The following is a 115,343-nucleotide window of genomic DNA, read 5'->3' on the forward strand; positions in this document are numbered from 1 at the left end:
GGCCTTCATGTCCCATGCACATTTTCCCCTGCCTCGGCCCATCTGGATGCTACCTCAGCGTGATCCATTGTTAGCCAGCACCTTCCGCCGCAGCAAGGGTCTCGCGGTCACCTTGGGCGAGGCTTTGCGAATTGCCCTGTAGGCTCGATCGCTACGTACACCCCCGCCGCGATATCAAGCGTTCGTCGATAACGAAGGTGGTGTATCTTAAGCCCCGGATTTTTCGATGCATTTGGCCGTATCCGCGCCATCTCGATGTTTTCCAAGGTAGTAAATCGTGGTTGGGCAATTAACAAATTGTAAACAGGTTATTTACAAGTTGCTAATTTCATAATTTACTAATGCCTTATGTATGGGAGGGTTTCCGTGGACCGGGCAGTAGGCCTGTCGGTTCGCGCTGTCTGCGAAGCCAGGAGAGTATCTGGAGCAAGTGCCACTTCGTGCGTGAGGGCGCAGAAAGTGTTTGGCGCAAGGAAGACGTCATCCAACGTTTTCCCAACCTGATGTTCCCTCGCAAGTAGTCGATTTCCCTCGCAAGTTGACACGCGTGTTGGGAGTTGGCTGTGGTCGGTGTGATACCAAGTGCGAAACGATGCGTCCGCAACGCAGGTTTCTGCTTCGATCAATCCCCCAATTATCTGCACCTGGCCGCCAGCAAAGATTGCATGGCGCTTGATGAGTATTGCTCGTCGCCCTGCACGGCGCCCGTTGGTGTGCGGAGCTGCTGGCTGCTCAATGCACGCGGCTCGAGCGCCCGTAGAAGCTGCGACAGGCCCCAGCTGGCGCGGGCGCTCGGCAGCGATAGAAACCTAGGCACGAAACAAGACAAACGGCGGCGCAGCCGCTGCCGACCGAGGAGGAAATCATGAGCTATATAACGGGGTTTGCGGTCATGGAAGTTGCCGTGAGAGGCGTCTTGCCCATCGGCGACACGACCGAAAATGTGCCATATTTTATCCTGGACACGGCCAAGAGCGCCGTCGTCGGTCAGGTCATTCTTCCCAAGGCCGTCAAGCGAAGCCTCGCCGTCGCTGTCACCGTCAAGGTTCCGGCCGCAGCCGGTTCATTGGCGATTGGCACGTTTGACGATGGCGGGAATTTCCAGGCCTGCAGCTTCCTCCGCGTAGAGAGCCCCGCTGTCGAACATCCCGACGGCGCCGTCGGACCGTCCGGAAGATGAGGCCTCTCAAGCCGCTGATCCCGAGCGCTCGCCAGCCAGGCCGGTGGGCGGTTTCCGCTTGAACTGAGTTCGAAGCCAACAGGAGCCAGTCATGGCCCGTGCCTCTGAAATTCTTTTTGTCGATCCTTCAGTCTCCGACCTGCAGACGGTTCTCGGCAACGTGCGCCCCGAGGTTCAAGCGATTGTGCTCGACGGCCGCTGGCCGGCGGCGCGGCAGATCGCTGCGGCGCTCGCAGGGCATGAAGGGCTCGACGCGATCCATATTATGGCGCATGGCGCGCCTGGCCGGGTTAGCTTCACAGCCGGAGAGTGGTCGGCCGCCACACTGAAGGAAGATGCTGAGGATCTTGCCGCAATCGGCAGGGCGCTTGCCGCGGACGGTGAACTGCGGCTGTGGAGCTGCGAGACGGCATCGGGGGTTGCGGGCGAGACCTTCGTAACGGCGCTGCAAGAAGCCATCGGCGCGGACGTTTGCGCATCCAGGTCGCTGGTTGGCGCAGCCAAGCTGGGCGGCTCATGGGAGATGCCCGAAAACTTGGCCGGCTCGCGCTTGCCGCCGATGACATCGGTTGGCGTGGCGGCCTACACTGGGGTCCTGGCAGGGGGCAATTTGACGCTCACTGGTACTGTCTCATCCGGAAGCAGTAAAAGCATCAATACATTTTACATTATCGATACAACAACCAACACCGTTGTCGGCAGCTTCGTTCTTCCATCCTCCGCTAATACTGTTGCCCCAAATTTTGCTATAACGATTTCGATCCCAGATACTTTGCATGACTATGCAATATATGACAGCGGCTTTAACATATATGGCACGCTTATACACAGCGCTGGCGGAACTGCGTTCGCGTTCAGCCCCGATTCTACCAACAACGGCAAAAACGGTGATACATTTGTTGGCGGCAACCTGGCTGTTACGAGCCAAGGCGCGACAGGCCCGGCAGGCCCCACCGGTCCGACCGGAGCCACAGGCGCGACCGGCGCGGGTGCAACGGGTGCGACCGGCGCGACGGGCGCCACAGGCGCGGGTGCGACTGGCGCGACAGGTGCCACGGGTGCTTCAGGCGGGACCGGTGCCACGGGTGCTTCAGGTGTGACCGGTGCGACGGGCGCGACAGGTGCTTCGGGTGGGACCGGTGCAACTGGCGCGACCGGCGCCACGGGCGCTTCTGGTGGGACTGGCGCGACGGGTGCTTCTGGTTCGACCGGCGCCACCGGCTCTACTGGTGCGACAGGCTCGACCGGGGCAACCGGTGATACCGGCGCGACCGGTGCAACGGGCTCGACTGGCTCGACTGGTGCTACCGGAGCCACAGGTGCGACAGGCTCGACCGGAGCAACCGGTGATACCGGCGCGACCGGTGCAACGGGCTCGACCGGCGCGACTGGTGCTACCGGCTCTACCGGAGCGACTGGCTCGACCGGAGCGACGGGCTCAACCGGAGCAACCGGTGATACTGGAGCGACGGGTGCCACCGGCGCGACTGGTTCAACTGGTGCAACCGGAACGACCGGAGCAACCGGAGCAACAGGTGATACCGGGGCGACTGGCTCCACCGGAGCAACCGGCTCTACTGGAGCGACTGGCTCTACTGGTGCGACAGGCTCGACCGGAGCAACAGGTGATACCGGGGCGACTGGCTCCACTGGAGCGACGGGCTCGACTGGAGCGACAGGCTCCACCGGAGCCACAGGGGCAACTGGCGACACGGGAGCGACAGGTTCGACTGGTGCAACCGGTTCCACCGGGGCGACTGGCTCGACCGGAGCAACCGGCTCTACTGGAGCGACTGGCTCGACCGGAGCGACTGGCTCGACCGGAGCAACCGGTGATACCGGCGCGACCGGTGCAACGGGCTCGACTGGCTCGACTGGTGCAACCGGAGCCACAGGTGCGACCGGCGATACGGGAGCGACAGGTTCGACCGGCGCCACCGGCTCTACTGGTGCGACAGGCTCGACCGGAGCAACCGGTGATACCGGCGCGACTGGCTCCACTGGAGCGACGGGCTCGACTGGAGCGACTGGCTCGACCGGAGCGACTGGCTCGACCGGAGCGACTGGCTCGACCGGAGCAACCGGTGATACCGGCGCGACCGGTGCAACGGGCTCGACTGGCTCGACTGGTGCTACCGGAGCCACAGGTGCGACCGGCAATACGGGAGCGACAGGTTCGACCGGCGCCACCGGCTCTACTGGTGCGACAGGCTCGACCGGAGCAACCGGTGCTACCGGCGCGACCGGTGCAACGGGCTCGACTGGCTCGACTGGTGGAACCGGAGCCACAGGTGCGACCGGCGATACGGGAGCGACAGGTTCGACTGGTGCCACCGGCTCTACTGGTGCGACAGGCTCGACCGGAGCAACCGGTGATACCGGCGCGACCGGTGCAACGGGCTCGACCGGCGCGACTGGTGGAACCGGAGCCACAGGTGCGACTGGCGATACGGGGGCGACTGGCTCGACCGGAGCAACCGGCTCTACTGGTGCGACAGGCTCGACCGGAGCAACCGGTGATACCGGCGCGACCGGTGCAACGGGCTCGACCGGCGCGACTGGTGCTACCGGTTCCACCGGGGCGACTGGCTCGACCGGAGCAACCGGCTCTACTGGAGCGACTGGCTCTACTGGTGCGACAGGCTCGACCGGAGCAACAGGTGATACCGGGGCGACTGGCTCCACTGGAGCGACGGGCTCGACTGGAGCAACAGGCTCCACCGGAGCCACAGGGGCAACTGGCGACACGGGAGCAACAGGCTCCACCGGAGCCACAGGGGCAACTGGCGACACGGGAGCGACAGGTTCGACTGGTGCAACCGGTTCCACCGGGGCGACTGGCTCGACCGGAGCAACCGGCTCTACTGGAGCGACTGGCTCGACCGGAGCGACTGGCTCGACCGGAGCAACCGGTGATACCGGCGCGACCGGTGCAACGGGCTCGACTGGCTCGACTGGTGCAACCGGAGCCACAGGTGCGACCGGCGATACGGGAGCGACAGGTTCGACCGGCGCCACCGGCTCTACTGGTGCGACAGGCTCGACCGGAGCAACCGGTGATACCGGCGCGACTGGCTCCACTGGAGCGACGGGCTCGACTGGAGCGACTGGCTCGACCGGAGCGACTGGCTCGACCGGAGCGACTGGCTCGACCGGAGCAACCGGTGATACCGGCGCGACCGGTGCAACGGGCTCGACTGGCTCGACTGGTGCTACCGGAGCCACAGGTGCGACCGGCAATACGGGAGCGACAGGTTCGACCGGCGCCACCGGCTCTACTGGTGCGACAGGCTCGACCGGAGCAACCGGTGCTACCGGCGCGACCGGTGCAACGGGCTCGACTGGTGCTACCGGAGCCACAGGTGCGACCGGCGATACGGGAGCGACAGGTTCGACCGGCGCCACCGGCTCGACCGGAGCAACCGGCTCTACTGGAGCGACTGGCTCGACCGGAGCGACTGGCTCGACTGGTGCAACAGGTGCGACCGGCGATACGGGGGCGACTGGCTCGACCGGAGCAACCGGCTCTACTGGTGCGACAGGCTCGACCGGAGCAACCGGTGATACCGGCGCGACCGGTGCAACGGGCTCGACCGGCGCGACTGGTGCTACCGGAGCCACGGGCTCGACCGGAGCAACCGGTGATACCGGTGATACCGGTGCAACGGGCTCGACCGGCGCGACTGGTGCAACCGGTTCCACCGGGGCGACTGGCTCGACCGGAGCAACCGGCTCTACTGGAGCGACTGGCTCGACCGGAGCGACTGGCTCGACCGGAGCAACCGGTGATACCGGCGCGACCGGTGCAACGGGCTCGACTGGCTCGACTGGTGCCACCGGAGCCACAGGTGCGACCGGCGATACGGGAGCGACAGGTTCGACCGGCGCCACCGGCTCTACTGGTGCGACAGGCTCGACCGGAGCAACCGGTGATACCGGCGCGACTGGTGCAACCGGCTCTACTGGAGCGACTGGCTCGACCGGAGCGACGGGCTCAACCGGACCAACCGGTGATACTGGAGCGACGGGTGCCACCGGCGCGACTGGTTCAACTGGTGCAACCGGAGCGACCGGAGCAACAGGTGATACCGGGGCGACTGGCTCGACCGGAGCAACCGGCTCTACTGGAGCGACTGGCTCGACTGGTGCTACCGGAGCCACAGGTGATACCGGGGCGACAGGCTCGACTGGTGCAACGGGCTCTACCGGAGCAACCGGTGATACCGGCGCGACCGGTGCAACGGGCTCGACTGGCTCGACTGGTGCTACCGGAGCCACAGGTAATACCGGGGCGACAGGCTCGACTGGTGCAACGGGCTCTACCGGATCTACTGGTGCGACCGGCGCCACAGGTGCAACTGGCGACACGGGAGCGACAGGTTCGACTGGTGCAACGGGCTCCACGGGAGCAACCGGTTCGACCGGAGCTACTGGCTCGACTGGTGCTACCGGAACTACAGGTGATACCGGGGCGACAGGCTCGACTGGTGCAACGGGCTCTACCGGCGCGACTGGTGCGACCGGCGCCACAGGTGCAACTGGCGACACGGGAGCCACAGGTTCGACTGGTGCAACGGGCTCCACGGGAGCAACCGGTTCGACCGGAGCTACTGGCTCGACTGGTGCAACAGGCTCTACTGGCTCGACCGGAGCGACTGGCTCAGCCGGATCGACGGGAGCGACCGGAGCGACCGGCCCGGGCGGTGACACAGGTGACCACCACCATGGCAATAACGGCTTTGGCAACGGAGATCAGGATGCACCTGGTAATTCCGGGAACCATAACAATGCCGAAAACGGTCCTGGTCACAAAGCCAACGTCACGACCAATACGCTGGGCCTAAAGGACTCGACGCAGTTCCTGCGATCCGGCTCGACCGACAGTGGTGCCGTCAGCCATGCGTCGTTCCGGCAGCTTGTTGGCCTGGCGGCCAGTTCGGTGACGACCGACCTCCTGAATGTCCTCAATACGATCAGTGGATTTGGTCAGAACCAGAACAAGCCGTTAGGTGCGAGCACCGACCTGATCTCGGACAAGACCAAGCAGGGCGCCGGCTACGCCAACACCGACGACACAGTGAAGAAGGCTCTGAAGGATATTCTGAAGCCGCATGAGTGAGCAGTGAGTGAACCTGGACAGGAAATGGTCCAGATTAAACCAGGCGCGCGGGCTTCGCTGGAAAGCGGACCCGCGCGCTGATCATTCCAGGTTATTAGGTTCCCGACCATGGTCAGCCACCATGACCACACAGGACGAAACGTACGCGCGGACTTCGCGGGAGAGCGGAATTCGCGCGTTCATCATTTCCAAACAGGGATTGGCATCAGAGTCGCGTGGCCGGTCGGTTCGAAGTATAATGCGGCGTTGCCGGAAACCTCGGCAAATACCTCGGCTTGGGCATTTTCGAACCCTCGCCCTGCGTACCGGATGAGAAGTCCATGGTAAACGTGCCCGTAAACGCCGAAAACCAGCCGGCCTCGATCCGTGCCGACGCCGAAGGCGACGTCGCAGCGCGCCAAGCGGGCGGCCACAACGCGGCGGCGCGGACCCCCGGCGGTCCCGCCGAGCGCGACCAGATCGGGCCGCGGCTCAAGGCGGTGCTGCAGGCCGCGCGTTATCATGGCGTCGAACTCGACCCCAACGAACTCGGGACAGCGAGCGCGGTTCCGACCGCTACCGATCTCTCCGAATGGGCGCAGACCGCCGGCATGTGGGCGCGTGCCCTGCGTATCCGCTGGTCACATCTTTTGCGCTTCCAGGATACCGGACCGGTCGTGCTGTTGTTCAGCGATGGCGGCGCGGCCCTCCTGACCGGAGCGAGTGCGGAGCGCAATGTCGTCTTCCTCAAAAGTGCCGACGCGCCGGACGACGGTGAGGCCACCCCGATCGACGAGCTTCGGCTGTCGCGGGTGTGGACGGGCGAGGCGGTGCTGCTGCGCGCGACACGGTCGCACGTGGCGGCGGATGCGCCTTTCACCCTTCACTGGCTCACCCAACTGGTGCGGCTAGAAAGCCAGCCCCTGCGCGACATAGCCATTGCCTCGTTCACGCTGAGCATTCTGACCATCCTGCCGCCACTCATCGTAATGACGCTGGTCAACAAGGTGCTGCAGTTCAACAGCATCTCGACGTTGCTGCTCTTGTCTGCGGTGATTGCCGTGGTCTTCGCCTATGAGACACTTCTTGGCCATGCGCGGCGACTGATCATCAACGTCGTCGGCGCCCGTCTGGACACCAAGCTGCAGTTGCACGTCTTTAGCCGGCTCTTGCGCCTGCCGCTCGACTATTTCGAGCGTCATCCGGCCGGCGAGACGATGTATCATCTGGCCCAAGTCTATCGTATTAGAGAGTTCCTGACCGGAAAACTTCTCAGCACGTTCCTGGATCTGATCACATTGTGCGTGCTGATACCGGTCATGTTCTACATCAACGCCACGCTCGCCTGGGTGGTAATGGCGTGCGCGGCCGTGATCATGCTGATCATCCTTGCCTTTCTCAGACCGCTGCGCCGCAGATACCAGCGAGTGGTCGAAGCCGAGACCTGGAAGTCGGCAGCGCTTGGCGAGACTGTCGTCGGCATCAAGACAGTGAAGGCGCTCGGCCTCGAGCCGCAGCGCAAGGCGCTCTGGGATGAGCGCGTAGCGGAAGCCGGAAAGGCTCGCCTCGCATTCGGGCAGCTTGCAAGCTGGCCGCAGACGCTGGTCACGCCGATCGAACGCGTCATGGTGCTCGGCACCATGCTGATCGGCGCCTATCTCGCATTGAACGACCGCTCGGGCTATATGGTTGGCAGCCTGTTTGCCTTCATGATGATCTCCCAGCGCGTAGCGCAGCCGCTGGTCGGCCTGGCCCGACTGGTTGAAGACTACGAGGAGGTCGGTGCAGCTATTGGCGAGGCGGCCTCGGTTCTCAACCGGCCGCTGGAGAGCAGTTCGAATTCCACCGGCCTGAGACCCAGGCTTGTGGGCGAGGTCACTTTCAGCGACCTGACATTCAGCTACATCGCTACAAAGACACCGGCGCTTGACCGGGTCAGCTTCCACATTCCCGCCGGCAGCATGTTTGGCATTGTTGGGCGTAGCGGTTCGGGAAAATCAACGATCGCGCGCCTCCTACAGGGAATCAACCGCGACTACAGTGGCTTCCTCAAACTTGATGGCGTCGACCTCAAGGAGATCAACCTACGCCATCTTCGCCAAGGGCTCGGCGTGGTCCTGCAGGACAATTTTCTCTTTCGCGGGTCGATCCGCGATAACATCATCGCCGGGCGTCCAGGCTTGACGCTTTCCGATGCCATGCGCGCCGCGCACCTCGCCGGCGCCCAGGAATTCATCGAGCGCATGCCCAATGGCTATGACACCTATATCGAGGAAGGTTCGCCCAATTTGTCAGGCGGTCAAAAGCAGCGGCTGGCGATCGCACGCGCCCTCATCCACGACCCGACCATTCTCATCCTCGACGAAGCGACCAGCGCGCTCGACCCGGAGAGCGAGGCAGTGGTAAGCGCCAATCTTATGCGCATCGCCAGCGGCCGCACGATGATCATCGTTTCGCACCGGCTGTCCTCGCTAACAGAATGCGACAACATCCTTGTTATGGATCAAGGTAAGGTCCTTGACGTCGCGCCGCACTCGACACTGCTCGAGCGCTGCGCGCTGTATCGCCAGCTGTGGTCGCAGCAAAACCGGCACCTCGACGGCCGTCATGGCCGCCCGGTCGCCATCCCACCGCGGTTGGTTTGACGATGCCACGACTCAGATGCGCTTCAGGTCCGGTAACCCATGAGTAGCACCTCTCTCATCACCCTCCCCTCTCGGCGACATCGGATGGAAACGAGGGATCTGACGACGCCAGCCATACTCGAATTCCAGTGGCCGTCGACGGCTGTCGCCAATGCTCCTATTCCGCAGGCGGCGCGGCGCATCGTCTGGATCATCGCGAGCTTGGTCATCGCGCTGATCGCCGTGGCCGGACTGATACCGGTCGATCAGGTTGTAACGGCCAGAGGACTCGTGGTGTCAAAATCGCCCAATATGGTCGTGCAGCCGCTGGAGACGGCGATCGTGCGCTCGATCGACGTTCGTGAGGGACAGCACGTGCAGGCCGGTCAAGTGCTTGCTCGCCTCGATGCGACTTTTGCTTCTGCCGATCTGGCGTCGCTCGGGATGCAGGTTTCGACACTTGAAGCTGAAGTCGCGCGGTTGAAAGCGGAAGCGGACGGCCAGACCTTCAACTATGACGGTCTCGACCCAAGCTGGACCTTGCAGGCATCGATTTTTGAGCGCCGCAAGGCGGTCTATGACGCCAAGGTCGAGAATTTCGACCGGCAGCGCGACGAACTCAGTTCCGTAATCTCGCGGTCGCTATCGGATGCAGATGGCTACCGCCAGCGGCTCGCGGTCGCGGGCTCGATCGAAGAGATGCGCAAGCAGCTCGAAGCAAGGCAGGTGGGCAGCCGCCTCAACACGCTGCTCGCCGAAGATAATCGCGCGGAAATGTCCCGGGCGCTCGGCAATGCCGAGCAGACCGCGCAAGCCGCAAAGCTCCAGCAGGCGGCGGTGGCCGCCGAGCGCGACGGCTATATTCAGGGCTGGCGAGCGGATGTTTCACAGAGCCTATCCGAAGCCAGTTCGCGCATGTCGGACGCCCGTGAACTTCACAACAAGGCAAAGCTGCGTAAGCAATTGGTCGAGCTGAAGAGCGAAGCAGACGCGATCGTTCAATCCGTGGCCAAGGTCTCGGTCGGTTCGGTCCTGCAGTCCGGCGAGCGCTTGATTACGCTGGTGCCGGCCAACGCGCAGCTTGAAATCGAGACAAACATCGTCGGCCGCAGCAGCGGCTTTGTGCATATCGGCGACCCGGTGGTCATCAAGTTCGATACCTTCCCCTATTCGCAATACGGCCTTGCTCATGGCACCGTGCGGACGCTCAGCCCTGATTCCTTCTCTGCGCAGGATCAGGCGCGCGATCCGAACAGCTCACTGGCCATGCTGCCTTCGGACGCCGAACCGTTCTATCGCACGCGGATTTCCATCGACCAAGTCGCCCTCCACGGCGTGCCTGCCGGTTTCACCGTGAGCCCTGGCATGCCGGTGACCGCCGATGTTAAGGTCGGCCGCCGCACAGTGCTCAAATATATTCTCGGTGTGATGCTCCCGATCGGCCAGGAAGCCATGCGGGAGCCATAGCGCAGGGTGTTTTCGGAGGCTCGGATCGATGACAATCCTGGATCGGCTGACTGTCTTGGCCTCCCCGCCGGCAGCGTTGCGCCGAGCGATCCAGCTCTCTGACAGCGGCAAGCCCGCAGAAGCCTTTCCGCTGATGGCGACCGCGGCGCGCGCGGGGATCGTCGAGGCCGAATACCGGGTCGCGCGTTGCTATCTCGAAGGCTCGGGTGTGCCGCCAAGCCGTATGGAAGGGGCGCGATGGCTGCTGCGGGCAGCCAACCACGGGAGCGCCGATGCGCAAGCGCTGCTCGCTGCTCTCTACCTGACCGGGCTGGTGGCTAAGGAAGGCGACGGCAAGGGCTCCGAATCCGACCAATTGTTCATGGCGGATTCCTCGGGCAAACCGGACTTCACAGCGGCGTTCGATTTTGCCACCAAGGCGGCTGAGGCGGGCTCGGCCACCGGACAGGCGATCCTCGGCTATATACTTACCAGCGGTCCCAAAGCAATGCGCAATGCAGATGCGGCGCACCGATGGTACGAGAAGTCGGCTTCTGCCGGCTGCGCCGAGGGGTGTCTCGGCTTTGCCCTGTCGCTCGCCCGTAGTGGCAAACGTGAAAACAGGGTCAGGATTGCAAACGAGGTAAGACGCGCCGCCGACGCCGGTCTGCCGACCGCAATCTACCTTCTCGCGGTCCTTACCGAGCACGGGCTCGGCGTCGTACGCGACATGGACGCAGCCGTTCAACTCTATCAGGCTGCTGCAGAAATAGGCCTTCCCTCCGCCCAGTTCCGGTTGGGACTGGCATTGATTGATGGTGCATTTGTCGACCAGGACATATCTGCTGGAGAGGCGTGGATGCGGCGCGCTGCGTTGGCGGGCAATATTGAGGCTGCCTATCTCCTTGGCGACCGCTATGTGAAGACGCAGCGGCCGGATTTTGCAGAATCCGCAAACTGGTATCGGCGGGCGGCCGAAGCGGGCCATCAGGCCGCCGCCCGCGCTTTGGCCTCGCTTTATTTGACGGGCAACGGCGTGGCTCAGGATCTCGAAGAAGGGGCACGCTGGCTACGCGCCGCTGCACTTGGCGGCAATCAGGCAGCACAGGTCGATCTCGCCAATCTTGTTCTCGAAGGAGCCGGCGAGCCGGATGATCGTGCAAGCGTTGCCGGATGGTTCGAAGCAGCCGCTTCATCGGGGGACCTGATCGCCGCGTTCAATCTTGGGCTCTGCTTCGCCAATGGAGTTGGCGTCCGCCAGGACGAGGGCCAAGCGGCGCAATGGCTAAGGCGCGCGGCTGAAGGGGTCGCAGAGGCGCAATATATGTACGCCCGTCTCCTGCAAGATGGACGCGGCGTGGTGACCGACCTATCGCAGGCCCGCCTCTGGTTTGCTCGGGCGGCCAATGCCGGCCTGCTCGACGCCCAGGTGGCGCTTGCCGAGATGCTGCTCAATGGCCGCGGTGGCGCGCGTGAGCCAAAGGTTGCTATGCAGCTGTTCGAGCGGGCCGCGCTCGACGGTCACGCCGGAGCGATGTTTGCACTTGGCGCGATGTATGGAACTGGCCAGGGCGTGCGGGTCAGCCAAACGGCGGCGCAGAAATGGTACTCCGCCGCTGCTGGACGTGGGCACGGCCAAGCCCAACTCATGCTCGGGCGTTATTTCTCAAGGGGTATCGCTGGGGAGCGCGACCCGGCAGCCGGTCGCCTATGGCTTGAGCGCGCAGCAGCACTCGGTATTAGTGAAGCGGCCGACGAACTTGCCGAACTCGCCCCGGGTTGAGACCCGCATAGTGCGAGCGCGCCAAACGCATGTCAGCCACGAATGAGAATCCAGCGGATTCTAGGTTTGGTGCGGAAGCCAATTGCCCCCCTGGCGGTCATATATCCGTGCTCCGTTTTCCTTCATCTGGTTGCCGATCAACTGGGTCGTGCCGTCGAGTTCTGGTCCGCAATGCGCGCCTGGGTGACCGTGCTGACGGCGCCAAGCTCGGCCTTCCTGTAAAACGCATAGGGTACGGTGATCAGATCAGGCTTTCTCGTCACGCAGCAGGATTCGGTGACGTCAGTTCCGAATCCAGCGAGGTCGATTTCGACTGAACTCTGCATGTCGGCTTTCTTCCCCAATGAACATTCCCCTAAGAGTTTGAGCGGCATCCTTCCCAAGGTGCCCGTCGCTTGTCAGCAGGCACTCTTACGTGACAAGCGCATGATTGCAGCGCCTAGCCCGCGTCTTTGCGCCGCCACCAGCCTGCGACGTCTGCTTCTGCCGCAAATCGCGCCCTTGGTCTTCTCGAGCAAGGTCCGCTTTTGACAGGCGGCCAAGCTGCGCGGAAACGAACGAGATTGGGCGCAAAGCAGTCAACTCGCCTGGATTAAAGGTTCGCTCGAAGAGGTTCTCAGAACATCGGATTGCTCTTGTAAGATACGGAGTCATGCCCGCCCGCCACAAAGGCATCCATACTGACGCCCACCTGGACCGTTTCTACCCGCACCATGCGCAACCCAGCGGAGACTAAATGCAACCCCACGTTGCTGACATGAGCGCCTTTCACAGTGGCCCAAAAGGCGAGTCGCTTCCCCATACCATCTCTGCTCGATTTGCTGAACGGCGGCCCTTTGAGCGGCCATTTCATTCAAGGAATCCCGCCTGACGAAGCTTCGTAAGCAAAAGCGCGATGGCGCCCGTGTAGCTAACGCGGGCTTGCTCAGCCATCGGCAGAGAACACCACACGGTTAGTTCGACAATTTTGTCCTCGTCGCCGTCGATCGGAGCGGAGCTAAGTTGCCCTTGCTTGTCCATAATGATTGCGACGGTGCCATTTGCACCATACCCAATTGCCGCCAACCTCTGGATTCGCATGTCGCCATCGACGCGAACATCGAACAGGATGGAACCGTCCGTTTTCTCGGCGACATCACTCACTCGATCGAAAAACGGACGGGTCATCCCGCCAGCGTTGGCAAGAGATTGCTCCAGTAAGACTAGTTCAACGTACTCCGCCTTCATACGGCAAGAGTGCTCGGCCTGCCTCGCGGGACCAATGACCGTTGAAGGCTTATCCACACCAAACACCCATCCATCTAAGTTGTTTTTGAATGATGGAAGGAGCCGGGGGCGGCAGAGCGCTCTATCGCCGACTTACAGATCGTGCCTTATCGCGCTGAGGCCGGCAGCCTGGCGCAGTCTGCATCGGAGCTGAATGGACGCGGGCTCGGATCGAGGATGTCGAAGAAGGCCGACAGCCTCCGTGTTCGACCACGATGAAGGTCTCGATTTTGGGGCCGTCCGCGCCGCTGCCTTTCAGTGTATGCTTATCTGGCTGGGCTTACGACTTTCGCGATGCTGAAGGCAGGGAAAGGAGTGCACCTCATCCCTGCCCTCATCCCTGGCGCCGAGTGGCCGTATCGGCGCGCGCGAGCACATCTGAGACGGTACCACCCACATGGGCCAGCACGGCAACAGATGTGATAGCGCGCCGCCAGCGATGACGCACAGTCAGCCTGATGCCTGCGGATGATCGCGAGCGCAAGAACGCTCGGAGTCTGCTGGGCTGAATTCCCGCTGCGGCAACTATTATCAATAAGGTTAGACCCAACTTGCTCCTTTAAAGGAGCCTCTTGTCCTCTGGTTCCGTTGACAAAAAGCCACTACCCGATACCTTTTCACGACCATACTGAAACTTACGACGATTTTTTCCGTGGCATTGGATGAATGCCGTCAATGGGTTCGATACCCCTATCTGGAGAACGGTCGTTGGATATTGAAAAGCGGCAAGGTCCACGGAGGGCGGCGGGAAGAGTTGGATCGACTTGTTCCGAACCCTTCGGGGCTCTCGCCGTTGGTCGTCCACTCTTTGAAAACTCGTTATCGATATTGAACCGGACTGGTGCTTGGCATATCGCAAAGGACCTTTGCCAGGAGTTCGTACCACAGCACGCACGGGTTCGATATTGGAGACTTGGCGCGGTGGCTCCCGGAGGGCTGGCGCGCAAGATCGCGGCAAGGCTGATGATGCTGGAAATCAATTGGCTTAAGGATAGCCGATATTGCTTGATCGGCAGCAAAGCCGCTGATGGCTACAGCCGGGTTTTTCTCGATCCGCTCTTTGTGCTGAGGTCAGAGCTGGCTGAAAAAGATGTCGTGCTCTGCCATGACGTCGGCCCTTTGAGCCACAGCTTCCTCTATGACCCTGGAACCGTTGAGAATTACCGTGTCGCATATGAAAAAATCCGCAGACACAGGCCCGGGATTGTTTTCGTCAGCGATTGGTCGAAGGATAATTTCGTCTCCATCTATGGGTCAAATTTCCGATTCCTGATCACCATTCCGCTGTACGTGCGTACGGGCCTGTTTGATGGAGCCCTGGAATCCCTTCCTGCTGTCAAAGGGCCATTCTTCTTGACTGTCGGCGCCTTTGAAACACGCAAGAACCAGATCACGGCGCTTGAGGCATATCGAAACGGCGGGTTCTACAAGCAAGGTATCAAATACGTGCTTTGCGGCTCGCGAGGCGACGGCCGCGAGAAGATCATCGATCTTGCGAAATCGATACCAGGGACGGTGCTGCCGGGATATGTGCCGGACAGCCAGTTGCGATGGCTCTACGCGAACGCTGAGGCATTCGTTCTGCCGAGCCTTCTGGAAGGGTTTGGAATGCCCGCCTTGGAGGCGGCCCATATGGGCCTCTTACCGATCGTCTCCGAGAGAAGTGCATTGGTGGAAGCGGTGGAAGGAGTCTGCGTGCAAGTTCCTCCACACGACACGACTGCAATCGGACAGGCGATGCGGCAAGCGCTTTCACGCAGTTCGAGCGAAAAGGCACAGGCCAGCCGCGAACTGCGGGACGTTGCCTCGCGCGCTTCTAAACAGCGCTTCCTGCAGGGCTGGCGAAGCCTGCTGCTGGGCGGATAAAGCAGGCCGGACGTTTCGGTGAGGCGTGGGCACCTCGCCTCTGGAGTAGCTGCCAAAAGGGCAGGCCTCGCGATATCACAATCGCAAATTGCCCGCTGCCAACGCAAGCCTACATTTATCAGCTCGTCCTAGAGCCAAAGACACATGGCACTGCATACGGCTGCTGAGATCGCGCAAATATCACAAGGAGTCGGCGAAGCAGTGAATGGCTACGAAAGCAGTAGTCCAATTTTCCGGCATCGCTGGCAAAACAACTCGAGTGGCACTGGGCGTCGCGTAGCGTTCCGGTCGCCTAAGCGGCATCGATAGCAGGCATGGGCTGTGCCGCCTGATAGCGATTGTGTCTTTCAAATCCTGCTGCCATGCGTAAGGCGCTGACCCTGGTGGCGGAGACGACGGCGATTGCGATGCAGAAGATGGGGCCTGGGTCAGCGCTGCCGCCTGACACCGAGTTGGCAATTATGGCGGCGAAGGCGGCGTTCCTGATGCTCATTGCGACTGCAGCCGTCTCAGGCGTCACCCATTGTTGTACCCCGCCCAATCCCCTGGTCAGGACACCGAGCAGCATGGCCATCATCAGAGACCCAAAGAAGCCAAGCTGGGACAGAACCGCGATCGGCCAGCTCGATGCCCTGGAACTGCCGAAGCCCACGCCAAGGCCACTGGTGTCAACGAACGACTGCAGGCTCTTGAGGTTCCAATAGGTGCGCTCGTTGCCCGAGGCGGAAGCTGCCTTGTTGATGATGGTGCTGTTGATGAGCCTGACGAAGGGATCCAGCGCGTCGGCCCGGTAGAGGCTCACGCCCATAACAAGGGCCACGCCCAGCACCATCAGGACGGTTATCAATATCTCCTCCCGCTCGACTCGTCCCCTGAGAACTGATGCCAACATTGAGAGGGCGACCGGAATGCACAGCAGAGTGAGACCAACATAGGCGGTCGAGGACGTCGACAGGATGGTCAGGAAAAGCAGGATGGCCGACAGCCACTGGGCGAGACGGGACCTGGTCATTCTCCAGTATGTATAGGAGAATGCCAAGCAGGCCAGGGAGGCGCCGGCAAACGAAGAGGCCTCGGAAAAAGGTCCTGTGATGCGTGCGAAACCGGCCTCGTAGGCGTCACTTATGATCGCATAGTTGGCGGTTCTGATCGGGGCGAGTACGTCGCCCACGCCGGCATTTTTGCTGACGAAATCAATCAGCCCCATGCCAGCATGCAGGCCGCACCACAAAAAGAACCCACGGCGTAGCTGGTCTATCCTGTCAGAGTGCAGCAACAGGGTGCAAAGCGCGATGGTCGTGAGCCCACCGAGAATGAAATAGCCTGTCTGAGAGGTATTGCCTGAAACCGGAGCCAGCGAAGCTTCCACGACGGTGCCGCGGATTTTCGACTGGACAAAGACAGCCGTCTGCCCGGCGAAGAACCTTGGAAACAGCCACGCTCCAATAACTGCGTAAACCATAGCGCCCGCAAGAACCCAGACCGCGCGGATGCTCCCAAACACCTTTCCTAAGTCGATCCATATATGTCGTCTGGCAGCGACGGCAGCGACGAGCAGAGCCTCGAACATGGTGTAGATGAGCGGAGAAGACCCACCCAAAAAAGTCAGGGTCATAACGGCGGTAGCGCCGAATGCCTGGGAAGCAATCAGCCCAACTATCAGCATTCCTCGGGAATAGTATGCAATGATCAGAATGGCCGCGCACACCAGAAGACCCGGCAGAGAAACCTGCATTGCTGACTGAGCCTCTCTCCCTGTTGGTCATTCTAGCGTTCGATAGACGCTATCCGATGAGTGCATCATTCGACAGGTGCATAGCTTGGGCAAGAGAGCCAAACGGCGTAGTCCTGCTTTCCGCAGGAAGCCGTAGCCCCGAGCAGCGGCAGATCCCACGGCGCAAAGTTATTTTGCCCGTGAGCCTGATAAAATGGCTGCCAGCCTGGTGCCCAAATGTCGTGTTGGTTGCCTGCAGCTGGAGAAGCAAAGCGCGGCATAGGCCGACACGTCCGGGACCCTTCGACCCGCCGGCCGTTCCGATTCCGGCCTACCCCTTCCTGCAAACGGATAATTGGCAAACGCACCCTAAAGAACGCCTCGACGGCGCGAAACGTCACTCTTATACACAGGCCAGCGGGCAGGTTGTGCTTACAATCGTGAAATGACGTGTTAAGTTGGAGATTATTGGGTGCTCTTGGTGACGGGGTGGGTTCTCGAGAGTTCCATGAGGAGGATAAGCGGTATGACCGCCCGTGTTATACATGGCCCATTTGGCCCTAAGCAGATGATGCAACTCAGGGAGATTTACGAACGGGCGCGGGCTGTGACCGCCCAGTATCCCGAATCCCACGTTGCCAACAAAGCCGCCAAGAAGTTGATCGATGCCTTCGAAACCGTGACCTCCAGCGATGCAAGGGGTGGGCGGTGTCTGAGTGAGACGGATCCCCAGGGAAACGCCTGAGGTCCAAGCGTTAAGTCCAGGAGCATCTATCCGCCTGCCAGCCAAGCTGGCAGGCGGATTCTTGTTTGCTGTCCCGGCGCGCCGCTCCCATAAAACGATAGGGGAGCCACTGGGGCGGGCGAGTGGCTCCCCTATCCTGTCTTCGCTATATCCGCAGACAGACCGCGTAAGCCCGGGCAGACGCCGGCAAATCCATGTTCGTCTTGGCAACGTATCTCGTCAACGAAGCCTTTGGGGTAGTTTGCCACCGAGGAGTGTCTGCCCAGCTTCCGCCTATCGGATGAGCATGACAGCTCTGCCAATCTCGAACTGTTATTCAATGAAGTGAGCGTGTCGACCAGCCCCTGTTGGCCGCGCATCAGCGAGTTCTATGACGTGAGAAAAAAGTTCACCGAAAATTAACTTAGATTAGCACCCGCTTGTATAGCATAATCTACACAATTCCAGGTGGCATAGGGGGAAATGATGAGCGTCTAAGCTGGAGAGATCCGGCTAAGCCTTCACGGGTAGAACACTTCAAAAAATCCAGGAATTGTGAGGGGGTTATGGCGACCGCCAGAGGGTCGCTTTGTGTATAGGCAAAGTTGGGGTACTAGTATGGTTTCTGCAATCGGACTGCATAGTTTCGATTCGGCAAGTCAACGAGAAGCTGCTTTGAACAGTACGGGAAGGGGTAACGAACAAGCCGACAAAGAGTGCCTACTTATCCTGGACGGAAGGGCCCTGGACCGGGAATGTCTGGCATCAGCCCTTAAAGACCATGATCTCGGTATGGCCATTGCCGCCATGGGTGCGATCGAAGAATGGCGCATAAAGAAGGAGTCTTACCCTTCTCTGGCTGCCATTCTATTCAACCTTGGCGGGCGTAAATTAGCCGACCGCGGCATTGCAGATGAGATTAGATTAATCTCTTCAGAGTTCAGCTCTGTTCCGGTAATAATTTTGTCTGACACAGATGATCTCGGGCAAATACTAACAGCGCTTGAATGCGGTGCACGTGGGTACATCCCGACTTCAGTTGGTATTGATGTCTGTGTCGAAGCCGTCAATCTTGCAGCGGCTGGCGGCATCTTTGTACCGGCCAGCAGCGTTTTGTCCATGCGCCATCTGATCGATTCAGGCAGCCGCGACACGCGTCCGTTGACGACTATGTTCACGCATCGGCAAGCTGAAGTGGCTCAGGCGCTTCGGCGCGGCAAGGCGAACAAGATCATAGCCTACGAATTGAACCTGCGCGAAAGCACGGTGAAGGTGCACATCCGAAATATCATGAAAAAACTGAAGGCGACGAATAGGACGGAAGTCGCCTATAAGGTCAACGATCTTTTCGGGGAAGGCGCTCTCGCGCAAGAGTGAGTGGTTTCAGGCGGTGCGCCGAGGTCAACCCTCGGCGCACCGATGGTTTTCCTCCCCTTGGCGGTGGGTGGGAACCACCTGGAATCAGTTGTCATGCCCGATGCTGCAAATGATAGTTTTGCCAGGACGAGGCTCTGCTGGGTGCAGGACACTCCAGCCTCAACGAAAATCCTCCATGTCACTCAAGATTCCGCGATTACCAAAAAGGCTGCCAATGATTGCACCTATGGACGAATATCGTTCCCTCGGGGCTTCGTGCACGCCTGGCCGACCGTCTAAAGAGCGGTACACATCGGTTCCAATAGTAACAATGCGTGTGTCGCGGCCACCGCAACAAGCAATTTCGGGTCCAAGTCCGCGACGTGATGCATCTGTCTGATGATCTCGGCCTGGCATGTCGATCGCGGCAATCGACTTGCCGGCGCTTTTTGTGGCGGGAGGCGGAGCAATGGACTTGCAAATGCCGCCGCCATAACCAGCGTCTTGTCCTGCTTAGTAGGGCGCGGGCACATCCGAGGCGTTGCGCAGGGCAGCATGTCGGGACTTGAATTCGCTCGAGCTGACGATGCCAAGGGCAATGCTATCACGCGTCATTGATCCTGCCCGCAACTGACGGGAATAGGTTTCGATGCCGTAACTGTCTGCGGGGCGATCCAGCAGCATCAGGTAAAGAAAGCCGATATAGGCTCGGTCGGTAAGGCCAATCGTGGCATATTTGGCCTCGAATTCGTCGGAGCGGAACATTTCCATGATCACGGCAGTGAGCGTGGCGTCTCCGTTCTCGAGGGCTGGCGACCACCGATCCAACCCTGCGGCATCGCCATCATGGCCAAGGACGAGGCAATAGGCAAAATTTATCTGATGGACATAGGTGAACCGGCCGGCAAACTTTGCTTCAGGGGCGCAATCTCGGTGTGGCTTGGGCAAGGGCTGCGGGCCACGGGTAATGTCGCGAACAGCCATGTAGGCAGGCTTTGGTTCACCGGCTATCCATTTGCCGTTGTTGTTCTTGCTAAGTCGAACCAGCCCCATATTGGCTTCGAAGCTCGGCGCCCAGTAGGTCTCATCCAGCAACTCGTAGATGTGCGCCGCTTCGACTTTGTACGTATCCTGGAGTTCGCGAAGCCGTGTCATTGCCTGTTTGACGCCGTTGGCCTGCTGCCGCTCGCTGTGCTGACTTCCGTAGGGGTTGTTGAATTCGGTGACCCAGATGGGTTTGCCGTAGGCGGAAATCTCGTGGAAAGCCCATTCCGGATCTTCCCCGTACATGTGCCAGACCGAGATGTCCCAGGCGATTCCGTCCTGTTTCATCCGCGCGAAGGCGCCGGTATGGCCCCATCCAGCCGTACCCATTGCCTTTTTGATGCTCGGGTCAACTGCTGTCATGCCGTCGGACAGGCCCTTGAGGGCAGCGCTCACCTTCACCCAACGCGGACCGTAGTAGTCGAGCGCTCCGGTTCCACCTGCAGGCCCCCAGCTGCATGGATATTGTGATCCGTCATCGCGTTTCTCGCAGGGCTTTATGATGGCATAGATTTCCATCTCATTGCCGAGTTCCCAAACGCGGATATCGTTCTTGAACCTGCCCCCAAGGACGACCGCCAATTGCCGGGCCTGACTATAGAGTTCTTCCGGATCGTGCTTGTCCAGGTCCAGTCCCGGCGTGATCACGGGGAGTATTTCGATCCCTCTTTCTTTACCGGCCTTCACGACCCGAGCAAGGGTATCTCCTTGATCTGCGGCGGTGATGTTGACCCGGTATGATTTGAGACCGAGGTTCTTGACGAAATCGAGTTGTTTTTCGATCGGAACATCCGGGTAGGAAATCACCGGATGGCCGTTCACGCCCCAGAGCAAATCGGCGGATGCGGGCGCCGATGCTATCAGCAACAAAGCAGTCGCGGCTGCGAAACGAAACGACATGGCGATCATGCCTCCCTGCACGACGATCAATATTGGGATTGTCGGAACTGCGGGACACGGGAGCAATTGGTCAAAATGGATATGGGAAGCTTCGCGTTACCTCCTTTGGAGGCTACAACCTAGCCATCAAGCGGCATGACCATTGGAGTGCCGCTGCCCCGATTCAGCACCCGGATGAGCGGGGGGTGACTGCCGAGGATGACTCAAATTGATTGCGATGTGCGCTAACCAACGGGGTAACTGCGCTCGCGGTCAATTACCCGTAGACTTCCCCGAAATCGGCGTCGACCTGGATCATAAGCTCGAGATATTTCCAAGCGATCCAGCGCCAGGAATAGCTGCTCGCCCTGGTATGGCCCTTGCCAACCATTCGCTTGCGCATATCTGGGTCGACCGCTAGCTGGCGAACGTTTTCGATCCATGATTGGACGTCGTCCGGATCGGCATAGAGTGCGGAATCTCCGCAGATTTCAGGCAAACAGGGCGAAGTCGAGGCTATGACCGGGCAACCCGACGCCATAGCCTCGATAGCGGGCAACCCAAAGCCTTCGATCCGTGATGGAAACAGGAAGCAGAGGGCGCCTTCAAGCGCCTTTTTGAAGTCGTGATCGCTTATGCGCCCAAGAAGGATGATGTTCGCCGGCATTTTCGGGACGTGCCGCAAGACCGTGGTTTCGTCGATGTCACCCGGCATCCACAGATCGAGGCCCATCTCATCTAGAAACGATGCGAGCTTAGCGAGAAGCCCCATGTTCTTGTATTCTTGATCCCGCCGGCCGAGGCAAACGACATATGGCCTGCCCCGATTGACAGCCAAGGATGATATCGTCGCGTCCCACTTCTTAGCATGGTCGCTGCCGTTGTAGGTAACGACAATGTTCTCCTCGCGCGCTATGCCGAACGCGACCAAATGACTGCGGGAGAGTTGCGAAACCGTAGTGATCCGTGCAGCCCGCCTGCCCAGCAGCGGAAGGATCAGGCGGTGAGCCCAACGGAACCCTCGCCCGTAGCTCGACGGCATCAACCTTGTATGCATGTCGTGGATGCATGCGATCTGGCGTCTCAGCACGACCGGTGCGAGGTTGCAAAAGCTCACCAACCCTCCCGGCACATGCCAGGGCAACTGCGCCTGTACCCAGAACTGGGGAAGTCGAGGCCTGTTGAATTCGGGGACGACCCGCACCGCGATTGCCTTCAGATGAAGAGGCTCGGCAGGCTGGCGCGGCACCACGAGATCGATCTCAAGGTCGCGACCCAAGGGATGCCCTTCGGAAATAAGGGCGTCGAGAGCCATCGTCACCTCGTGGGCATAACGCGCTATCCCATTGCGTCGAAGCGTGGTGAAATCACCGTTTATCGTCCACCGGCGCTTTGGCGGCACTAAGTCCGCCAATGTCCGGCCCGGATGGCCAATCAGGTACTGCGAGCCTCGGGGAAGCGATCTTGCCACCACGGCGGCAACGCTGTGTCCGTTCAAATTCCCCGATTGCACCGCCGGCGCCGCATCGAACTCAGATTTGCCGATCATCACGTCCCCCGCCTTGCCGCCCCAACATCCAGACTAACACTCTCTGAACCGCAGCGACCCTCAAACGTTTGAGGTAGCTCCAACGCTCGCCCTCGCCTGCCTGGATGATGCTGCGCGCGTCCGCACGACCCAACGGCTGTGGTGACCCCACGCGCTGACGGTTTCAAACTAGGGACATGGAGAGGGTGACATGGCACGGCAGTGGACGATCAACGGGCGTTTCCTTTCCCAACCGACAACGGGCGTCCAGCGTTATGCCGGAGAGATCGTGCGTGCGCTGGATGCCCTGTTCGCCGAGCAGGCGCCGCTCACCCGTGGGCTGGAACTCAGGCTTCACTGCCCACCTGGCAGCTCAGACATCGCGATCAATTCCATCGAACGTTGCGAGATAGGCAGCAGGGGTGGGCACCTATGGGAGCAGACCCGGCTAGCCGCCTCTCTTCGGGGTGGCGGGCTCCTCAGCCTGTGCAATACCGGCCCGCTTCTGTCGCGCAAGCACATTGTCTGCATTCATGATGCAAATGTCTGGAATGCCCCACAGAGCTATTCACTTCGCTTCAGGACCTCCTACAAAGCGCTGCTACCCTGCCTCGGCAAGACTGCATGCAGCATTTCGACCGTTTCCAATTTTTCGCTAGGCGAGCTGGTTCGGCTGGGCATCGTTGCGGAGCAGAGGGCCTTCGTTGCCCCCAACGGTCATGAACATGTCCTCCGATGGAAGCCTGAACATTCGGCGGCGACACGATTGGCGGCCTCGCGTGAAACAATCGTCATGATCGGCGGCGCCGCACCTCACAAGAATGTGAAGCTCATTCTCGATATGGCCGAGCGCCTTGGCAAGGCCGGACTGAAGATCGCGGTCGTCGGCATGTCGGATTCGGACATTTTCAAAACGGGATCAGCCAGAGCTGAAGCCCAAAATATCCATTGGCTCGGACGCATTTCCGACAACGAGTTGGCTGCTTTGCTGATGGACTCGCTTTGCCTGGCCTTTCCTTCGCTAACTGAAGGCTTTGGTCTTCCGGTTGTCGAGGCAATGGCGCTGGGCTGTCCGGTCGTCGTGTCCGAACGCGCCAGCCTGCCCGAGGTCTGTAGGAACGCAGCTCTTTATGCCGCTGCCAACGACCCGCAGGCGTGGTTCGACCGTTTCATGGGGCTGCGCAATTCCAAGGCGCTACGCGTGCAGTTCATGAGGAAGGGAAAAGCCCGAGCCTTGGCATATAGCTGGAGAGCGAGCGCCTTGCGCTACCTGCAGGCGATGGCTCTTGCCGACGGTATCGATCCAGAGACCAGGATAGTCAGGTTACGTGAACTCACGTGATCGTGTGAAGTGCCTGGACCGCTCCGATCGAGTCCAGCATGGCGCGGTCGAAATTCTCTTCGGAAAAGCGCTGCGCGTTCCGAGCGCAGGCCCGCGGGGTGATGAGGTGGCTGTTTTCCTCGAACCGTTTGACCGCTTCCTTGAGGTGATCGATGGTCTGAGCCTTGAACAGCACCCCCGTCGGCTCGGAATTTGACCCCAGGCTGCGTGCAATATCGACCGCGCCGCCTCTCCCGAAAGCGATCAGCGGCGTCCCGCAGGCCTGCGCCTCGGCGAGCGCGATGCCGAAGTCCTCGCAACCCGCAAAGACCATCGCCTTCGCTCGGGCAAGCGTATCGATATAGTCCCTGCGAGGAAGGAATCCCGAGAATGTGACGTTAGGACCTGCCAGCGCCCGCAGGCTGGCCGATTGCTGTCCTTCGCCCACTATGACCAGCCGTCGCGACGGCATCTCGTTGAAGGCCCTGATCACGAGGTCGGTGCGCTTGTAGGGGGCCAGGAAGGACGCCGAGACGTAGTAATCGTCCTTGTCCTCGACACAGGGCAGTTCCTTCAGCGGGACCGGCGGGAAAACAACCTTTGCGTCACGTCCGTAGATGTGGCGGATCCGAGAACGGACATAGTTGGAATTCGCCAGCATCAGGTCTGGACCGTGCGCGGTTCTCGTATCCCAGGTCCTCAGACGGTGCAGCATATAGCGGTAGAGTATTCCCTTCGGACCGAAACCGAGCTTGCCCTGCTCAAGATACGAGAATTGCTCGTCCCAAGCATAGCGGACAGGGCTGTGCACATAACACAGATGCGGCTGATCAGGCCTTGTGATCACGCCACGAGAAAATGCGGCCGACGACGAGATCACAGCGTCATAGCCGGTCACGTCGAACTGCTCGATCAGAAACGGGCAAAAGAAGAAGAGAGACCGGTAGAATTTCCGCACCAGAGGGATCCGGTTGGCCGGAGAGGCATGAAATTCCACGTCGCGGAAGTATTGCTCCTTCACCTCGGCCGGGAGGAAATCGAAAAGTGTGAATACCTCTGCATTGGGAAGCTGCTTGCAGATTTGCGCCAGAACTCGCTCGCCGCCCCGGAAATTTGGGCACCAGTCGTGAACGACCGCTATCCTGGCATATCTGTCGAAGTCGGGCGCCGGGGCAGCCGGAAACTCCTCAATCGGCATTTCGACCTTGGCCGCGATGGCCAGGTCGGAAGAACGTTCATGGAGCATGGTTCTCCCCTTTCTTTTAAGCCCGAGTTTCCGTTTTGTGCGGGGACCATCGCAAGTTGTCCGATCGATCACCGACCGCTGCCGGCGCGTATGCGCCTACCGCTTATGGTCGTGACCCGCTTGCAGGAAGTACGTCAAAAGCTGGTACTCGATGAGGTAGGCCGCGTTGGTCGCGCCCACTTTTATTCAAGCTGTTTGAGCCATCGCGTCATAATATGGTCAGGGGGAGCGACGCCTGGACGAAACATGAAACTTGCGGTGATTATCCCAACCCTCGGCCGCAGCGAGCAAGTAGCTCGCCTGCTCGGATATTTGGGCAGCCAGAGAAGACTTCCCGACGAAGTCATATTGTCGGCACCCGACGCCACACACATCGACCTGCCGGACGGCTGCCCCTTCCCTGTGTCGAATGTGTTCGGTCCAAAAGGATTGGCTGCGCAACGCAACGCCGCTCTCGTGCCTTCATTGCGGCGCTTCGACATCATAACATTCTTCGACGACGATTTCGTTCCATCCACCCAGTACCTGGAGCAGATCGAGCAGGCTTTTGCCGGAAATCGCGGATGGGCGGTTGTGATGGGCAGGGTCGTCAGAGACGGCGCCACCAATGCTGGTCTCACCTGGGACGATGCAGAGGCTGCGCTGAGGGAAGCCGAGGGCCTAAAACCGAATGGAGCGTCCGTGGTCGACCATGTCGGTGCCTACGGATGCAATATGTCGCTCCGCTCCTCGCTGGTTGGCGATTTGCGCTTTGACGAGCGCCTGGTCCTCTACGGCTGGCAAGAAGACATCGACTTCACAAGTCAAATGCGATCCAGAGGCCGCGTCGTATGCGTGACGTCGATCACGGGCGTTCATCTCGGAATCAAAACGGGCCGCGTCAGCGGAAAGCGGTTCGGCTACTCCCAGGTCGTCAATGCGATCTACCTGATAAAGAAGGGGTCAGTTCCAGCCTCTTTCGCACTGCCCCTTATGTTCAGGAACATTGCGGCCAACCTCGCAAAGAGCCTTTGGCCCGAGCCATATGTCGATCGCAGAGGTCGTCTCAGCGGCAACGCGCTCGCGATCCTGCATATCGCCATGGGGCGCATCGAACCCGAATACATCCTGAAGATCTGACGACGGTGAAGACAATGCGGAAATGGCTTTCAACAGCGGCAGGGATTTCATTGGCGGCAGCCTCTGTCTGTCCGTATCCGGCATCAGCCGCGGAGTACCTGCTTGGGCCGCAGGACAAGGTCAGGCTCAAAGTCTACGAATGGCGCGCATCGCGTGATGTGATCTTCGAGTGGGCGGCTCTCAACGACAGTTTCACTGTCGGTGCCGACGGGACTCTCTTCCTGCCATTTGTCGGGCAGATACGCGCGGAGGGCACCGCTCCTGGGACTCTCGCCCGCGCCATAGGCGATCGGCTGATGCAGCAGATGGGACTCGGCCGCCAGCCGGATGTCGCCGTGGAGATTGCCCAGTACAGGCCGTTCTATGTGGTCGGCAACGTCAAGCAATCCGGAGAGTTTCCCTACAGGCCCGGCCTGACAGTGCTGCAGGCGCTTGGGGTCGCCGGCGGGTTGCCGATACGCGAGGATGATGTGTCTCGGCTTGGACGAGAGTTCATCACGGCCCGGGGCGATGTCGGGCTGCTGGCTCTGAACAATGTCAGCCTGCTCGCACGCAAAGCGCGGTTGGAGTCAGAGCTGGCCGGCAGTGACGACATCGCTTTCCCCCCTGAACTGAGGGACAGGGTTTCAAACGAAACCGTTGCCCTTGCAATGAACCAGGAACGCAAGATTTTCGATATCCGAAAGGATGCACTGGCGACCCAGCTCCGTTCACTGCGAGACCTCAAGGACTTCCTGCAACAGGAGCTGGCCTCGCTCGAGCAACAGCTGACTTTCCATGACAAACAGATCGAGCTCATCCAAAAGGAGCTCGCGGGTGTCTCGAATCTCGTGCAGAAGGGCCTTGCGGTTGCACCACGGGAACTTGCGCTGGAGGGGACTGTCGCCCAGATGCAGAGCGACAGATTAGCGGCCGAGACCTCGATGCTGCGTGTCAGGCAGGAGATGAGCAAGACAGACATCGAAATACTCAACCTTAGCAATCAGCGTTCCAGCGAGGTCGCCGAGGGCTTGCGCGAAACACAGCAGCAGCTCAACGAGGTGACCAGCAAATCCGACACCGCAGTGCAGTTGCTGAGCGAGACGCAGGTCGCTGTGCCCGCTCTGCTGGCGCTAAGGCAGAGTGCGGCGAGGGCCAAGCCGATCTTCACCATTGTGAGGCCGAAAGACACCGGCACGGAAGAACTTGCTGCCCAAGAGACAACCCTTGTCGAGCCGGGCGATACCATCAAGGTCGAAATCCCCCTGCCGCAGTCTGGCTTGGACAGCTTGCCTGCAGCGGATGCAAGCGTCCAGGCGGACACCACTGCTGTTGGAACTACGAACTGACCAGATCCGCTTGGCGCGAACCAGGCCAGCATCCTGGCTCCGTCGATGCTCACCAGGACCGCCACCTGTTGCAGGTGGGGTTGGATGGCTGGGGCGTTAGGCATGGGGCTGCGACCCAAAAATATGTGGCTCTACAAGTACCCCTTTGCAATACCGCAAACAGCATTCCGAAGCACCGTATCTAGCACTTGCCTTGCACTCCTAGGCCGCCTATCAGTTGGCGCACGGTGGGTCTCGGCCCCTGACGGAACTCCCCGCCGCGGAAAGCCAACTCCTTCTGCGGGTGCCACTGGAGATATCGGTGCTCACAAGCATACTGGCCGTATCGGTGGCAGGGATACTTCTGGGTCTACGCTTCAAGGCTGCCGCGCTGCTGGCAGCGACTGCAGTGCTTCTGATCGCAATCCTTGCCTGGAATAGCCTAGGCCTGTGGGGCCATGTGACTGGTGGCAAATCTCTGGTTTTGATATTTCTTTTGGCTTGCGCCTACCTCGCAGGCTTGTCTCTGTCGCACTACTGCAATCGAAACGAGAAGTGATCGTTCGACGTTTCAGGAGGCCCTGCCGACCCGCATGACCGCGACGATGGTCCTGAGCAAGATCACGATATCAAGCCAGATCGACCAGTTCCGCACATAGTGGCTGTCCAGCGCAACGCGGTTATTATAGTCCATGCTGCTTCTTCCACTCACCTGCCAAAGACCGGTGAGCCCCGGCCTTGCTGCGAGGTACTCTGCCTGATGCTCGCCATAACGCCTGAGTTCGTCCTCGACGATCGGCCTTGGGCCCACGCAACTCATGTCACCGCGCAGTATGTTGATGAGTTGGGGAAGCTCATCCAGGCTGGACTTGCGCAGCAGTCGCCCGAAAAGCGTAACGCGGGGATCGTTCCTGATCTTGTGGGTCTCTTCCCACTCCTTGCGTGCGTGGGCGTTGGACTCGAGATATGCCTTCAGAACCTCGTCCGAATTGGCGACCATCGAGCGAAATTTATAGCAATTGAATGAGCTTCCACCCAAGCCTACTCGCCTATGCGAGAATACGGCTGGACCGCCGGCCGTAACCTTGATCAACAGACCGACGACAATCATGACGGGCGCGGCCAAAACGAGCGCTGCGCCGGCTATGGCCAGATCCATGATCCGTTTGAGGAGGCCTCCAATCGGAGGGTTCGTCTTTCCGGTGAGGACACCCGGCAGCTCATTCAACACCGTTCCGGTGCTGGCGTAGTCACGCGCAGAAACAACATGCAGGATCGCCCTGCTTTCGATCGCGGCCGGCACAACGGGTTGGCTCCAAAGCGCCTCACCCTGGTGCTGCTTTTCGAAGGCGTTTGTCATGTGACGGTCGCTGTTTCTCGTTGATTAACTTCGACAGTCTTCCAAGGACGGAACGTGCCGGCAAGAAATGCAAAGGAGGTAGCGCGATACTCCAGGGGCTACCCCCTATCCTCACATATGATTGCTCTACACGCTTTGCCGGCTTCCGAAAGCGCTCTGCTTAGCGGCAACCCGACGGTGCTTGGACGTCATTACCCTCGCGTTCGCGAGAAGCACGCCAAGTATAGGCGTCCTGGAGGCCTGAAGTGTTCTCACGAGTTCCCGCAGTGCGTCGACGTGCGTCTTTCCCCACTCCGCAACCACCACGACACCGTCGAGCACGGATCCAACGACCAGGTCATCCGCCCCGGATTCAAGCGATGGCAGGTCAACGATGACGATATCATAAGCGGCCAACTCGTAGCCTGCCGCGTCCCCAGCAGTAACTTCAGAAAGGAAAACCTGCATGTTCCTTGGCACGAGCAGGTTCTTTGCATCCACGACGGAACTTGAAAGAACGTCGAACCGCCGCCCCAGAGCGCGTATGATATTGTGTCGAGCGGGATCCAGGCACTCGTTGCTCTGGACGTTTGAGTGCCCAATCAGTCTTGTGGTAATCGTCGACCTGCGAACATCAGCGTCAATCACCAACGTCTTTAGACCGGACATCGAATAGAGCGTGGCGAGGTTGCTGACTACGGAAGTCTTCTGACTGTTGTTCGAAACAGCGGTTAGTCCAAGAAACTTCACCGGATGGTTCGTTTCCGCCAAGCTGATTTCGGTTCGCGCTTTCCTTAGGCTCTGGCTGTATCGCGACCACGGATGCTTGGTCACTTCGTCGACGTTTCCGAATTCCCTGCGCCTGCTCGTGGGCGGTAGTTCTCCGACGCACTCTATTCCCAGATTATCGCGGACATGACGTGGCAATCGTATGGTCCAGTCGAACGAATGCCGCGCGAAGGAAAGGCCAATGCCGAGAATGAGCCCTGCGACGCCAGCGAAGACCAACACCAGCTTCGGTTTTGGAGCGCTTGGAAAAAGCGGCGGCGTCGCGGCAGTGATCACTCTTGCATCTGCAACCGGGTAGGATTGCTGGCTTACCGAATTGGTGTAAGCCTGCAGAAAGCTCTCATACATTTTCTGATAGGTGTCAGCAGTTACCTCGAGTTCTTCGAGAGTAGGTTCAGAATTAACGCCGCCACCGGCACTTGCACCACCTCCTACGCTATAATCGTGCCGAGAGCGAAATGCCTGCGCCCTTGCCATGGCCTCGTTCATCTGGGTGCGCAGCTGCTGAAGGCGTTTTTCCAACCATGCTCCACCTTCTCTTGCCGAATCGGCCTTGGTGTCGATCTGTTCATGCACGAAGGCGTCAGCCGTTGCATTCGCAATCTTGGCGGCGCCCTCCGGATCGGCGGAGGTGAAGGATATGTCTATCGCGTAGGAGACACCTACCCTTCGCACATCGAGGCCACTGAGGAAAATCAGCATGCTGAGACGGGACTTCTGGTAATCGGTCAGCTTTGCGGTCGACTCCGGAGCGCCTAAGCCGATATGCCCCCAGAGTGAGTTCAGCCGTGCGCTTTTCTCAAGCCCTAAAGCCTGCACCATTATATCTTTGAGTTTCCTGAATCTTTCCTGCAACATCGGTGTCTCGGGGCGATTGAAACTCGTATCCTCAATCAATTTCAACTGATCAATTACCATCGAAGCAATCTTTTCAGATTGCAGTACTGCGATCTGACTTTCAATTTGTGCGGTGTCCAATGACAGATTTACTTCACCGCCCTCCTGCAAATGTTGCGGTAGCTTCGGTTCGATCAATATCTGGGCGCTGGCTGTAAAAACCGGATCGGTGGTCAAATCGTAGAACCATGCGACCAGGAGTGCCGCGGCAAGGCAGGCCGTAATTGTTCCGACATAATGTCTCAAAAACCCGGTTATGTCCGAGAGGCCGACGAATTCCTGTCCGACATTGGCCTGCTGATTGGTTGCCAAAGGCCATTGGTTGGCGAACAAGCGGTTCATTCAAACGTCTCCGGCGGGCATGGGAGAGTCCTTCGTGCACGCCGCCCGATACAGAGCTTCATGGCGTCCGCCCGATGTTCTCATAAGAGCCGGGGCCCGCGATCCCGGCTTTTGCAGAAAGACTACGCCGACGTGGGGGAAGGTAAACGCCGCCAATTGGCGTAGACCTACATCCTTTGCGAATGAAGAATGCGCGGCAGACCGGCCCTTATCTTGGCTAGAAATGACTTCTGCTGTTCCAGCAGCAACTCTCGTGCTTGGTTTGCCGCAAGATCGTGCGAGAGGATAACCAGCTTGGCTGAAAGACGTTCGCCCCTATCCCCGTTTTCCGTCGCCTCCAGGCAAAATGCGGCACAATCTGTCATTCGTTTCCGAGCTTGGCGAAGTCGTTCCGATTCCCTTTCGATCTCCGGCTGAATGAGGTCGAGCGCACGCGCCAAAGCCTGGAAACGCCTATCATCGACGTTCTTGTGAAAGGACAATCCGAATGATGTCAGCGGCACTACAGAGCCACAATTGATGTTGGCGCCCGATGCGGGCCTACCCCCACGATACGCGACCGCCATGCCTGGACGAGATATCCTTTCGATCATCGATCGGCACCACCTATTGGATGAAGCGGCACTAGCCGCGGGGTAGCGCTACCCGAATTCATGAAGGGGCCGAGGTTCGCGGCCATGCTAGGAATATTGGCGCAATCCCGGAGCGGTAGCCGTGACCTTAACGATAGTCGCCCAAGCCAGGCCAAACACATTCGCGTTCGAGAACAATGCTCTCATCAAAGCCACTGGCTTCCGGGAATATGATGCGCGGTGGTGGTTCGGCCACCCTGGCTCGGAGAAAGAGCCCGAGCTCAATTTGATGGGCGCCCAAGCACTGGGAATGGGTCTCGCCACTCTGATCCGCCGAATGGGGGTCGGCCCGGAGATCGTCACGGGTCACGACTTTCGCAGTTATTCAATGTCCATAAAGATGGCGTTGGTCTCAGGGCTGATGGCGGCTGGCGCACATGTCAAGGACATCGGCCTGGCGCTTTCCCCGACCGCCTATTTCGCCCAGTTCGCACTCAACGCTCCGTCTGTTGCGATGGTCACGGCTTCCCACAATGAGAACGGCTGGACCGGAGTTAAAATGGGCGCACAGAGACCGCTAACATTCGGTCCTGACCAGATGACAGCCCTCAAAGCGCTCGTACTGAACGGCGACTTCGATCTTGTCGGTGGCGGCGGCTACGAATTCGTGTCCGGATTTCGTGAGAGATACATCGACGACTTGACTGCCGGAAGGACGGCTCGACGCAAGCCGCGCGTGGTCGTGGCCTGCGGCAACGGGACGGCTGGCGCATTTGCGCCACAGGTGCTGAAGACCATCGGCTGTGACGTGATCCCACTGGACGTGGAGCTCGATTACACCTTCCCGCATTACAACCCCAATCCCGAAGACATGCAGATGCTGCATGCCATCCGGGACAAGATTCTGGAGACCGGTGCCGATTTGGGTCTCGGCTTCGACGGCGACGGCGACCGCTGTGGCGTCGTCGACAATGAGGGCACCGAGATCTTCGCTGACAAGGTCGGCGTCATGCTGGCGCGAGACATTTCCAGCCTGCATTCGCAATGCACCTTTGTCGTGGACGTGAAATCAACCGCGCTTTTCATGACGGATCCAGTTCTGGCGCGAAACGGCGCGCGCACGGACTATTGGAAAACGGGACATTCCTACATCAAGCGGCGGGTAGCCGAGCTTAACGCAATCGCCGGCTTCGAGAAATCGGGACACTTCTTCTTCAACCCGCCGATCGGGCGTGGCTATGATGACGGCCTTATCACGGCGATTGCTGTCTGCGAGATGCTCGACCGTAATCCGGGAAGGACGCTGGCCGAACTCTACCGCGCCCTGCCCGTGACCTTCGGCACCCCAACAATGTCCCCCCACTGTCCCGACGAAGTCAAATATGGCGTCGTCGACAAGGTCCTGGGCGACTTCATGAAAATGAAGGGGGACGGGACCGAGTTTGCGGGGCAGCCGCTTGTTGATCTGGTTACCGTCAATGGGGTGCGTGTCGTGGCTCAAGACGGCACCTGGGGTCTGGTCAGGGCTTCGTCGAACAAGCCCGAAATTGTCGTCGTCGTCGAAAGCCCCGTCTCGTCGGAGCGACGTCGACAGATGTTCGAGGCGATCGACGCCGTCCTGCGCCGCAATCCAGAGGTCGGAGCCTACAACCAGACATTCTGAGAGGAACTGAAGCATGGCACACCGGATCGTAAGTTTTGTTATGAGCGGCGGGGTCGGGTCCCGGCTGTGGCCGCTCTCGCGCGAAGACAATCCTAAGCAATTCCACGATCTCTCGGGGGATGGCTCTATGCTGGCGAAGACGGTTCGGCGCCTGAAGGCGTGGCCGGACAACGAAACGCCGATCTATCTGATAGCATCCGAACGCCATGCCGAACGCGTCATCTCCGACATTAGTTCGCTCGGTCTGAACGGGGGAAAGCCAATTTTCGAACCGCTGGGCCGCAATACGGCCGCAGCGGTCGCCATTGCGACACTGCAGACGATTTCGGAGCACGGCAACGAAGCGCTTGTGCTCGTGGTTCCCTCCGACCATGAGATATCGACCGAGACGCAGTTCTGGAAGACCGTTGAAGCGGGTATGCCCGCCGCCGGCTCGGGAAGCATTGTCGTGTTCGGCATCAAGCCCACTCATCCAGAGACCGGGTACGGATACATTGAGGTTGCGGCCAATGGTGACGGCGCAGCCGCGGTCTCACGCTTTGTCGAAAAGCCGAACATCGAGACGGCGCAAAAATATCTGTCGTCGGGGAGGTTTTACTGGAATGCTGGTATCTTTCTGTTTCGTGCCGACACGATGCGGAGGGCTTTGCTCGAGTTTCACCCGGAGATCTGGGAAACCGCCGAACGCGCCTTCAGCACTGCCAAGGTGGATGTGTCGGGCGTTTACCTGCCGCAAGGCTTCTACTCGGCTGTCCCCTCCACATCGATCGACTATGCAGTCATGGAACATGCGCGGGGCATCGCGATGGTGACGGCTTCGTTCCGCTGGAACGATCTTGGGTCGTGGCAATCCTTGCTGGAGGCCAGCCCCGTGGACGGAAACGGCAACGTCGTAATGGGCGATGTCGTCGCCATGGACTGCGACAACTCCTACCTCAGAAGTCAAGGTCGGCTGCTCACCGTCATAGGAATGAAGGATGTGGCGGTGGTCGCAACGCCGGACGCCATATTCATCGCCCCGGTCAGCCATAGTCAGAACGTGAAGAAGGTCGTCGAGCAACTTGAGAAGAGCGGGCGCCTCGAGACGAAATTCACAGCGTCGGAAGACCGGATCATTGTCAGCGGATCATGGCGCAAGCGCGTCGAGCACTGGCTCTTCAACGAGACCCTTCCGCTTTGGTCAGACGCAGGCGTCGACAACGCGCATGGCGGCTTCCACGAAGCGCTCGGTTTCGATGCCAGGCCATTGGGCAAACCCAAGCGGATGCGCACGATGGCTCGCCAGATCTATGCTTTCGCTGTGGCCAAGGAACGTGGCTGGACGGGGGCCGCCGACAAGCTCATCGATCATGGTATAGACTTCATCGCAAAATACGGCCGCACAGATCGTGGAGGCTGGGTACGCACCCTCAATTCCAATGGAAGCGTGGCCGATCCGGCGGAGGATGCCTACGACCATTCCTGCGTGCTCCTGGCACTTGCTCATGCCTATCGCTGCGGCCACCAACCTGCCCTTCAGCTTGCACAGGAGACATTTCATTTCATCGATTCGCACCTTGAGGATGGGAGCTTAAATGGCTTCCTCGAGACACCAGGCTGGAACGGGGTTCGGTCCTCGAACCCACACATGCACATGCTCGAATCATTCCTTGCCTGGTACGCCGCAACCGGCGATCGCGCATATCTGCGTCGAGCGGCTCGCATCATCGATCTATTCCGCAGCCATTTCTTCGACCAGGAAAGTTGGACGCTGGGCGAATATTTCGATGCCGACTGGCTGCCGTTGCCCGGAGACAAGGGACAGTGGACCGAGCCTGGGCACCATTTCGAATGGGCCTCCCTGCTCGTCGACTTCGCGCGGGCAACCGGACAGAAAGATCTGGCTGCTTACGCGAGGAAACTCTACTCGTCGGCGGTCGCCAGCGGACTGAATCGAGCCACAGGGCTGGCTTATGCGGCCGTTTCGCGACAAGGGATGCCTCTCGACAGGCTCTCGCGCAGCTGGCCTCAATGCGAAGCCATCAAGGCGGCGATCGCGTTGGACAACATCGGTGGGCCTGATCTGAAACCCGAGATCGAAGCTCGCGTCGCGCGCCTTTTCAGATGGCATATCGATCCCGCGCCGCTTGGCCTGTGGATGGACAGGATCGACGAGCGCGGTCGGTCGCTGGCGACGGAGGTTCCTGCCAGCATCTTCTACCATTTGGTGACGGCATTGATGCAATATCTCGACAAGACTGAGGGGCAGGTTCAGGCGTTTCCGGGACTTTCTCTGAAAGCGGACAGCCTCGTTGCGAAGCAGAATTATGGTTGAAGAAAGCGACTGCTCATCGCGTCACGACGCGGCAGATCTTACTCCAAACAGCGAGTCTTCTCACCGTTCGTGCTGATGCGGTGGGAGGTACCGCTAATTCGGTATCTTCTTGCCTCTGTGTCACCATGGCAAACTGCGGTACCTTAAGCAGAGGCCGCGCCCACAAACACGAGGGTCTCCCAGCTTCTGGCGGCGTAAACTTATCAAAGTGTGGGAAGTAGAAGCTTTTTGTCCGGGCAGCTGAAGGGCGACGATGGCAAAAAAGAAATCGCGGGACAGGCGCAGTGGTGATCTCTTGAAGCTGCTTGCAACAAGACCTCGGGTAGTTGCGCTTGCAGCGCTGCATGTGAGTGAATCGGTCCTCTTGGAACTTGAAGCATCGGAGTTGTTATCTCCGGCGCAGATCAGGGGCCTGCTGCGGGATGCGTCCCTGACGTTGCGCAATGCCGCCGACCAGGCGGACAATCGGAGCTGTCTCGTTGCCAGTGAGATCGTTGAGTCAATGAGGGAGAATTTTAAGAGGAGTAAGTCATAGATAATACAAGCTCTAGGCGGCATCAATCGACCCGTGGCCTATTCCGATCCAGGTTTCGACAGGAGATTGATGTCGTGGCACCTTCCTTTGGCGAGATCTGAAAGAACGCTCATAAGCTAAAATTTAATATGCATGATGAGTTTCAGGAGGGTACATAGGAATTGGGTAGGGTTAGGGATGACACAGGCTTCACGTTTTTTTTCGAGAGGAGATGAGCACAGTTTGTCATACGTTGGACTTAACGATGACGACGCCGCTCTGATCAAGACCCTCGGCTTCGCCGCGAAGCGGTATCTAGTCGACGCGGTAATCTTCAGCCAAGGTGACGACAACGATCGTATTTACGTCGTCGAGTCGGGTTGGGGGTGCATTTCCCATGAGCTTCCGGACGGGCAGCGACAAATTCTCGATTTTGCCCTGACTGGCGATGTCGTTCTGTCTCAATCACCTGGAAGCGGCTCTATTGGGACATTCGTAGCTCAAACTGAACTTTCATTGCTGGTGGCACCCACCAAGACATTGACGCTTGCCGCTATGAAATCGCCTCGTCTGTTCGCGTTCATCGTTGGAGCCCTCTTGCGCAATGGGGCGGTTATGGCTCAGCACCTTGCCAGCGCAGGACGACGCAACGCATTAGAGCGGACAGCACATTTGCTGCTCGAGCTGACAGCGCGTCTGCAACGAGTAGGCGCAGTTGACCGCAACGGCTTCGACTGCCCGCTCACCCAATACGACCTCGCTGACGCCCTTGGCCTTACTCCGATCCACGTCAATCGAATGCTGCGGGAACTTCGCGAGCGGAAGTTTCTCGAATTCCGGCAGGGGCATGTCCGCCTGCTCGATTACCGCGGTCTGGCGAAGTTCGCTGGATTCGACGGCGAATACATCAAGAGTTGAGCGCCGGGCGCCTTAGCCCTTGGAACCCTCGCTTTGGTAAAGCGCGCTCGAGCGCTGGACTGGCCGCAACGGAATTCCCGTTGGTGAATAGCTGCAGCGATGGAAAGAGAGTTGCGCCGAGCTACAAACCACTCCGAACCTGCCGCTCCGCTTAGGCAAGCTTTTGCGTGTTTCTTAAGCCTACCAAGTAAGATCGGGCATAAAGCTGCGTCAGCCTGGATTAGCTGGCAATATGGCCTGCAGGTCCCACATTTGCCGTTTTATTCGGAGTACGCCTGATACCATACGCTTCGCCTCTACTCCTTGATTATTCGTTTGGATGAATTCTTCTTATATAATCAATAGCACATAATCGTTGTCACCGGGCGCGAAGTAGATCCTGCCGGTCAGGTCCGGCGGCGTTTGCCGCTACCCCGCAGACTTCGGGCCGCACGCGCTCATTTGGCCGGGAGCGGAATCCGCGCAAGCGGCCCGACAGCCTGTTGGGGTGCAACTTGTCTGACTGTCGGGCCTCACCGGCTCCCTGGGTGGCGTTGCCGGCTGGAACGATGGTAATATTAGGACCTTCGAAGTAACACCTTTCAGAGCCGTTTTCCCCGGCTTTGTGGCACCCGGTGAAGTTCTGCTTGGCTTCTGGGCTAGCACTGGGGGCGGGTCGGTCGTCCTCAGCAATGCAGAGCTCGATCCGTTTGCTCAATCGGCTAATGTCGCTGCGTCGTCACAGAAGTCCGAACCGATAGAGCGCGCTGACCGCAAGTGGGCGGAAGATCGCACCATAACGCCCGGCTACGGGCTGACCCCAACTCTGCTTGTAGTCTTGCCCGGAACCGAGATCGAACTGGCGATACGCAGCGCTTGCCGCCCATTCGATCGAAGCCTGCATTATGCGGACACCGACCCAAAAGCCGTCGTATTCGGGGTCGCGAACGATGCATTGGCCGAGCACGGCACCGTCCTGACACATCAGGACGGTGCCGGCCGTGCGCCGACCGCCGTCGAGCAGGTGCAAGGTGTGGAACTGGATCGGACTGTCGGCGGTCTGCCGTTTCATGAAGGCGCGCCAGAACCGCAGACGATCCTCCGCGGCGACCGTCTCCTCGGCGTCGTTGCTTTCCCACACGCGGCTCCACTGGGTGCAGCACCATTCCAGGTCGCCCACATCGTCGACGCGAAGGCGCATGAACTCGTCGCAACGTTGGCGGGCCTTGCGCACATTCTTGCGGTGATTGCGGCTCCAGAGTGCCTCATAGTCGCCCTGCAGGTCGACGCGGTAGTTGTCTGGAGACCAGTAGGATCGCGGCTTGAGATCCACGACGCTCTTGTCGAGCCCCGCCTCGACCCGGACCTCGACACCCAGGGCGTGTAGCGCCCGACCAAGAGCGGCGGGAGAGGACGTGGGCGCGATTACGCCAGAAAGCGATTGATAGGCGACGGGCTCCCAGTACCGGCGGCGGCGACGCAGCGAGATGAGCGCGGTCGGCCGGCCGCTCTCCGTCGCCAGGGCGTGGCGCTTCTGGACGCTCGTAGGCTGGGTGAGTTCACGATAGAGATCGCGGTCGCAGCCGGGAATTGCCGGTAGGTCGTCTAAGACCTGGTCGAGGGTCGAGTTCCAGACATCAAACCAGGCGATTTTAACGCCCCGCGAGGTTAAGGGGGTGACGATGCGGGCAGCGGAGATCACGGCGGGCGCGGCGAGATGGCCCAACGCACGCTTGAAATCCGAGCCGGCGGCTTTCGCGCCGGCAGAATCCATGGCGTCAGAGTGATTCATCACCGGTTCCCCCTGCAGTCAGTGCTTGTCTGCCATCCAGGCAATCCTTCGAAGAAGCGGTCCGCCGGTGTTCGCGTCGGCCGGCGCAGGCGCCTGCCCCTGTTCGGTGTCCTCACCCAGGAAGCGCCGGAGGTGGGCAAAGGGCGCGCGCAGGCGCACAGGCGCCAAGGCCTGGATCCTGCCCAGCAGATAAGCCAGTTCGGCGGCAAACGGATGACGGGTCCAGCCCATGGCCAGGAACCAGAACACTGCGCCAAGCCCGCCGCCCAGGACAGTCTGTAAGACCGACAGGTTCATGTCGAGGCCGTTCAGTCCGATGACGACGAGCGGGCCCAGCGCCGTCGCGAGGGTGGCGACGGCGCTGGGCAGTAGGGCGCGCAGATATTCGCCGACGCTCAATTTCAGCCGCCGCATCAGGAACCAGAGGCCGACGCCCACCTGGATCGGCGTGGTGGCGAAGATCGAGAGCGCTAGCATAAATGGGCCATGCTGGGCCGCCAGGATCATGATCAGGCTGGTGATCGGCAGGGAAATGATCCAGGCCTTGGCCGTGTCTCGGATGCCGCCGACGGCTACCAAGGCCGGAAACATAAGGGGGACGGGGAAGCAGAGCATGGTGGCGGCCGCCATCACTTGCACCAGCGGGATGGAGGTCTCCCATCCTGGTCCCAGTAGGGTGTGCACCAGGGGATAGGCGAAGAGGATGACCATCGCCAGGCCCGGCCAGTGGAATGCGGTCAGGCTGGCGGCGGCTTTGAGATAGGGGGCCTTGAGGGGACGCCCCGTGCGCGCATGGGCGGCGAACCCTGGCAGGGCCACCGCGGAGATAGCCGATATGACTAGGCGGCTGGGCATCTGTGTGACCTGTTGGGCTCGGCTGTAGAGACCTACATCGGTGCTGCCGCTGGCCCGCCCCAGCATGAAGGTTGGAATGACCTCCCCGAGGGTGGTCAGAAGGCCGGTCGCGGTGTTCAAGCCGCCGAACGCCAGAATCTCGCGCCATTTTGTGAGCTCGATCCGGAAGATGGACAGGTCCGGGCGCATGAGGACGGCAAAGACAAAGGTGGAGAGCGGATAGCTAAGCGAGCCCCAGGCGAAGCTCATATAGCCGAAGCCCATCATCACCAGGCCAGTTGTGGTGATGTTGCCGACGAGAGCGGAGCCCAGGTTGATGGCCGCGATGCTCCAGAACTTTAGGTCGCGGCGAAGCAGAGCCACGATCGGCGAACCGATGCTGGAGAACAGATAGCCGAATGCCACGGTGCGGACAAAGTTCTCCAGACGCGGTTCGTGGGCGAAGGCGGCATAGAGGCCCGCCGTCGCGACGAAGGCGGTCGTAAGGACGACGGCGACCGCCAGCATCAAGGTGAAGGCAGTGCGTATTTCCCCCTTCGAGAGTTTTTCGGCGTTGACGATGTAGTTGGTGACGCCGAAGTCCCGCATACCCTCGGCGAGCGCGACGAGGCTGGCGCCAAGGAAGGCAGCACCGATTTCGTTGGGTGTCAAAAACCGCGACGAAACATACAGCGTCGCCAAATTCAGGATGAGGGTGGCGTACTTCTCGAAATAGACCGCGACCACGGCGCGCCGGATGCTCGCCATTCCTATCTCTCACTTTCGCACAGACCGGCCCCGATGTGGGACCTCCATCACATCTCGCTTGAATTCCAGAATTGGAGTCATGGGCCTTGGATTTTGAACCCGGGTAGCCTTGATCAGGGTCGAGGCGACCTTCTGTTGATCCTCATCGGTCATCTGGGGATAGAGGGGAAGGACGATGGTATGATCCTGGGCTGCCTCCGATTCCAGCAAGGACATGCGCAAGGGGCGGGAGGCATAGACGTCCTCGCGGTGAGCGCACATGATACCGCGGCGGGTGGCGATATCGGCATCCAGCATAGCCTGCATGACAGTGCGCTGGTCGGCGGAGTCCGGCAGACGGACACAGAAGCTCTGCCAGTTGGTGCGCGCGTAGGCCGGCTCGCGCACCAGGCCCAGCCATTGCGCCTCGCCGAGCAATTCGGCGTAGCGGGCGGCAAGCGCGCGGCGGCGGGCCACGATGCCGGGCAGGCGCTTGAGCTGCTCGCGGCCCACAGCGGCCTGGATGTCGGTCATGCGATAGTTGTAGCCGAGCACTGGGTGCGTCTCGAAGATCACCTGGGTCGAGCCGTGGCGGACCGTGTCGGGCACGCTCATGCCGTGCTGGCGCAACGACTTGAATTTGGCGACCCAGTCAGCGTGCTTGGTGGTCAGCATACCGCCATCGCCGGTGCTCATAATCTTGCGTGGGTGGAAGGAGAAGCAGGCCACGTCGCCGTGCGCCTTTCCGACCTTCTCCCATCGACCGTGCCAGAAGATCTCGCTGCCGCTGGCGCAGGCCGCGTCCTCGATTAGGGGCAAGCCCCTAGCCTTGGCGATGTCGACCACAGCAGCCATGTCGCAGGGCAAGCCCATTTGGTGGACCACCAGGATCGCGCTGGTTTTGGCCGAAAACGCGTGCTGGATCAGAGCCGGATCAATGTTGTAGGTGGTCGGATCGATGTCGACGAAGACGGGGATCGCGCCACAATAGGCCACCGAATTGGCTGTGGCGATGTAGGAGTGACTGACCGTGACCACCTCGTCGCCGGGCTTCACCCCCGCCGCCAGCAAGGCCAGGTGCAGGGCCGTGGTGCAGTTCGAGACGGCCGCAGCGTGCGGCGCGCCTGTGAAGGTGGCGAATTCCGTCTCGAAGGCCGCCACCTCGGGGCCTTGCGTGACCCAGCCGGACAGGATGACGCGGCGCGCCGCCTCGGCCTCGGCCCCATCCATGGTGGGCTTGATGATCGGAATCATGTCAGATCCTCAGAACGAAAGACCTACTCGGTGCGAGAAGTTCCACTGGTCGTATCACGACAAAGCCGGTGGCTCACCTTGTCCTATTGTGGGATGCAGATACCGACGGCCGGCGTGCCTGGTGTATTGGGACAGTTGGGTTCCTACCATACGGATACCGCTTTCGGTCAGCGGACAGGCTCTGAAACAACCTTCCGGCCCCATTGCAATGGGGCAAGCAATGTGTGGCCCGACATTTTCGGCGGGGAAACGCCAAAATGTGTCGCACCCGCCATTCGATAATATACGCTAGCACTTGAATTTTGAATTCAATACAGGGATTTCCGGCGGGTGGCCTACAGCAGATTCATCTACCCTGAATCACCAGTTGTGGCAGTGTGACAATGCAGCTTAGCGTCCAGTCAAGCCGAAGCGTATGTTGTGCTGCGAGATAAGCTCGGCCTGGGAGGAAAATGTTATCGTTACGCTTCTTTTCATTTATCCATCGTCTGGAAGAGACGAGTAACCCACCTATAGACCGACCGGCGCGCAAACAACATTTTTCAGGATCTCAATTTGGCGAGACGTACGCCTGCACCGTCACGCTCAGAGCCTACGCCTTCTGGCCGAATTGATGTGACAAAGAGTTAGGCGTTTATAACCAAGAAAGTCTGACGGCCCCCGGGGCCGAACCATGTCTCGGTTGCGGAGCATCGGCTCGAGTATTGACCCATGGCAACCATTGATCAAGGCGCGATTTTCGCCGTCCGGTCGGCCAAGGCCGTCGCCCGGCCGGCGGAAGATCGTATCGCCGGCTTCGACGGCGTGCGCGCGATCGCCGTCCTGATGGTCTTCATCAGCCACAAAACGACCCTGCCGCACCACGATTCCTATGGTTCCGTCGGCGTCTGGCTCTTTCTCGTGCTAAGCGGCATGCTCATCTCCTCGATTCTGTCGGAGATGCGCGCAAAGGTCGAAGCGGGGGTCCAGTCGACCTGGCGGTCGATGGGTGACTTCTATCTGCGCCGCAGCCTGCGCATTTTCCCACTTTATTACGCCTGTCTCGGTGTTTTCGCACTGGGTTCGCTGTTCACCTCATTCGTCGGCTTCTCGCGCGTGGAAGCGACGATCTACGCCCTCTATGGCACCAACATCTATATCGAGATGACGCCGACCGGGGCCCACGGTCATTTTGGTCACCTCTGGTCGCTGTCGGCGGAGGAGCAGTTCTACCTGCTCCTGGCGCCGATCCTGCTGTTCACCCCGCGCAAATACCTGCTTCGGATTTGCATCGGCTTCATGCTCGCCGGCGCGGCAAGGCTGGCTTGGCTCGTATCGGTGAACACCCACCCGAACGCCATTCACGTCGATCCGCTGATCGCCTTCGGCATGCTCGGCGTCGGCGGCTTTCTCGCCTCATTGAAAAACTTCAAGCCGCCCGCATGGCTGGTGAGTGCGCAATCCCAGGCGGCGGCTGGCCTGGCGTTGATCGCGATCCCGCTGGTCTTCGGACATTTCCGGGACGCATGGAACGTCTTCGGACCGCTGACCTGCACTGTGGCCGGTTTGTTCCTATTCCAGATCGCCCGCAACCAACAGACCCCGGTCGTGGCTTTCCTCAACCTGTGGCCGCTGCGCTCGCTCGGCCGGGTGAGCTATGCCTTCTATATCCTGCACCAGTTCGTCCATTTCTACGACGTCACGGCGGTGCTCCATAAGCTGCATCTGGAGATCGACGCGCCGGCTAACGTTCAACTGGCCCTGGAGCTTTTCATCACCATCGCGCTGGCGACGCTCTCCTGGCACTTCTTCGAGCGGCCGCTTCTGCGGTTGGGCGCCAGATTGACGGCGCGGGAGGGCACCGAGGCCAGCAGCGCAACCGCTGCCTTGTCCCCTGGCCGGCAAAGAGCCACGTAGAAGCGGGCGGAGCTACGACCAATGCGACTCGACGACGAACGCCGCATCAAGGGTTTTGATGGCTTGCGCGCGATCGCCTTCGTCTTCGTATTCATTAGCCACAAGTTTCATCAAGGGACGTATGGATCCCTTGGCGGCGACGGGGTGATGCTCTTCTTCGGGCTCAGCGGCCTCTTGATCACCCGTATCCTGGCTCGCACGCGGGTGGCAGTCGAGGCTGGCGAGACGACAACGCTTGCGGGTCTGGGGCGATTCTATCTTCGACGCACGGCCAGGATATTCCCCGTCTATTACGCGACGATCGGCGTTTTCCTGATCGCCTCGCTGTACGTTCACTTCGATGGCTTCGAAGGCGGCGCGCCCCAGGCCATGCTGCTCTACGCCACGAACATCTATGTGTTCACGACCGGCCACTGGGTAGGCCATTTCAACCACTTCTGGACGCTGGCGATCGAAGAGCAATTCTATGTGCTGTTTGCACCCTTGCTGCTGTTCACCCACAGCAAGGCCGCCGGTCAGATCTGCGTTGCTTTCGTGGTTGTGGGTCTCATCACTCAGGCGGGCCTCGAATGGGCCGGAGCATCGTCCAAGGTCATCGGCTTGAATCCCATGATCGGCTTTGGCTATCTCGCCTTGGGTGGTCTGGCAGGACTGAACCTCGACCGGCGGGTACCGGCATGGCTGGTTTCCACGGCGGCCCAGAGCATCGCCGCCCTGGCGCTTCTCATCTTGCCCCTGACAGTCCTCAAGGACGAGATCGTCTGGCGCGTCTATGCGCCGGCAGTCGCGGCTACAGCCGCGCTTCTGGTCTTCCAGATCGCGAGGAACCAGGCCTCGCGTTTCGTCGCCCTTCTGGACACAAGGCCCCTGCGCAACCTGGGACGCATAAGCTACGGCTGTTACGTTTTCCACGAGTTCATTCATTTCTACAACGTCGAGGCAGCGGCCCGGAAGTTCGGCGTCGCATTCGAAGCGCCGGACTGGATCTCGGCCCCCATCGAACTTGTGTTGACCATCGGCTTGGCGACCGTCTCCTGGCGATTCTTTGAACGACCAATCATGGCCTGGGCCCATCGGGCGACACCGAAAGCCGCGCCGGCCATCGCCTGAGCCCCCCCTCAGCTTGCCAGACCGAACAGCTTCCGCAGCAGACCAATGTTGTGGTTCAGGCGCAGGTAATATTCGCGTTCGGGCCGGTCGAGCATCTGGAACGCGGCCAGCACCGGGGTGGCGACGATCATCTTGATTGCTCGCGCGATCTTCTGGCCTGGCGTTTTCAAACCTCTCAGTTCCACCTCGCCTTCCTTGCGCGCGCGCTCTGTGAGCCACGCGCGCGTAAGACGGCCAGCATCGACCTTGTGGTCCACGACGAAGGCATCCGCGTACCAACAGCGATAACCTGCTCCAATCAGATCGGTCATCATCTGGGCCTCTTCCCCGCTGGCTAGGTTCGAGCCGACCCGACCGGTCTTTACGTCGAACCCACCATGAGCTTGAAGCGCGCTGCGGCGGAACAACAAGTTGGCGCCGACGCCGATGGGATGATCGGTCGTGTCGCGGAAGCCGTCCTCATCGACCACCGACAACAACAAGCGCGCTCGCGGTCCGAGCTGGCTCGGCGGTATTTCAAGACTGCTGGCGTCGTCGGGCCAGTGTGCGACCACCCGCCCCGCCAGGATGGCGGTCTGGGCGTCACAGCGGGCCGCGTAGGTGATCGCCGCTTGTACCCAGCCGGGCCGCGGCACCGCGTCATCGTCCAGCAATGCAATCCAATCGCCTTTGCCTGCCTCGAAACCCGCGTTACGGGCCCGGGCAACGCCGGGCTCGTCGAGCCGTATGAAGCTCAGTCCCGGGCGCGCCTTCAGGGTCTCCAGCACATCGGCGTGCGCCGGCGCCGAGGCGCTGTCGATGACGATGACCTCCACCGCCTGGCCGACGCATTGCGGCAGCAGGGCGTCGACGTTTTCGAGGACCTCGTGGCTGCGGTTGTGTGTGGCGATGACGATGCTAATGGCCGGGGCACCTGTGCTGATCTTCGGCGCGTCCTCGGCGTCGTGCATGCCCATCCGATCCTTAAGCTCCACGCGCGTTCAGTCCAGCGCCGCGTCCTCGACGGCCGGCGGGCGCGCGCCTAGGCCGATCGACCAGAAGAACGCCGCGCGCAACGGCGTCGGCCTCACGAGCTGCCTAACCGCCCGGAACGGAAACACCAGCAGCGCATGACGCACCGCGAACCGCACGCCCTTCGCATCCCCCTTGGCCGCCCGCTCCACCGCCGCATCGGCGAAATAGGTGTAGAATCCCAAGAGCGTGGCGAAATAGGAATGCAGCCATTCCTTCGGTGAGCGCCACTTGCGCCAGACGGGTATGGCGTGCCGCATAAACACCCTGCGCGTATAGGGAATCCGGCTCAGGACCAAGGCGTCGTAGGATCCCGACGGACGCTGGCGGAACAAGACGCATGGCACGGCCACATGCTCCACATGCCCACCGCTGGCGACGCGCATATGCCAGTCCCAGTCCTGGTCGGCCAGCAGGGTCTCGTCGAAATAACCGTAGGCGTCGCGTACCGCGATACGCGCCATCGTGGCGCCGATCTGCGGGAAGTAGCCGTCCAGCATCATCTTCAGATGATCGCCGTCGGGGCGCACGTCATTGGGGATGGGAGGCGCGATCGGCCGCAGACTAGGATCGGCCATCACAACCTGACCGAAGACCGCCTCCACCTCCGGCTGGCGATCGAAGAGTTGCAAATGCGGCCGCACATGTTGCTCGGTCCACACGTCGTCGTCGTCCAGGAACGCCAGGAACTCCCCCGAGGCCGCTTGCATCGCGGCGTTGCGCGCGGCGCCAGCGCCCGCGGTCGTCACGATGAGGTGCTGCGCGCCATGGGCCTGTGTCACTGCGCCGGTGGCGTCGTGGTTGGAGCCGTTGTCGCCAACAAGGATCTCAAACGTCAGATCCGGGCCTTCGAGCGCGCGAATGCTCGCCAGCGACTGGTCCAGGTACTGCGGACGGTCGCGGGTCGGGACGACTACCGAGACGATGCGCGCCTGACTCACCCCCATTCCTCCCACCGATCAAAGACGCCCGCCAGGGCCGCCGAAAATACCCGCATGTTGTCGAAGCGCGTGATGAAGGTCCGCGCGATGGTGCCAGCCGAACGCGTCTCCTCTGCCTGGGCGTACACCAGCTCATAACCTGCTGCCTTGGCCTCCCGCATGGCGATCGGGGTCCAGTTGGTCGATTGGCCGAGCGGAATTGCGAACGAGGTCGGCGCAAAGCCGAGCCGGGCCTCGATCATAGTGCGCGAGCGGTCCAATTCCTCACGGGCGGCGGCGCCGTCCAGCTGTCCAAAATCGGGATGGCTTGCGGAGTGGCTGCCGATTTCGGCGCCGTCGGCGGCCAGGCGCTCCAGATCGCGCCAGCCTAGAACCTCGTCGGTCGGCCAGGGAGACCCGCCTTCGCTCCAGTCGGTGACGACGAAAAGGCTCCAGGGAACCGCGAAGTCTTTCAGGATTGACGCGGCCTCGGTCATCACGCTGCGCAGACCGTCGTCGAAGGTGATGGCAAGGTCCATCGGGTCGCCCCCCGTCCGAGCGATCTTCGAGGCCGGGACGAACCGGTAGCCTCGCGCCGCGGCCCACTCCAACTGGCGACGGAACAGCTTCGGCGGCACGTCGTTGTGATCCATCAGCGGCTGGCCGACCGAGTGGTAGGCCAGGATACGGCCGCCCGAACGGCTTACGCGTCGGCCAAGGACGGACATGCCCTCTCGTTCGAGGACCATGCGTGCGCCGACCAGATGACGCCTTTCGACACCGAAGGCGCGGACAGCCCGCTTCAGAATCTTCGGCGGTCGCCCAATCATATTCACCTTCGCCTCAGTTCTTTTTGTCGGTGTCGAATAGCAGGCCTCATGGCAAGTATGACTTCTGACGCCAACGCCACCATGTCGAAACCCGAGGCACCCATACCCATCCCGTCAAACGCAATCCTCACCAGAAGGAAAGCAAGGCCTCAACAGGCTCTGTTCCGTCGAACTTATCAGAATGAGGTGCTGAACAGACCAGAGTCAAAAAGGGTATCCCGGTATGTTTTTGTCAGCCTGCTAAATCAAAAGTGTAATTCGCGATGGCTGCCTGACTGACAGCCCTTCAGGCTATAGGGGTACTGGGAATAAGGTGTGCGGGTCGCATCTGAAGATCGATCTCGCGTCGCAGACGCGCCCGACGAAGGGACGCCGGGCAAACCATGCCGTTAAAACTCACATCCAGCTGTCGCCCCTCAGCCGGCTCGCCGACCGCGGCAGCCATTCGGGAAGCAGGTTGCGGACTGCGTCCCAAGGCCCGTCGAAGCTCTTGGTCCGCGCCAGGCGCCGCCATACCCGTAGCCGTTCCGGCAGCGCCATCAGGCGCAGGGAACGCTTCAGGATCGCCTCGGCGCTGTCGAACTCGCCGAACACCTCGTTGAGCAGGATGTCGGGATATCCTTCGTAGAATTCCTCGTTCGCGGGCGCGCCATTCCCACGCAGCGGTGTGACTGGCGGGATCGCGACGGCTCTGGCGTAGAGAACCTCCAGGCTTTCGATCCAATTCGGCGTGGTGTGCAGCCGCTTGACATTGGCCGCCGTCTCATCGCCCCGCCGACGCAGCGCCTGCGGGTCGGCGAGCCAGTCCGCCAGGATGCGGTTATACTCCGCCATCGAGGTGGCGAAGCCAATGGTAGGCGCCAGCCCAGGCATATCGGTGCTCATGACGTTAGCATCCAACGGATAGGGAAACAGCGTCGCGCAGGGCGCGCCCAGCCCGCCGGCTTCCAGCATCGAGGTAATCGATACAAAGGGGTAAGAGTCGAGATAGATGTCCGCCGCCTCGAAGCTGAGCGAAGGATCGGGCGTCTCCGGCCGCCCAATGATCCGCCCGCCGGTCGCCGCTATGGCGTCTTGCCAATCGGCCGGCTCGCCCGGCCCGACGACCAACAACCGCGCATCGGATCGGGCCAGCAGTGCCTCGACATGCATGTCGGCGAACGACACCCCGCCCATCGTCCGGTATTTCACGCCGCGCGCGACCGAAACCAGAAGCGGTCCGTCGACCGGGATGCCGAGCTTCTGGCGCGCCTCGGCCCGGCTGTGCTTGCGGATCGGCGGATCGATTTGGATCGGCAGGATGGCGTGACGCTTAGCCGAGATCCCACGCCGTTCCACCACCAGACGCTCGCCCGAGACGCGCGAACTGGCGATCAGGTCGCACACACAGAGCCCGACCCAGAAGGCATGGTCGGCATGGTTGACCAGCACCACGGGCGGTCGGTTGCGCTCGTCGGCGAAGGCTATACTGGGCGTCGGGTCCTCGTTGCTGACGTGCAGGACGACCAGGTCGAAATTGAGCGACAACTTGCGGAGCGCGCTGGCCCATTCCACCGGTCCGCCGCGTGTTGCGCCGATTACGTGGATATGTCCGCCACGAGCCTCCACGGCCTGGCGCACCGAGGCCGGCGGCTTCCCCGGATGGCGCAACAGGGCCAGGGAGTGATGACGGCTCTCGTCGGCGACGATCCAGCGGCGCATCATCCGCGTCAAGCCGCCGACTTCGCTCAAGGCGGTGGCCACATGCAGCACGCGGCCGATCTTCGTTCGCGTCGGTCGCGCAGTTTCGGCCTTCGGGGCGAGTGTCCGTCGCGCGATCTCGATCAGGATTTGCTCAAGCGGCTCGGACCGATAAAAGCCGCAATGCCGCTTGCGTGCAAGCGTGACCGCCGCCTCTACATAGGCCGCCGCGGAGTTGAGGTCGTCAGCCTCCAGACAGCGCTCCGCCTCACACCGAAGGCATTGAAACTCTTCATAGTTGTGACGCATACGCGCCACCTCGGAATCGGAGCGCACGGCTTCAAATCGCATCGTCTCCGGCATCCTTCCCCCCACGGTCGCGGCCTGCCCTAGAACTTGTTATACCTAGTGGTGAAGGCTTGCCAAGCGACAAAGCAGGTTACATAGAACTGTAGCCGACCGCTGCTATCGCTTCAGCGGCGCACCAAGGATCATATCCGATTTGCAGGCGATGGCACGTGACAGACAGTTCCAGGGGGAAGCGATGCCTATTTCGGACAGTGTGGTGCTGCGTGGCGAGGTCGTCATCCACCACCCCAGTATGGTGAACCTCTACGGCTGCGAGGTCGGTAACGGCTCGCGCATCGGCGCTTTCGTCGAAATCCAGAAGAATTCCTCAGTCGGCGAGCGCTGCAAGATCTCCTCGCACACCTTCATCTGCGAGGGCGTAACCATCAAGGACGAGGTCTTCATCGGCCATGGGGTGATGTTCACCAACGACCGTCTTCCCCGAGCCACCAACCCGGACGGGAGCGCGCAGAATGAAGCCGACTGGAAAATTGAGCCGACCCTGGTCAAGAAGGGCGCCTCCATCGGCTCCAACGTCACCATCACCCCGGGCGTGACCATCGGAGAACGGGCCCTGATCGGCGCTGGCGCCGTCGTCACCCGTGACATCCCCGACTTCGCCATCGCTGCCGGCGTGCCAGCCCGTGTGGTCGGAGACGTAAGGACCGCAAAGACTGGCTGACCCCCCTCGGCCCCTCTCGGCACGGCTTCGTACACCGAATTGCGATCCTTTGGTGTATTCGGAGAGATCATTTGAGGTAGATCCGGCGCCCTGCCCTCGCCTGGCTGGATGATCCTGAGGGGGTCTTGATGACCCAACGGCCATAGTGACCGCACCGCTTCGCAGCTTCAAACTGCATTGTGAAGAGGTCGAGGTGGCACGGCATTGAGCGATCGGCGCATCCCTTCTCAACCAACGACAGGCTCCAACAAGCCTCCAAGACTCCGGTGGGCGGGGGCGGAGTGAAGGGTAGTCAATATGATCAATATCGGCATCATCGGTTACGGCTATTGGGGGCCGAACCTCCTGCGCAACTTCATGGAGATCCCCGATGCCCGGGTCCGCGTGGTCGCCGACCTGGACCCCAAGAAGCGCGAGTTGGTGAACCGTCGCTATCCGGGTGTGCAGTCCACCAGGGACGTCCAGGCCCTGTTCCAAGATCCCGAGATCGACGCCATCGCCGTGGCGACGCCAGTCAATAGCCACTTCGAACTGGGCATGTCTGCGCTGAAGGCCGGCAAGCATCTCTGGCTCGAGAAGCCTATGACCGAAACCTCGCTACAGGCCAGGATGCTGGTTAATGAAGCGGACAAGCGCGGGTTGACCCTGATTGTCGATCACACCTTCATCTATACCGGTGCAGTCCGGAAGATGCGCGACATCGTCGCCGCCGGCGACCTCGGCCAGATCTATTATTACGACGCCACCCGGGTGAACCTGGGCCTCTTTCAGAGGGACGTAAACGTCATATCCGACCTGGCGGTCCACGACTTCGCGATCATCGACCGTCTGTTCGAAGAACATCCGACCGCCGTTTCGGCCAGCGGTATCAACCACTTCCCCGGCACCCCGGAAAATTTGGCCTACATTTCGCTGTTTTACGACTCTGGCATGATGGCGCACATCAACGTGAGTTGGCTAGCTCCGGTGAAGGTGCGTAACATACTGGTCGGCGGCTCCAATAAGATGATCACCTACGACGATCTGGAGCCGTCCGAGAAGGTCAAGGTTTACGACAAGGGCGTCTCCTTCACCGACGACCCGGCCAAGATCCACGAGATGCGCGTCGGCTACCGGACGGGCGACATGTGGGCGCCCAAGCTCGACTCCACCGAGGCCCTGCGTATCGCCGGCCAGGAGTGGATCGACTGCATCGTCGAAAAGAGGGTTCCCATCGCAGATGGCCGGCTTGGCCTGCGCGTGGTGGAGATCATCGAAGCCGCCACCAGTTCCATGCGCGGGCGTGGCGAAACCGTGCACCTGCGACGCAAAGATGCAGCCTAATATGATCCCGTTCGTAGATCTGAAAGCCCAGTACACCACGATCAAGCTCGAGGTAGATGCCGCCATTCAGCGCACTTTGGAGAGCTGTCAGTTTACCCTGGGCGCTGACGTCGCTGAATTCGAAAAGGAATTCGCCGCCTATTCGCAAGCGGCCTTCGGCGTCGGCGTCAATACCGGCACCAGCGCCCTGCACCTGGGCCTGCTGGCCGCCGGGATTGGACCGGGCGACGAGGTGATCACCTCCCCCTTCACCTTCGTGGCGACGGTTGCGGCCATTTACTACACAGGCGCGACCCCCGTGCTCGTCGATATCGATCCTGCGACCTACACCATCGACCCGGCCCAGATCGAAGCCGCGGTCACGCCGGCCACCAAGGCGATCATCCCGATCCACCTCTACGGCCAGCCCGCCGACATGGATCCGATCATGGCCATCGCCCGGAAGCACGGCCTGATGGTGCTGGAGGACGCTTGCCAGGCCCACGGCGCGGAATACAAGGGCAAGCGCGTCGGGGCCATCGGCGACATGGCAGCTTTCAGCTTCTATCCCGGCAAGAACCTCGGCGCCTATGGCGAGGGCGGGATGCTGACGACCAACATCGCCGACCACAACCGTGCGGTTCGCATGCTGCGAGACTGGGGCGCCGAGCGGAAGTACCATCACGAAGTCAAAGGCTATAATTATCGCCTGGAAGGCCTTCAGGGCGCTGTCCTGCGTGTGAAGCTCAAACATCTGGACCGATGGACCGAGCAGCGACGCGCCACGGCCGCCCGCTATGACGCCATGTTCGCCGGCATCGGCCTGTCGACCCCGTTCGTCCGCGACGATGTGCGCCACGTCTACCACATCTACGCCGTGCGTACGCCCGACCGCGCGCGCTGGGGGGAGGCGCTGAACGCTCAAGGCATCCAGTCGGGTATCCACTATCCCATTCCGGTTCACCTGCTGCCCGCCTACGCCGATCTCGGCTACAAGCAGGGCCAGTTCCCGCACGCCGAAAAGGCCGCCGCCGAGGTTCTCTCCCTACCTATGTTCCCGGAGTTGACGGAGCAGCAGCAGGACGCGGTCGTGGCCGCGGTCATCGAATTGCAAGCAAGCGTTGAGCGGGCCCCACTCAACCGGAAACACGCCTCGAACCGATGACAGGGAATACGATGAAACTTGAAGGCTCTCGCATCCTGGTGACCGGCGGCTGCGGTCTGGTCGGCTCGACCACCATCGACCTGCTGCTTAAGGAGCACGCGCCGGAAAAGATAGTGATCCTCGACAACCTGGTCCGCGGCAGCCTGCAAAACGTCAAGGACGCCCTGCAAGACCCGCGCATCGAACTCGTCGAAGGCGACATTCGCGACGTGGCAACTGTCCACAGGGCCACCGACGGCATGGACGCCGTCATCCACATGGCAACCCTGAGGGTCATCGCCTGCGCCGCCGAGCCGCGCGAAGCCCTGGGCGTCATGTGCGACGGCAGCTACAACGTCATTGAGGCCGCCCAGGCTAAGGGCGTGAAGAAGATCTGCGCGGCCTCCTCGGCCTCGGTCTACGGCCTGGCCGACCTCTTCCCGACAGAAGAGAGCCACCACCCGTACAACAACCGCACCTGGTACGGCGCCAGCAAGGTCATGCTGGAAGGCCTGTTGCGCTCGTTCAATGACATGTACGGCCTTCCCTACGTGGCTTTGCGCTATTTTAACGTGTACGGCCCGCGCATGGACCTGCATGGTAAGTATACCGAGGTTCTAATCCGCTGGATGGACCGCATCGACGCCGGCCAGCCGCCGCTGATTCTCGGCGACGGTTCCACCACCATGGACTTCGTCTATATCGAGGACATCGCCCGAGCGAACATCCTGTCCCTGCTTTCTGACGTGGAGGACGATGTGTTCAACGTCGCCAGCGGCGTGGAGACCAGCCTGAACGAACTGGCCGCCTCACTCCTGCGCGTGATGGACTTCGACCTTCAGCCGGAGTACGGGCCCGAGCGCAAAGTGAACCCCGTCTCGCGGCGCCTTGCCGACACGTGCAAGGCGGAAAAGATGCTGGGCTTCAAGGCGAGCATCGACCTCGATGAGGGCCTCACCCGCCTGGTCGACTGGTGGCGAGCCACACGCGGGCAGGTGACCTGACGAACCGCTCGCGCGACGACGAAATCTTTCCTGGTAGGCTTGCCCCTACATGGCAGAAGCGTGCGATCCTTGACATGGGCGCGCCCCGCGGCGTCACCCTCACCCGCCGCCCATCGCGACGTAGAATATGCAGTCGCTCCACATGGCGTAAATGAACGCAGCCAGCTTGCGCGCTATCGCAGGCCTAGCGATGGCAAGAGCGTTGCCGATCTCCAGGCCCCAGCTCTTGATCTTGTCCTTGCCTTGAAGCGCGTCATCCGTCCCGACACCCGCCTCGGAGAGCGCGCGCCGCACGTCGGCGTCGCCAGCCTTTGAGATAGGGACCTCGAACATCGATCGAAGCGCCCGAGTGCCTGGGCCGCGAGACTAGGCCGAAGTAGGCGGCGAGTCGCCTGAGGGACGAATGCGCGTCGGGTCCTCGATCGCTGTCATGAAGAAGTTGCCGTCACCGGGCTGACGCCGCGGATCGCCATAAAGCGCCAGCATGCCTCGCAGCGCGCGACGGTCCTCATGACCAGATCATGCAGCCGGCAGTACTGTCGCCACAGCGCGCGCGGGCCGGTGAGCATGTCGTCTATCAACTCGGCCGCAGCCTGCGCACCGCCTGCGCGAAGGCGCCGCCTCCGACCTTGCCCCATGCGGATGCCGAACGACTTTAACGAGTGGCGGACGGCGTTCTCCAGATAGAGCAGCTTGGCTTTCAGCTTCGCCGGTGCGTTAGCAGCAGGTGCGTTCGGTTGCACCTTTCCGACTTGATATAGCCCCAGCGGGACCAGCAAGTGCGCAGGATTTTGGCGACGCCGACGCGTCGGTCTTGTTGAGCGTGCGTGCGAAAGCGGAAGCCAAGCCGCAGTCCCCCAACGCCGAATGGCGCCGTCCATCTTTGGCTCATATTGGGACACCCTTGGTTTGGCACCGCAATTGCTTCTAAAGCTTTGTCGTGGCGCGAGGGCGCTGCTTCCTGGTTGGCGAAGCAACAGGGCGAGGTAGGCAATGCGCATCCTAGTGGGACCTGCTAAACGAGAAGGTGTTTCTCGAACGATTTTCCATCGACCGTTGGGCGATGCCGATATCAGATCCGAAACGGGGGCGGTCATCATGTCGATAGATGCCGGCGGCATTTATGCAAGCGGTTCGCAATACCGGTACCAGATTGAGTTGACGCTTGATGAACTTGAGGTGCTTGCGAGCCGTCTGGCAATGAGATCCAACTAGAATACTTGGCCGCGCCAGCTCCCCTGACGCAACGAATCAGCTGCTTTAGCTTCGCCGGACCTGAAGGAACTGTCGGCCGGCGCATGCGGTTCTAGCTATTTCTATTTGGCTGGTAGCATGCTTCTGTTGGATTTTCACCAACGACGGCCGATTCATCATTGGCCCTTGTGCGCGAGCTGCCAGGCTAGTGCACCGGACCGTACCGGACGTCGGTGGCACCGTTCGCTGTCCCGATGCCGCTGCCTGGTGCTCGTCAGCCAGATCACCGCACTCTGCACGCAAGATGGAACTGTTTGAAGAATGGGTTATGGCCAGAGCGGCGCCGACGCGGCTTCCGGCGGCACGCCGCCGTCACCTAGAGAACCGCCAGCGCAAGCGGCGCCAACGCCCGCAACGGTGCCTGGCATCACCCTTCACTCAGCCGGCGCCGCACCCACCTGCCCCACTACATCGTGGTGCAGTTCGGCGAGGAACCCCACTGATCCGGGCGGCATTGTCGCCGAGGTCGTAGCGGCCGTAAGCGGGTATTGATGACGTCTGCGCCCTGGCCAAATCCGCGATCACACGCTGGGCACGACTATTGTCGTCTGAAGTCATAACAGAAAATCGGCTCTGCCAAACTTGCGGGATGAAATCACAAGATCAGAGCGCGTCATCAAGTCCGGCTATAAATCCACCGGCAGAGATTGCGACTGAAGCCGCACCCGCCCTTCAGCACCGTAGCTGATCGCACCGCCTACCTTGGTCTCAACCGCGCTGTCACACGGCTTTCGTTCATTCGCATGGTTCGCGGAGATTGGCATGATCGCATACTCTCATCTCATCCGGCGTCGTCTCCCTCACAAAGCAGCGCCGGTAAGGCTCGGCGCCCTTCTTTTCGTTCCCTGTGTGTGTGTCCAAAGGAGGTCGCCGGGCCTGCCGTTGCTCGGGTGGTTGCTCCTGATGGCTGCGCTTGGCCCCGTGGCCCTACCTCTTCCTTCCGGGTAAGCCAGCGACGCGCTTGCGAGCCGGCTCGGCATGTAGGATTATAGTCCTTGTTGCGGCGAAGCTCCATGACCTGAGATCGCCAATGGCCAGAACCAAACCTTCCGAACAGCTTTCACAGGCGGAAATTGACCGCTTCCTGGCGGCAGCCGAGGCGCTGCACAAGAGCATCGTCGGCCGCTCCTGGCGTACCACAGCGAGCACTACAAAGCTCTTCGTGAGGTCCAGCGGCCCTTGTTGAAGTCGATCGAGACCATCACCGGCAGGAAGACGCAGTTCATAAAATGGAACGGGACAGGACCGGCACAGGCTTGGGAGAAGCCTCCGGGCTAATGCCCAGCCTCGCGCACCTCTCGCCGCCGCATCACCTCCACAAGCAGTTCAAAGACGGTTTCAACCTCGCCGTTGATTTCGTCGGCGCCGATGCCGGCCTTCTCGGCAGCTGTCATCAACTGATCTTTCAAGTCACCGATGGTGATCGGATCCCCCAGCGCCACAATGGGCAGCTGCTTGGCCACCCACTTGTCGAGAAACTTCATGCCGCGTGTGCTCGTTTATTAGCAACCTCTCATCTTGACGCCGCAGCCGCCCACCCCAGAGTCTTGCACATGGCTCGAGGCAATATCAAAGTTGGCGATGAGGTCGCCGTCACTGCGGTTGTGCGCGGCCGGGTGACGCCCGATCGCGTAAGCGTGACGATCCCGTCCTATAACTTCCCGCATTCGGTTGTCGATTCGACTTTGAAAGCCGTGATCGGCCAGAATATGGAGGTCACCGGCACGGTCACGCGCGTCGATGGAGACAAGGTGACCGTGAGCCTCCGGCCATTGGTGACTGTGGACGCCGAGTATGTGCGGCTGGTTGAGAGCTATGTGGCGCCGAAGGGGAAAACGCGGCTTGTTGACAAAGCCTAACGGCACAGCCGACCCAAAGCACAGGCCACTGAAACTTTTCCCTTCACATCGGCTCTGGTCGCCTCGCGCTAGCTGCCGACGATGGGTCGGCATCTTCCCAACTTTGCGCCATGTCATCGCGATGATGTTGACGAAGGCGCTTCAGCAGTTCGCGAGAGGCTTGGATCGCCCTGCGCGATTGATCCATGTTCTGGCACGTGGCGCGTTCCTCCATGGACTTCTGCCACTTTAGCAAGGTGGCGGTAGTCGCAGTGGCCGCTTGAGCGATATCTATGGGCGTTGCAACCATCGCATCCTCCCAAAAGGCAATGGTAACCACAATCTTTATAGGCGTCGAAACCCTTCCTTCAATCAAAAACGGATTCATACGGCAAAATGGCTATTTCTCAGGGGCGCTCGACGGCGGCTTCGTCGCCCTCGGCTTCCATCTCTTGACGATCTGAATGATTGTCCTAATGCCCGTAGGGTCCGGTTCGTGGCAGCGTTCCCTTCGTTCTTCAAGGAACAGCTTGGTGTGCTCGTTCCGCTCAAGAGGCGTTGTCCCGTGCTCTTGAGCGAACTTTCCAAACGCCTTGCGCAGGTCGGCAAGGTCCAAAGCCCAAAGATGCTCACTGCTACCGGGTGCGACATTGCGTTCACCAATCCGCCCATTCTCTCGGAACTAAGTTGGCTTCGCGGTTGAGCCTTCAAGATGGCATTGCGAGATAATTCGCTCGGTTCCTAATACGCATATATCTTCGGCAGCGCGGGGCTTCCTGTCTTCCCGCAGTGGCCGGTGCAGTTAAGCCCCCCACAAGCTTGCCCAACTGCACCGGCCATTCCCTTATGGCTGGGGATGGTCTTTGCGTTCGGCAATCTTTTCCAAGAGCTTCCGTGAAGCCTCTAGTACGCGGCGTGTCTCTTGGATGGTCGATTGTAGGGATTCCAGCTGGCTCTCCGCTCGGCGCTGGCCACGGCGGGCGCTTTCAATGAACTGGTGGTCAGGTTCCCACCGGTCTTTCATGGGACTTAGCCTCTCTTACCGGTAGCGGATCAACGCCAAGAAAACCCGCCATCCGCGCGCAACAGCGGGTTTCCATAGTCACGGCTACATCCGAAGAATCGACCGCTCAGATTAGGAAATGTGCGGTTCTCGCTACGGTTCCATACAATTTTAGAAAGCCATTCCCTATGGCTGGGTCGTCCCAATCCGTCGATTCAATTGGCTTGTGCTGAAATGGGGTCAAAAATCAAATAGGCATGTAAACCAAAAAGCTCTTGTTGCGTTCGGCGCACTAAAGACCGGGAGGTTGTGCCCATGGGCACCTTTTTACCGCTATTCGTTAAGCTGGTAGACCGGAAATCAATGACGGTTTCCTCTATTTGTGAGGCCGAGCAAGCGCTCCAGGGGCAGTGGCCAAATAAGGGTGCGGCGGCCTATAGGGATGCGTGCCGATTGATCGCGGAGGCCAAGGATGGAAGCTGCAGTCCGGCCGTAGCATTTGCGGCGTTCAAGGCCGCCGCTATCGACCAGCACTTGCTGCAGCCCGAGCCCGGCGCTCGGCATGTCGAACAACGTGCCATAAACCATCGTGATGATGAACCGCCGTCCCCGAGTATCAAATAGAGACCGACACACGGGATCTCGCTTGGTCGCGACGGTGGGCTCGCACCGTACCGGGGCAGGTGTGATGCGAGCCCGGCCGAGTCTTGCGGGACCTCGACCAGCAGCGAACACCCACTCGCTGCCGTTCTATCAACATGCCCCCAAATTTCAGGTTCCGCTAATGTACAAAAAAGCCCACCACCGTTCAGGTAGTGGGCAGTTTTGGGAGACACTGATATGGGAACAGTGCGATCGCCCCAAGTGTTTCGAGCCTACAATGTTCCAGGGGGATTCACAGTGCGGGCGTTTCTATGAAGGCATGGACACGGTTTCCGATGATACCGGCCAGGCCTCAGGGAGCCCCGCCGGACTTGTGGCGCCGGTCCGCGCCTTCGCCTTCGATGTTGCCGCCACGCTGTTCCTGGGCCTCGCAGTCGGCCTTGGTGTTGGCTTTGGAATGGCGATCGTGGGTTAGATCGCGTCCTTCCTTCGTTTGTATGTTTCGTGGGCATTGGTAGCAGTGCCCATATGTTTGCCAGCCGGCGCTAAGTATCACCGGTCAGGCCCAGTGGCCGCCCGTTAGCGCCCCCCGCAACAAGCTGCTGGGCCGCCCTATGTACTGCCGAGGCGAAAAAAGCCGCTGCGCGAGATGGTCAACTAGCGCCAGTGAACTGCGCGAACTAATTGCGCGCAAAACGCATAGGCGGCGGGCTTTTTGTCTGTCCGGGGAACAGGCGTCAGGCGGGTGAGTTGGGTGGTTGCAGCGTCTCCCGCTGCCAACCGATGTCGACGGTTGAGGCCCGTGCTGTGCTTTACAGGCTGGCGCGGGCCGCTCGTGCCCCGTTAGGTCCATCGAACTTAGCGATCCACCTGGTTCGGGTCGCCCCCGTTTAGGTCTTAGATTTGCCTTCTCAGGCCATTCGCAGCCGGCGAAGTCTATGGGCGACGTAGTGCGGACCTGGCCCCGCGAGCGGTCGTCCGGTCATCAGGAAGCCGTCCAGCATAGCTAGCAATTCGCGCGCTGCGCCGGATGAGCAGTAGTAGTAGATTACTTGACCGTCGCGTCGGGTGCCGACAAGGCCGAAGGCGCGGAGCTTGGCAAGATGCTGCGACAAAGCCGACTGGCTGAGTTGAACTTTCTCGGCGAGGACACCGGCCGAAAGTTCGCCGCCGGCCAGGTGGTTCATGATCAAAAGCCGCTTCTCATTTCCCATCAAGTTGAGAAAGGCGGAGACGGTTTTGGCACTGGCGGCAAGGTTTCTTGAAATCATCGAATCAGACTAAGGTCCTACCAAGATAGGAACTTAAGTCTGCAGGAACGCGGAATCAAACCCTCAGTTCCGCCAAAAAAGCAAATTCCTATTGATCCTCATCCTCGCGGAAATCCTGCAGCCATGCAAGCCGCAGGTCATCCTCGCCGCGCAGATGCTTCACGCGGCCGATCAGCCTCGGCTTGACCCATTGCGTGGCCGGCCGCTTCACGATGCCCTTGGGCGTCGTGCCTGAGTGCTCCTGGACGCGTTTCCATAGCCTCTCGCGCAATTTCCCGGTTCAAGGTGACGAATGCGCTTCCGACATAGCGCCCGGTGCCGCGCTCAGCCATCAGAGAGAAAGCCGGCTTGCCCGCTTCACGCTCGACGCCGAGCAGATCGAATTCGTCGATCGCATACCACTTGGCCTTCAGCCAGTTGGTCGACGGACCGCTTCGGTATTTGCTGTCCTTCCGCTTCGACACCAATGCCTTCAAGTCCGGCCTTGTCGAGCAAGTGAAAGATGGCCTTCGCTTCGCCCGGCAGGGGCTCGCCGAAATTGAATGCGCCCGCCGGGCTCGATCATGCTGGCCAGGATCTCGCGCCGCTCCTCTAGCGCCTTATCGCGCATATCGTGGCCGTTAAGATGAAGCAGATCAAAGGCAACAAAATACAAGTCGTGCTGCCGGCGGGTGATGGCTTTGCGCAGCGCTGCGAAGTCCGAAAGGCCCTTGTCGTTCAGAACGAGGATCTCGCCCTCGACAATGGCGCTTTCGGCACCAAGGCGCTTGGCCTCTCTCACCAGGTCGCGATATTTCGCCGTCCAGTCGTGGCCGTTGCGCGTATAAATGCGTGTGCCGACTTCATCAATGATCATCTGCGATCGGTAGCCGTCGAACTTGACCTCGTGGGTCCAGCCTTCACCCTTCGGGAGGCTTCTCCACAAGGGTCGGCATCAACGGCTCGATGAACTTCAAACGCATGCACTGACCCACCCTCCGGCGATGCAATAAGATTAAGCTAAAATAGGTCCGAAACCGGAATCAGCCTTTTGGTGCAACAAACACGTCAACTCGGCGTTGCGGGATGAGGAAGGAGAAAACGATATGGCCGATGACAAGAGCAAGCGGGGTTTTCGCGATCGGGACCGTGTCTCGGCCGACGAGGATTATGAAGTTGAATATTTCGCAACAAAGACCGGCATCACACCCCAGCAGGTCAAAGAGCTGATCGCGAAGCACGGCAACCAACGCGAGACTTTGGAGCGGGTAGCCAAGGCGCTGCGGAAACAATGACCAGGCTATCTGATCTCGGCAGACCACTAGTCGGGCACCGACATAAAGGCCCGCCCGCGAGCGAACTCGCGCATTTCCTCCCTTGCCCTGTTTGCGGTCAACAGATCGACATGCGCGATTTTCGCCAGGTCACTTATCATGCCGATCCGGAGCACGAGCCGCTCGAACTGGACGCTTAGGACCAAAAGTGCCGAAATACCACGTTGAGGAAATGGACGGCGATACCGTGACGGCTACCCACATCGTCCATGCGACAACGCCGATCAGGGCGGCGCGGGAAGCGACGGATCGCGACATCACTCTGCGCACCAGCGAGCCCATCTGGATCAGGGTTGCCGACGAAAAGCGCGGCCACATATTCGAATACAGTTTTAGCCAACTCGGCTAGCTGAGTTTTTTGAATGGCATACCATGCCGTCGACCTCGATACGCAAGTTCGACTATGACCCCAACACTAGGGTTCTCTCGGTTTGGTTTGTAGCGAGCGGGAAGCATTACGAGTTTTTGGACGTACCTGCTGAGGCCGTTGCTGCGTTCAAAGCTGCCTTTGCCAAGGGCGTCTATTTTAACAGCCACATCCGCAATCGTTATGCAGTCCGGCTCGCGCCAGGGCGCTGACATCTGGAGACGCCGGGCTTGTTCAGGGATGGCCCGCGCCTGCTTCCGAGCGCGGGCCGACCATGATGAGTGAGGGGCCATCTTGGTCACCGGCAGGACCGCTGAGAACGCGAGCCGGGTGTGACCGAACAGCCTCGGAGCGAGGATGTTCCCGGCTGACGCAAAAAGGCCGAAGGGCGCAATTAGCACCGACTTAATTAGGTCCGGATCATTTTAACGAATCGTTGACCGCGCTGTCCCAGAATAGGACGGCGCGGTCAAACCCCAACCTTGGCTGCGCAGGCGGCTTCGGCACTCAGTTCCACCCCCGAGCTGTCGGAGCCGCCACCCACCCCACACTTATACCAGCAATGGTTGAATCAACCGTTACTGCACGTGCTTTCCATGGCGCTTCCCTGATCGTTAGACTTTGACGGATCAAACAGGGGATTCACAGATTCGGAGACTCGACCGATGGAAACGATCTTCGATGACATCGGCAACGGCCTCAGAGCGCCCGCACAGACGCATGGCGCCCTGTATGCGCCTTCGCATCGACATGGCCGGCAAGCTGTTCCTTGACGTCGCAATTGGCCTGGGCCTTGGCTTTGGAATCGCGATCGCGGGTTAGACCCGACCTATCGGTTCGGGCGGTCCGTAGCCAAAGCGTTGTAGAGCACCAAACACGCCAGCAACGAAATGACGCTGCCCAGCAGGTCGCCTAGGGTCAGGCGGGAAAAATAGACAAGATCGAACGCCGGTACCGCCATCGCTCCAGCCAATCATGATTCGGGACACTGCCGACATTAACCGTTAGTCGGCGCTAATGTTCTGGTCTGGATAACCTGTTCAATCTTTTGGTTGAACTTGCGCCATTCGCCCACAATCCAAATTTGGGCGAAGCAATCAAGCTTGCGAATGAATACGCCTCCGGAGACGTCCCCATTGGCCAAGAGGTTTTCGACGCCATCGGAGCGTCGCGGAAAGAAATGATAGAGAGTTGGCGAAAGAGGCGGAATGCTATCCGGTCTGGCAAGCTCGCTCCCACACCACGCAACGGCATCCAAAGTACCGCGAGGAATAGGAATGGCTCAGGTCCGCAAGCGCACCCTGCCCTCCGGTGAGTTCGGTGGCTGGCAGACTACTTCGATGCCGGCGGCAATCGCCGCGCCAAGCAGTTCGACAAGCGCAAGGATGCCGACGCCTATCTGGTAAAGGTGCGACGTGACCTGCAGCTCGGCGTTCATGTCGCAGACAGCACCTCGATCACGATCAAAGAGGCATCGAAGCTGTGGCTGGAAAGATGCGACGCCGAAGGCTTGGAGCGCTCTACGCGCGATGCCTACGCCCAACACGTCAACATCCACATCGTGCCGCTGATCGGCGCCAGAAAGCTCTCGCAGTTCAACACGCCGCACGCCCACGCCTTCGCTGACGAACTGGCGAAGGATCGATCGCTTGCCATGGTCAAGCGCGTTGTGCGTTCGCTCGGCGCGATCTTCGTTGAAGCAAGGCGGCGTGGCTTGGCGGCGACAATCCGCTGTCGAACGCCAAGGTGAAGACGAACGATCGGCGAAAGTTGAAGCGGCCCGAGATCCGACCAAACCCGAGTTGCGGACGTTACTGGACGCCGCCCAAGGCAAGCACCGCGCCCTGATAGTCACGGCGCTATTTAGCGGCTTGCGCGCCTCCGAACTGCGTGCCTCAGATGGAACGCCGCCGACCTGAAGCGCGGCGTCCTCACGGTGAAAGGCCGCGTGGACGCATGGGGTGATTTCGGGCTTCCGAAGACTTCGGCCGCGAGCGCGACGTGCCGCTGGCGCCCATGGCAATCAACGCCCTGAAGCAGCAGCGCCTGGCCATTGCGAACGGTCCCGATGGCTTGGTGTTCCCCTCCGACGAAGGAACGCCGCTCGACCATCACAACATCCTTGCGCGCGTCTGGACGCCGATGCTCGTCGGTGCCGGCATATTCCGGCTCCACCCCACAAGGCTCGATCCCGAAGGCGATCCTCTCAAAATCGCCAAGTACGACTTCCATGGCCTGCGTCATGCAGCGGCCAGCCTGAGAAGCTATCGCCGAAGCGTGTCCAGACCATTATGGGGCATAGCTCGATCACGGTGACGTTCGACAACGGCGATTTGTTCGAAGAAGATGCCGCCGATCAGACGGCAGTTGCCGAGATCGAGGCCCGCGTGCTGTTGTAGCGGGAGATTGCAACACGACTGCAACACGAGGCGATTTTGCTAGGGACGGTAAAATCTGTCTCTGACTCTGTTAGAGTAGTCCTGGTTCGAATCCAGGTTCCCCAGGCAAACTGGACGACGCAAACGACGCAAACTGGACGCCGCAGACAACAATCAGGTTCACGGACATCCTGGTGAGCATTCGCATTGGAGCGGATAGATATCGTCGGCAAAAGAGGGTCCGAAAAGCAGCTCCCTCGTAGGAACGAAAAAAGAAGAGAAGCGGAACTTGCGTGTGCAGTATTTGCACACGAACCCTCATAAATATTTGATTTTGTTGATCTATCTTCCCTATCCATCATCGGATCGACACCGCCGCCATAGACGATCATCAGATCGGCTGATCGGCAGTAGCGGACGTTGCCGCAGCTGTTCTACCCTGCCCAACATGCGGAAAGCGCTGGAGGTTGGAGGCTGCGCAGATCTCCTATCGTGACCCCGAACCATAGTCCACTCCAACCCGAGTCCTGGACGCACGGCGTAGCACCGAGCCTACTTCCTGCCGTCGTTCAATAATAATCCCGCGCCGCAGTCAGCCAGCGAGATCACCGTCGTCTGCCGGACGCGTGTCGGCTTCCAAACTGACAAACGCACCGCCTTTGTAGCGACGCTTTCCAGCCACGATCACCTGCGCAGCTTTGCCGCGCTCGCTGCGCACCAATAATTTCCATCTCCTTCCCTCAAACTGATCTTGCGCAGGCGGTCGTTTTGCCGCTGGCAGGCGCTGTCCTTCCGCTTCGATCGCGGCAGCGCCCAGTATCAACGCTGGCGGATCAAACCGCACAATCAGCACCTCAAAGCTGATCAGCAGAAGGAGCAGCGAATCAGGATCTTGTCGATCAGGGTCCAAAGGGCCGAGCACATATGTCTGGGCACGGTGACCGTGGCATAGCCGGCGCTGCAATGATGGCGTCGGCGCCCGGAGCCGGAAAGCCCAACTAAGAAAATCGTCGGCGGTGCCGATCTCGAAGAAAATTCTAGCCCGGCACGGTGAACAGGCTGGGGGCCGCATCGCGATATAGGGTTCAGCACAGCTCCGGCGGCACCACGTCGATCGACCCACTCCCGCTCGACGGCCCCGGCTACGTCCATGGTCAGCACGCGCAGCATGGTCAGCTGGCGCTTCATCGCGCGCAGATCGCGACGGTCGGTCTCTTTCGGCTCATGAAAACGTCACTCTGCTTTGCTAAACGCGGTGCTGGACCGGGTTACCACGCGTCAGATTTGGATCATCACCTTGCCGGCCTCCATTCTCGCCGGATAGATCGCGAGATTGACGCAGACCGGCGCGCCCTTGGCCTGGCCGGCCGCAATTGAAGCGGCCAATATGCTTCAAGGCATTGGATGACGTCGTCGATCACCAGCGCTTCGGCCGGATGCGCCTTCTCATGCGTACAATATCCGTCGGTGGCGAAGAACTCGTCATCGGGCGAGCGGCAAACCGCGAAGGTGCGGCCGCGAAGATGGAAGCGGATGACATCCTCTTCCGAGATGTCGTCCACCGCGCACGCTTCAATCCAGTCGGCCATCTCCGGTCCGGCAAAATTCGCGATCGCTATTCGGCCGCCGCCGACATATCGACCTGGTGAAATTCACCGCGATAGGGCCGCGCCGTCGGCGGCAATTCGCGCTTGAGGAAATAATCCTCGTACCGCAGCTGCTTCAGCAGCACCGGCCAGACTTCGCGATAGGCATGCCACATGGACGGGTTCGCCGCCGGCAGGTCGTGCTTGATCAGCTCGTGCAGCCTCGGCAGCGCATGGTAGGGCACCATCGGAAACATGTGATGCTCGACGTGGTAATTCATGTTCCAGTAGATGAAGCGGCTGACCGGGTTCATGTAGACGGTGCGCGTGTTCAGCCGGTGGTCGACGACATTGTCGGCCAGGCCGATATGCTGCAGCAACCCTGTCAGGACCATGTGCCAGCTGCCATAGAGGCGCGGCAGGCCGATCACCACCAGCGGCAGCAGCGACCAGGTGAACAACGCCAGCCCGACTGTCGCCGCATAGATGGCGACATGCCAGCGCGCAGCGATCACCGCCTTGTGCTGCTCCATCTCGGGGATATAGCTCTTCTCTTCATCGGACAGCTTGCCGAACGCCTGGCGCACCAGCGCCGGCAGCGAATAGCGGAAATCGAGAATACCGGTGAAGGCGAGCGCCGCCCGCAGCAGATCTGGGGGGCGCATGACGGCGATTTCGGCATCGCGGCCGACGATGATGGTATCGGTGTGATGGCGGGCATGGCTCCAGCGCCATTGCACGGGGTTGCGCATCAGCATGAAGCTTGAGATCTGGTAGACGACATCGTTCATCCAGCGCGTCCGGAACGCGGTGCCGTGGCCGCATTCGTGCCAGCGCGAGTCGCTCGACGAGCCGTAAAGCACGCCATAGACGAACAGGAACGGCACCACCCACCAAGTGCCCCAGAACCATACGATGCCGGCGGCCGACACCAGGATCGCCGCGACCCAGATGATCGTGTCGCGGATCGCCGGCCCGTCGGAGCGTTGCATCAACTCCTTGATCGCCCTGCGCGGGACATCGGTGTGATACCATTCGGCCGAAGCCAATCCGGTCTCGATGGCGCGCTTGGTGCTTTCACCGACCAGGCTGTAGTCGCGCTTCCTGCTTGCCGTCATCGTCTTCTCCGTTTCCCGCCTGCGCTCCGCAAGGGCCGCCTGGGGTCGGCCGGGCCGCGCCTGCTTCCGTATTACGGCGCACTTCCCGCCCGCCGCGGCAACCGATCGTGCGTTTCAAGCCGGTCACGCCTGCAGTCTCGCAAAAGCGCCCGACGGCGCAGGGTAATCCTGTTGCGGCTGCCGGGCGATCGACCCTATCCTCGCTTCCGCTTGGGCGATCTGACCGGCACCGTCGAGCACCCGGAACACGGCGTCATAGGAGCGGCTTTCGCCATGGTCCAGCCAGATCATCTCGCCCCGTTCGCGCGCGGCGAGATTGCCCAGAACATGATGCGTCGAGGGTTCGATTCCCAACGCATATAGGCCGGCCTGGAAGTTCTGCCACTGATAGGTGCAGGGCAGCTGATCCTTGCGGGTAACGACCTCGAAGCCGAGCCCCAGTTGGTCATTGACGACGGCCACCGGCACCTCGCCCGCCGCATCGGCGCCAAGCTCGTGCTCCCAGACCTGCTCGCTGAATCCCAGCTGCGGCGCCGGCACGGTTCGGTAGCCGACCTTCTGCGCCTCGTAACGATCGCCGGCGTGCGCCGCCCAGACGACATCCCGGATCGGCGCCAGGTAGCGCGAACCCTCGTCGAGCAAGGGATGGCTGACGTTGACGTGATAGAAATACATGTGCGGCGTGCGGCTGAAACCATGATTGACGACGCGGTCCGACAGCCGGATCTCGGTGCCGCCGACATCGGCCTCGATGCGGCGCAGCAAATGGAGATCCTCGCCGAACACGGTTGCCTGCTGGACAATGCCTTCCGCCCACAGCACGCAGCGGTCGCCGTCCCAGGCCTCGCCGTAGCCGGTCAGCCGCGCCGGCACGGTGCCGATGCGGCCATGCAGCGAGTGCAATACCCGCTTGCGCCCCGGATAATTGTAGCTTTCGGCCGGCACGTCTTCCCGGCCCAGTATATGGTCGAGGCCGCAGGTGACGAGCAGCCCCGAGAACGACCGGCCAAAGGCGAAACCGTCCTCCCCTTCATGCTCGTGCAGTCCGGGGTGGCGAAAGCCGCTCGGCGAATGCCAGCCGATCGCCTGGCCCCGGAAGTCGCAATCGGCGATATCGAGCGCCCGGTCGACCAGCGCCGTGAAGCGCAGGCCGGAGCCGGTGCGGAACTCGAGCATCCGGATGCCGCGCTCCACGCCGTCGCCGAGCGTCATCAGCCGCACGCCGGCAAACTGCGACAGCATGCCGGACCGCTCGGCCACCTGCCTTCGCGACAGCGTCTTGCCGTAAAGCTCTACCATGCGACGTCCTTCACTTTGCCCTCGCCTCCTTGAGCAAGGCCGACATGTCGGCGCCGGTGATGATGCTTTCCACCGTCAACAGGTCGGTGTCGGCGACCGTCTGTTCCGCGACGATTTCGCCGCGGCGCATGACGATGATGCGGTCGGCGACCTGGAACACGTGGTGGATGTTGTGGGTGATGAGCAGCACCGAGTGGCCGGCGTCGCGCACCTCCTTGACGAAGCGCAGCACGCCGTGGGTTTCCTCGACGCCAAGATTGTTGGTCGGCTCGTCGAGTATGATCACCTTGGCGGCGAACTGCATGGCGCGCGAGATCGCGATCGATTGCCGCTCACCGCCCGAGAGGGTGCTCACCAGCGCATCTGCATCGAGCTTTTTCGAAATGCCGACCCGCTTCAGCAGCGCCGAGGCGGCGTTGCGAAGCTTGGCGAGATCGAGCGGCGCGAACACGCCGAGCCAGCCGAAATTGACCGGCTCCCGGCCCAGGAAAAGATTGCGCGCGATGCTGAGGTCCGGCGCGAGCGATGTGTCCTGATGGATGGTCTCGATGCCGAGGTCCATCGCGTCGCGCGTCGAGCGGATCGATGCCTTCTCGCCGCGCACGAAGATGTCGCCGTGGTCGGCCGGGAAGACGCCGGAGATCGCTTTGATCAGCGTCGATTTCCCGGCGCCATTGTCGCCGAGCAGGGCAACCACCTCGCCTTCGTTGAGGGTGAACGAGGCGTTCTTCAGCGCACGCACGTTGCCGAAGGACTTTTGCAGGTCTTGCAGACGCAGCACTTCCATCGTCAGCTCCTTGCGGCGTTCTTCTGCAGCAAAGCGTGCAGGATGAGCATGGCGAGGATGATGACGCCGACGAAGATGTTGTATGCCAAGCCCGGCACGCCGATCAGCACGATGCCGTTGCGGATGGCGCGCAGCATCAGCGCGCCGACGATGGTGCCGAGGATGGTGCCGCGCCCGCCAGTGAGCGCCGTGCCGCCGACCACCACCATGGCGATCACTTCGAGTTCGTAGCCGGTGCCGGCCACCGGCGAGGCGGCCGAAATCCGGAACGCGCTGATCATGCCGGCCAGCCCGGCCACCACCGAGGTCAGGATGAACAGCCAGATCTTGACCGCGTCGGCCGGCACGCCGCGCGCCACCGCTGCGTTGCGGTTGCTGCCGATGGCGCTGATCCAGTTGCCGAGCTTCGCGTAGCGCAGGATGTAAATCGCCAGCAGCGACAGGCCGATGAACCACCAGAGCGAGGTGTAGAACCGGAACGAGCCTACATTGAAGCTGCCGGCAAGCAGCGTGACGAAGAAGCCGGGCTGGTCCCACGACTTCAGGGGGAATCCCTGCGTGATGTAGAGCGCCGCGCCGCGCACGACGAGCAGCATCGACAGCGTGACCAGGAACGAGGAAATGCCGATCTTGGTGACGATCAGCCCGTTGATGGCGCCGATCGCGATGCACAGCACAAGCCCGGCCAGGAGGGCGACGCCGATGTCGATACCGCCATTCTGCACCAGCAGCATCACCACGACGGGCGCAAGGCCGAACACGGCGCCGACCGACAGATCGAACTCGCCCGCCGTCAGCAGCAGCGTCATGCCGAGAGCGATGATGCCGAGCTCGGGCAGGAACGCCATCATGTTGGATATGTTGAGCGGCGACAGGAAGTTGCCGTCGGCGATGGCGAACACCACGAGCAGCACGATGAGGATGATGAGCGAGGAGAATTGCGGTGAACGCAGCAGCGCAGACCTGCCCTTCGCTCGCTGCGTGTCGTCGTCTGCTATGATTGCCATATCTGTCAGGACCATGCGTCCGGCGCCCGCCATTTCGGGGCGGGCGCCGATTGTCGTCACTTGTTGTAGAGTTTCAGGATCGGCTCGACGCTCGAGGCGTCGTAGAGGCTGAATGTGTGAATGTCGTAGCCGACCGGCTCGCCAGAGGCCGCAAGCCCGAGCAGCGCCACCGGCATGAAGCCCTGCGCCGACGGGTACTGCCAGGCCGCAGCATTGACGAAGCCGGACTTGACCGCCTCGGCCGTCTCCTTTGAGTTGCCCCAGCCGACGACCGGGACCTTGCCGGCCGACACACCGGCCCCGTCGAAGACGCGTTTGATGCTTGCTGCCACGGAATCGCCCAGTGCAATGATTGCCGGCGGATTGTTGGCGACCATGTAGTCGGTCATCTTGGCGATGATGCCGCCCGGGTCGGTGCCGCAATCGACCACGTCGTACTTGATGCCGAGCGGATCGAAGACGCTGGCGATGCCCTCGGTCTCGAGCTGCTGGTAGCTGGCGCCCGGCACTTCGACCGGCAGGAACACCTTGTCGCCCTGCTTCACCATCTTGTGGTCGACGAGATACTTGGCCCAGATGACGCCCGCTTCCCTGAGGTCGGCCCCGACATAGGCCTGCCGCCCGGTCGCCGGATCGTCGGTGTTGAAGAACACGATCGGTATGCCGGCGGCCTTGGCGGCCTTCACCTCCTCCGTCCACAGGCCGGGCTGAGCCGAGGTGGTGGCGATGCCGTCCGGCTTGGCGGCGAGCGCCGAGTTGAAAGCCTCCTTCTGCGCCGCCATGTCGCCGCCGCTGAACGAGATCTTGCAGGTCACCTTGAGCTGGTCGCAGGCCTTGGTCGCGCCGGCATTCCAGTCGATCCAGAACGCGTCCGAAGGGCCACCATGCGACAGCAGATAGAAGGTCTTCTGGCCGTCCTGGGCGAATGCCGGCAGGCTCAAGGAGACCCCGGCTACCAGCGTCGCCGCAGCAGCCACTTTCAATGCGAATTTCAACATTCATTCCTTCCTTGGTTGGAGCTGCGCCGCCATGCGCCGGCGGCGCAACCGGCACTCACAGGCCGTTGGTGCGGAACTTCCCGTCGAGGAATTTCTTCGCGCGCGGCACGTCGTCTTCCGAGAGATGCTCGATGATGACCGGGATGTTTGGGTGCTTTTCCGCCAGCCGCTGCAGATAGAGATCGTAATTCAGCGATCCCAACCCGGGCGCCGGCAGCTCGATCTCGCCGACGCCGCGGAACGTGTGGCTCTCCATCGCATCCTCGTCGCCGATGTCGGCATGCTTTTCCGACTTGTCGCTGCCCGAACGCTTGACGTCCTTGGCATGCGCGATCTTGATCTTGTCGGCCAGCGTATCGAACACCTGGTTCAGGATCTGGTCCATCCGGTCGATGTTGTGGGTTTCGAAATAGTTGGTCGGATCCATCAGCAGGCCGAGGCCGGGATGGTCGACCTGGGCGAACATCTTCACCGTCTCCTCGACCGAGCCCACAACGTTGTTGACGTAGGTCTCGAGCAGGAAGACCGCGCCGTGGTCATAGGCGGTCTGGGCAAGCTCGGCGATCACCTTGCGGCACTCCTCAAAGCCTTCCTCGGTCTTGTTTTTGGGATGATGCACCCAGTCGGATTCGGTGTTGTAGGTACCGGTCTCGGAGATCACGTAGGGCGAGCCGAAGCTGCGGGCGTTGCGGATGATCTCCTTGAGATAGCCGACGCGCTTGTCGCGCTCGGCCTTGTCGGGATGGATGATGTTGGTGTAGCCCGACACGCAGCAGATCGGCAGGTTGTTGTCGCGGAAGACGTCGCGCACCTGCTTGGCCTTGTCCTCGGTGATCTGCCCGGCCGACAGATCGATATCCCTAAAATGCAGGTCGAGCTGCACCGTGTTGAAACCGAGCCCGCGGATCTTCTTTGCCGTCTCTTCGAGGCCGTACGGGAAATAGCCCGTGAAAATACCTGCCTGCATCATGATGTGAACTCCTCCCTAAGCGATTCAGTTGGCTGACTTTATCGATATCTCGGACAGTTTGACGGTGCGGCCTTGCGCCATCGAGCGATAGCCGGCCTCGACCAGCGCCATCGTCTTGACGTTGTCGGCAACCGATAATGCCGGCGGCGCGCCTGTCTTCACCGCATGCTGTAATTGCTCCATCACGCCGATGAAGGCATGCGGGAACCACATCGTGTCCCAGCTCGGGCTGACCCACTTGCCATCCGTCGTCTCGGTCGAGGCATAGGTCAGCGTCGAGGCCACGCCTTTCGGCCAGCCGATCGTGCCTTTGGCGACACCCTTGGTGCCGTCGACGCGCCAGTTGATGTGCTGGTCGTCCAGATAGCCCTCCTGGCGCGGTCCGGACCAGACATCCTCCAGCGACACGGCGAGCACGCCGGAGGGAAAGCGCAGCGTCGAGACGGTGATGCCGTCGCTATGCTCGAATGTCGTGCGCGGGTCCTTGCGTGTCAGGGTGGTGATTTCCGAGGGATCGCCGAACAGGAAGCGCAGCACGTCGAGATGGTGCACGCTCATATTGGCCAGCGTCAGCCGGTCGTAGTCTTGAAGGAAGGTCTGCCAGTGCGGGATCGCATGCATGTCGATCTGCGCAAAGACGATGTCGCCCAGCGCGCCGCGGTCGATGATCTGCTTCAGCACGCGCATCGACTGGTCGTAGCGCATGTTCTGGTTGACCGAGAGGATCTTGCCGGACTTTGCGGCTTCGTCGCGCAGTTTCACGGCTTCATCGACCGACAGCGCCAGCGGCTTCTGCGCCAGGATCGCCTTGATGTGAGGCTGCTTCAGCGCATGGCGGATCAATGCCGGCTGCTGGTCGGGTGGAAAGGCAAGGTCGACGATCTCGACCTCAGAATCCTCGATCAGCTGTTCCGGTGTGTCGTGGACGGTCGCAATGCTCCAGCGTGCAGCTACCTTCTCGGCACTGGCCTTGGTGCGCGAAGCGATGGCGACGACTGGGAAACCGGCCTGCGCATAGGCGGCAAGATGGCATTCGGCCATGATCATGCCGGCGCCGATGCAGCCGATACGGTATTCTTTCGTGCGGACCTTCACGTCCGGCTCGAAGCCTTCGCTCGCCATGTCTTCCTCCCGCAATTCTGTTTTCGCAGCCGCGATCATCTCGCCAACGCGCCTCCGTCCTGCCCGAAATAATGCACCCGGGCCGGCTCGCAGGATATCGCTACCACCGCATCCGGCCTGATGTCGGGCTGGCCGCGCAGCAGCGCCTTCAGCCGCGCCTCTCCGGCGGCGAGCGTTACCACCGTGTAGCCGCCAAGGGGCTCGACCTCGAATACGCGCGCCGGGCGGCCAGCGCCCCCTTCGACCCAGGGCCCGACCTTGATGTCCTCCGGCCTGAGCCCGATTTCGATCGCGTCGGCCGGAGCAGCGCGATCGTCGATGCTGACCGTGCCTTCGGCGGCCTCGAGGCCATCTTCGCCGCGAACGGATTTGAGGATGTTCATCATCGGCGAACCAAGCAGTCGCGCCACATAGGTGTTCGCCGGGCGGTCGTAGATCTCGGACGGGGCGCCGATCTGTCGGATCCTGCCATTCTCCAGAATCGCGATGCGGTCGGCGATCGACATCGCCTCTTCCTGGTCATGGGTGACGTAGATCAGCGTCTTGCCGAGTTCGCGCTGGATGCGCTTGAGCTCGACGCGCGTTTCCTCGCGCAGCCGCGCATCGAGCGCAGAGATCGGGTCGTCCATCAGATAGGCGTTCGGGTCGCGCACCAGGGCGCGGGCTATCGCCACGCGTTGCCGCTCGCCACCGGAAAGCTGCGCCGGCGGCTTGTGCAGAATATGGCCGATGTGGAGCTTGGCGGCCACATCGGCGACACGCGTTTCGATCTGGGCCTCGGCGACCTTGCGCTCGACCAGCGGGAAACGCACATTTTCGCGCGCGCTCATATGCGGGAACAGCGCCAGGTTCTGGAACACCATGGCGACATTGCGCTCGGCCGGCGAGACGGTGTTGACCGGTTTGCCGCCGATCAGGATCTCTCCGGCGTCAGGCGTCTCCAGCCCGAGCACCAGGCGCAGGATTGTCGATTTGCCCGCCAGCGGCGGCCCGAAGAAGCAGAAGAATTCGTTGTCATTGACGGTGAACGAGGCGTCGTCGACGGCGAGCGTCGTGCCGTAACGCTTGCTGACATTGCGAAAGACGATATCGGCCATGTCAACCTGCCTTCATCGCAATGCCGCTGCGGGCATCGAAGACACGCACGGACGATGCCACGGGGGCGACGACGGCAAGCTCGCCGATCGACAGTCCGACAGCATTGTCGAACACCGCCTTCACGGCGGTCTCGCCATCGCCGAGATGGACGATGGTCCTCGCGCCGATCCGCTCGACGAAGCTCACCGGCATGGCGAGGCCCTGCCCGCTCTGCACCAGCGACACCTGTTCGGGCCGGAAGCCGTAAAGCACCTCAGAGCGCGATCCGCGCAAGGTGGCGGCCAGCGCATCCGGCAGCGTCGGCGTGACCCCCAGTGGCCCGAGATCGACCACCAGGCCCCGGTCGCTCTCCGCCGGCCTTCCCTTCAGCAGGTTCATGCCCGGAGCGCCGATGAAGCGGGCGACGAAGACATTGGCTGGATTGTTGTAGACTTCCAGGGGCGTTCCCACCTGCTGCAGCACGCCGTGATCCATGACGGCAATGCGGTCGGCCATGGTCATGGCCTCGAGCTGGTCATGGGTGACGTAGACCATCGTCTGCCTGAACTGGCGCTGCAGCTGCTTGAGCTCGGTCCGCATTACCGCCCGGAAGGCGGCGTCTACATTGGACAGCGGCTCGTCGAGCAGGAAGATCGCCGGCTCCATGATCGCCGAGCGTCCGATTGCCACCCGCTGCAGGATGTTGACCGAGAGCCGGTCGGCCTTGCGGTCGAGCAGCGGCGTCAACTGCAGCAGCTCGGCGACGGCGCCGACGCGGCGGTCGATCTCGGCTGTCGCCGCACCGCGCATCCGCGGCCCGTAGGCAAGGTTCTGGCGCACCGTCATGTGGGTGAAGATGGCGTAGTTCTGGAAAACGAAGCCGACGCCGCGGCGGCCCATGGGCACGCCGGCCATGTCGCGCTCGCCAAACAGGATCTTGCCGCTGGTCGGCTCTTCCATGCCGGCGATCATGTTCATCGTCGTCGACTTGCCGCAGCCCGAAGGCCCGAGCAGCGCCATGAACTCGCCATCGGCGATGTCGAGGTCCATGGTCTTCAGCGCCGTGAACTCGCCAAAGGTCTTGACCAGGTTGCGCAGCTGGATCGCGCTCATGCCGGCACCAGCCTTGCGCGCGCCATGCGCTTCATGGCGAATACGGCAACGATCGAAAGCACGACCAGGATGGCCAGCGCGATCGCCGCCACATAGCCCCAGATCAGGTCCTGCGTCGTGACCTTGTAGATGTAGACGGAGATCGTCTCCGTGGCGACGCCGGGGCCGCCGCCGGTCATGATGTAGAGCGTGTCGAAGATCTTGAAGTTCTCGATGACGCGGATCGCCAGCGCGATGATGATGATCGTCTTCATCTTCGGCAGCACGATGGTGACGAAGCGCTGCCACGGGTTGGCGCCGAGCAGGGTCGCCGCCTTGATCTGGTCCTGCGGCACGCCGACCAGGCCGGCAAGCAGGATCAGGAACATCAGCGGCGTCCACTGCCAGATATCGGCGATGATCACCGCGATCAGCGCCAGTGTGGGGTCAGACAGCCAGGCGATGGTGACGCGGGAACCGCTGAGTGCCGACAGGATGTCGTTCAGCGGCCCGCCCGACTGGAACAGCATGAAGAACATGTAGCCGGCCACCGCCGGAACCACCATCATCGGCATCAGCAGGATCGAATAGAAGACCCGCTTGCCCGGAAAATCGTCCGCGAACAGCGTCGCCAATGCCAGGCCAAGCAGGAATTCGACGGGCACGCACACGACCATGACGATGGCCGTGCGCCTCAGCGCGCTCCAGAAGCGCGCATCGGCGGCAAGGTCGGTGTAGTTGGCGAAGCTGTTCCACATCTCCCATGCGTTCCACCAGCCGAGGCCGGAGAGCGGCGACCAGTCGGTGACGCTGATGTAGAGCTGCATCAGCAGCGGGAAGACGGAGATGAAGAGCACCAAAACCTGCGCCGGCAGCGTCAGCCGGAATCCCAGCCGCGCTCCCTCGTCCCGCAGCGCGGGCTTGCCAAGCGCGGCCTTTGCGTCCTTTGAGACAGTCACGGTCACCGCGCTCATTGCTTGAGCGCGCCGAAGGTCAGTCCGCGCACCAGATGGCGCTGGATGGCGATGCCCATGATGACCGGCGGCACCGCGGCGATAAGACCGAGCGCGGCCTTGGCGCCATAGAGCTGCCCGGTCATCGAGGAGGACAGCGAGGCCATGTAGACCGGGATCGTCACCCATTCACGCGTCGTCAGCAGCAGCGCGATCAGATAGTCCGACCAGTTGAGGATGAAGACGAAGAGGGCGGCGCTGGCCAGCGGTGCGCGCATCATCGGCAGCGTGATGCGCGTGAAGACGCGCAGCCGCGAACAACCTTCGACAAGCGCCGCTTCCTCGATCTCGCGCGGCATGTCGTCGAAGAAGGTCTTCATGAGCCAGAAAGCGAACGGCAGGGTGACGATGCCGTAGATCAGGGCCAGGCCAAACCAGCTGTCGGTGAAGTTCAGGAAGGCCCACATGATCATGACCGGGATCATCACCGCCATTGGCGGAAACAGCCTGAGCTGGATCAGCGCCAGCGGCAGGTTCTGGCCGGAGCCGAAACGCGACAGCCCGTAGGCCGCAGCCGTGCCCGCCGACATTGCGATCGCCGTGCCGAACACCGAAGACAGCAGCGACGACAGGATCGGCTTCAGCGCGGTGCGGTCGAGCGCCACGATCAGATTGTTGTTGGACTCGCCGAAGACGAACTGGAAATTGCCGAGCGTCGGGTTCTTCGGCCACCATGTCAGGTCGGCGCCGGTCGCCGACCATTCGGCGATCGGCTTGAAGGCCATCGACACCATCCACAGGATCGGTACCAGCGTCACCGCCATCGCCGCGAAGATCGCGGCGTAGCGGAATATCTCGAAGGGGACGGAACGGTTCATCTGGCTGCTTTGCTGGTGGCGTTGACTGCGGCGGGGAGGAACAGATGCTCCTCCCCTCCAGCGCTGATCCAGGGAGACGGATCAGCTGATCGGGTCGAGAACCGTCGGCCAGGCCTCCTTGTTCGTCCTGATGGCTTCGAGCAATTTGTCCTCGCCGATGCGGCGGGCGATCTTCTTCCACTCCGCTTCCGTGTCGGCCATCGCCTGTTCCGCTGTCTTGGCCTTGGTCAGCGACGCCATCAGATTTTCGTCCAATGCGTTGTGGAAGGCGGTGGCGCCGGGATAGTTGATCGTCGGCACCGTGCGGGCGACGGTCTCGCGCACCACGTCGATGTGGTAGGCGTGGTAGGTCTGGCGCACCAGCGGATCGGAGAAATCCGAGAGCCGGAACGGATCGAGATAGCCGCCCGGATTGGCGCTCATCCAGGCATAGATGCGGGCGGAGCCCAGCCACTGCAGCAAAAGGTAGGCGACCTCCTGGTTTTTCGACTGCGACGAGACCATGCCGGTCAGCGAGAACCACAGCACGGAACGGCTGATCAGCTTGCCGTCGACTTCGCGGCCGGGCGGCAGCATCGAGCCGATCTTGCCGGTGACGGCAGAATCCTTGTTGCCGGCATTGTCGAGGAATTTCGGCAGGTTCGAGAAGGCGCAGGTCATCGCCGCGCCGCCCTTGGCGAAATTTCCATACTGCTCCGGCCAGCCCCAGGAGATCGCGTCCGGCGAGTGATGAACCAGCGAGCCGACATATTCGTTGGTGGCGGCAATGCCGTGCTCGGAATTGATCAGCGGCTTGCCGTCGTCGCCGAACAGGAACTGGTTGGGCGATGCCATCGAGACATAGCGCTGATACCAGTTGGTGTAGCCCCAGCCCTGGTTGCGCAGGTCGGTGGAGCCGAACAGGCCCTTGTCGGGCCGCTGGAAGAAGCCCGCGATGTCACTGTGCTGCTTCCAGGTCTTCGGCGGCGCCAGATCGTAGCCGAATTTGTCCTTGAACGCCTTCTGCTCGGCAGCGTCGCCGAACAGGTCGGTGCGGTAGACCCAGGTCTGGAAGTCGCCGTCCAGCGACACGCCATAGTTGGACCCGCGATATTTGTTGAGCAGCGACACGCCCTTGGCGCCGTCGACATAGCCGGTCTTGGGATCGTCCCATTCGGGCTTGTACTGGGCGACGAAGTCGTCGAGCTTGGCGATGCCGCCGGTCTCGGCAAGGTCGCCGAGGCGGTTCCATTCCGTCGAGTAGATGTCATAGGCCCCACCCTTGGTGGAGATGTCCTGCATCGTCTTGGTGAATTCCTGGCCGTTCGGCAGGCCGACGATCTCGATCTGGATGCCGGTTTCCTTTTCCCACAGCTCCTTGATCGACGGCGCACCCGCAGGGAAAGGCTGTGTGAGTTGGCCAATCGAGCCATCCGACAGGCCAAGCACGATCTTGGCCGGTGCCTTGCCAGCTCCCTTCAAGGCCTTGGCCGCCTCAACGGCACGGGCTTCCGGCGTGTCGGCGCCATATTGATAGCGCTCGGCGCCCTCGAAACCGGTGGGACCGCCTACCATGCCTGGCGCCAGCGCGTCGGCCGCAACGGCACGGCCGGGACGGATGAATTGCGGTGCGATACCGGCCGCAGCCACGAACGCCGCCGCCTTCCCTCCGGACGCCAGCAAGCCGCGTCGCGATATGCGGATCAAATCAGACATTGGAATTCCTCCCTCAGGGCCGATGTTTCCTCCACGAGCCCGTTGAGGGATATTGACGGCAGCACCGGAAGGCTGTCAACATCATAAATACTCAAAATACATCGTAACACCGCAACCGCGGAGAAAATACGTCATGCAAAGGTCGACACACGGGCTCAATGCCTCGATTTGATGGGAAATCTGCCTTTCTGGCACGCGACTATCACGCCGGGCGACGCGATTTAGCCCAACCTCCTTGCGCATCGGCTAAGGCTCGATACATCATTTCCCATCAGAATCGCTGATGGCTGGCAGCTGTGGCCGTCGGACGGGCTAGCGGCATTGTGCGATCTGATGCATTGAGGAGATGAAGACGGTGCGTTCCACCTTGACTGACATAGCCCGGGAAGCCGGCGTTTCCGCCGCCACCGTCGACCGCGTGCTGAACAACAGGCCCGGTGTGCGGGCGCGCACGCGTGAGATCGTGCTCGAAATGGCGCAGCGCCTCGGCTACATCGCGGAAGGCCCGAACGGAGCGCCGCCCAGGCCCTCACCTGGAGAGGTCATCCGTCTCGACTTCGCCCTGCCGGCCGGCACCAATTCCTTCATCAAGATGCTGCATCGACACATCGAGGCGCAGGCCCTAGCGCGCCCCGATCTTGACGTCCACATCGCCACCATAGAGGGCTTCAACCCCGACCGGCTCGCCCGCCTGCTGCAAGAATTGCGTGGACAGACACAAGGCGTCGGCGTGATCGCGCTCGATCATCCAACGGTGCGCGAGGCGATCCGCTCGCTGTCAGCCAATGACGTCAAGGTGGTGACCATCGCCTCCGACATCCTGCATGTTCCGAGAGTGGCCTATATCGGCATCGACAACCGCGCCGCGGGGCGGCTGGCCGGCTATCTGCTCAACCGCTTCATGGGATCCGAACGCCCAAGCAAGGTGGCGCTGTTCGCCGGTTCGCTGTCCTACCGCGGCCATGAGGAACGCGAGATGGGATTCCGGCACATCTTGACCGAGGAGTCGCCCAACCTCAAGATCGTCGAGATGCGCGAAATGCTGGATGACCGAGAGAAGGCTTATTCGGAAGCATCAGCGCTTCTGGACCGGCACCCCGATCTTGCCGCGATCTACAATGTCGGCGCCGGCAACACCGGCATCGCTCGGGCGCTCAAGGAGCGTGGACGCGCCAAAGACATTCTCTTTCTCGGCCACGAGGTGACAGACGGCACCAAGGAACTTTTGTTGGATGGGACGCTCGATGCGGTCATAGATCAAAATCCGCGCGTCGAGGCGCGGGAAGCGCTCAACATTTTAAGCCACTCTGTCAGGCACCTGAACTATGAACCGCATCAACCACGACTTCAGGTGATCTTCAAAGAGAATATACCTGAAATCTGATCAATGGATCCGTGATCGTATCGCAAAGCACAGCGTTGGCGTCGCCACCGGTCCCAAATACGAACGAGAGCCCGAATGATCTCGTCAAAGCCGCCGATCTGGCACTATTCCGTGCGAAGTCGGAGGGCCGAGATCGGGTCGTGGTTGATGGTGCATGAGAAGGCCGTCGCCCGTTGCAACTCGGTCAGCCTTTCCGAACCTAAAAAGACCAAGTCCACTCATAGCACCGAAGTCGCGAACGATTGGGGCGAAGAGGGTTCTGGATGTCGGCACGAAGCCGACGAATGGCATACGCCCGTCCGTCCGCCACGATCACCTGAAGCATCGCCCCGGCCCCAGGCGCACGAGCAGATATGTCGCAGGCAACCTCGTGTGTTATACACGCACGCTGACTTTTTGGGTCGGACACGAGATCGATGGACCAGGAAACGCTTCTTGCCGCAGTCCTCTTAGCTGATGTCGTGGGCAGCACGCCACTCTATGAGCGGATCGGAGACGATGCCGCTCTACAGCAGGTCTCGGATTGCCTGGACACGATGCGCGAGATCGTCGCCAAACACGGTGGTGATTTCATTTACTCGAAGGGCGATGACATACTCAGCCTCTTCGAGAGCCCGGAAATGGCGCTGACGGCCGTCTGCCAAATCAGCCACCAACTGACTAAAGGTCCGTTAAGCGCCCGTATCGGATTGCATTTCGGGGCGGTCATTCGCGCGCGGGGCGCGATATTCGGTGACGTTGTCAATGTCACCGCAAGGTTGTCCACCACGGCGAACCCCGGAGAGGTGCTGATCAGCCAGAGCTTCTGCGAAGCCCTTTCCCCGAGAAGCCGCAAGGGCCTGCGGCTCCTCGACAAAATGGCCTTGAAGGGGAAGCAAGAGTTCTTCGATGTCTATACCCTGTGGAGCGACGATGGGGGCCCCGGTACGCAGATCACCAGCCATGGCGCCACTACAGATAGACGCTCGGTCCTGCCGCGGCAGATTCATCTGGTCATCCGCTACAGAGATCAGCTGCGATCCTGTCGAAACGGCGAATCCGTGACAGTCGGCAGATCGGCGGAATGCGATATCATCGTCGAGCGGCCCTGGGTATCGAGGCGCCACGCCGCCTTCACCATATTGAATGGCAGAGCTCGGCTTCTCGAACGAAGCTCTTCGGGCACATTTGTGTCCATGGGACTGGGCCATGAAGTATTCGTACGCCGTGAAGATATTATCCTCTTCGGCTGCGGCGTCATCTCGCCTGGAGTGAAGTCGGCACTCGACGAAGCCCAGCTTCTTCACTACGAAATTGTCTCGGATTGACCCGGCCCGGCTACTAGCTCGACCGGTTTCGAGCTGGTTCGCTGGCGCCCTCAATGTCGCGCTGTATTCTTTGACAGCCATTGGAATCGACCGTTCATAAATGTGCCAAGGCCAATCCAGGAACGTCTGCTCTCGAAGTTGGGCTGCGAAGAGCTGACTTCCGTTTCCCTCGCTGAGTTCGACGGAGCCGGCGGCCGGTGCATCTCCCTCGCAGGATGCGGAGTTCTACCTGCTCCTAGGCGACATTCTGCAGGTGGATGGCTTCGGCAGCAAGCTGGCCCGCTCGATCGGTGACGCGATAGGTCTTGCCGCGAAAAGGCGGTGCGTGGGAATTGTGCTGGACTGTCGGCCAGACAATGAGCTGGCGACGGGAGCGGCCGGCTGAAGCGGGATGGCCCGGACCAATTCCCTGCCCTGTGTCGCCTTGATATCCCCAGGTGCTGAAGGTCAGCACAGGCTGTTGCAGCCCGGGGTCGACGAACGCTTCATCAGACCATTGCGCCGCAATAGCTCCTCGACCACCTGCGAAGGCTCGCGATTGGGCTACCGTCACGAAATTGGCGCAGAAGCGCAGACCACTGACATATCGCGACGTCGAGATGGAGCTCGATGCCACCGTGTTTGCAGCACCGGGGAGATTCCTCTTGGGCCGATCGAGTTCAAGTTGCTGCGCCACATGCTCGACAATCCTGAAAGGTGATCAGCCGTGATGAATTCATCGCAGCTGGCTGCTCGCAGAAAGCCAGTGTGAGCGCCCAGGTGGTCGACGTTCACATGAGCCAGTCGCGAAAGTTGTTGAAGCAGTCGTCGCAGAGTTGCCATTCGCACCCTGCGGCTTGCCGGCTATTCTCTCGAAGACACTGCGGGCTGACGATCTCGGCGATTGGGTTCAGAAAGGTCGCTGCGTGAGGCCGCAAGGGGACCGACCCAATGGGAAAGGTCTTGGCAGCTAGGGGACTTAACGCCACCGACATTGCAGCCGGGCGCTGCTCTAATCGAGAGAAAGTCTGGGCGTATAGAACAAGCGACATGAGCGTGTCGGATTGTTTGCATTCAAACGACCTTTGCGACGTTATCCGTGCCTTCGCCTTGCTGGTGCCGGAGGAAATCATGACGTCGCCCGACAATTCGGTCGAACTCGTTCGCGACAAGAAGTGGACGGTCCGCATCACCGCCTACGGCAGCACCCTGACGTTTCCGTTCGAAGCAGAAAGCTATGCACGTTCTTATGCCGATGGTCAGGCATTCCGTCTCGGCGTTCAGGTGGCGGAACTGAAGCGATGCGGCTGACAGCTTGTCGACGTGTTGGCGGATAGCCTGCATTGCCATCGGAACGAATAGGTCACTGATTGCAGCCTCGCGATTTTTCCATCAAATCCCGCCTGCAATCTTGACAGCAACTCGGCAAAATCCCTCGCCGACTAGTGTTGTCATATGAGCTGGAGCTTTCCTCGCCGCCGGTGGTAGGCGGGATACGCTGCCGGGACAGCCCTCTTTTCGCATAGACGCGAACCTTGTGCTTTTCCGTCTCAAGGCTGATTGGCGGCTGGATGCGCGCGCCGTCTTTCATATTCTGCCATCAGCCCGCGCGGAGCGTGGAATCAACGGCGGGGAAGCGGATGATGTTTCCTGTTTGCGCTCGCGTAGCGCAAGAAACGCTGCGAAGAGCATGATAGCCATGCCGATGATGTCGATCAGGCTAACCTCCTCGCCGTAGGTGATGATGCCAAGCACGACGGCAATGACGGGTGAGACGAAGGCAAATGCTCCGGCGCGCGAGGCGCCGATTTCGTGCAGGAGCCGGATAAATAGAGTGTAGCCTATGAACGAACCAAACAGCACGAGGAACAGCCACCCGACCCAGGCCGGCCAGCCCCAATTGCCTTTTAGAGCCGCGGCCGCGCCTGGCTCCACAACGAGTGAGATGAGAATTAGGAATGCGCCCCCGAAAAGGGTGGTGAAGCCGGCGATGAAGTCCGATGAATATACCTCAAGAAGCGGCCGCGCGAGCACCGAACCCCATGCATAGATTAAAGCTGCCGACGCCACCGCTGTCATCGCCAGCAGCCGGAGCCCCTGCCCTGCTGGTCTGCGTGTGTCCAACCAGCATAGGCTTCGGGCCCGAACAGGACGCACAGACCGGCCGCACCGAGCAAAATCGCAAAGAGCCTGCGGCCGTCATAGCGTTCGTCCCCCAGAAGCAACGCAAACCCAAGCAGCGTGACGGGGGTCAGCGAAAGCTCAAGAACAGCCGCGGTGCCCGTATCGACGTAGAGCATGCCCCAAAAGAGTGGGCCATAGCAAAGCGGAATCATGAACAACGTAACAACGAAAAGACGCGGCCAACTCCTTTTCGCCACCCGTGGTAGAGCAGCGCCCCTTAGGCGCGTCGCGCTGAGGATCAGCAAGCCGGCTACTGTAAAACGCGTGCCTGCGAACATCAGAGGCGGCACGGTGGCGATCCCTGCCTTGATACCGATCCACGTGGTGCCCCAGATCACACATAAAACCAGAAATGTCGCTGTGTTGCGGTTCATCGGAAGCAGCCTTCGCTGGGCGTTGTTGGTTCGTCGTAACGGCCAAAAGACGTTTATTTCGTTACAACGGCCTCTTGCCAATACGGTTCCGCCAACCGATGTTTCCGGGATGGATGGTGCGAAGACTATCGTCGACATGCGCATGGTTGGCGGTCACCCCTGCCTGGACTTCGTCAACACGGTGGACGCGCGACGCGATGTGTGGGGGCCAGACGTCTTGCAGACCTATGCCGACCTGGTCGTCTGGGCTGGACGTGCCGATTTGATCGACGTCGATGAGGCGCGAGCACTGCTCGCGGAGGCTTCCGCCCGCCCGCTCCTTGCGGAGGCGGCATTGGAAAAGGCCAAGATTTTGCGCGAGGCCGTTTACGCGGCTCTCCAGGCCGAGGCGGCAGGCGCCCGGGTGCCGGACGATGCCTTGCAAATCGTGCGCGATGCAGTCGCCCTAGCCCTGCCGAAGCGCTCGCTTTTCCCGTCCGGCGACCGCCTCGCTTGGCAGTGGACCGACGCAGCCAGCCTGAACACGATCGGCCACCGCGTGGCCTTTGAGACAGCCGAGTTTTTGGTGTCCAGGAATGACCGCCGCCGCGTGCGCGAGTGCACCGGGCCGAACTGCGGTTGGCTTTTCATCGACACCTCGCGTGGCGGGCGCAGACGGTGGTGCTCGGATGAGAGCTGCGGCACACGCAGCCGGGTAAGGCGCTTCAGGGCAAAAGCCGCAGGGAACATGGCTCCCGACAGCAAGAATTAGTATCTGACGCCAGGCTTGGATGACCAACGCAGCATAGTTGGCTTCACGCTATCCCTGTCGCTGTTTGTCCAACGAAGCTGGTCTCGCGAGCGACTGTGGCCAAGAGTGTGGAGAACACAGCCGGCGCGGCAAGCCATCATCGCGTTCCAGAGCGGGTTGCTTCGGGGCCGCCTACCTCGCCACGCTTCGATCGGTCGATCTGCTCAAACTTGACGGGAACTCCGGTAGCGTTACGGCGTTTTTCTCAGTCCGAAACAAACAAGGATAGGTGCCATGGACTGGAACCGTGTCGAAGGCAATTGGAAGCAGGTAAAGGGCAAGGTCAAGGAACAGTGGGGCAAACTCACAGACGATGATCTGGACCGTATTGCCGGTAACCGCGATCAGTTGGAAGGCAAGATTCAGGAGCGCTACGGCATTGAGAAGGACCGCGCTCGGCGCGACATCGATGACTGGTATGGCCGGCAAGGCTGGTAGGTCGCCGGTTCCAAACTGAACTTGAAAAAGGGCTCCGGGAGGTACGGCGCCCTTTTTTGCCGCGTTTCTTGTCGCCTTTTCGTGAGTCTCACGACAAGGGCGCTCACCGAGAGACGTGGAACCGCGAAAGGTGCCCGTCGTTATCTGGTTCTCGAAATTACATTGGGGGATTAGTTGGACAGAGACGACGCCTCGGCGATCACAACTGGAGTTAGCGGCCTCGACTACATTCTTCGTGGCGGCTACGCCAGGAACCGCTCCCATCTCATCGAAGGGAAACCAGGTTCTGGAAAAACCACTCTTGGCCTCCAGTTTTTGATCGAGGGCGCCAAGAATGGCGAGACATGCCTTTACATCACTTTGTCAGAAAGCAAGCGCGAACTGCTCTCGGTTGCTGGCCGTCACGGCTGGGATCTGAAGGGGGTGCAAATTCTTGAACTTGTGCCGCCGGAGCTCAGTTTCGATCCTGCGCAGCTACAGACATTGATCCATTCCTCGGAATTGGAACTCGGCGAAACCGTGCAGTCTGCCATGGCCGAGATCGGACGCGTCAGACCCGATCGCGTGGTGTTCGATTCGCTCTCTGAAATTCGACTTTTATCGCAAGGGTCATTGCGGTATCGGCGCCAGGTGTTGGCATTGAAGAGCTTCTTCATGCTCAACAATGTGACGGTGCTTATGCTCGACGACCTGACCGCTGAGCAGGATGACCTCAATTTGCATTCGATCAGTCACGGCGTCATTCGGATGGAGCAGCTGTCGCCCGTCTATGGTGGAGAGCGTCGGCGGCTACGCGTGATCAAAATGCGCGGCGTGCAGATCCGGGGCGGCTTTCACGATTTCGTCATTCGCCCAGGCGGCGTTATCGCCTATCCGCGGCTCGTTGCAGCCGAGCATGAGGTGGCCGAGCATGATACGCCGGCCATGAGCAACAACCGGATCGACACCCTGCTTGGCGGCGGGCTGGCCCGTGGTACCAGCACGATGCTGATGGGGCCGTCTGGCGTTGGCAAGTCTACCATTGCCTGCACCTATTGCTATGCCGCACTCGAGCGTGGCGAGCGTGTGCTGGTGCTGTTGTTTGACGAGACAAAGCGCATCTTTTTGGCGCGCGCCGCCGGGCTCGGCATGGACCTGGAGCCGTTTGCCGAGGACGGCACGCTGATGCTTGAATCTGTCAATCCGGCTGAGCTTTCACCAGGCGAATTGTCTTCGCGCATCCAAGCGGCCGTCGAAGAATCCAATGTGCGGATCGTCGTGATCGACAGCCTAACTGGCTATCTCAATGCCATGTCCGAAGAACAACATCTGGTGCTTCAGATGCACGAGATCCTCACCTATCTCAATCAGAAGGCAGTGGCGACGATCCTGCTGTTGGCCAATCACGGGCTGTTTGGGCAAACGGCAGCGCCGGTCGACATGACCTATCTCTGCGATTCCATCATGCTTCTGCGCTTCTTCGAGAACGCAGGTCAGTTGAGACGCGCGATTTCCGTTGTCAAGAAACGTGTCGGCCCCCACGAAGAGACGATTCGTGAGTTTAAAATCGGCGGTAACGGCGTGGCCGTAGGTGAGCCACTGGAACAATTCCGCGGCATCCTGATGGGATCTCCGGAATTTGAAGGCAAGCCGACAGACCTTCTGAGGAATAAGGCGCTGTGATGTCGTCCAGCCCCGCCGTTCTCGTGCTGGCGCCGCTTGGCCGTGACGCGAGGATCGCGGCCTCCATCCTGGCTACAAACCAGATTGCCTCGCGTGTGTGCGGCAGCTTGGAAGAGGCAGTGCCGCTTCTCGACGAGGCTCAGTGCCTTGTCGTGGCCGAGGAGGCCCTGCTCAGTTCCGATCGAACGCAGTTTGCGGCCTGGCTTGAAGCCCAACCCGCATGGTCGGATTTTCCGATCGTGCTTCTGACGATGCGGGGGAACGAAGTCGACACGCGGATGGCATTTCTGGACCGCTATCTGATCGTGCTTGAACGGCCATTTCTGGCTTCGAGCCTCGCCAACTCGGTGCGCTCCGCCTTGCGTGCCCGCGCCCGCCAGCGTGAGGTCCAGTCCTACATCGAACAGAAGCGGGAGGTCGCCGATCGGCAGAAATTGCTCATCCGCGAGCTGCATCACCGCGTCAAGAACACGCTGGCCAACGTTCGCGCCATGATGGGCGCGACGGCCAAGTCGAGCGGCAACGTCGATGATTTCGTACGCGATTTTTCAGCCAGGCTCGTTTCCCTGGCCCAGACCCATTCGATGCTTACCGACGATTATTGGCAGACTGCCTCCCTGCACAAGCTGCTCGAAAGCGAGCTTGACCACTATGAGACGCGCGACAGGCCGCGTATCGTTCTGGAAGGCCCGAACGTAGCGCTAGTCGCCGACATTGCGGTCCCTGTCGGGATGGCTTTCCACGAACTGGCCTCCAATTCGTCGAAGTTTGGCGCGCTTTCGCAAACGGGAGGCCGCCTTGATGTCCGCTGGTCGTTAGGCGGGTCCGGCGATACACAGATCGTCAATCTTGACTGGCGGGAACGAGATGGGCCGAAAGTCGAGCAGCCCAGTCGCCGGGGGTTTGGCACGACACTTCTGGAAAAAGTCGTGACCGTGCAATGCAACGCCAAGATCGAATTGAACTACCATCGTGACGGCTTGCAGTTCACCATGGCCTTGCCGTTGCGAAACACGCGCCTTGTGCCGGCTTACTGAGCGGCAACGGAAAGGCTGGCTGGGCGCCGCGATAGGGATTAACTGAGCGTCACTCGGCAGGCTGGTCTAGCGCTTTAGCCAAAACATCAGTTCCGAAAAAGACCGCCTCTATATCTCCCATATGCCTCTGCAACATTGCGAGAGCTCCGGCGTGGTCTATGCGGCCGACCTTGGTGATGAAGTCGAACTCGTGCCGCGGCGCTGTGACCCGGGTCATGCGTCCTAGACGAAACTTTGGGCTCCCGGAGCGCAGTTTTGTCGCCTTCGTGGTCACCCCCCGCCATTTTGCTCACGATCCTCGTTGATAGCCCGGATGCGCATCTGAATCATCTGCGACCCGTCTGGGTTCCGACTGGCGTCGTAAAAAACCAAGAGGCCCGCAGACAGGCTCGATCGACGGTCAGCTATCCCGAACAGCAAACGAAATCACCCTTGCCTTTGGCCAACCAACTTTCGCCAGATCACCTTCGCAATGGCTGCGGCCCTAGTACGGTCGGACAGCCCGCGCCTCTGGCGGCCGAAGTGAGGCGCCGGGAACATACAACGTCGGTCGTTGTTTCTCTGATCAGGAGGAAAGATGATGGCAGACGATAAGAGCAAGCGTGATTTTCGAGATCGCAACCGTGTATCAGTCGATGAAGATTATGAGGTTGGCTATTTCGCCAAACAGCATCGTATCACGCCAGAACGCGCGAGCTAATCAGAGAACACGGCAACGACCGGAAGAGGCTCGGACGCGAGGCAAGGAAACTCGCTGATACCGGCTGATGGTCGCGACGCACTACGCGGCTTTTCGGCGAGCGGGTCTGAAAGGCTGCGCGAGCGTGAAAACGTCTGGCCGGATGCCCGCCTCGACTTGCTTCCATGTGACCGGGTGGGCAATTGGAAAGCCGGGCCGCGCTCGCGGGGAAAAAGCGCCTATTGCGGTATTGCCCCGTCCGTTGCGGAGATAGTCGAGAAAGATCCGGCCTCCTCGGGCGGCGGGGTCAGCTGACAACAGGTATCGGTCAGGATCGGTATCAACCAGACGGTGGGCGAGCGACTTGGCCAGTTTCCGGGCGCTGTCATGGGTCATCTTCGCAACGAGCGGTGCCATCAAGTGGATGCCTTTGCCGCCAGTGACCTTTGGCCAGCTCTCCAAGCCTGCCGCTTCCAAGATGCCCCGTAGCGCCAGCGTGGCCTCGATCACAGCGTCCCATGGGACGCCTTCTCCGGGATCAAGGTCGAGGACGAGCCGGTCCGCATGTTCGATGTCGTCAATCGTCGCGTTCCAAGGATGAAGCTCAACGGCATCCATCTCGACCAAGCCAACCAGACCATCCATGTCATCTATCCATACCCGAATGCCTTCGCCGCCTTCGCGCTTTTGAACGCGGAGTTGGTGCACGGACGCCGGTATCCGAGGTAGCGGTCCCTTGTGATAGAAGGTTGCGCCGGAGGCGTGGCGGACCAGCTTCAGCGGTCGCCGAACCAGATGAACTAGAGCTTGATCAGCGACCCGCCGCCAATAGTCTGCCAGCTCTTCCTTGGAAGGTGCAACCGCATCGGGTAGCAGCTGGAGAATGTTCTCGCGCGGGACGCCGTGTTGGCCTTCCGACCTCCGCTTGGACGGCGATGGAGGCTTGGGCGGGATTGCCTGAAGGTCCTCGCGGAGTCCCTTGAAGACCGCCTCACGCAAGATGCCCCGGTCCGACACGCCACTGAATTGCACCTCGGCGAGAACGTCTGGTTTGACCCATGTCGCCTTGGGCTTTTTGATCGGCTCCGACAGCGGTGACTTGGCGACTACGAGCGGATCAAGCCGCTCCCTAACGCGCCGGGCTGCGTCCAGCGTATAGCCGGTCTGGGCCTTCCCGGCATAAAGCAGCCGGTCGCCCTCTCGCCTGCCGATGTACAACGATGCGATGCGGCGCGGCTGCGCGCCAAGTTTCTCGACGAAAGCCACGATTGGAAAAGTGTCGCTCTTGACACATTTGACCTTGACCCAACTGGTCTGGACGCCCGAGCGGTAGTGAGCATCCGCTCGCTTCGATACGATTCCCTCTATGCCCATCCGGCAGGCATGGTCGAACATATCCTTGCCGTTCACCTCCAGATGCTCGGCATAAGTCAGGGTTGGCTCGGTTTCGGTCAGCAGCTTCTTCAGCGCAGCCTTGCGCTTCACTAACGGTTGTTCCCGTAGATCACGGCCATCGAGGTACAGGAGGTCGAAAGCGTAGAGAGTCATCCGTAGCGAACTTGGGTTGCCCAGTTCCCGTTCCAGGGCTTGATAGTCCGGCAGGCCGGTGTCGCCCAGGACGACAGCTTCACCATCGATGATAGCGGATTTGACCGGCAGGCTTGCCGCGGCCTGAACAATCCCCTTGTAACGGTGGGACCAATCGTAGCCGCGACGCGTGAATGCTCGCGCCTTTCCGCCTTCAACGACCAGCTGCGTCCTGTAGCCGTCATATTTGATCTCGTGAAGCCAATCTCCGCCTTCGGGAGCTTTCTCGACCAGTGTGGGCGATTGGAACTCGATGAACGAAAGCCGGTCAATGGCACTGGTCATAAACTCGCGACTCCAGGAATCGCGACTCAAGCCCCAGCGCCCCTGTCGGTTCCGAGCCTTTTAGAAGAATTGCATCGCGACGATTGGTTATCCGCCTCACAGAGTGACGTTGCGATTGTTCGCCTTAAAATAGACGTCGAAGATCGAGCCGAGAATTGGAACACTTCCTACGAGCGTATCCAGCAGCACGTTGCCTAGCATGCGGGCGACCAAGCCATTTCCGGCACCGACGTTTCTAGCTCGCAAGACGATGTAGGCCGAGACAATGCCCGTCGCCGCATCTCCGAGTACGGGGACCAGACCTACGAGCGCATCCAGTCCAAAACGAATTGATGTGCCTGGAATGCGCCAGCGGGAATCGAGTAGCGCGGCCAATAGATCCAACTCGGCAAGTACGTCTGCTGTATCACCATCGTGACCGCCCTGCCCGATCATGCCAACTCGCGCGCCAGTACGATTTAGTATCTCTCCCTGATGGATAGCCGTCACCTTAGATATCGCTTTGACCGCCTGAATTCGCTTGCGTCCTGTGCGATGGCACGTCGTCGAGCAAGGTCGTCTCACCGGAGCTTTTCGGCGCCTCAACGGGCAATTCACCAGCAGGCGTCATTTTGCTGACGGCCTCAGGCAAATCTCGCGTGATCCGGCTTATGAGCTCCTCGCGCGAAAGGCCGGTCTGCATCGAGAGGGAAGTCAGGGTGTCTTCGTCTATGGCTGCTTCCACATCGCTCGGCTGGATCGGCTCGTTCGGCCCGGTGCCTACCCACGAATCGACCTTCGATCCGGCGCCTGCCCCTCTGAACCGGTCGAGAATATCGCCAAGCGCGGTCCCCGAAACGCCTTTTGAAAGCTGATCCAGGATCCCGCCTTGCGGATCATTTGGGTTGCGATCACCCGCTCCACGGATCATGTCGCCGATCTTGTCGCGATTTTGGTATGCCAAGACGCCGAGCATCGCGATCGCCAATTTTCCCAGGTTAGCCATTGGTACCTCCACTGTTCAATGGACAAGGGCTCAACATCACAAAAGTTCCGACCGCCGACGATCTAATTGAATAAGGGCTGGCGTATCGACACAGACGTGAGCGGTGCTGCCTAACCGGCTTGTTTCCGTTTGCGGTGCGGCTTCGGCCTCGCAGAACGTTGATCGTGCAAAGCTCGTTGCCTGCCTGATCGCGCATGCGCACTAACCATCCGGTCATATCGTCATCGCCCAGATCAGCCAACAGGCCAATTACGCAACGGATCGCTTCGGCGCGAGCGGCCTCAAAACTTGGCGTCTCGGCAGGCGGAACCTGGCGAGCCTGGTCGCCGTCGCGATAGTAGAACGTATAAGCGAGATGGATCCCGCGCGCTGCCTTAGAGTATGGAACTACCACCCTCATCCTTGACGGGGGTTTGGCCAAACAGCGAACATCGGCTAGGCCTAAGATGATCGATCGAGGTCGACTCGCGCGACGGCGTAGGCGCCAAGCGAGATGCTTTGATCATCCAGCGGTCTTGCGGAACTTTCCATGAAGTCGGGATCGGTTGCCGCCCGCTCGAACTGCTCGGCGCCGAGAAGAGCAATGCGGGCGCTGCTCGGCGAATCCGAAAGCCGCACAGATTGCGTCTTGGCGGTAAGGTTAGCGACCCACAGGGTCACGCGGCGATCTTTTTCAGCCGCGATCGTCACGACGCCGTCACAGCCGGAAGTTCCTACGGACAGCAAGGTGGCTCCGCCGATCTTTGAGAGACCAGCCAAGACATGGAAAGCGGGATAGACCGTTGGGCCATCCTGCTGGTCATACCATGGCTGCATGAAATCAGCCTTCCTATGGATTTGGCCAAAGGGGCCGGCGAAGTCACCGAACGCGACGGCCTCGATTCCTTCGCGAGCGCAGGCCGCGAAATATCCGACAGTCCAAGCCGCATTGAACAGCCCGCGCTGACGAGGATCAATGCGCGATAGACAGACGCGAGCGTTCGCTTCATTCGGCGCAGTGGATTTTCCGTATGGGTTCTCACGGCAGCCGAGCTGGATGGGACCGATACGCAGTGGCAAGCGTTCCCCCATGAAAGCATGCGCGGAGCGGATTAGATGGGGGATTGCCTGAAGTGTCTCCATCACCGAGACATCATCTGCGGCGTGCACGCTTGGACAGGTGGTGAAGGTCACGTAGTCGAGCGCTTCGGCTGGCGGACGCTTGCGGTTGAGTTCGGTGAAGTAAGCGGCCATGCCGCCGCCCAGCGCGATGCCCGGGAAAGCCCGGCGAGCGGCGGAGTAGCTTTCGTGGAAGCTGGGCATAGTCGGCCACGGTGCTCCCGGCTGTACGGATATCATGTCCTGCGCCGGAAAGACGGAGACAGCTTCTAGTTTGAGGCCGAGTGAGTGGACAGCATCCGCGACCGGCGCCAATTCGCCGAATGGATCGCGCGTGCCCTTGGTGATAATCTCGAGGACCACGCCAGCGCCGGTCAGCCGTGCGAGCGCGGCGTAGCTTTCTAGTTCGTCCTGGCCGTGTGCGATCCGGAGATCGACCTGGCAGACCATCCACTGCGGAGCCATTCGTGGTAGGAGCTCGGGGGTTTCGAGCGCGTGCTTTGCCTCGTCGGCGGCGACGCCGACGCCAGTGCGGGGCACTCGGCCGACCGGTCCGCCGATCGTCAGGTTGATGAGTGGATTGCGATTTTCAGACGTCCCGGCAGGGAGCGTTCCTGACACGTGAAGCCGGACAGCCTGCGTGAATTTCTGGCCCTTGGGCAGTCTGTAAGGCCACGGGCGACGCAGAGGGCGGACATATGTTTTATAGGAGGCGTCAGACCAATTGCGTTGGTCCTCCATCTCAAAGGCATCACCCTCCATGGTGCATGTCGCCCAGATCCCAGGCGCGATTTCGTGCGACAAAGCCCGGATGTCGGTGAACGGACATTTTGGATCGATGTGGTCCGGAAAGAACGATAGCTCGTCGTGACCATCCTCATGCAGCACCTTTATCGGCTTGCCGGCTAAGCCCTCGATCGGATGAAGGACGACGAAGCCGGTCCGATTCGTCAAAACGTCAGTCTCGGGCTCTGCCTCCGCCACAAACGACAGCGCACCATCGCCACGGCCTGAGACGCGCGCCCGGTAAATCAGGCGGCCGGATGTTGCGGCACATGTTGCACGGTATTCAATGGCGAACGCATCCGGCCTCTCGTCGATCCGGAGATCATCGAGAACGGTGGTACATGTTCCCCAGTTTTCGTCCCGTACAAGAAACGAGATTCCGCGCAAGATCTCGATCGTCCCGACGTGGATGTAACGCAACGCCCCATTGTCGAACGCGACCGACAAGGATCCGGCGCGCAGTGTGCGCAGCGGTGCCTCGAGCTGTTCGGTGCCACACAAGCGGACTGCCAGGGAAGCTGTCGAGGTCAAATTGCCCGCTCCGTCGTGGCGTCGAAGATCGAGGCCCGGTTCATGTTGATGTCGATCGCAAGCTTCTCGCCCGGACGGCTGACATCGTGCGCCTGCAGCTCAGCCATCACCGGCGCGCCGGCCAGTCGGAATGTCGCGTAACTGCGCGAGCCGGTCGGCTGCAGCAGGTCGATCGTTGCCTCATAGCGAAACGTGCCCTGCTCCGGCATGGGAGTGTGCGCACGAGTGAGGTGTTCTGGCCTCAACCCGAGCAGCACCTGCTGTCCGTCCGCGACGCCCTTCAGCCCCCTGCCGGGCGCTAAGGGCAGCAGTGCATCCGCGAGCCGGATGGCAGCGGCGCCTGCGTCCAAGGCAAGGGTGCCTGGCAGGAAGCTCATCCGCGGCGAACCCAGGAACCCAGCGACGAACGTGGAGGCCGGGTGCTCGAACAACTCGAGTGGCGCGCCCTGCTGCTCTATCAACCCGTCGCGCATCAGCACGATGCGGTCAGCCAACGTCATCGCTTCGATCTGGTCATGGGTGACGTAGATCATCGTTGTCGCAATGTCCTGGTGAAGGCGTTTGATTTCGCCGCGCATTTCGTCGCGAAGCTGTGCGTCGAGGTTGGACAGCGGCTCGTCGAACAAAAAGATGCGGGGGTTGCGGACTATGGCGCGGCCGATGGCGACGCGCTGGCGCTGGCCGCCGGATAATTGGCGCGGAAAACGCCCCAGCAAGGGAGTGATGCCAAGCATGCGTGCCGCCTCGGCCACGCGCACCTCGACCTCTGGCTTCGGCATCTTGCGAGCCTTGAGGCCGAAGCCAATGTTCTTGGCCACGCTCATATGCGGATAGAGCGCATAATCTTGAAACACCATTGCCACGTCGCGATCGCGCGGCCGGAAATCATTGACCACCTCGCCGCCGATCTCGATCGTGCCTTCCGATATCTCCTCCAGGCCGGCGATGGTCCGGAGCAGCGTGGACTTGCCGCAGCCGGACGGTCCAACCAGAACGGTGAACTGGCCGTCGCGAATGTCCAGGTCGATGCCGCGCACGGCATGGAACGCGCCGTAGCGCTTGTGCAAGCCGGTAATTTTGACTTCGGCCATGCGGGAGCTTTCCTAACCGCGAACGGCGCCGAGCGTCAGCCCGCGCACCAGATGACGTTGAGCAAGGACCCCAAGGGCGATCGATGGCACAAGGGAGACGATGGCAAGGGCCGCGGCTTCGCCATATTGCGCGCCCTGGAAGCCGATGAAGGCGCGGAAGACCGTTGGCAGTGTAAAGGCAGTTCGGCTGGTCAAGATCAGAGCGAAGAAGAACTCCGTCCAGCATGCAATGAAGGCGAAGACAGCCGCCGCGACGATGCCCGGTGCTGCGAGCGGCACGGCAACGCGCCAGAACGCCTCCCATCTCGTGCAGCCATCGACGAGGGCCGCCTCCTCCATCGACTTGGGCATGCCGCGGAAATAAGCAAACATCATCCAAACGGACACCGGCAGCGTGAAGACCGTATAGGCGATGATCAGGCCGACATGAGTGTCGTAGAGCCCGACCTGGCGATAGATCAGGAACACCGGCAGCACGATCCCGATCGGCGGCAAAAAGCGCTGCGACAGCACCCAGAAAGACAGATGCTTGCCGCCGGTGTCGTAGCGCGCCAGGCTATAGGCCATCAGCGTGCCGAGCAGCGCCGAAAGCACCGTGGCCGAAAGCGAAATAATCAGGCTGTTGATGAGCCCGTCGAGACCACGATAGGCGAACAGCGCAGCTTTGTAGTGGACAAGCGTCGGAGCGGCGGGGAACCAGACAGGCGGTACGGTGAGGTAGTCGTCGCTGGGCTTGATGGAGGTGTTGAACATCCAGTAGAGCGGCCACAGCACGAACACCAGGAAGAACCCCAGCAGCAGAATTCGGCCGATCGGCAACGACCGGCGTTTCCTGCGGCGGGCGGGCGCGACGGCGGCCATCAGACCGGTTCTACCTTCAAGAGCCGACGCACCAGCAACGTCACGATGAGCGCCGTAAAGATCAGGAACAGCCAACTTCCTGCTGTTGCCTGCGACAGATGAAACTGCGTGAAGCCGATGGTATAAAGATAATAGGAGGCCGTGTAGGTTTGTGTTCCCGGGCCACCCCCTGTCATGATGAAAATGGTGTCGAACATACGGATTGCGTCGAGCAGACGGAAGGTCAGCGCCAGCAGCATCATCGACCCGAGATGCGGGAGCGTGATCGCCCAAAAAACCTGCCAGGCGTTGACGCCGTCGAGTTCTGCCGCCTCATAGAGATTGGGTGGGATTGCGGTCAGCCCGGCGAGCAGGATGACGAACATGAACGGCGTCCACTGCCAGACATCGGCGATGATCAGCGAGACGTAGAGCCACGGGCGCTCCGTCATCCAGCCGATCGTAACTTCCTGCCCCAACAGTTGCGTCAGGACATAGTTGGTCGGTCCAAAAGGCCGCTGTAGGAGCAGCGTCCAGGCTTGGCCGACGATGACCGGGCTGATGAACAGCGGCACGATCAGGATCGACATGATCACACCGCGGCCCGGAAAGCTGCGCACCATTGTCAGCGCCACCAGGAGGCCGAGAACGAATTCTATAGCGACGCTGATGCCCGACAGCGATGCTGTCAGCAACAGCGACCAACGTGCTACGGGATCGAACACGACCCGCTCGAAGTTCTTCAATCCGACAAAGGCGTGGCCCGGCACCTGGAAGTCGTAGTTGATGAAGGATACCACCAGCGAGAACAGAAGCGGATAGATCGACAGTGCCAATATCAGCAGCACAGCGGGGGCGACCAGCAGCCACTTGAAATGACGGTCTGCCCATTGGGCAAAGGCAGACAGCCGGGGCGGTGCGCCGGCGGCCTTCAAATGACGGATCGTGGCTGTGGGCTGCATAGGCGTATCCTATCGCCGCTTAGCGGGGAGGTGTTGCGAGCCAAGCGCCCGCAACACCAATTGCGCCAGAGAGTCCGCCCTCCCTTCAGAGGGTGACCGCCATGCCAAGTTTTTCCACCGTGTTGTCGGCGGTGGCGCCAGGCAGTTTCAAGAACTCGGTGTAGAAGCCCTTCTGCGAATCCACACCCAGTCGGTCGGTCGTCTCGTTCCACTCGGCGGCCGCCGTTTCAAGCGACGCCTTCGGATCCGCACCAGCCCACACCGCCGTGCACATGCGATCGATGCTCAAGAAGTAGTCCTGCGCGCCTGGCATGATCGGGTCGAGCAGACCGACATTTGCCGAGTTGTTGAGGTTGGCAAGGTACTCCTTGGCACTCGGGAAGAGCGCGCCGTAGAGCTCGGACTTGAAGTGCGAGATGCGGTACGGGTCGCGTAGCGCGTAGGGCAGCATGCAACGTGCCAGCGAGACGGGTGGCGAGCATACCCATTGCATGAACAGATACGCCGCCTCGGGGTTGGGCGAGTCGGCCGACAGTGCCTTGTTGTAGCCGGTGGCATGTTCCGGATTTCCCGGAACCACGGCATAGCCGACCTTGCCGGCGATCTGAGACTGCGGAATGAAGTTGATTGCCGTGGCCGACTGCGAATAGTTCGCCGCCATACGGCCGCTAGGAGGCCAGGAATAGATCATCGCGACTTTGCCGGTCAGGAAAGCCGCCCACAAGGAGACGGCGTCGAGCTCGTTGTTGCCGGGGATCGAGGCCTTGTTTGCGGCCAGCATGTTTGTCAGCGTCTTGACGCCGGCATCCGAAACCAAACCTGCCTTCATGTCGTCGCCGAAGAGTTTTCCGCCGTTGGCCCGGTACTGCTGCAGAAAGTCGAACTGATTGCCGGGGCTGCCCGCCTTGCGGAAATGTCCCGCGCCATAGACCTTTGGCGCCATCTGGTCGGTGATGAACTGGGCGATCTGGGCATATTCTTCCCATGTCTTGGGCGGTCCAAGCTTGGCGTTGAACTTCGCCTGGTAAGCCTCCACCATTTTAGGGTCCTCGAAAATGTCCTTGCGGTAGTAGAGAGCGAACATGTCGCCGTCGTCGAAGAACCCCCAGATCTTACCCTTGTAGGTCGGCAGCGCCTTGTACAGGGGATGATAGTCCTCGAGGTCTGCCGGGTTCATGTATTTGGCGATGTAGTCGTCTAGAGGGGCGATGACGCCGCCATCGGCAAGCGACGGCGTCCAGGCCGGCGAGATGTCGAGGACGTCATAGGCACCCGAGCCGGCGATGTGCTCGGCGACCGCCTTGGAGTACTGGTCCGGGTTCGACAGCTCGACGACATTCGACTTCATCCCGGTAAGCTGCTCCCACATCGGCCCACTGAAATTGCGCGGGTCGAGTGCCTGCAGGCCAGCCTCGTAGGTCATGTTGAGGGTGACGCCCGTATGCGCCTTGGCCGCCTCCGCCGCGCGAAAGGCGGAACCGTCCGCAGGCCCTTCCTTCGATGCTTTCAGGGCTGCGGCCTGCGCCTGGCCGAGCGGCGACGTGGCGTCCGCCAATTCCAATGTTTGCTGCGCCAGCGCCCAATCGGTCATTATCCCCAGCAGCGGGCCGGACACGGCCAACATGCCGGTCATCTGACCGAAGCGGGTGATGAAAGTTCGGCGGGTGGTTTCGCCGAGCATGAAGGCGTCGACCTCAGCTTCGAGGCCTGCCTGAAAGTCACGTTTTTCACGATCGTTCATAGTGCTTGGTCCTCCCATTTTCCTTTTGCTTCACTCGTCCGCCGGCGCAGCGGTCAAGCATTTCCTCCCGTAAGGTCGCCGCAAAGAGGCCGCGGCGGCGCGCCGAAAATCAGTCTCCTCCTAGGTTCCAAAGCGGGCGGCGAGCCCAGACAGCCTGGTCTTCCACAGCTCGCTCGAAAGCACCTCGCGATTGACCACGCCGCGCGGCTCGCGGCCACGCTGCACCTCCATTACCGCTTTGACGTCGGCGGCACCGTTGCCGGCAAAGCACTGGTCTGTCCAGCAAAGCGCGTGCGGCGCCAGGATGACATTGTCGAGTTTGAGGATCGCATCGTCTGCGTCGGGAGGCTCTTGTTCCAGCACGTCGAGACCGGCGCCGGCGATGCGGCGCTCCTGCAGTGCTTGCGTCAGCGCTTTCTGGTCGACGATCGGGCCGCGCGCGGTGTTGATCAGGTAAGCTGTCGGCTTCATCAGGGCGATCCGCTCGGCATTGACGATGTGGTGGGTCTGGGGCGACAGGGGGCAACTCACCGACAGCACGTCGGCGCGGCGAAACAGATCCTCCAGCCCGACCAGCTCGACGCCCAGGTCGGCAGCGACCCCCTTGTCGGCAAACGGGTCATGGGCAATGAATTGCATGTCAAAGGGCTTCGCCAAGCGGAAGACCTCGGCACCGATGTTGCCGATGCCCAGCGACCCAAGCGTACGCCCGACGAGGCCGACCCCCATATGTTCGGAGCGCATCTCAAAACCAACAGACCCTTTGCGGGTGAGCGCGTCCTTTGTCAGCAGCTTGCCGGTCAGTGCCAGCATGAAGGTGATGACGGATACGGCGACGGGCCGTCGCACGCCATCGGGCGTGATGACCAAGGCAATACCGGCTGCGGTGCATGCCTCAACGTCGACAGTGTCGTAGCCGACCCCGAAGCGGGCAACGACGGCCAGGCGGCCGCTCCTGGGGACACTCGTGGCATCGAAACGATGGGCGAGGAGGATCAGCGCATCGAAATTCTCAAGTTGGTCGCCGCGAAGCGGACTGTTTGACTCCAGGAACACCATCTCGACACCTGTCGCATTGCGCAGCGGCTCCAGATCGAAATCTGGGTAGGTCGGCGAGCCGTCCGGCCTGCGGAAATCACCGGAAAGCGCCACCCTGAATTTCACGCTGTCCATCGTCTCCTCCGCTCCTATTGGCACCCGGCCCGGATCTTGGAAACCGCGTCGGCGATCGCGTCGTGCAGGACCCAAACGTCGCCTGAATAACAAATGAAATCGAAGCCCTGTGCGTAGAACTCGTGTCCCTGGGCAACGTTGGGCACCAAGCGTCCAAGCGATTTGTTGTGCTTCTTGGCGGCGGCAACGATTTTGGCCATTGCAGCAGTGAAAGTGGGGTGGGCGAAGTCGCCAGGAATGCCGAGCGAGACGGACAGATCGAAATGTCCGACCCACAGACAATCGACCCCGTCCAGTCCCGCGATGCCGTCAATGTTCTTGACGCCGTCGGCGGTCTCGATCAGGCAGATGAACGTCGAGCGCTTGTTGGCGGCCTCGAATTTGTCAGCGACCGAGCCCGGACGGTAACGGTCATGAGCGATCTGCAGCGCCACGCCGCGGGCGCCGGCAGGGTGGTATTTCATGGAGTTGATGATGTGCTGCGCCTGTTCGACGCTGCTCACCATCGGCGCGATCAGGCCTTCGGCGCCCATGTCCATGGCGCGGGCGAGGAAATGGTAGTCCTGCGACGGCACACGCACCATGACCGGCAGATCGGCCGCCTCGAAATAACGGATCGCACTCTTCAGCGTTTCCAAGCTAAATCCCGAATGCTCCATGTCGAAAAAGACGAAATCGCAGCCAGCGGACTTCAGGATGTGACCGATTCCCGGCGTGGCGAACTCGGCGACGAGCGTACCGAGCTTGACCCGCCTGTGAGAAGCTAACGCCCTGAGACTTGGCTCCGACATGCACTTCCTCCCGTTCGCCCCAATGGGCCAATCCGCCTATGTTCGCTTCAATGCGTGGCTTCAAGAACGAGGTCGCAGGTCGTCACCAACTTGGTCACGACGAGCGGCGCGGTCTGCGAATTGAATTCGTCGAAATGAGCGGTGCGGCAGTGGTCCTCGAATGCGGCCTCGCTATCGTAAATCTCATAGAGCAGGACCCGATCCAGTTCGCCGCGCGCCTCCGTCACGTCAAAGCGGCGACAGCCGGCCTCGGTGCGCATCGAGGCGGTCGCATTGGCGTCGACAAGTTCTCGGAATCTGTCCCGGGCACCAGGCCTCAGGCGGAAATCGACCCAGACGACAAATCCGGTCATCACTTGGGCCTCGCAAGTTGCAGATACCGCTTGGCCACATATTCGAGATGGCTGCGCATGGCCGTCTCTGACGCGTCTGGATCGCGCGCGGCGACGGCCTCGAAGATTTCGCGATGAGCCTGGTAAGCCTTGCGGTCTTCACCATTGGCCAATGTGGTGCGACGCTGTTCGAGCAACCATTCAGCCAAGGCCGCGTGAATAGCTGTAAAGATCCGATTGCGGGTGATTACCGCCAGCACGTAATGGAAGTCTACGTCCGTGCGCTCGAAGCGCGCCAGATCGCCGATCGACTGCCGGTTGAGTTCGAGCGCCTCCTTGAGGCTCTCAATGTCTTCCGGGGTAGCATGCACAGCGGCGTTGCGGGCAAGACCGACCTCGAAAAACAAGCGCGCGCTCTGGAAGTCGTGAACCCCTCCCGGTGCCGAAATCATGTGCCGAGCCGGCCCTGAAAGGGCGTCAATCACGAATTGAGGAGTGGGTCGAGTGACGCGGGCACGCTCCCCCGATTTTACCTCGACAAGGCCCATTTTGCTCAGATGCAGCAGCGCCTCACGGATGGAAGGCCGCCCTACCCCGAACTGCCGCATGAGTTCCCGTTCAGATGGGAGACGGTCGGCTTCGGCCAACTCTCCCTCTCGGATCATCCGTTCGAGGTGCGCTGCCACCTCGTCCGAAAGCTTCCGCTGCTTGATCAGAACTCCGATCATGTGGCATACCTGTTATACCAATCAGGTACGTTATGATCCCATAGCACCCTTGTCAACGATGTCTAAGCATCCGGTAGCCGAGCCGTTTAATCACTCCGCCGAGGCGTCCTTTGCACACGCCTTCAACGTCTTCACCAAGGATATCGGTGACTTGAGGAGCGCGAGCACACTCTGCTCGGTGTTCCGATCGGGGACCGTCTTCGAACCCTGGGTCGGGTGGTCAGTTTCAACTGCGGTGTGGACCGCAGTGAGTGCCACCGGGCCGTGTGCTGGCCGAGACCTACCCAACCGCCTGCTTATGAGCTGCAACATGAGCCCTCGATGGCAAAGTAGACCTCGACCTGAGCAAGACCCGCGAATGGAAGTGGGGTTCACAGCCGAGGCGGAAAACGCGAACTCTCGCTGGTGGACCCATTTGGCAATACGCCTGCTCCATCTCGTAATCTTTTTGCGCCGCCGCAATGCCGCAAAGGAAGGTGGTGTCGGGTCAGTTCTCTCTAGGCTCCAGAGCGCTCGTCACGTTGTGCCCATCCTCGTGCGGTGGGCGGCCGCCGCTTGAGGATGCGCATTTGAAACTGGTTTTCTCAAGATCTTTTAGTCCTGAGGGCCTCAGGCGGGGGCGCTTGCCATTTAGTTATCGTCACCTGCAAATGCCGAACCCGCACTCGACGCCAATCTACGCGCTGGCCAGTTTGCGACATCTGGTTTCGGCGATTCCGCTTTCAGTAGCGACGATCATGCTGGACGGCTGATATGAGGCGCGTTCCCGCCTGGCAGCTTAGGGGCAGCAAGCAGGACGTCGGCTTTCTTGCCTCGACCTGGCCTAAGCAGTCATTCAATTCGTGGCCTCAAGCTCATCCACGCTCCTCCTGACGCGGCGTGCCATCCAGCCGATCTCGGGCTGATGTGCGTGGACGGCAGTCGTCCTTTGACCACCGCTTCTGGCGGCGCCGATTGGCGAGCCGCCTCGCCATCATTAGCTATGGAACGGAAAAGAAACCATTCAGCATCAGACTACCGCTTTTCGACGCACCTTTTCGAACATGTCGGAACGAGCGCTTGTCGCGCAGCCCACGATGCCCCCCATTGGTGAACCGGTTCCATGAAGAGTCTGACAATACGCCACCGCATCCTCGTCAGTTTCGCAGCCGTTCTGGTGGTCATGTCCGTGATAGCCCTCATCGCGTACGCCTGGTTTCTTCAGGCGGGGGAGGAGGCGACTGAGGTCGAGAAGGGCATCCTTCCGGACCTTTATCACAGTACCGAGATCATGACGGGCCAGATGGCGGCCCATAGTCTGCTTCAGGAATATGCCCTTCAGGACAACCCGTCAGACAGAAGCACGGTTGAAAACGCGATCACGACCAATCGCAACCAGGTGCAGCGGTCGATGGACGACTATGAGGCAACGATCGTCTCCGATATCGACAAGCAGAATTATGCAGCCGTCAAACAACTCGCCAACCAATTCCGTCTGGCTGAAACTGCTGTGCTGGAAACAAGCCGGGCTGCCTTGTCGAAAGGTGAAACTCCCAATGAAAGCCCAGCTATCAAGAACGAAGTAGAGCCGATCTTTGTAAAATTGCAGTCCGCTCTGCAGGCCATGGTTGAGGATCACAGAGGCGAGGCAAACAGCGCGACGCAGCGGATCAGCTCGATCGTCAGAACGGCCGAAGTCGGTTTGAGCGTTGGCTTGTTGATAGCCCTCGGGCTAGCCCTTCTTTTGGGTTACCAGCTGTTTCGCGCCATTACAGGTCCGCTCACCCGTTTGGTCGACGCGGTTCAATTGATGCGGCAAGGCGACTTCAGCGAACGGCTCGATCTGAGGCGCCGAGACGAATTCAGCGTGCTTGCCGACGGCTTCAACGCAATGGCGGACGATCTCACAACCCTCATTGGTCAGGTTCAAAGGTCCAGCATACAGGTCGGCACGTCGATAACTGAGATCGCCGCCACCTCCAAGCAACAGCAGGCAACTGCGACTGAAATCGCAGCGACCACAACAGAAATCCGAGCGACAGCCAAGGAAATCTCCGCCACATCAAACGAACTGGTCCGCACGATGAACGAGGTCTCCACAGTTGCCGAACAAACCGCTGCCGTGGCTGGCGGGGGGCAAGCGGGGCTGACCCGTATGGAAGAAACCATGCAGCAGGTCATGGAAGCGGCTGGCGCGATCAATTCCAAACTGGCGATCCTGAGCGAGAAAGCCGGCAGCATCAATCAGGTGGTGACGACCATCACCAAAGTGGCCGATCAAACGAACCTGTTGTCGCTCAACGCTTCCATCGAGGCGGAGAAGGCAGGCCAATATGGCCGGGGTTTTGCAGTGGTGGCGACGGAAATCCGAAGGCTCGCGGACCAGACAGCTGTCTCCACCTACGATATCGAGCAAATGGTCAAGGACATCCAGTCGGCAGTCGCGGCCGGGGTGATGGGCATGGACAAGTTTTCCGAGCAGGTCCGTCGGGGTATGCAGGACATCCAGCAGGTCGGCGGGCAACTCTTCGAGATCATTCAGCAGGTTCAGGGGCTGGTGCCACGTTTCGAAGTCGCCAATGAAGGCATGCAAGCACAGGCGACCGGCGCGGGGCAGATCAGCGACACGCTAACCCAGCTAAGCGAGGCAGCTCAGCAAACAGTCGAGTCCCTTCAGCAATCGACGCTCGCGATCGCCGAGCTCAATCAAGTCTCAGGCGGCATGCGAAGTAGCATATCGAGGTTCAAGCTACGAGCATAGCGAGCCGGCAGTAGGATGTGACAATGCTATTCCTCGCCTTCAGCATGGGTCCGGATCGCTACTTGATCGATGTCCACAAAATTGAAGAGGTGCTGCCCTATATCGACGTGAAAGTTCTTCCGGGTGCGCCAACTGGTGTGGTGGGTTTGGTCAGCTATAACGGAATACCCATCCCCCTGATCGATGTCACCCTTCTTGCGCTTGGCCGACCATCGGAGCGCCTGTTGAGCACCCGGATCGTTGTGACGCGCTATCCGGCGGATGATGGCGAGCGACGCCTGCTGGGGCTGATCGCGGAACGGGTGACGGATACGATCGAGCGAGACCCGGCCGATTTCGCGCCGTTCGGACTGGAACCAGGAACCCCGCCCTATCTTGGGCCGGTGGCTTCCGATGGTTCGGAGATCATTCAGTGGGTCAAAGTGGAAGCGCTGCTTTCGGAAGAGATTCGTACCGCTTTGCTCCGCCAGGCGGCAATAGGTGATCAATGACCGGAGCAATAGAAAAGCTCCTGACGGAAACCATTGGACTAGACAGTGCCAGCGTTGGTCCGACAGTGGTTCGTCAGGCGGTCAGAGAACGGATGGAAGCATGCCGGATAACCAACCCTCAGGCCTATAGGGAACACTTGGCCGGTTCCTCGCAGGAGCTGCAGGAGCTGATCAATGCGGTGGTGATCCCAGAGACCTGGTTCTTTCGCGACCGAGAAGCGTTCACGATGCTGGCGCGGCATGCGCGCGCGCACAAGCCTGCTCAGCCGATAAGAATCCTGAGCCTGCCATGTTCAACCGGCGAAGAGGCTTACTCGGTCGCCATGGCCATGTTCGATGCCGGCTTTGAGGCGCATGAGTTCAAGATCGATGGCGTGGACGTCAGCAGCCGCAATATCGCGACGGCTGAACGCGCCATCTATGGCCGCAATTCGTTTCGCGGCAGCCATCTCGAATTCAAGGATCGCTATTTCGAAGCGACCGAGGGCGGGTTGCGGCCTGTTGCTGGGGTGCTGAAACAGGTTCGGTTCATGGTAGGAAACCTGTTCGGTTCTCACGCGCCTTTCGGGCAAGAGGTCTATGACATCCTGCTTTGCCGCAATTTGCTGATCTATTTCAATCGAGAGCTGCAGGATCGCGCATTGATCTGCCTGAAGGACCTGCTGGCCAAAGACGGACTTCTTCTGGTCGGTCCGGCGGAAGCAGCTCTTCCAAGGGTGCATGGCTTTATTTCCGCTGAATGGCCATTGGCCTTCGCCTTTCTGAAATCGGAGCCCGTCAAGACCACGGCGCCGAAAGTTTCGGCCGCCGTCCCGGTGCGGATGCCAAGCCCTAAGGTCAACAAGAGCGAGCCTCTTCGTCCGTTCCGACCGACAATTGGCAATGAAGGCCGCGGGCAGGCTCCGGCCAAGCCGCTTGCACGCGCCTCGGAAAGCCTCATCGCGGTTGAACGGATCGCCAATGCAGGACGCGTAAAGGAGGCACAGGAGGTCGCCCTGGCGCATCTCAGGGAGTTCGGTCCTTCCGCAGAAATCTTCTACCTGCTGGGCCTCGTCCAGGATGCGGATGGTTCTGCGCCCGAAGCCGCGCAAAGTTATCGCAAGGCGCTCTATCTCGCGCCAAATCATCGAGAAGCTCTTGTCCATCTGGCCTTGCTGCTTAGCAAGCAAGGCGACCATAACGGCGCCGAGGCGCTGGCCGGCCGGCTGGGTCGGGTCCAGAAAAGGAGCGGCAGTTGATGGCGGCTTCGACAAGGATCGCTCAGCCGGTGGAGCAGATCGAAATCAACGACTGCTGGCGGCAAATAGGCGTACGGGGTGACAAGTCATGTCCGCTACTAGAGCAGCATCTCCACTGCCGCAATTGCCCGACCTACAAGAAGATCGCACGACGCCTCCTCGACCGTGCAGCTCCCTCGGCATCTCGCGACGAATGGCCTGACAACGCTGGTCGTGCAGGGATCGATTCGGCAGACAGCGACGCGCTGCAGACGGCCGTTCTCTTCCGTTTGGGGGAGGAATGGCTGGCACTTCCGGTCGGTATTTTTCATGAAGTGGCTGAATCTCGTCGCGTTCATTCACTTCCACATCGCAGGAACAGTGCACTGCTCGGCATTGCGAATGTCCGTGGTGAATTGCTCATTTGCCTTTCCCTGGCCGAATTGCTCGGGATAGACGAGCGCAAGGAAGGGGAACAAGGCACACGAACCAAGGTATTTCGCCGCCTTGTCGTGGTAGGCGAGCGCGACAAGCGGGTTGCTTTTATGGTTGATGAGATCCACGGCTTACATCGGTACCAGGAACGCGACACTCTCGCTGTTCCGGCCATGATTGGGAAGGCACTGTCTGCCGCTACGGTTGCCGTGCTGCCATGGCAAGGACGAGCCGTTGGCTGTCTCGATCCACGACAACTGCTCACGATGCTGGATCGGAGCATCGCATGACAGATGAAGACTTCAGCCAGGTTTCGATGCTCAGCCTCTTCCAGGCCGAACTGGAGACGCAGTCACGGGCTCTGACCTCTGGACTTCTGGCACTCGAACGCGATCCTATCGCCGCCGACGCCCTGGAAGCATGCATGCGTGCCGCGCATTCCCTGAAAGGAGCTGCCCGCATCATCGACCTGATGCCCGCAGTCAAAGTTGCAAATGCGATGGAAGACTGCCTGGTCGCAGCGCAACGCGGGCATCTGAGGGTGCGACGGGAGCATATAGACGCGCTTCTGCAAGGTTCTGACCTTTTGAAATTGATCGCATCGGGATCATCGAGCGAGAGCGCCAACTCAGAAGTCGAAACCTTTCTCGCGAAGTTCGAGGGGTTGTCCCTCCCCCAGGCAAAGCCCGGTCCCCAAGATTCTGCAGCTGATTTCGCAACTCCAGATCATGCCCAGGAGCAACTGGCGACGACCTCTTCAGCGAACCTCCTCGTTGGGGCGGTACCGCAAGCCCACGGCAGCATCGGCTCTGATAGAATGGTTCGGGTGACGGCAGACAGCCTGAACCGATTGCTCGGGCTGGCTGGCGAGTCGCTGATGGAAGCTCGGCGGCTCAGGCCATTCGCTGACGGGCTGCTACGGCTGAAGCGACTTCAATCGGACCTCGCAAGTGCGTTCGACAATCTTCATGCAGTGCTGCCGCCGGTTTCAAACGATGCGGCGGTGGTGGAGGCGCTGGCTGAAGCGCAGCGAAAGCTTCGGTTGAGCCAAGCGTTCCTGGCGGAGCGTTTCGATGAGTTGGATTCAGTGGATCGGAAAGCGACCGATCTTGCCAACAGATTGTACGACGAAACGTTGGCGAGCCGGATGCGGCCTTTTGAGGACGGCGTGCGACACTATGCGAGAATGATCCGCGACCTCGGTCGTACCCTTGGCAAGCGGGTGCGACTGGAGATCGTAGGCGGCTCGACCGGCATCGACCGCGATATCCTCGAGCAGCTCGATGCCCCTTTGGGGCACCTTCTGCGCAACGCTGTAGACCATGGGCTTGAACCGCCTGAGGAGCGCCTCGCGATGGGCAAACCCGAAGAGGGGCTCATCAGGCTCGAAGCGAGGCACAATGCCGGGCTGCTGCAGATAGCCGTGGTGGACGACGGCAGGGGGATAGAGCTCTCGAAGCTGCGCGAGACCGTCGTCGCCCGGCAACTTGCAACCAGGGAAAGTGCTGAAACACTCAGCGAAAGCGAATTGCTCGCGTTTCTGTTTCTGCCAGGCTTTTCCATGAAAGCGGGCCTTACCGACGTCTCAGGTCGCGGTGTGGGGCTCGATGCAGTGCAAGCCATGACGAAGGAAGTCCGGGGAGTCGCAAGCGTCTCCTCAGAATTTGGCCACGGAACCCGATTTCAACTGCAATTGCCGCTGACACTGTCGGTCCTGCGCACGCTGCTCGTCGATGTCGATGGAGAGCCCTATGCTTTTCCACTCGCTGCCATTTCCAAGACTTTGAAACTGCAGCGGACGGAGATCAACGTCCTGCAGGGCCGGCCGCATTTTCGATTGAACGATCGACAGATCGGGCTGGTCACCGCTCGCGAGGTGCTCGATCGAGGTGAGCCCGGATCGGAACCGAACGAACTATCGGTCGTCGTCGTAGATGCGGGTCGGGGCGATGCGTACGGCCTGATCGTTGACCGTTTTCTCGGGGAACGCGAGTTAGTGATCAGACCTCTCGATCCACGGTTTGCCAAGATCAAGGACATCAGCGCAGCGGCCCTGATGGAAGATGGTTCGCCCGTTCTGATCTTCGATGTCGACGATCTGATCCGATCGGTGGAAAAGCTTGCATCGTCCAGCGGATTTCGAGCTCTTCGGCGCGCCGCGGGCGGTCCCGAAGCGAGCAGGCGCAAGCGCGTGCTCGTGATTGACGATTCACTGACGGTTCGCGAACTCCAGCGCAAGATGCTCGGCAATTACGGTTATGAGGTCGAAGTGGCGGTAGACGGCATGGACGGGTGGAATGCCGTCCGGTCTGGTCCTTTCGATCTCGTCGTCACCGACATCGACATGCCTCGCATGGATGGCATCGAACTGGTGAGTTTGATCAGAAAGGACGCTGATCTCAAGAACACACCCATTATGATCGTTTCATACAAGGATCGGGAAGAAGATCGCGCGCGCGGGCTCGACGCAGGTGCGGACTATTATCTGACCAAGAGTAGTTTTCAGGACGAGGCGCTGATCCATGCCGTCGTGGACATGATTGGCGAGGCGGCTGAATGAGATCGAGATTGGAAGCCAGCGAATGAGAATCGGCGTAGTCAACGACATGCCGATGGCGGTTGAACTTCTGCGTCGACTGGTCCTGTCGACCGGCGAACATCAGGTCGCGTGGATCGCGACCAATGGGCGTGAGGCGGTCGAGGTCTGCAGACGTGATCTGCCGGATCTGATACTCATGGATCTAGCGATGCCAGAGATGGACGGCGTGGAAGCGACGCGCAGAATCATGGCGGAAACCCCGTGCTCAATCTTGCTGGTGACCGCCAGTATCGAAGCCAACCTCGCCGGCGTCTACGAAGCAATGGGTCATGGCGCGCTTGACGCAGTCGATATTCCGTCGGTGGGCATCGAAGGCAACGCGTCCTCGCAATCCGCCCGGCTTTTGACGAACAAGATACGAACGATAGGCAAGTTGATCGGTGATGCGCCTACCCAGGCAAAAAGGCGGATGTCACGTGCGGCTGAGCCGTCAACTCGACGCCTGATAGCAATCGGCGCCTCTGCGGGCGGGCCGGCTGCCGTTGCCGCAGTCCTGAGCGCGTTTCCCGTTGATTTTGGCGGCGCGATTGTGCTCGTCCAGCATCTCGATGCTCAGTTCGTTCCAGGCCTTGTTGATTGGCTAGGGCAGCATACGCGTCTCCCGATCCGTCCGGCGGGGGAAAGGGATAGTCCACAAGCGGGCACCGTTCTCGTTGCCAGTTCTGCGGATCATCTGGTTTTCAAGTCAGCTCAGCAACTTGGCTATACGCCCAGCCCCAAGGACAATGTTTATCGGCCGTCCGTAGATGTGTTCTTCGAAAGTGCGGCGCAATGGTGGCCTGGCTCGGTGATTGGTGTTCTGCTCACAGGCATGGGCAGGGATGGTGCGCGCGGGCTGAGACAGCTCCGTGACAAGGGGCATCTCACAATCGCGCAGGATAGAGCAACCAGTGCCGTCTATGGCATGCCGAAGGCCGCCGCCGACATCGGCGCGGCTGTTGATATTCTTCCTTTGGGTGCGATCGGCTCACGTATAATCGAAGCCTGCGAGCGCTCCACGTGAAAGGCCCCTTCCGATGACGCAAGAACCAGAGTTGGTCCCGCCACTCGCAGATAACTATTCATCCATGGTTCTGCTCATCGATGATCAGATCATGGTTTGCGAGGCGGTCAGGCGCGCCCTAGCCAACGAGCCCGATATTTCCTTACACTTCTGCACCGACCCGTTGAGAGCGATGACGGTCGCGGATGAGGTAAAACCAACCGTTATCCTGCAGGATCTCGTCATGCCCGGGGTGGATGGGCTACATCTGGTGCGAGAATACAGGAAGCATGCGTCGACACGCGCGGTTCCAGTCATTGTGCTGTCGAGCAAGGAAGATCCAGCCACCAAGGGCGAAGCCTTCGCTGCGGGCGCGAACGACTATCTCGTCAAACTGCCGGATCGTATCGAGTTGATTGCACGCATTCGATATCACACGCGGGCCTATCTGGATCACGTCCAGCGAGACTCGGCACACCGAGCGCTGAGGGAAAGCCAGCGACAGCTGATCAGTGCAAATCTAGAGCTTGAACGTCTAACGCGGATCGACGGCCTGACGGGTCTCGGTAACAGGCGCTATTTTGACGAATATCTGGCGGCTGAATGGAAACGCGCTTTTCGCGCACAGTCCCCACTGTCGCTGTTGATGATCGATGCCGACAACTTCAAACGATACAACGATACCTATGGCCATATGGCCGGCGACGATGTGCTCAAGCAAATCGCCCGCGTAATCCAGAGCGGTTCCGGCCGTTCCACCGATCTCGCTGCGCGGTACGGAGGCGAAGAGTTCGTCATCGTGCTGGTCGACACTATACTGGAACAATCCAGTGCGATCGCCGAGCGGCTCGTCCAGAGCGTGCGAGAGTTGAACATACCCCACGGCCCCGATCGCGTGACCATCAGCGTCGGCGTCGCAACAGCGGTGCCCACCGAGAACGAGACGCCAAACGATTTCGTCAATGCCGCCGATTTGGCTCTGTTTCGTGCCAAATCGGAAGGACGAAATCGTGTTGCGCTTCATATGTCCCGCAGCTAGAGAAGCTCACATCTCAGTCAACGAAGCGCGCCCTGTTCGATTTGAGGACGACCTTGGCGAAGTCGGGCACCTCGAGACCTTGCCGCACCAGGCCATCAAGAGTTTTCTCAGCCGCCCTGATGGCGGCGAGCCGCGCCAGCACAGTCTCAGCCTCCAGGCGGGGGACCACGGCGACACCGTCGCGGTCGCCGACCAGTATGTCTCCCGGCGAGATGGTCACTCCTCCCACCACCACCGGGAATCCGACCGTGCCTGGACCATTGCGCGCAGGCGAGTTCGCAATGATCCCGGCACAGTAAACCGGCAACCCGACCGCCTCGATCCCGACAACGTCGCGCACGAGGCCGTCAGTGATGAAGCCGGCGGCCCCCTTGTTGCGCGCCATGCCGAGCACGAGATCGCCAGTTACCGCCGTACCGGCAAAGCTGTCGGTGGCCGCGACGATGACATCGCCACTTGCTGCGGCATCCAGTGCTCCAAACAGGGCGAGGTTGTCGGCGGGGCCGCAGTGACAGGTCACGGCAACGCCGACCATCGTCGCAGTAGCTGGCGACAGTGGCTTGATCGCATAATGCAAGGCCCCGCGTCCCCCCATGGCGTCTACGACCTGGCTAACCGGCACGCCCGCAAAAGCACTGATGATTTCTGCTGCGGGCCGTTCGAAACGGCGCTTGATGGTGAGCAGCGGTGGGTCTTCAATCATGTAGCGGCCCCATTCCCTGAACGAACGAAACACAGTCCGGCCCGAGGTCGCGCAGGCTCCGCGCCCCCATCAGTCCCATTACCCGATCGATCTCTTTGCGATATAGTTCGAGCACGTGACGCACACCGTGCTCGCCGGCAACCGCGAGCCCCCACAACTGCGGCCGCCCGATCAGACAGCACGAGGCGCCGAGCGCCAGCGCCTTCACGACGTCGGAGCCTCGCCTGACGCCACCGTCAATCAGCACCGGTATGCGGCCGTCGACAGCTGCGACAACTGCCGGCAGCGCGTCCAGCGACGCGGCGGCGCCGTCGAGCTGACGTCCCCCATGATTGGATACGATGATGCCGTCGATTCCTCGGGCTACAGCCTCGGCGGCTTCGCTGGGATGCAGGACGCCTTTCAGCAACAACGGTCCGGACCAGACAGTGCGCAGCCAGTCGACATCGGCCCAGGAGAGTCCGAGATCGAGCATTGCGGCCATCCGGCCCGCCAATGCACTGACCGTCCCCGTATCTCCGGGGCGCGCGTAGTTGCCGAAGGTCAGTTTCGGGAGTCGAGTGCGCATACGCAGTAGCCACGCCGCCTTGGTGGCGGCCGCGAGCGTCCCGGCTACCCCAAAGCGCGGCGGGATTGCAAAACCGTTGCGGATGTCGCGTTCCCGATTGCCGAGCATCTGGTTGTCGATGGTGAGAACCAGCGCCTCATACCCGGAGACACTTGCCCGTTCCACCATTTCTTGAGTGAAGCCGCGATCGGTATAGACGAACACCTGCATCCACCGCGGGCCGGTTCCGGTGGCCGCTATGTCCTCCAGCGTGCATGTCGAGCCGTGGCTGGCGCAGTAGAAGGTGCCAGCGGCTGCCGCTGCTCGTGCTGCCGCGCACTCACCGTCGGGCCAGAACAGACCGGCCAGGCCGGTTGGCGCGATGCCGAGCGGGATGGCAAGTTTCGCGCCGAAGAGGTCAAGGGAAAGGTCTCGCGTCGTTGCACCGTTGAGTGGTCGCGGCAGAATGGCAACCTCACTGAAAGCCTGCTCGTTCCGGCGCAGCGTTCGCTCATCCTCGGCACCGCCATCGGCGAAGTCGAACACCGGGCGTGGCAAAGTCCGCCGCGCGGCGACGCGGACCGCGGCCACGCTGTACAGGCGCTTCAACGCCGCCGTCGAAGCAGGCGATGCACCAACGCCACTGCTGATCAGAGCACCTGCGTTCGAGACAGTCGAGGAGCTACTCACGGTTTCTTACCGTCTATGCGACCGTGGTGCGTCGGTCCACCGCCTCCCGGAACACGCACGCGGGAGAGTGTTCCCTCAAAGGATGGATCGCTGCCGGTCGCCAGCACGCCGGCATTTGTCACCCAAAGCGTCTCGCCCAAGAAGACGCAGTTGGTCGTTGCCTTGCCGCAGACGAAGAAACCTTCCGCTGTTCCGTCCGGCCTGAGCACATGAATGCCGTTGGCGGCAATATCCGTGACATAAAGGCGGCCATCGGCTCCGACCTTCAGCCCGTCCGGGATCGGATTGGGCCCAGGCAAGCGGCCCAGGTCTTCGACGGAACCATCCGGACGCTGCCGCTTGACGCGCCCCGTATAGGACTCCCCCCAAATGATTGAGCCGTCGGCTTCGATCGCCACACCATTGGGGAAGGTCGGCTTGTCGAACCCGAGAGCAAGGTACGCACTGCCGTCGGGGTTGACGGCAAAGATGTAGCTTGGGTCCGGATTCCCCGGGTTGTATGTGCCGGGATCGCTGAAGATGAGCCGGCCGTCAGCAGCAAATACAAGATCGTTTGGCCCATTGAGCCGAATGCCCGCGACTTCGCTCAGCAGGATTTCCGGCTTTCCGCCTTCGGCAACCCGCTGGATCGATGGCGTCGTCATGTCCGCGGCCCGCCAAGGTCCGGTCGTGCCGCCGTTCTGGCAGACATAGAGCAGGTCATCCGATCCGAGAACGCAGGCGTTGGGCGCTCCGGCAACATAGGCGAACTGGCGAGCACTTCCGCCGCTATCTATGGCCGTCAGCTGGCTGCGATAGCTTTCGACGACGACAATTCGGCCATCGGGCAGCACCGTCGGGCCCTCGGGCCAGCCAAGGCCGGTCGCGACAACCTCGACGGCCAGCTTTTCAACCTCGTTCATCGTGCGACCCCCAGAACGGCAGCCTATCAAGATTTGTCGGGTATAATCCAGCCTGGCGGTCTCCGGACCCGGCGACTCAAAGATAGCTAGGCTGACGTGCGCGTTGCTGGGCCCCCTAGGCCGGCCCCCCACCCCGGCGCCGGTGAACCCCGACGGGCGGAGGCCTATGGCTACAAGCGCGAGCCGATCGGTGTCTACATAGCTCGGTAGCACTGGCTTGCTCCTCCAGGTTGCGTGGCAGGATTAGGTGCTGCTGAGGCCAGCGTGCAAGGAACAAGTGCAGGTGGAGAAGGTTGAATCTCAGTTCCTCTCCCTCTACCACTCACAAAGTCCAACAATTCTCTGCTCCGCTGCCAGGCGCTCTGGAGCCCGAGCGTTTGCAGGGCGTGCGTGTGGCCAAAAGCTGGGGAGCGCCGCAGCGCCCAGGCGTGCAAATTGCTCTCTGAACGCCGATCCTTCTCCGAAGCTGGGGAGTAGCCCCAAAATCCAACAGCAATATCATGCCTCAACGGCGGTTTTGCCACTGCCAGTTTTGCGGTTCGCTCGCCTGTCAAAAGGGACAGTCTTTCGGGTCACGATCCGGAGTGGGTTTGCCAAGGCTCCCGGAATCGAGGTGGCCCACTTTTGCGTCGGGGCTCCGCCACTCTTCAGATCAACAGCAACCAGCACCAATACGCACCAATCACCATTTGCACAGCGAACGCGGTGAACCTGAGACTGACCGCGAGTTGGCTGGTTGAGACGAGGTGGATCACCGACTGCACTATACGTGCGCCTAACATCGTGGAGGCCAAGGGATCCGTGACATCTGTCTTTGAAATGATGATCGCGACTCCGAGCAGACCTCCGAAGATTGGAAGCCCTTCAATGCAGTTGGCGTGGGCACGGGCTAACCTCCGCATAAACGGGGAGAGGGCTCCGTTATCTGGCGTAAAGCCGTTTGCCGGGACTTGCCCAGAGATCACCAGGTAGCTCCGGATAACTTCCATCACGATCAGCAGGGCCAGCGCCCACGAGATGAAGCCAGTCAATGCGTAAGCACTCGCCGACATGTGCCCTCCCCGTTGCTAGCACTCTAGGTCGTTGTAGCCGATCAACTAGTCTAATGCTATTCGACGAGGAGGGGCGGCCTGTAGTGGGGCCGAAACGGAATAGCAGCTTTTGGACGTTGTGCCCGGAATAGCTGCCGTTCAGCCAATCAGCAGTGATTGACCGCTTTCGCCCTTTAGCGACCCTTCCGCGCCAGATCAGTCGATGCTTGAAGCTGCCATTCGCAGAGTGAAAGCCGCGTCGAGCATGGTCAGAAAGGCGCGCACGGCGGGGTTGGCGCGTCGGCTTGCCGGCCAGAGCACGGTGACATTGTTTCGCTCGACCGCGAACGTGGACAGCACTGGGACCAGTTCGCCGCGCTTCACATAGGGAGCCGCCATGAAGGAGGCGCCTATGCCTATCCCACCGCCGGCTGCCAGCATGATGAGCACGGCATCGCTGGCATCGGCGACCACACCGGAATTGGGCACGATCTCGATTTCACGGTCGCCAATCCGGAAGGGCCAGCGAAAGGCCTGGCCTGTGCTCTGATACCGAAGGTTGACGGTGTCGTGCCCTTCCAGGTGATCGGGATGGGTCGGTGTGCCGCGTTCCTCGAGATAGGCTGGCGAGGCGAAGCAGCAAAGGCGATGGGGTGCGAGCTTGCGTGATAGTAGCCGGGTGTCAGCCAGATCACCGATGCGTATGGCGACATCGATCCCTTCCTCGATCATGTCCACCATCTGGTCACCCAGCCTGAGATCGACGATCAGGTTCGGATGGAGCCGACGGAAAGCCGGTAAAGCCGGAGCGATCAGATGCAGTCCGATCGGCAGCGACGCGGCCACGCGCAACGTGCCCGATGGTTCGGAGCGCGCGGTCATTGCCGCCTGCTCTATTTCCTCCGCCTCGCGTAGCAGACGCAGCGCGCGCTCATGCAGGTCGCGCCCTTCGGGCGTGAAGGTGAGCGAGCGCGTTGTACGGGTAAACAGCGACACTCCTAAATGCCGCTCGAGCCGCTGGACGCTCTTGCTGACCGCCGACGGGGAAATCGACAGCGCGCGCGCCGCTGCCGTGTAGCTGCCCAGCGATCCCGCACGCGCGAAGGCGATGATGCCAGTGAGCCGATCCAAAGTGATATGTTCCGCCATGGCATTACTTAACCGCCATCGGCACCGATTATCAACCGGCGGTCATGCCGCTACATTCGCTCC

At 60.7% G+C, this 115,343-nt stretch carries 100 protein-coding genes and 3 pseudogenes; 44 read left to right on the plus strand and 59 right to left on the minus strand.

The genetic code is table 11. The features are described from left to right. Positions 1 to 865: 865 nt before the first annotated feature. Together ACYG9R_RS28395 and ACYG9R_RS28400 are read left to right on the plus strand one after the other, a co-directional pair. Positions 866 to 1,180 (plus strand): hypothetical protein, encoded by a 315-nt coding sequence (locus ACYG9R_RS28395; protein WP_155923361.1) that lies wholly within the window; start codon positions 866 to 868, stop codon positions 1,178 to 1,180. A 91-nt stretch (positions 1,181 to 1,271) separates the two neighbouring features. After that, a pseudogene (locus tag ACYG9R_RS28400) lies at positions 1,272 to 1,766 on the plus strand (DUF4347 domain-containing protein); the annotation flags it as partial. 45 nt (positions 1,767 to 1,811) lie between these two features. On the opposite strand, the gene ACYG9R_RS28405 reads toward ACYG9R_RS28400, so the two are convergent. Beyond that, positions 1,812 to 2,108, minus strand: coding sequence for a hypothetical protein (locus ACYG9R_RS28405; protein ID WP_460221864.1), 297 nt, complete (start codon positions 2,106 to 2,108; stop codon positions 1,812 to 1,814). Between the two features lie 4,011 nt (positions 2,109 to 6,119). Between ACYG9R_RS28405 and ACYG9R_RS28410 the strand changes: the two genes are divergently transcribed. From ACYG9R_RS28410 to ACYG9R_RS28425, 4 genes are all read left to right on the plus strand, one after another. Further along, on the plus strand, positions 6,120 to 6,299 hold the full coding sequence (locus ACYG9R_RS28410; RefSeq protein WP_023715472.1) for a hypothetical protein: 180 nt from the start codon (positions 6,120 to 6,122) through the stop codon (positions 6,297 to 6,299). A 320-nt stretch (positions 6,300 to 6,619) separates the two neighbouring features. After that, positions 6,620 to 8,923 (plus strand): peptidase domain-containing ABC transporter, encoded by a 2,304-nt coding sequence (locus tag ACYG9R_RS28415; protein ID WP_023825234.1) that lies wholly within the window; start codon positions 6,620 to 6,622, stop codon positions 8,921 to 8,923. An 84-nt stretch (positions 8,924 to 9,007) separates the two neighbouring features. Beyond that, complete coding sequence (locus tag ACYG9R_RS28420) at positions 9,008 to 10,369, plus strand: HlyD family type I secretion periplasmic adaptor subunit (RefSeq protein ID WP_023825233.1); 1,362 nt, start codon at positions 9,008 to 9,010, stop codon at positions 10,367 to 10,369. Between the two features lie 28 nt (positions 10,370 to 10,397). After that, entirely contained in the window at positions 10,398 to 12,131 is a 1,734-nt protein-coding gene (locus ACYG9R_RS28425; RefSeq protein WP_023825232.1) for a tetratricopeptide repeat protein, read from the plus strand. Positions 12,132 to 12,268: 137 nt separating this feature from the next. Here the strand turns inward: ACYG9R_RS28425 and ACYG9R_RS28430 are convergent, their stop codons facing one another. The 3 genes from ACYG9R_RS28430 to ACYG9R_RS28440 all read right to left on the minus strand — a co-directional run bounded on the left by ACYG9R_RS28430 (position 12,269) and on the right by ACYG9R_RS28440 (position 13,415). Next, on the minus strand, positions 12,269 to 12,457 hold the full coding sequence (locus tag ACYG9R_RS28430; protein ID WP_023825231.1) for a hypothetical protein: 189 nt from the start codon (positions 12,455 to 12,457) through the stop codon (positions 12,269 to 12,271). Between the two features lie 290 nt (positions 12,458 to 12,747). Next, positions 12,748 to 12,984: a hypothetical protein gene (locus ACYG9R_RS28435; protein WP_023825229.1), complete on the minus strand. Its 237-nt coding sequence runs from the start codon at positions 12,982 to 12,984 to the stop codon at positions 12,748 to 12,750. Then, positions 12,981 to 13,415: a hypothetical protein gene (locus ACYG9R_RS28440; protein WP_245260159.1), complete on the minus strand. Its 435-nt coding sequence runs from the start codon at positions 13,413 to 13,415 to the stop codon at positions 12,981 to 12,983. The genes ACYG9R_RS28435 and ACYG9R_RS28440 overlap by 4 nt, the downstream gene beginning before the upstream one ends. 945 nt (positions 13,416 to 14,360) lie before the next feature. Between ACYG9R_RS28440 and ACYG9R_RS28445 the strand changes: the two genes are divergently transcribed. Continuing rightward, positions 14,361 to 15,263 carry a glycosyltransferase gene (locus ACYG9R_RS28445; protein ID WP_023825228.1) on the plus strand — a complete coding sequence of 301 codons (903 nt, stop codon included), beginning with the start codon at positions 14,361 to 14,363 and terminating at the stop codon, positions 15,261 to 15,263. Positions 15,264 to 15,555: 292 nt separating this feature from the next. On the opposite strand, the gene ACYG9R_RS28450 is transcribed toward ACYG9R_RS28445, so the two are convergent. Next, positions 15,556 to 16,998 (minus strand): hypothetical protein, encoded by a 1,443-nt coding sequence (locus tag ACYG9R_RS28450; protein WP_023715468.1) that lies wholly within the window; start codon positions 16,996 to 16,998, stop codon positions 15,556 to 15,558. A 1,321-nt stretch (positions 16,999 to 18,319) separates the two neighbouring features. Here ACYG9R_RS28450 and ACYG9R_RS28455 point away from each other — a divergent pair. Further along, positions 18,320 to 19,078, plus strand: coding sequence for a response regulator transcription factor (locus ACYG9R_RS28455; RefSeq protein ID WP_352446911.1), 759 nt, complete (start codon positions 18,320 to 18,322; stop codon positions 19,076 to 19,078). 492 nt (positions 19,079 to 19,570) lie between these two features. Here the strand turns inward: ACYG9R_RS28455 and ACYG9R_RS28460 are convergent, their stop codons facing one another. Both ACYG9R_RS28460 and ACYG9R_RS28465 read right to left on the minus strand, forming a co-directional pair. Further along, the gene (locus ACYG9R_RS28460) at positions 19,571 to 21,010 is read right to left on the minus strand and encodes a DUF4214 domain-containing protein (protein WP_460221865.1); all 1,440 of its coding nucleotides are present in this window, start codon (positions 21,008 to 21,010) and stop codon (positions 19,571 to 19,573) included. 247 nt (positions 21,011 to 21,257) lie between these two features. Beyond that, positions 21,258 to 22,529 carry a glycosyltransferase family 4 protein gene (locus tag ACYG9R_RS28465; protein WP_023825223.1) on the minus strand — a complete coding sequence of 424 codons (1,272 nt, stop codon included), beginning with the start codon at positions 22,527 to 22,529 and terminating at the stop codon, positions 21,258 to 21,260. 190 nt (positions 22,530 to 22,719) lie between these two features. Between ACYG9R_RS28465 and ACYG9R_RS28470 the strand changes: the two genes are divergently transcribed. Continuing rightward, positions 22,720 to 23,850, plus strand: coding sequence for a glycosyltransferase family 4 protein (locus ACYG9R_RS28470; RefSeq protein ID WP_023825222.1), 1,131 nt, complete (start codon positions 22,720 to 22,722; stop codon positions 23,848 to 23,850). On the opposite strand, the gene ACYG9R_RS28475 is transcribed toward ACYG9R_RS28470, so the two are convergent. Beyond that, the gene (locus tag ACYG9R_RS28475) at positions 23,843 to 25,075 is read right to left on the minus strand and encodes a glycosyltransferase (protein ID WP_023825221.1); all 1,233 of its coding nucleotides are present in this window, start codon (positions 25,073 to 25,075) and stop codon (positions 23,843 to 23,845) included. The two genes, ACYG9R_RS28470 and ACYG9R_RS28475, sit on opposite strands and share 8 nt — an antisense overlap. Positions 25,076 to 25,321: 246 nt before the next feature. Between ACYG9R_RS28475 and ACYG9R_RS28480 the strand changes: the two genes are divergently transcribed. Beyond that, the gene (locus ACYG9R_RS28480) at positions 25,322 to 26,194 is read left to right on the plus strand and encodes a glycosyltransferase family 2 protein (protein WP_023697344.1); all 873 of its coding nucleotides are present in this window, start codon (positions 25,322 to 25,324) and stop codon (positions 26,192 to 26,194) included. 14 nt (positions 26,195 to 26,208) lie between these two features. Further along, positions 26,209 to 27,522 carry a polysaccharide biosynthesis/export family protein gene (locus tag ACYG9R_RS28485; protein WP_031199985.1) on the plus strand — a complete coding sequence of 438 codons (1,314 nt, stop codon included), beginning with the start codon at positions 26,209 to 26,211 and terminating at the stop codon, positions 27,520 to 27,522. Positions 27,523 to 28,072: 550 nt separating this feature from the next. Here the strand turns inward: ACYG9R_RS28485 and ACYG9R_RS28490 are convergent. The 3 genes from ACYG9R_RS28490 to ACYG9R_RS28500 all read right to left on the minus strand — a co-directional run bounded on the left by ACYG9R_RS28490 (position 28,073) and on the right by ACYG9R_RS28500 (position 31,461). Then, positions 28,073 to 28,861, minus strand: a complete 789-nt coding sequence (locus ACYG9R_RS28490; protein ID WP_023697347.1) for a sugar transferase — start codon at positions 28,859 to 28,861, stop codon at positions 28,073 to 28,075. Between the two features lie 126 nt (positions 28,862 to 28,987). After that, positions 28,988 to 30,868: a GumC family protein gene (locus tag ACYG9R_RS28495; RefSeq protein WP_023825218.1), complete on the minus strand. Its 1,881-nt coding sequence runs from the start codon at positions 30,866 to 30,868 to the stop codon at positions 28,988 to 28,990. Between the two features lie 167 nt (positions 30,869 to 31,035). Next, positions 31,036 to 31,461, minus strand: coding sequence for a hypothetical protein (locus ACYG9R_RS28500; RefSeq protein ID WP_155923357.1), 426 nt, complete (start codon positions 31,459 to 31,461; stop codon positions 31,036 to 31,038). Positions 31,462 to 31,582: 121 nt separating this feature from the next. On the opposite strand from ACYG9R_RS28500, the gene ACYG9R_RS28505 reads away from it, so the two are divergent. The 3 genes from ACYG9R_RS28505 to ACYG9R_RS28515 all read left to right on the plus strand — a co-directional run bounded on the left by ACYG9R_RS28505 (position 31,583) and on the right by ACYG9R_RS28515 (position 36,849). After that, on the plus strand, positions 31,583 to 33,103 hold the full coding sequence (locus ACYG9R_RS28505; RefSeq protein WP_031199982.1) for a phosphomannomutase/phosphoglucomutase: 1,521 nt from the start codon (positions 31,583 to 31,585) through the stop codon (positions 33,101 to 33,103). A gap of 13 nt (positions 33,104 to 33,116) precedes the next feature. Continuing rightward, positions 33,117 to 35,417, plus strand: a complete 2,301-nt coding sequence (locus ACYG9R_RS28510) for a mannose-1-phosphate guanylyltransferase/mannose-6-phosphate isomerase (protein WP_050590588.1) — start codon at positions 33,117 to 33,119, stop codon at positions 35,415 to 35,417. Between the two features lie 712 nt (positions 35,418 to 36,129). Beyond that, complete coding sequence (locus ACYG9R_RS28515; protein WP_023697353.1) at positions 36,130 to 36,849, plus strand: Crp/Fnr family transcriptional regulator; 720 nt, start codon at positions 36,130 to 36,132, stop codon at positions 36,847 to 36,849. Positions 36,850 to 37,567: 718 nt separating this feature from the next. On the opposite strand, the gene ACYG9R_RS28520 is transcribed toward ACYG9R_RS28515, so the two are convergent. From ACYG9R_RS28520 to ACYG9R_RS28530, 3 genes are read right to left on the minus strand one after another with little or no spacing between them, the layout of a single operon-like run. Next, positions 37,568 to 38,620, minus strand: a complete 1,053-nt coding sequence (locus ACYG9R_RS28520; RefSeq protein ID WP_023715460.1) for a GNAT family N-acetyltransferase — start codon at positions 38,618 to 38,620, stop codon at positions 37,568 to 37,570. A gap of 18 nt (positions 38,621 to 38,638) precedes the next feature. Next, positions 38,639 to 40,222 carry an oligosaccharide flippase family protein gene (locus ACYG9R_RS28525; protein ID WP_023715459.1) on the minus strand — a complete coding sequence of 528 codons (1,584 nt, stop codon included), beginning with the start codon at positions 40,220 to 40,222 and terminating at the stop codon, positions 38,639 to 38,641. 9 nt (positions 40,223 to 40,231) lie between these two features. Then, positions 40,232 to 41,455, minus strand: a complete 1,224-nt coding sequence (locus tag ACYG9R_RS28530) for a DegT/DnrJ/EryC1/StrS family aminotransferase (protein ID WP_023825214.1) — start codon at positions 41,453 to 41,455, stop codon at positions 40,232 to 40,234. Between the two features lie 711 nt (positions 41,456 to 42,166). On the opposite strand from ACYG9R_RS28530, the gene ACYG9R_RS28535 reads away from it, so the two are divergent. Together ACYG9R_RS28535 and ACYG9R_RS28540 are read left to right on the plus strand one after the other, a co-directional pair. Further along, the gene (locus ACYG9R_RS28535; RefSeq protein ID WP_023825213.1) at positions 42,167 to 43,351 is read left to right on the plus strand and encodes an acyltransferase family protein; all 1,185 of its coding nucleotides are present in this window, start codon (positions 42,167 to 42,169) and stop codon (positions 43,349 to 43,351) included. A gap of 21 nt (positions 43,352 to 43,372) precedes the next feature. Next, on the plus strand, positions 43,373 to 44,461 hold the full coding sequence (locus tag ACYG9R_RS28540; RefSeq protein WP_023697358.1) for an acyltransferase family protein: 1,089 nt from the start codon (positions 43,373 to 43,375) through the stop codon (positions 44,459 to 44,461). 8 nt (positions 44,462 to 44,469) lie between these two features. Here ACYG9R_RS28540 and ACYG9R_RS28545 read toward each other — a convergent pair whose 3' ends face one another. The 4 genes from ACYG9R_RS28545 to ACYG9R_RS28560 form a co-directional block, all read right to left on the minus strand. Next, positions 44,470 to 45,411, minus strand: coding sequence for a glycosyltransferase family 2 protein (locus tag ACYG9R_RS28545; protein WP_196813649.1), 942 nt, complete (start codon positions 45,409 to 45,411; stop codon positions 44,470 to 44,472). A gap of 30 nt (positions 45,412 to 45,441) precedes the next feature. After that, complete coding sequence (locus ACYG9R_RS28550) at positions 45,442 to 46,413, minus strand: glycosyltransferase family 2 protein (RefSeq protein WP_196813648.1); 972 nt, start codon at positions 46,411 to 46,413, stop codon at positions 45,442 to 45,444. After that, on the minus strand, positions 46,410 to 47,222 hold the full coding sequence (locus ACYG9R_RS28555; RefSeq protein WP_023697361.1) for a polysaccharide deacetylase family protein: 813 nt from the start codon (positions 47,220 to 47,222) through the stop codon (positions 46,410 to 46,412). The genes ACYG9R_RS28550 and ACYG9R_RS28555 overlap by 4 nt, the downstream gene beginning before the upstream one ends. 396 nt (positions 47,223 to 47,618) lie before the next feature. Then, positions 47,619 to 49,265, minus strand: a complete 1,647-nt coding sequence (locus tag ACYG9R_RS28560; RefSeq protein WP_050590586.1) for a glycosyltransferase family protein — start codon at positions 49,263 to 49,265, stop codon at positions 47,619 to 47,621. Between the two features lie 181 nt (positions 49,266 to 49,446). Between ACYG9R_RS28560 and ACYG9R_RS28565 the strand changes: the two genes are divergently transcribed. From ACYG9R_RS28565 to ACYG9R_RS28580, 4 genes are all read left to right on the plus strand, one after another. After that, the gene (locus tag ACYG9R_RS28565) at positions 49,447 to 49,932 is read left to right on the plus strand and encodes an acyltransferase (RefSeq protein ID WP_023697363.1); all 486 of its coding nucleotides are present in this window, start codon (positions 49,447 to 49,449) and stop codon (positions 49,930 to 49,932) included. Positions 49,933 to 50,229: 297 nt separating this feature from the next. Continuing rightward, entirely contained in the window at positions 50,230 to 51,255 is a 1,026-nt protein-coding gene (locus tag ACYG9R_RS28570; protein WP_023697364.1) for a Gfo/Idh/MocA family protein, read from the plus strand. Between the two features lies 1 nt (position 51,256). Further along, complete coding sequence (locus ACYG9R_RS28575) at positions 51,257 to 52,399, plus strand: DegT/DnrJ/EryC1/StrS family aminotransferase (protein ID WP_023715456.1); 1,143 nt, start codon at positions 51,257 to 51,259, stop codon at positions 52,397 to 52,399. A gap of 11 nt (positions 52,400 to 52,410) precedes the next feature. Continuing rightward, positions 52,411 to 53,382 (plus strand): NAD-dependent epimerase/dehydratase family protein, encoded by a 972-nt coding sequence (locus tag ACYG9R_RS28580; protein WP_460221866.1) that lies wholly within the window; start codon positions 52,411 to 52,413, stop codon positions 53,380 to 53,382. Positions 53,383 to 53,481: 99 nt separating this feature from the next. Here ACYG9R_RS28580 and ACYG9R_RS28585 read toward each other — a convergent pair whose 3' ends face one another. The 3 genes from ACYG9R_RS28585 to ACYG9R_RS28595 all read right to left on the minus strand — a co-directional run bounded on the left by ACYG9R_RS28585 (position 53,482) and on the right by ACYG9R_RS28595 (position 56,120). Further along, positions 53,482 to 53,715: a hypothetical protein gene (locus tag ACYG9R_RS28585; protein WP_023825209.1), complete on the minus strand. Its 234-nt coding sequence runs from the start codon at positions 53,713 to 53,715 to the stop codon at positions 53,482 to 53,484. A 95-nt stretch (positions 53,716 to 53,810) separates the two neighbouring features. Next, positions 53,811 to 54,125, minus strand: coding sequence for a hypothetical protein (locus ACYG9R_RS28590; protein ID WP_196813647.1), 315 nt, complete (start codon positions 54,123 to 54,125; stop codon positions 53,811 to 53,813). Positions 54,126 to 55,910: 1,785 nt separating this feature from the next. Continuing rightward, complete coding sequence (locus tag ACYG9R_RS28595) at positions 55,911 to 56,120, minus strand: DUF768 domain-containing protein (RefSeq protein ID WP_023697370.1); 210 nt, start codon at positions 56,118 to 56,120, stop codon at positions 55,911 to 55,913. 69 nt (positions 56,121 to 56,189) lie between these two features. On the opposite strand from ACYG9R_RS28595, the gene ACYG9R_RS28600 reads away from it, so the two are divergent. The 3 genes from ACYG9R_RS28600 (at position 56,190) to ACYG9R_RS28610 (ending at position 58,555) form a co-directional block, all read left to right on the plus strand. Continuing rightward, positions 56,190 to 56,495 carry a hypothetical protein gene (locus ACYG9R_RS28600; RefSeq protein ID WP_023697371.1) on the plus strand — a complete coding sequence of 102 codons (306 nt, stop codon included), beginning with the start codon at positions 56,190 to 56,192 and terminating at the stop codon, positions 56,493 to 56,495. A 1,297-nt stretch (positions 56,496 to 57,792) separates the two neighbouring features. After that, complete coding sequence (locus ACYG9R_RS28605) at positions 57,793 to 58,101, plus strand: DUF982 domain-containing protein (protein WP_023715453.1); 309 nt, start codon at positions 57,793 to 57,795, stop codon at positions 58,099 to 58,101. 256 nt (positions 58,102 to 58,357) lie between these two features. Next, positions 58,358 to 58,555 carry a hypothetical protein gene (locus tag ACYG9R_RS28610; RefSeq protein ID WP_023715452.1) on the plus strand — a complete coding sequence of 66 codons (198 nt, stop codon included), beginning with the start codon at positions 58,358 to 58,360 and terminating at the stop codon, positions 58,553 to 58,555. Positions 58,556 to 58,991: 436 nt separating this feature from the next. Here the strand turns inward: ACYG9R_RS28610 and ACYG9R_RS28615 are convergent, their stop codons facing one another. After that, positions 58,992 to 59,351 carry an ArsR/SmtB family transcription factor gene (locus ACYG9R_RS28615; protein ID WP_023697377.1) on the minus strand — a complete coding sequence of 120 codons (360 nt, stop codon included), beginning with the start codon at positions 59,349 to 59,351 and terminating at the stop codon, positions 58,992 to 58,994. An 88-nt stretch (positions 59,352 to 59,439) separates the two neighbouring features. Beyond that, positions 59,440 to 60,313, minus strand: a pseudogene (locus ACYG9R_RS28620) (ATP-dependent DNA ligase). A gap of 123 nt (positions 60,314 to 60,436) precedes the next feature. Here ACYG9R_RS28620 and ACYG9R_RS28625 point away from each other — a divergent pair. From ACYG9R_RS28625 to ACYG9R_RS28635, 3 genes are all read left to right on the plus strand, one after another. Beyond that, a complete protein-coding gene (locus ACYG9R_RS28625; protein ID WP_023715450.1) occupies positions 60,437 to 60,625 on the plus strand; it encodes a DUF3606 domain-containing protein in 189 nt (62 codons plus the stop codon). Positions 60,626 to 60,812: 187 nt separating this feature from the next. Then, positions 60,813 to 61,013: a hypothetical protein gene (locus tag ACYG9R_RS28630; protein WP_155923316.1), complete on the plus strand. Its 201-nt coding sequence runs from the start codon at positions 60,813 to 60,815 to the stop codon at positions 61,011 to 61,013. 23 nt (positions 61,014 to 61,036) lie between these two features. Continuing rightward, positions 61,037 to 61,243: a KTSC domain-containing protein gene (locus ACYG9R_RS28635; RefSeq protein WP_023697380.1), complete on the plus strand. Its 207-nt coding sequence runs from the start codon at positions 61,037 to 61,039 to the stop codon at positions 61,241 to 61,243. 1,070 nt (positions 61,244 to 62,313) lie between these two features. Here ACYG9R_RS28635 and ACYG9R_RS28640 read toward each other — a convergent pair. After that, positions 62,314 to 62,469, minus strand: a complete 156-nt coding sequence (locus ACYG9R_RS28640) for a hypothetical protein (RefSeq protein WP_023715444.1) — start codon at positions 62,467 to 62,469, stop codon at positions 62,314 to 62,316. Here ACYG9R_RS28640 and ACYG9R_RS28645 point away from each other — a divergent pair. Together ACYG9R_RS28645 and ACYG9R_RS28650 are read left to right on the plus strand one after the other, a co-directional pair. After that, positions 62,440 to 62,781, plus strand: a complete 342-nt coding sequence (locus ACYG9R_RS28645) for a tyrosine-type recombinase/integrase (RefSeq protein ID WP_023824840.1) — start codon at positions 62,440 to 62,442, stop codon at positions 62,779 to 62,781. The genes ACYG9R_RS28640 and ACYG9R_RS28645 overlap by 30 nt on opposite strands. Positions 62,782 to 63,047: 266 nt before the next feature. Further along, a complete protein-coding gene (locus tag ACYG9R_RS28650) occupies positions 63,048 to 63,347 on the plus strand; it encodes a hypothetical protein (RefSeq protein WP_155923315.1) in 300 nt (99 codons plus the stop codon). A gap of 654 nt (positions 63,348 to 64,001) precedes the next feature. Here ACYG9R_RS28650 and ACYG9R_RS28655 read toward each other — a convergent pair. From ACYG9R_RS28655 to ACYG9R_RS28720, 14 genes and pseudogenes are all read right to left on the minus strand, one after another. Next, entirely contained in the window at positions 64,002 to 64,319 is a 318-nt protein-coding gene (locus ACYG9R_RS28655; protein WP_155923314.1) for a hypothetical protein, read from the minus strand. A gap of 368 nt (positions 64,320 to 64,687) precedes the next feature. After that, a pseudogene (locus tag ACYG9R_RS28660) lies at positions 64,688 to 64,998 on the minus strand (Rieske 2Fe-2S domain-containing protein). 26 nt (positions 64,999 to 65,024) lie between these two features. Continuing rightward, positions 65,025 to 66,113, minus strand: coding sequence for a fatty acid desaturase family protein (locus ACYG9R_RS28665; protein ID WP_460221867.1), 1,089 nt, complete (start codon positions 66,111 to 66,113; stop codon positions 65,025 to 65,027). Between the two features lie 123 nt (positions 66,114 to 66,236). Further along, positions 66,237 to 67,412, minus strand: coding sequence for an aldose 1-epimerase family protein (locus ACYG9R_RS28670; protein WP_023823209.1), 1,176 nt, complete (start codon positions 67,410 to 67,412; stop codon positions 66,237 to 66,239). Between the two features lie 10 nt (positions 67,413 to 67,422). Next, positions 67,423 to 68,205 carry an ATP-binding cassette domain-containing protein gene (locus ACYG9R_RS28675; protein ID WP_023693351.1) on the minus strand — a complete coding sequence of 261 codons (783 nt, stop codon included), beginning with the start codon at positions 68,203 to 68,205 and terminating at the stop codon, positions 67,423 to 67,425. Then, a complete protein-coding gene (locus ACYG9R_RS28680; RefSeq protein ID WP_050590338.1) occupies positions 68,202 to 69,206 on the minus strand; it encodes an ABC transporter permease in 1,005 nt (334 codons plus the stop codon). The genes ACYG9R_RS28675 and ACYG9R_RS28680 overlap by 4 nt, the downstream gene beginning before the upstream one ends. A gap of 56 nt (positions 69,207 to 69,262) precedes the next feature. Then, positions 69,263 to 70,204, minus strand: coding sequence for a sugar ABC transporter substrate-binding protein (locus ACYG9R_RS28685; RefSeq protein ID WP_023823211.1), 942 nt, complete (start codon positions 70,202 to 70,204; stop codon positions 69,263 to 69,265). Positions 70,205 to 70,259: 55 nt separating this feature from the next. Continuing rightward, positions 70,260 to 71,174 (minus strand): sugar phosphate isomerase/epimerase family protein, encoded by a 915-nt coding sequence (locus tag ACYG9R_RS28690; RefSeq protein ID WP_023823212.1) that lies wholly within the window; start codon positions 71,172 to 71,174, stop codon positions 70,260 to 70,262. Between the two features lie 24 nt (positions 71,175 to 71,198). After that, complete coding sequence (locus ACYG9R_RS28695) at positions 71,199 to 72,296, minus strand: Gfo/Idh/MocA family protein (RefSeq protein WP_460221868.1); 1,098 nt, start codon at positions 72,294 to 72,296, stop codon at positions 71,199 to 71,201. A gap of 35 nt (positions 72,297 to 72,331) precedes the next feature. Continuing rightward, the gene (locus ACYG9R_RS28700) at positions 72,332 to 73,393 is read right to left on the minus strand and encodes an ABC transporter ATP-binding protein (protein WP_023700491.1); all 1,062 of its coding nucleotides are present in this window, start codon (positions 73,391 to 73,393) and stop codon (positions 72,332 to 72,334) included. A 1-nt stretch (position 73,394) separates the two neighbouring features. Then, the gene (locus tag ACYG9R_RS28705; protein ID WP_023669476.1) at positions 73,395 to 74,486 is read right to left on the minus strand and encodes an ABC transporter ATP-binding protein; all 1,092 of its coding nucleotides are present in this window, start codon (positions 74,484 to 74,486) and stop codon (positions 73,395 to 73,397) included. Continuing rightward, positions 74,483 to 75,439 (minus strand): carbohydrate ABC transporter permease, encoded by a 957-nt coding sequence (locus ACYG9R_RS28710; RefSeq protein WP_352462969.1) that lies wholly within the window; start codon positions 75,437 to 75,439, stop codon positions 74,483 to 74,485. Before ACYG9R_RS28710 ends, ACYG9R_RS28705 begins: the two co-directional genes overlap by 4 nt. Further along, positions 75,436 to 76,296, minus strand: a complete 861-nt coding sequence (locus ACYG9R_RS28715; protein ID WP_023700494.1) for a carbohydrate ABC transporter permease — start codon at positions 76,294 to 76,296, stop codon at positions 75,436 to 75,438. Before ACYG9R_RS28715 ends, ACYG9R_RS28710 begins: the two co-directional genes overlap by 4 nt. A gap of 81 nt (positions 76,297 to 76,377) precedes the next feature. Then, positions 76,378 to 77,991 carry an extracellular solute-binding protein gene (locus ACYG9R_RS28720; protein WP_023700495.1) on the minus strand — a complete coding sequence of 538 codons (1,614 nt, stop codon included), beginning with the start codon at positions 77,989 to 77,991 and terminating at the stop codon, positions 76,378 to 76,380. 355 nt (positions 77,992 to 78,346) lie between these two features. Between ACYG9R_RS28720 and ACYG9R_RS28725 the strand changes: the two genes are divergently transcribed. Continuing rightward, complete coding sequence (locus tag ACYG9R_RS28725; protein ID WP_023669472.1) at positions 78,347 to 79,375, plus strand: LacI family DNA-binding transcriptional regulator; 1,029 nt, start codon at positions 78,347 to 78,349, stop codon at positions 79,373 to 79,375. Positions 79,376 to 79,791: 416 nt separating this feature from the next. Further along, positions 79,792 to 80,682 carry an adenylate/guanylate cyclase domain-containing protein gene (locus ACYG9R_RS28730; protein WP_023669471.1) on the plus strand — a complete coding sequence of 297 codons (891 nt, stop codon included), beginning with the start codon at positions 79,792 to 79,794 and terminating at the stop codon, positions 80,680 to 80,682. Between the two features lie 235 nt (positions 80,683 to 80,917). Here ACYG9R_RS28730 and ACYG9R_RS28735 read toward each other — a convergent pair whose 3' ends face one another. Continuing rightward, positions 80,918 to 81,358: a hypothetical protein gene (locus ACYG9R_RS28735; protein ID WP_155923170.1), complete on the minus strand. Its 441-nt coding sequence runs from the start codon at positions 81,356 to 81,358 to the stop codon at positions 80,918 to 80,920. A 353-nt stretch (positions 81,359 to 81,711) separates the two neighbouring features. Here ACYG9R_RS28735 and ACYG9R_RS28740 point away from each other — a divergent pair, with 353 nt between their 5' ends. Beyond that, on the plus strand, positions 81,712 to 81,972 hold the full coding sequence (locus ACYG9R_RS28740) for a hypothetical protein (RefSeq protein WP_245260004.1): 261 nt from the start codon (positions 81,712 to 81,714) through the stop codon (positions 81,970 to 81,972). A 276-nt stretch (positions 81,973 to 82,248) separates the two neighbouring features. Here ACYG9R_RS28740 and ACYG9R_RS28745 read toward each other — a convergent pair whose 3' ends face one another. Together ACYG9R_RS28745 and ACYG9R_RS28750 are read right to left on the minus strand one after the other, a co-directional pair. After that, the gene (locus ACYG9R_RS28745; RefSeq protein WP_081726785.1) at positions 82,249 to 82,740 is read right to left on the minus strand and encodes a DMT family transporter; all 492 of its coding nucleotides are present in this window, start codon (positions 82,738 to 82,740) and stop codon (positions 82,249 to 82,251) included. Then, positions 82,737 to 83,219 carry a DMT family transporter gene (locus ACYG9R_RS28750; RefSeq protein ID WP_245260005.1) on the minus strand — a complete coding sequence of 161 codons (483 nt, stop codon included), beginning with the start codon at positions 83,217 to 83,219 and terminating at the stop codon, positions 82,737 to 82,739. The genes ACYG9R_RS28745 and ACYG9R_RS28750 overlap by 4 nt, the downstream gene beginning before the upstream one ends. Between ACYG9R_RS28750 and ACYG9R_RS28755 the strand changes: the two genes are divergently transcribed. The 5 genes from ACYG9R_RS28755 to ACYG9R_RS28775 all read left to right on the plus strand — a co-directional run bounded on the left by ACYG9R_RS28755 (position 83,206) and on the right by ACYG9R_RS28775 (position 87,846). Continuing rightward, positions 83,206 to 83,970 (plus strand): CGNR zinc finger domain-containing protein, encoded by a 765-nt coding sequence (locus ACYG9R_RS28755; protein ID WP_155923172.1) that lies wholly within the window; start codon positions 83,206 to 83,208, stop codon positions 83,968 to 83,970. The two genes, ACYG9R_RS28750 and ACYG9R_RS28755, sit on opposite strands and share 14 nt — an antisense overlap. 273 nt (positions 83,971 to 84,243) lie before the next feature. Continuing rightward, positions 84,244 to 84,447, plus strand: coding sequence for a CsbD family protein (locus ACYG9R_RS28760; RefSeq protein WP_023669466.1), 204 nt, complete (start codon positions 84,244 to 84,246; stop codon positions 84,445 to 84,447). Between the two features lie 174 nt (positions 84,448 to 84,621). Then, positions 84,622 to 86,109: an ATPase domain-containing protein gene (locus ACYG9R_RS28765; protein WP_023823219.1), complete on the plus strand. Its 1,488-nt coding sequence runs from the start codon at positions 84,622 to 84,624 to the stop codon at positions 86,107 to 86,109. Beyond that, positions 86,109 to 87,146, plus strand: a complete 1,038-nt coding sequence (locus tag ACYG9R_RS28770; protein WP_031199112.1) for a sensor histidine kinase — start codon at positions 86,109 to 86,111, stop codon at positions 87,144 to 87,146. The genes ACYG9R_RS28765 and ACYG9R_RS28770 overlap by 1 nt, the downstream gene beginning before the upstream one ends. 577 nt (positions 87,147 to 87,723) lie before the next feature. Beyond that, positions 87,724 to 87,846: a DUF3606 domain-containing protein gene (locus ACYG9R_RS28775; RefSeq protein WP_348529184.1), complete on the plus strand. Its 123-nt coding sequence runs from the start codon at positions 87,724 to 87,726 to the stop codon at positions 87,844 to 87,846. A gap of 81 nt (positions 87,847 to 87,927) precedes the next feature. Here the strand turns inward: ACYG9R_RS28775 and ligD are convergent, their stop codons facing one another. From ligD to nanR, 13 genes are all read right to left on the minus strand, one after another. Continuing rightward, the gene (ligD, locus tag ACYG9R_RS28780) at positions 87,928 to 89,697 is read right to left on the minus strand and encodes a DNA ligase D (RefSeq protein ID WP_023823220.1); all 1,770 of its coding nucleotides are present in this window, start codon (positions 89,695 to 89,697) and stop codon (positions 87,928 to 87,930) included. A gap of 96 nt (positions 89,698 to 89,793) precedes the next feature. After that, on the minus strand, positions 89,794 to 90,132 hold the full coding sequence (locus tag ACYG9R_RS28785; protein ID WP_031199114.1) for a DUF4112 domain-containing protein: 339 nt from the start codon (positions 90,130 to 90,132) through the stop codon (positions 89,794 to 89,796). A 55-nt stretch (positions 90,133 to 90,187) separates the two neighbouring features. Beyond that, positions 90,188 to 90,682 (minus strand): YidB family protein, encoded by a 495-nt coding sequence (locus tag ACYG9R_RS28790; RefSeq protein WP_023823222.1) that lies wholly within the window; start codon positions 90,680 to 90,682, stop codon positions 90,188 to 90,190. Next, the gene (locus ACYG9R_RS28795; protein WP_460221869.1) at positions 90,675 to 91,082 is read right to left on the minus strand and encodes a DUF6894 family protein; all 408 of its coding nucleotides are present in this window, start codon (positions 91,080 to 91,082) and stop codon (positions 90,675 to 90,677) included. Before ACYG9R_RS28795 ends, ACYG9R_RS28790 begins: the two co-directional genes overlap by 8 nt. Before the next feature lie 41 nt (positions 91,083 to 91,123). Then, positions 91,124 to 93,097 carry a hypothetical protein gene (locus tag ACYG9R_RS28800; RefSeq protein ID WP_023823223.1) on the minus strand — a complete coding sequence of 658 codons (1,974 nt, stop codon included), beginning with the start codon at positions 93,095 to 93,097 and terminating at the stop codon, positions 91,124 to 91,126. Then, positions 93,094 to 94,188, minus strand: a complete 1,095-nt coding sequence (locus tag ACYG9R_RS28805) for an ABC transporter ATP-binding protein (RefSeq protein ID WP_023823224.1) — start codon at positions 94,186 to 94,188, stop codon at positions 93,094 to 93,096. The genes ACYG9R_RS28800 and ACYG9R_RS28805 overlap by 4 nt, the downstream gene beginning before the upstream one ends. 12 nt (positions 94,189 to 94,200) lie before the next feature. Then, the gene (locus ACYG9R_RS28810) at positions 94,201 to 95,049 is read right to left on the minus strand and encodes a carbohydrate ABC transporter permease (protein WP_023827582.1); all 849 of its coding nucleotides are present in this window, start codon (positions 95,047 to 95,049) and stop codon (positions 94,201 to 94,203) included. Beyond that, positions 95,049 to 95,990, minus strand: coding sequence for a carbohydrate ABC transporter permease (locus ACYG9R_RS28815; RefSeq protein ID WP_023669455.1), 942 nt, complete (start codon positions 95,988 to 95,990; stop codon positions 95,049 to 95,051). Before ACYG9R_RS28815 ends, ACYG9R_RS28810 begins: the two co-directional genes overlap by 1 nt. 85 nt (positions 95,991 to 96,075) lie before the next feature. After that, positions 96,076 to 97,731 carry an extracellular solute-binding protein gene (locus ACYG9R_RS28820; RefSeq protein WP_023823225.1) on the minus strand — a complete coding sequence of 552 codons (1,656 nt, stop codon included), beginning with the start codon at positions 97,729 to 97,731 and terminating at the stop codon, positions 96,076 to 96,078. Between the two features lie 120 nt (positions 97,732 to 97,851). Further along, positions 97,852 to 98,904 carry an NAD(P)-dependent oxidoreductase gene (locus tag ACYG9R_RS28825; RefSeq protein WP_023823226.1) on the minus strand — a complete coding sequence of 351 codons (1,053 nt, stop codon included), beginning with the start codon at positions 98,902 to 98,904 and terminating at the stop codon, positions 97,852 to 97,854. Between the two features lie 14 nt (positions 98,905 to 98,918). Next, a complete protein-coding gene (locus ACYG9R_RS28830) occupies positions 98,919 to 99,695 on the minus strand; it encodes an HpcH/HpaI aldolase family protein (protein WP_023726880.1) in 777 nt (258 codons plus the stop codon). Positions 99,696 to 99,742: 47 nt separating this feature from the next. After that, a complete protein-coding gene (locus ACYG9R_RS28835) occupies positions 99,743 to 100,048 on the minus strand; it encodes a putative quinol monooxygenase (protein WP_023823227.1) in 306 nt (101 codons plus the stop codon). Next, the gene (gene nanR / locus ACYG9R_RS28840; RefSeq protein ID WP_023823228.1) at positions 100,048 to 100,755 is read right to left on the minus strand and encodes a transcriptional regulator NanR; all 708 of its coding nucleotides are present in this window, start codon (positions 100,753 to 100,755) and stop codon (positions 100,048 to 100,050) included. Before nanR ends, ACYG9R_RS28835 begins: the two co-directional genes overlap by 1 nt. Positions 100,756 to 101,324: 569 nt before the next feature. Here nanR and ACYG9R_RS28845 point away from each other — a divergent pair. From ACYG9R_RS28845 to ACYG9R_RS28880, 8 genes are all read left to right on the plus strand, one after another. Continuing rightward, positions 101,325 to 101,507, plus strand: a complete 183-nt coding sequence (locus tag ACYG9R_RS28845; RefSeq protein ID WP_155923174.1) for a hypothetical protein — start codon at positions 101,325 to 101,327, stop codon at positions 101,505 to 101,507. A gap of 350 nt (positions 101,508 to 101,857) precedes the next feature. Then, the gene (locus ACYG9R_RS28850; RefSeq protein ID WP_023823229.1) at positions 101,858 to 103,495 is read left to right on the plus strand and encodes a methyl-accepting chemotaxis protein; all 1,638 of its coding nucleotides are present in this window, start codon (positions 101,858 to 101,860) and stop codon (positions 103,493 to 103,495) included. 23 nt (positions 103,496 to 103,518) lie between these two features. Continuing rightward, complete coding sequence (locus ACYG9R_RS28855) at positions 103,519 to 103,986, plus strand: chemotaxis protein CheW (RefSeq protein WP_023669446.1); 468 nt, start codon at positions 103,519 to 103,521, stop codon at positions 103,984 to 103,986. Between the two features lie 137 nt (positions 103,987 to 104,123). Further along, positions 104,124 to 105,224 (plus strand): CheR family methyltransferase, encoded by a 1,101-nt coding sequence (locus ACYG9R_RS28860; protein WP_245260007.1) that lies wholly within the window; start codon positions 104,124 to 104,126, stop codon positions 105,222 to 105,224. Further along, complete coding sequence (locus ACYG9R_RS28865) at positions 105,224 to 105,928, plus strand: chemotaxis protein CheW (protein WP_081726787.1); 705 nt, start codon at positions 105,224 to 105,226, stop codon at positions 105,926 to 105,928. The genes ACYG9R_RS28860 and ACYG9R_RS28865 overlap by 1 nt, the downstream gene beginning before the upstream one ends. Continuing rightward, positions 105,925 to 108,198 (plus strand): hybrid sensor histidine kinase/response regulator, encoded by a 2,274-nt coding sequence (locus ACYG9R_RS28870; RefSeq protein ID WP_023713485.1) that lies wholly within the window; start codon positions 105,925 to 105,927, stop codon positions 108,196 to 108,198. Before ACYG9R_RS28865 ends, ACYG9R_RS28870 begins: the two co-directional genes overlap by 4 nt. A gap of 22 nt (positions 108,199 to 108,220) precedes the next feature. Beyond that, a complete protein-coding gene (gene cheB / locus ACYG9R_RS28875) occupies positions 108,221 to 109,240 on the plus strand; it encodes a chemotaxis response regulator protein-glutamate methylesterase (RefSeq protein ID WP_023693323.1) in 1,020 nt (339 codons plus the stop codon). 64 nt (positions 109,241 to 109,304) lie between these two features. Continuing rightward, on the plus strand, positions 109,305 to 110,258 hold the full coding sequence (locus ACYG9R_RS28880; RefSeq protein ID WP_023669440.1) for a response regulator: 954 nt from the start codon (positions 109,305 to 109,307) through the stop codon (positions 110,256 to 110,258). Between the two features lie 13 nt (positions 110,259 to 110,271). Here ACYG9R_RS28880 and ACYG9R_RS28885 read toward each other — a convergent pair whose 3' ends face one another. The 5 genes from ACYG9R_RS28885 to ACYG9R_RS28905 all read right to left on the minus strand — a co-directional run bounded on the left by ACYG9R_RS28885 (position 110,272) and on the right by ACYG9R_RS28905 (position 115,280). Next, entirely contained in the window at positions 110,272 to 110,961 is a 690-nt protein-coding gene (locus ACYG9R_RS28885; RefSeq protein WP_023823231.1) for an RraA family protein, read from the minus strand. Continuing rightward, positions 110,954 to 112,117, minus strand: coding sequence for an alpha-hydroxy acid oxidase (locus ACYG9R_RS28890; RefSeq protein ID WP_023823232.1), 1,164 nt, complete (start codon positions 112,115 to 112,117; stop codon positions 110,954 to 110,956). The genes ACYG9R_RS28885 and ACYG9R_RS28890 overlap by 8 nt, the downstream gene beginning before the upstream one ends. 77 nt (positions 112,118 to 112,194) lie before the next feature. Continuing rightward, entirely contained in the window at positions 112,195 to 113,100 is a 906-nt protein-coding gene (locus ACYG9R_RS28895) for an SMP-30/gluconolactonase/LRE family protein (protein ID WP_023823233.1), read from the minus strand. A gap of 647 nt (positions 113,101 to 113,747) precedes the next feature. Next, positions 113,748 to 114,152 carry an MAPEG family protein gene (locus ACYG9R_RS28900; RefSeq protein WP_023682292.1) on the minus strand — a complete coding sequence of 135 codons (405 nt, stop codon included), beginning with the start codon at positions 114,150 to 114,152 and terminating at the stop codon, positions 113,748 to 113,750. 195 nt (positions 114,153 to 114,347) lie between these two features. Next, positions 114,348 to 115,280: a LysR family transcriptional regulator gene (locus ACYG9R_RS28905; protein ID WP_023689456.1), complete on the minus strand. Its 933-nt coding sequence runs from the start codon at positions 115,278 to 115,280 to the stop codon at positions 114,348 to 114,350. Between the last annotated feature and the right edge of the window lie 63 nt (positions 115,281 to 115,343).

It is taken from the genome of Mesorhizobium sp. RSR565B (genome assembly GCF_054719465.1).

Coding starts and splice junctions, on each gene's coding strand:
- ACYG9R_RS28395 (WP_155923361.1), top strand. CDS start 866: ATGAGCTATATAACGGGGTTTGCGGTCATGGAAGTTGCCGTGAGAGGC.
- ACYG9R_RS28415 (WP_023825234.1), top strand. CDS start 6,620: ATGGTAAACGTGCCCGTAAACGCCGAAAACCAGCCGGCCTCGATCCGT.
- ACYG9R_RS28420 (WP_023825233.1), top strand. CDS start 9,008: ATGGAAACGAGGGATCTGACGACGCCAGCCATACTCGAATTCCAGTGG.
- ACYG9R_RS28425 (WP_023825232.1), top strand. CDS start 10,398: ATGACAATCCTGGATCGGCTGACTGTCTTGGCCTCCCCGCCGGCAGCG.
- ACYG9R_RS28430 (WP_023825231.1), bottom strand. CDS start 12,457: ATGCAGAGTTCAGTCGAAATCGACCTCGCTGGATTCGGAACTGACGTC.
- ACYG9R_RS28435 (WP_023825229.1), bottom strand. CDS start 12,984: ATGAAATGGCCGCTCAAAGGGCCGCCGTTCAGCAAATCGAGCAGAGAT.
- ACYG9R_RS28445 (WP_023825228.1), top strand. CDS start 14,361: ATGATGCTGGAAATCAATTGGCTTAAGGATAGCCGATATTGCTTGATC.
- ACYG9R_RS28450 (WP_023715468.1), bottom strand. CDS start 16,998: ATGCAGGTTTCTCTGCCGGGTCTTCTGGTGTGCGCGGCCATTCTGATC.
- ACYG9R_RS28455 (WP_352446911.1), top strand. CDS start 18,320: ATGGTTTCTGCAATCGGACTGCATAGTTTCGATTCGGCAAGTCAACGA.
- ACYG9R_RS28460 (WP_460221865.1), bottom strand. CDS start 21,010: ATGATCGCCATGTCGTTTCGTTTCGCAGCCGCGACTGCTTTGTTGCTG.
- ACYG9R_RS28465 (WP_023825223.1), bottom strand. CDS start 22,529: ATGATCGGCAAATCTGAGTTCGATGCGGCGCCGGCGGTGCAATCGGGG.
- ACYG9R_RS28470 (WP_023825222.1), top strand. CDS start 22,720: ATGGCACGGCAGTGGACGATCAACGGGCGTTTCCTTTCCCAACCGACA.
- ACYG9R_RS28475 (WP_023825221.1), bottom strand. CDS start 25,075: ATGCTCCATGAACGTTCTTCCGACCTGGCCATCGCGGCCAAGGTCGAA.
- ACYG9R_RS28480 (WP_023697344.1), top strand. CDS start 25,322: ATGAAACTTGCGGTGATTATCCCAACCCTCGGCCGCAGCGAGCAAGTA.
- ACYG9R_RS28485 (WP_031199985.1), top strand. CDS start 26,209: ATGCGGAAATGGCTTTCAACAGCGGCAGGGATTTCATTGGCGGCAGCC.
- ACYG9R_RS28490 (WP_023697347.1), bottom strand. CDS start 28,861: ATGACAAACGCCTTCGAAAAGCAGCACCAGGGTGAGGCGCTTTGGAGC.
- ACYG9R_RS28495 (WP_023825218.1), bottom strand. CDS start 30,868: ATGAACCGCTTGTTCGCCAACCAATGGCCTTTGGCAACCAATCAGCAG.
- ACYG9R_RS28500 (WP_155923357.1), bottom strand. CDS start 31,461: ATGATCGAAAGGATATCTCGTCCAGGCATGGCGGTCGCGTATCGTGGG.
- ACYG9R_RS28510 (WP_050590588.1), top strand. CDS start 33,117: ATGGCACACCGGATCGTAAGTTTTGTTATGAGCGGCGGGGTCGGGTCC.
- ACYG9R_RS28515 (WP_023697353.1), top strand. CDS start 36,130: ATGACACAGGCTTCACGTTTTTTTTCGAGAGGAGATGAGCACAGTTTG.
- ACYG9R_RS28520 (WP_023715460.1), bottom strand. CDS start 38,620: ATGAATCACTCTGACGCCATGGATTCTGCCGGCGCGAAAGCCGCCGGC.
- ACYG9R_RS28525 (WP_023715459.1), bottom strand. CDS start 40,222: ATGGCGAGCATCCGGCGCGCCGTGGTCGCGGTCTATTTCGAGAAGTAC.
- ACYG9R_RS28530 (WP_023825214.1), bottom strand. CDS start 41,455: ATGATTCCGATCATCAAGCCCACCATGGATGGGGCCGAGGCCGAGGCG.
- ACYG9R_RS28535 (WP_023825213.1), top strand. CDS start 42,167: ATGGCAACCATTGATCAAGGCGCGATTTTCGCCGTCCGGTCGGCCAAG.
- ACYG9R_RS28540 (WP_023697358.1), top strand. CDS start 43,373: ATGCGACTCGACGACGAACGCCGCATCAAGGGTTTTGATGGCTTGCGC.
- ACYG9R_RS28545 (WP_196813649.1), bottom strand. CDS start 45,411: ATGCACGACGCCGAGGACGCGCCGAAGATCAGCACAGGTGCCCCGGCC.
- ACYG9R_RS28555 (WP_023697361.1), bottom strand. CDS start 47,222: ATGATTGGGCGACCGCCGAAGATTCTGAAGCGGGCTGTCCGCGCCTTC.
- ACYG9R_RS28560 (WP_050590586.1), bottom strand. CDS start 49,265: ATGCCGGAGACGATGCGATTTGAAGCCGTGCGCTCCGATTCCGAGGTG.
- ACYG9R_RS28565 (WP_023697363.1), top strand. CDS start 49,447: ATGCCTATTTCGGACAGTGTGGTGCTGCGTGGCGAGGTCGTCATCCAC.
- ACYG9R_RS28570 (WP_023697364.1), top strand. CDS start 50,230: ATGATCAATATCGGCATCATCGGTTACGGCTATTGGGGGCCGAACCTC.
- ACYG9R_RS28575 (WP_023715456.1), top strand. CDS start 51,257: ATGATCCCGTTCGTAGATCTGAAAGCCCAGTACACCACGATCAAGCTC.
- ACYG9R_RS28580 (WP_460221866.1), top strand. CDS start 52,411: ATGAAACTTGAAGGCTCTCGCATCCTGGTGACCGGCGGCTGCGGTCTG.
- ACYG9R_RS28585 (WP_023825209.1), bottom strand. CDS start 53,715: ATGTTCGAGGTCCCTATCTCAAAGGCTGGCGACGCCGACGTGCGGCGC.
- ACYG9R_RS28595 (WP_023697370.1), bottom strand. CDS start 56,120: ATGAAGTTTCTCGACAAGTGGGTGGCCAAGCAGCTGCCCATTGTGGCG.
- ACYG9R_RS28600 (WP_023697371.1), top strand. CDS start 56,190: ATGGCTCGAGGCAATATCAAAGTTGGCGATGAGGTCGCCGTCACTGCG.
- ACYG9R_RS28605 (WP_023715453.1), top strand. CDS start 57,793: ATGGGCACCTTTTTACCGCTATTCGTTAAGCTGGTAGACCGGAAATCA.
- ACYG9R_RS28610 (WP_023715452.1), top strand. CDS start 58,358: ATGTTCCAGGGGGATTCACAGTGCGGGCGTTTCTATGAAGGCATGGAC.
- ACYG9R_RS28615 (WP_023697377.1), bottom strand. CDS start 59,351: ATGATTTCAAGAAACCTTGCCGCCAGTGCCAAAACCGTCTCCGCCTTT.
- ACYG9R_RS28625 (WP_023715450.1), top strand. CDS start 60,437: ATGGCCGATGACAAGAGCAAGCGGGGTTTTCGCGATCGGGACCGTGTC.
- ACYG9R_RS28635 (WP_023697380.1), top strand. CDS start 61,037: ATGCCGTCGACCTCGATACGCAAGTTCGACTATGACCCCAACACTAGG.
- ACYG9R_RS28640 (WP_023715444.1), bottom strand. CDS start 62,469: ATGAACGCCGAGCTGCAGGTCACGTCGCACCTTTACCAGATAGGCGTC.
- ACYG9R_RS28650 (WP_155923315.1), top strand. CDS start 63,048: ATGGCAATCAACGCCCTGAAGCAGCAGCGCCTGGCCATTGCGAACGGT.
- ACYG9R_RS28665 (WP_460221867.1), bottom strand. CDS start 66,113: ATGACGGCAAGCAGGAAGCGCGACTACAGCCTGGTCGGTGAAAGCACC.
- ACYG9R_RS28670 (WP_023823209.1), bottom strand. CDS start 67,412: ATGGTAGAGCTTTACGGCAAGACGCTGTCGCGAAGGCAGGTGGCCGAG.
- ACYG9R_RS28680 (WP_050590338.1), bottom strand. CDS start 69,206: ATGGCAATCATAGCAGACGACGACACGCAGCGAGCGAAGGGCAGGTCT.
- ACYG9R_RS28685 (WP_023823211.1), bottom strand. CDS start 70,204: ATGTTGAAATTCGCATTGAAAGTGGCTGCTGCGGCGACGCTGGTAGCC.
- ACYG9R_RS28690 (WP_023823212.1), bottom strand. CDS start 71,174: ATGATGCAGGCAGGTATTTTCACGGGCTATTTCCCGTACGGCCTCGAA.
- ACYG9R_RS28695 (WP_460221868.1), bottom strand. CDS start 72,296: ATGGCGAGCGAAGGCTTCGAGCCGGACGTGAAGGTCCGCACGAAAGAA.
- ACYG9R_RS28700 (WP_023700491.1), bottom strand. CDS start 73,393: ATGGCCGATATCGTCTTTCGCAATGTCAGCAAGCGTTACGGCACGACG.
- ACYG9R_RS28705 (WP_023669476.1), bottom strand. CDS start 74,486: ATGAGCGCGATCCAGCTGCGCAACCTGGTCAAGACCTTTGGCGAGTTC.
- ACYG9R_RS28710 (WP_352462969.1), bottom strand. CDS start 75,439: ATGAGCGCGGTGACCGTGACTGTCTCAAAGGACGCAAAGGCCGCGCTT.
- ACYG9R_RS28715 (WP_023700494.1), bottom strand. CDS start 76,296: ATGAACCGTTCCGTCCCCTTCGAGATATTCCGCTACGCCGCGATCTTC.
- ACYG9R_RS28720 (WP_023700495.1), bottom strand. CDS start 77,991: ATGTCTGATTTGATCCGCATATCGCGACGCGGCTTGCTGGCGTCCGGA.
- ACYG9R_RS28730 (WP_023669471.1), top strand. CDS start 79,792: ATGGACCAGGAAACGCTTCTTGCCGCAGTCCTCTTAGCTGATGTCGTG.
- ACYG9R_RS28740 (WP_245260004.1), top strand. CDS start 81,712: ATGAGCGTGTCGGATTGTTTGCATTCAAACGACCTTTGCGACGTTATC.
- ACYG9R_RS28745 (WP_081726785.1), bottom strand. CDS start 82,740: ATGACAGCGGTGGCGTCGGCAGCTTTAATCTATGCATGGGGTTCGGTG.
- ACYG9R_RS28750 (WP_245260005.1), bottom strand. CDS start 83,219: ATGAACCGCAACACAGCGACATTTCTGGTTTTATGTGTGATCTGGGGC.
- ACYG9R_RS28760 (WP_023669466.1), top strand. CDS start 84,244: ATGGACTGGAACCGTGTCGAAGGCAATTGGAAGCAGGTAAAGGGCAAG.
- ACYG9R_RS28770 (WP_031199112.1), top strand. CDS start 86,109: ATGTCGTCCAGCCCCGCCGTTCTCGTGCTGGCGCCGCTTGGCCGTGAC.
- ACYG9R_RS28775 (WP_348529184.1), top strand. CDS start 87,724: ATGATGGCAGACGATAAGAGCAAGCGTGATTTTCGAGATCGCAACCGT.
- ligD (WP_023823220.1), bottom strand. CDS start 89,697: ATGACCAGTGCCATTGACCGGCTTTCGTTCATCGAGTTCCAATCGCCC.
- ACYG9R_RS28785 (WP_031199114.1), bottom strand. CDS start 90,132: ATGATCGGGCAGGGCGGTCACGATGGTGATACAGCAGACGTACTTGCC.
- ACYG9R_RS28790 (WP_023823222.1), bottom strand. CDS start 90,682: ATGGCTAACCTGGGAAAATTGGCGATCGCGATGCTCGGCGTCTTGGCA.
- ACYG9R_RS28795 (WP_460221869.1), bottom strand. CDS start 91,082: ATGAGGGTGGTAGTTCCATACTCTAAGGCAGCGCGCGGGATCCATCTC.
- ACYG9R_RS28805 (WP_023823224.1), bottom strand. CDS start 94,188: ATGGCCGAAGTCAAAATTACCGGCTTGCACAAGCGCTACGGCGCGTTC.
- ACYG9R_RS28810 (WP_023827582.1), bottom strand. CDS start 95,049: ATGGCCGCCGTCGCGCCCGCCCGCCGCAGGAAACGCCGGTCGTTGCCG.
- ACYG9R_RS28815 (WP_023669455.1), bottom strand. CDS start 95,990: ATGCAGCCCACAGCCACGATCCGTCATTTGAAGGCCGCCGGCGCACCG.
- ACYG9R_RS28820 (WP_023823225.1), bottom strand. CDS start 97,731: ATGAACGATCGTGAAAAACGTGACTTTCAGGCAGGCCTCGAAGCTGAG.
- ACYG9R_RS28825 (WP_023823226.1), bottom strand. CDS start 98,904: ATGGACAGCGTGAAATTCAGGGTGGCGCTTTCCGGTGATTTCCGCAGG.
- ACYG9R_RS28830 (WP_023726880.1), bottom strand. CDS start 99,695: ATGTCGGAGCCAAGTCTCAGGGCGTTAGCTTCTCACAGGCGGGTCAAG.
- ACYG9R_RS28835 (WP_023823227.1), bottom strand. CDS start 100,048: ATGACCGGATTTGTCGTCTGGGTCGATTTCCGCCTGAGGCCTGGTGCC.
- nanR (WP_023823228.1), bottom strand. CDS start 100,755: ATGATCGGAGTTCTGATCAAGCAGCGGAAGCTTTCGGACGAGGTGGCA.
- ACYG9R_RS28850 (WP_023823229.1), top strand. CDS start 101,858: ATGAAGAGTCTGACAATACGCCACCGCATCCTCGTCAGTTTCGCAGCC.
- ACYG9R_RS28855 (WP_023669446.1), top strand. CDS start 103,519: ATGCTATTCCTCGCCTTCAGCATGGGTCCGGATCGCTACTTGATCGAT.
- ACYG9R_RS28865 (WP_081726787.1), top strand. CDS start 105,224: ATGGCGGCTTCGACAAGGATCGCTCAGCCGGTGGAGCAGATCGAAATC.
- ACYG9R_RS28870 (WP_023713485.1), top strand. CDS start 105,925: ATGACAGATGAAGACTTCAGCCAGGTTTCGATGCTCAGCCTCTTCCAG.
- cheB (WP_023693323.1), top strand. CDS start 108,221: ATGAGAATCGGCGTAGTCAACGACATGCCGATGGCGGTTGAACTTCTG.
- ACYG9R_RS28880 (WP_023669440.1), top strand. CDS start 109,305: ATGGTTCTGCTCATCGATGATCAGATCATGGTTTGCGAGGCGGTCAGG.
- ACYG9R_RS28885 (WP_023823231.1), bottom strand. CDS start 110,961: ATGATTGAAGACCCACCGCTGCTCACCATCAAGCGCCGTTTCGAACGG.
- ACYG9R_RS28895 (WP_023823233.1), bottom strand. CDS start 113,100: ATGAACGAGGTTGAAAAGCTGGCCGTCGAGGTTGTCGCGACCGGCCTT.
- ACYG9R_RS28900 (WP_023682292.1), bottom strand. CDS start 114,152: ATGTCGGCGAGTGCTTACGCATTGACTGGCTTCATCTCGTGGGCGCTG.
- ACYG9R_RS28905 (WP_023689456.1), bottom strand. CDS start 115,280: ATGGCGGAACATATCACTTTGGATCGGCTCACTGGCATCATCGCCTTC.